Origin of the sequence: Chitinophaga filiformis, assembly GCF_023100805.1 — a bacterium.
GTDB classification, from domain to species: domain Bacteria; phylum Bacteroidota; class Bacteroidia; order Chitinophagales; family Chitinophagaceae; genus Chitinophaga; species Chitinophaga filiformis_B.
On sequence record NZ_CP095855.1, the window covers coordinates 3,502,816 to 3,618,158 of the forward strand.

Below are 115,343 nucleotides of genomic sequence, written 5' to 3' on the forward strand. Positions count from 1 at the left end.
TGTATTTACTTCCTGTAACAGCAGTTCATTTCCTCTTTCGGTGATGTTGCTGAATATCTGCCGCTGATTTTCCTGCTGGAACAATCGCCGGCATTCCCGGCTGATCTCAGCAACAGGGATGAGGTTCAGGTCTGGCCTGCCATCATCAAATATGATATCGTAATTACCGGGGGGATTGGATGAAGAAAGGGAGATGTTCACATGACGGAAAGGGATATGCAAAGAGGGTTTCGGAGGAGCTTCCTGTCCGGGTGGCCCTTTCTGGCCTGCCGGCATACTGTCGCTCACCCGGGTACCGCTCTTATATTGAGAGGTCAGCCACCCGGCGGCGGTCAGCTGCTCGTATGCAAGAATAACGGTATTCCTGTTCACTTTCAGTTGCTGGGCCAACACGCGTGAGCCCGGTAGTAATGCCCCGGGAAGCAGCCTTCCACGCATTATTTCATTAATGATATATGCTTTGATCTGTTGGTATATTGGCTCTTTGCTGTTAAACGACAGCTGGATCTGCACGTGTCTGTAACTCTTCATAGCTGGCAATAAGGTATCTTGTCATATACGCAGGGGGGACGGTGCACGGTTGTTAATTTTTGTTAATGGAAAAAAATAATTATAAGTATGAGCCCGCTGGGAGAGACCGGCTAATTTTTCGCAGACATTGAAAAATATCTATTTTTACAGAATGGATGCAGTTACGATAGAGAAAGCAGCAAATGCAATAGCTGATAAGCACCGGTTATCCATTATACTGGCAGCGTCCCGGCAATCAGCCATTCAGTGCTGTGAAATTACAGAACTTACAGGTTTGTCTCAACCCACTGTGTCTCATCATATTAAGATCCTGGTAGACAGTGGACTACTCATATATGATAAGACCGGCCGGAACGTTCAGTTAACCATTAACAAGGAGATGATGAAGTTCCTTTCTTCCTTTTTCGGACAGTTAAGCTGATTATTACTGAGGGTTTCTTCCGCGGGTAACCTCTTTACTATTATCAGAATAGTGTAAGCGATTATCATGCTAAATGTATGATTATCTATTTTTGATAGTACATAAGGTATTGATTTTGAATTGAGCCGGGAAGGAAAAATCATCTACCCTGCTGACATATTCCCCTAAATTTAGATGAACACAGATTTTATTTGGTAGATTAATTACCAGCTTCTATCTTTGTTTAACCAAATGGTTAAATCAAGTAGTTTAGATGGCACAAGAAAGAAATACCGAGGAATTGATCATAGAAGCAGCCAAGAAGATCTTTGTAAAACGTGGTCTGGCCGGCGCACGTATGCAGGACATTGCAGATGAAGCAGGCATTAATAAAGCCATGTTGCACTATTACTACCGGAATAAGGAGAAACTGTTTGAAATAGTATTTAATGAAGCATTCTCAAAGGTAATTGGCAGGTTGGGCAATATCCTGAACCAGCCGATGCCACTGGAAGAGAAGATCAGGACACTGGTAGAGCATTATATCACTAATATTGCTGAAACGCCGTATCTGCCCATCTTTGTATTGAATGAGATCAACCAGCAACCGGAGATGATAGTGAAGAGGATCAGCTCGCAGCCTGCATTTCCCGACATTATGCTCTTTATGAAAGACATCGTCGAAGCGGGCAAAAAAGGGATCATCAAAGAGGTCAGCCCGGTGCAGTTATTCCTGAACATCGTATCCATGTGCATTTTTCCTTTTGTGGCCAGACCACTGATACAGGGCGTTTTCCTGCAGGACAATGTACAGTTTGATATGCTGATAGAAGAACGTAAAAAACTGGTGGGAGATGTCATTATCTCCTGGTTAAAGCCTTAAGGGCTTTTTTTTGAACTGTAATTAACCAAGTGGTTAAAATAAATAGTTAGCAAATGATGAAGTATCTCGTATGGGCCATGCTGTTATGCACTACGCCCGTCATGGCACAAACAACCCTGACATTGGAGGATTGTTACCAGCTGGCACAAAAGAACTACCCGCTTATTAAACAGCGGGAGCTGATCAGCAGGACCGGCAATTATACGGTGGCCAATGCAGCCAAAGGTTATCTGCCGCAACTGACCTTCTCGGGGCAGGCTACGTACCAGTCGCAGGTTGTGGAGATCCCTTTCCCCGGTGCTCCCCAGCTAAGTAAAGACCAGTATAAGGTACAGGCGGAAGTAACGCAGACCATTTTCGATGGAGGGAATATCCATTACCAGAAAGAGCTGAGCAGGGCTAATACGGCTATTCAGCAGCAACAGCTGGAGGTGAACCTGTATACCGTAAAAGATAGGGTGAGCCAGCTCTTTTTCGGCATCCTCCTGATCGATGAGCAGCTGCGACAGAACGAATTGCGGATGGAGGATATCCGGAGCGGGATACACAAAACCGAAGGCGCCGTAAACAATGGTACTGCTCTTCGCAGTAACCTGGATGAGCTGAAAGCGGAATTACTGAACACCGAACAATTGCGTGTGCAGCTGAAAGCCAGCCGGCAGGCCTACCTGCAGGTACTGGCACTGTTTATCAACCAGCCGCTGGATGATCAGGCCCGCCTCACCAGGCCTGCGCCCACTACCATGCCTGCAGAGATCCGCCGGCCTGAATTGCTCCTGTACGACTATCAGCAGCGCAGTTATGATGTACAGGAAAAGCAACTGAAAGTTAGTTATCTGCCTAAGGTCAGCGCTTTTGTACAGGGTAGTTACGGGCGGCCAACGCTGAATTTTGTGAGTAATGATTTTGGGTTTTATGGACTGGGAGGCATCCGCTTCAGCTGGGGATTAGGCAGCCTTTATACCAATAAGAACAGCCGGCAGATACTGCATATCAGTAAGCAGGAAGCGGAGGTACGCAAGGAGACCTTCCTGTTCGACACCCGGCTCTCCATGACCCGGCAGCAGATAGAAGCAGCTCAGTATAATGACCTTATCCGGCAGGATGAAGAGATCATTGCATTGCGTACTTCCGTTAAAAAGGCCGCCGTAGCGCAACTGGAAAATGGTGTGATCACTTCACATGATTACATCAGTCATGTGAACGCTGAAAGTCAGGCGAAGCAAAATCTCATCCTGCACGAGATCCAGCTGCTGCAGGTACAATACAATAACAGAAATACATCCGGTAACTAATAAATCGTCGTTTGATATATGAAATACTTATCTATTTCCGTGCTCTTTTGCCTGCTGGCTGCCTGTTCAGGCAGGGAAACGGAGGCAGACGCTTCAGGCAATTTTGAGGCTGATGAAGTGATCGTGTCTGCACAACAGAACGGACAACTGCTGTCATTTACCGTACAGGAAGGAGATACCCTGCGCGAAGGAGCTATTGTAGGACAGATAGACGTCAACGGCCTGGCCTTACAGAAAGAACAGGCGGAGGCTACTATCAATGCTTTGAGAGAAAAGACCACAGATCCGCAGCCGCAACTGGCGCTGGTACGTAAACAGCTGGCCGTGCAGGAGTCGCAGCTAAAGCAGTTACTGCATGAACAGCAACGTACGGAGAACCTGGTAAAGGCAGATGCCGCCACACCAAAACAACTGGATGATATCAATGCGCAGGTGGACCAGTTACAGAAACAGCTTATCGTCACCCGCCAGCAGTTGACAGTAAACGAAACCAGTGTTGCTGACAAGAACAGGAGTGTATTGAGTGAGAAAGGCCCCTTGCAGAAATCATTGGCCCGCTATGATGACGAGATCAGGAAAGGAGTGATTGTAAACCCGGTAAAAGGCACTGTGCTGGCAAGATATGCGTTACAGGGCGAGATGGCGGTGGTAGGAAAAGCATTGTACAAGATAGCAGATACAGATACCCTGCTGCTGAAAGCATATGTCACCGGAACGCAACTGCCGGAGATCAAACTGGGACAGTCAGTAAAGGTATTGATCGATGCGGGGAAGAAAGATTACAAGACCTATCCTGGTGTGATATCTTATGTTTCCGGCAAGTCGGAGTTTACGCCTAAAACCATCCAGACAAAAGAAGAACGCGCCAATCTTGTGTATGCTATCAAGATCCGCGTTCCGAATGATGGTTATCTGAAAATAGGCATGTTTGCCATCACTCAATTCCATTGATCATGGATACAGTTATACTGCAGCATGTCAGTAAATCGTACGTCAAAGCCGGGCCACCTGCCTTAGAGGACGTATCGTTCTCTGTAAAAAAGGGAGAGCTGTTTGGGCTGATAGGGCCTGATGGCGCCGGCAAGTCGACCATCTTCCGTATACTCACAACATTGCTGTTGTCGGATAAGGGAACTGCTACCGTGGCCGGATATGATGTGGTAAAGCATTACCATGAGATCCGCAGCTGCGTGGGATATATGCCCGGGAAGTTCTCGCTTTACCAGGACCTGACGATCGAAGAGAACCTGCATTTTTTTGCCACCTTGTTCGGTACAACGGTAGCAGCGAACTATGCACTGATCAAAGATATTTACGAGCAGATCGCTCCATTCAAAAACAGGCGTGCGGGGAAGTTGTCGGGTGGCATGAAGCAAAAGCTGGCACTTTGCTGTGCGCTCATCCACAGGCCTGAAGTACTTTTCCTCGACGAGCCCACCACAGGTGTAGACGCAGTTTCGCGCAGGGAATTCTGGGAAATGCTGCAACGCCTGAAGAGGGAAGGCATTACGATAGTAGTGTCCACTCCTTACATGGACGAGGCCAGCCTCTGTGAGCGGATCGCGCTGATACAAACAGGCCGGATACTGTCAATCGATACGCCTGCAAATATTATCAGCGCTTATCCGGGCAAGCTGTATGCGTTGATGGCAGCAAAGGTGCATCTGCTGTTGAAAGATACAAGGCAGTATGCCGGTATCGCGCAATGTTATGCTGCAGGAGATACACTACACCTCTCGTTCAAAAATGAGGAAACGGACCATCCGGCAGCCTTGCTGTCCTGGCTTGAAAGTAAAGGGCATCAGGGGGTTCATATTAAAGCCATCACACCAGATATAGAAGACTGTTTTATTGCTAAAACAAGCATCCATGAGTGAAAAGGCAATCGTCTGTAAAGACCTGACAAAACGATTCGGCGATTTTGTAGCGGTGGATCATATTTCTTTTGACGTTGACCAGGGTGAGATCTTCGGGTTCCTCGGGGCGAACGGTGCAGGGAAAACAACCGCCATGCGCATGTTGTGCGGTCTGTCTTATCCCACTTCCGGCGAGGCTGCCGTAGCGGGTTATAATGTGTTTAAGCAACAGGAAGAGATCAAGCGGAACATCGGTTATATGAGCCAGAAATTCTCCCTGTATGAGAGCCTGACGGTGAAAGAGAACATCCGTTTTTATGGTGGCGTCTATGGCTTATCTGACAGGCAGCTGAAGGAAAAGGGTGATGAGCTGATCGCAAAACTGGGTTTGGAGAAAGAAGCAAAAATGATGGTAGGCAGTCTGCCCTTGGGCTGGAAGCAAAAGCTGGCATTCTCCGTAGCCATCATCCACCAGCCCCGGATCGTATTCCTCGATGAGCCTACCGGAGGAGTGGACCCGGTAACGCGCCGGCAGTTCTGGGACCTGATATACGATGCAGCGGATAGTGGTATTACTGTATTTGTCACAACGCACTACATGGATGAAGCGGAGTATTGTAACCGTATTTCGGTGATGGTAGACGGGCGCATAGATGCATTGGACTCACCAGCCAATCTGAAGCGGCAGTTTAATGCCGGTTCTATGAATGAAGTATTTTATGCATTGGCGAGGACCGCAAAACGTTCAGCCGACTAAACAAGATATACATGAAACAGTTCATGGTTTTTGTCAAAAAAGAATTTTACCACGTATTCAGGGACAGGCGCACTTTGCTGATCCTGTTCGGGTTGCCGGTCATGCAGATCCTGTTGTTCGGCTATGCGCTGACAACAGAAATAAAGAATGCAGATATCATCATTGTGGATCATGCGGGAGATGCCGCTTCGCAGCAGCTCACGACAATGATCGCCGCCAGTAAATATTTTAATATCGCAGCCAGCGCCGTGTCTGATGCGGATATCTACAAGGCGTTTAAGAAAGGAGCGGTGAAATGTGCGGTGGTGTTCCCGATTGGTTTTGGTAATGATCTGTTGCATGGTCAGTCGGCGCAGGTACAGATCATTGCAGATGCCGCTGATCCGAATACGGCGAAAACACTGACCAATTATCTCACTGCTATTATCGGCGATTATCAGCAGCAGATCAATCCTACCGCCAATATACCCATGCGTATAGAGCCGGTGACCCGGATGCTGTACAATCCGGAGTTGAACGGTTCTATGAACTTTGTGCCTGGCGTTATGGCGCTGGTGCTGATGATCATTTGCACTACGCTGACATCGGTATCTATTGTGCGGGAGAAGGAGATGGGCACTATGGAGATATTGCTGGTATCACCCTTTAAGCCTACCTATGTCGTATTGGCCAAAGCAGTGCCGTATCTGGCATTATCGCTGGTAGATCTTATCATTATCCTGTTGCTGAGCGTATTCCTGCTGGATATGCCTATCAGGGGAAATATCATACTGCTGTTCCTGGAAAGTACATTGTTCATCATCTGTTGTCTTTCGCTGGGACTGCTTATCTCCAGCGTTACACGTACACAGCAGATTGCGATGATGGTATCGATGATGGGCATGATGCTGCCGACCATCTTATTTACAGGCTTTATTTTTCCGCTGGAGAATATGCCATTGCCTTTACAGCTCATTTCCAACCTGGTGCCTTCCCGCTGGTTCTACGTGATCATCAAGGCGGTGATGCTGAAAGGACTGGGATTAGGTGTCATCTGGAAGGAAACACTGGTATTGGCAGGGATGACCACCGCCCTGCTGATGATCAGCATTAAAAGCTTTAAAACGCGTCTGTCATGAGAACATTACGACTATTACTCGAGAAGGAATTCAGGCAGATATTCCGCGATAAAGGACTTTTACCGGTCATCTTTATTATGCCCCTGGTCCAGCTGCTGATCATGCCCCTAGCGGCCAATTTTGATGTAAAGAACATCAACCTGGTGGTAGTAGACAGGGACCATTCCTCCTATACACAACAGATGGTGACGAAAATTGCTTCTTCCGGGTACTTTCACATCACCGGCTATTATACCGGTTATGCACCGGCCCTGCACGAAATAGAACGGGAAAAGGCAGACATCATCCTGGAGATCCCGGCACACTTCGAAACAGACCTGGTGCGGGAGAGCAGGGCAGAGGTCTATCTTGCTGCCGATGCTATCAATGGTACGAAGGCGGGACTGGGTACCGCTTATCTCAACACCATCCTGGGCGATTTTAACAATGAGATCCGCATGCGATGGTTGCCAGCTAAGACCACTGCCGGCAATGTCGATGTGACCTATTCGAACTGGTTCAACCCGGAGATGAACTATCATCTGTACATGGTACCGGGCATCCTGGTGCTGCTGGTGACGATGGTAGGTGGTTTCATTGCCGCGCTGAATATTGTAAAGGAAAAAGAGATAGGCACCATCGAGCAGATCAATGTAACACCTATCAAAAAATGGCAGTTCATCATTGGAAAGATGATCCCTTTCTGGGTGATCGGCATGGTGGACTTTACCCTGGGGTTATTGCTGGCGAGATTTGTATATGGTGTTATTCCGCTGGGCAGCCTGTTGCTGTTATATAGTTTTCTGGCGATATACCTGGTGGCTTTGCTGGGCTTTGGACTGTTGATATCAACGTACAGCGATAATCAGTTACAGGCGATGTTCGTTGCTTTTTTCTTCATCATGATCTTTACACTGATGAGTGGGCTGTTCGTTTCGGTGGATAATATGCCGCCATGGGCCAAGATGATCGCTAGATTAACGCCCGTAACGCATTTCATTGATGTGGTGCGGATGATCGTACTGAAAGGCAGTCATTTCAGCGATATCAGGATGCAGTTCCTGTATGAAATAGCGTTCGCTGTGGTGCTGAATGGCTGGGCAATTCTTAACTATCGTAAAACCGCTTAAGTTTTTATAATATATACAGTTGTAGGTTTAGGCAGATGGCCGGGATAGTCTTATCCCGGCCTCACTATTTACGACATCTTCCGGATCAGTCGTCCTAATGTCTTTAAACCTTCATCTATCTGTTTGCTCCAGGGATTGCTGAAGCTGATCCGCATACAATTATTATAGCGTTCCTGCAGGGAGAAGATCCTACCGGGTGCGAAAGATACTTTATGTTTTATGGCCTGTTCATACAGCTCGTAGGTATTCACTTTCGGATGGAGCTCTACCCACAGCACAAAACCTCCCTGTGGGCGTGATACGCAGCAGTCTTCCGGAAAATATTCCCTGATAGCCTGCAGGTGGCGCATGTATTGTGTATGCAGGTTCTTTCTCATTCCCCTGAGATGGTGCTCGTAGCGGTCGTTCTCCAGGAAACAGGCAATGGCGGCGCTGGGCAGGGAGGGAGAGGAGATAGAGTGATGCCTTTTCAGGTTCAGCACTTTCTCTTTGTATCTGCCGGGCACTGTCCATCCTACGCGGTACCCCGGAGCGAGCGATTTGGAAAAGGAATTGCATAGCAGTACCAGTCCGTTGGTATCAAATGTCTGACATACGCCGGGGCGTTCCTTGCCGAAGTACATGTCGCCATAGATATCATCTTCGATCAGCGGGATGTTGTACTTTTCCAGCAGTCTGACGAGTTCCTGTTTGTGGCAGTCAGGCATGCAGGCTCCCAGTGGATTCGTAAAATTGGTGACGAAGAGGCAGGCTTTAATTTTAAACTTCGGGATAGCTTTGTCCAGGTATTCCAGGTCTACGCCCGTTCCCGGGTGAGTAGGGACTTCCAGTACTTTTAATCCCAGGCTTTCCGCCAGTTGCAGGGAGCCGTAATATGCAGGGCTTTCCAGTGCGATGGTGTCGCCAGGTTGTGTTACTGCGGATAAGCAGAGCGTAAGGGCGTCCATGCAGCCATTGGTGGTTACAATATCTTCTTCACTAATAGCGCCGCCCCAGAGGATTGAGTTCCGGGCGATCTGCCGCCGGAGGTCGGGGTTGCCTTGCACCGGTTCATAAGCAATGCCGGCATTGGGCGACTTGCGCAGTGCCTGTATCAGTGCCTTGGAGATCTTCGCTGCCGGCAGCAGGGATTCCGGTGGCGCGGCGGAGGCGAGCCTGGTGATATTCTGCAGGCTCATATCCTGGGATACCTGTGTGATCATTTCATGCAGCGTGACTTCTGAGGGCTTTTTTACCGCTTCACAAGCTTTCGGCATTTCCGGCATTCTGCGCGGGCTGAAGATCACGTAATAACCCGATTTAGGGCGGGATTCTATCAGTCCTTTAGCTTCCAGGTGGTAGTAGGCCTGGAAGGCGGTGCTCATACTCACGCCCTGTTCTTCGCTCATGGTGCGGACGGAGGGGAGTTTGTCGCCGATTTTCAGGACATCTTTGGAGATGAGCTGTTCCAGTTTGTCGGCGATCTGGAGGTAGAGATGTTCGGCTGTTTTTAGCATTGGTGATCTGATATGGTTCAAAAGTAATAAAAATACATCTGATATGGTGAGGGGATTTTCGGGTGGCTTCGGTTCCAGGTGCGACCCCGGGCTCGAGCCCTTGCTGTCAGGTATTATCAATCGTGTCTAATTTTTGAAGCTTTATTAAACTCCCGTCAGGCGTATCGGCGCTCTCAAAGGGATAAGGCCCTTGGGTCTCCACCTGGAACCTTCCGCTGTTGTCGGGATGATGAGGTCCGTTGTGATAGACGATTGGATGGTTTGTTGGTTGTGTAGCTTCGGTTCCAGGTGGGACCCCGGGCTGTATCCCTTTTCGAGCCCTTGCTATTAAACATTATCAATCGTGTTTGGCTTTGGGAGCTTTATTAAACTCCCGTCAGGCGTATCGGCGCTCTCAAAGGGATAAGGCCCTTGGGTCTCCACCTGGAACCTTCCGCTGCAGCTGGGGAGATGTTGAGAGGATGAGCTCCGTTATAATTGACTGCAGATGCGGGTTTATAATAACTGTGTAATCTTCCGGTCTTCGACTTTTAATCTTCCCTATCAACCCAGAAGCGAATATGCACGCTTATTATGTTGCTGTCTTAGTGTCTTATATCCAGTATGGTGAATCAGGTATTACAGACAAGTACGTTTTCTTGCTAAGTTTCCTGGTCTGTTGAAGATTTATTTTGCGCAACTGGAAAATTGCATAACTTTATGCAACTAAAAAATTGCATAATGGAAGAACTGTTTAAGGGCGTTGCCGATCCGGTACGCAGGGAGATTCTTTCCCTCTTACGTTTGCAGCCATTAAATGTGAATCAGATAAATGAACATTTTGACGATATCAGCAGACAGGCTGTGTCCAAGCATTTGCAGTTCCTGGAAGACAGCGGTTGGATAAAGATCTATCAGGCAGGAAGGGAACGATACGGATATCTCAATAAGACAGCTTTCTACGCCCTTAAGGAATGGTTGGATACCTATCTCCAATGGGGACAGCAGTCACTGGAAAATGATCATGGGGTATTCCTTGAACGGACTGCTTATGAGAAAGGCGCTCCCCTGACTCTGCCTGTAATGTTGCAGGCGATGCTGAGTAAGGATAAGGAATTTGATGGCCTTTTCTATAATGCAGTACGTACCACAGGTATCTTCTGTAAGCCATCCTGCTCTGCAAATCCACGACCTGATAACGTCACTTTTTATCTTACAAGGGAAGAAGCTATGAAGAATGGATATCGTGCCTGTAAGCGATGTAAGCCGTAGAACCTGGGTGGTATCGTACAGGGGGAACAGTAGTTATGTTCTTCGGCGCTGTTTAACATTCATTATCCGCATTTGGTTACCTGCTGTGTTTAACCAACTAATTTATTAATAACAATTCATGAGTCAGCAGACAGTTGTCAATATACCAATTACTGATCACGATAATTTTTCTTTCGCAGAATGCCTTGTTTTTCTGGGGCGCTCCGAAAAAGAGTGTCTGCATTACGTGGAGGGAGACGTGGTACAGAAAATGCTCGTATCAAATGGTCAGCCAATATTGGTGGAGATCGGTGATGATGCAGTTGCAAAGTCTTTACGTGTGACGGTTAGGAGTACCGGCATTGATAGTGGGTCGGATAGTAAAAATGACCCCGATACTTTGAGGGAACCTGACAGTGTCGATGTGGAATATATCCGTCGGTATATTAGTCACTGGTTACACTTAAATGCAGATCTGCGGCCATTTTATGACTTTGCAAAGAAGGATAAGGTACTGGCCTCGCTGGTAAAACGTTATAAGGGATTAAGACTGATTGGCATCCCCGACCTGTTTGAGGCCTTGACATGGAGTATTACCGGACAACAGATCACCCTGGGTTTTGCCTATACATTGCGTCAACGATTTATTCAGGCCTTCGGCCATCACGCTGTTATTGACGGAAAAGATCATTATGTATATCCTCATCCTTCCGTCATCGCTGCATTGGAACCAGCTAGCCTGATCAGTATGCAGTTTTCCCGCAGTAAGGCAGACTACATCATCCGACTGGCACAATCAATGGCAAGCGGACTCCTCACAGCTGAACAGCTGGAGAATATGGATTATCAACAGGCGAGAGATCATCTGGTATCGTTTCGCGGTATTGGAAACTGGTCTGCTAATTATGTGCTAATGAAATACCATCGTCATCACCAGGCATTACCATTGGAAGATGCAGGTTTACATAACGCACTTAAATATCAGTTGGAACTGCCATCCAAACCCTCACTGGCAGACGTAAAATCATATACGCAGCATTGGAAAGAACATGCAGCATATGCGACGTTTTATTTATGGAGATCGCTATATTAATTAATTAGTGAGCTTACATGAAAGAGCAGAATTGATAAGGCCGAACTTGTTTAGGAAGCGGTATGGTAAGATCGATATAATAAGCTATGTCAGGAAGACGGTGTAGTAGTAATGATACAAGCCATGAAGGAAACTGTATAATAGCGAAACTGTGTAATAGCGGCGATGCAATATAGTCCGTACAAGAGAAAACAGTATAATAACAACGATGAATTGGAACTATGCAACAGAAACAGTAAGCAACTGCGACAGAACGGAAAACATGTAACAGCAATAGACTATGTAGTTAAAGCGAAATGACCATATGGCCTTATGACCTAGCGGTCTGAAACAATATAAGGCAAACACAGAACTCAACATATAATCTATAATACTGAACAATATGATAACCTCTCATATACCACCGATAATGCCATCAGATGCGGGAATAGAAATACCCTCGCATATACATACAATCACAACTCCGGTAGGACCACTTACTATTATTGGTGATGCGCAGGCTGTTAATACCTTGACTTTCAAGGAAGGGATCGCTATTACACATGATCCTTTGCCGGATACGATGTTGCAATGCATAGAAGAATTAGCAGCTTATTTCGGAGGAAGCCTGCAACAATTCACTTTCCCCATTGCACAGCCCGGGACGGCGTTTCAACAAACAGTGTGGCAACAACTGACAATGATCCCGTATGGCCAGACCATATCGTACATGCAATTGGCAAAACGGATCAACAATCCTAAAAGTATCCGGGCGGTAGGTACTACCAATGGGAAGAACAGGATAGCGATCGTAGTGCCGTGTCACAGAGTAATAGGCAGTGATGGTTCACTAACTGGTTATGCAGGAGGGATCTGGCGGAAGAAATGGTTGCTGGAACATGAGATGAAGCAGAAGTTTGGGTCATTGGAATTATTCTGAGATAAGGCAATAGTATTGTGAGAATAATCAGAAATAGGATATCAGGAAATGTTTACAAGGAATGCTTTACAGGAAATGCTTATAGGAAAGGTTTTAGAGGAAATGGTTTATAGGAAATGCTTTATAGGAAAGGTTTTAGAGGAAAAGTGTTAGAGGAAATGGTTACAGGAATTAAACAGAGAATGTTAGTAGTACCGGATACAAAGTGAAAAAATATGCAGTACCTAAAATGGCAGAGAAAATAGAATATAAGAGAAATGGTCCATTGAAAAGATGCAGAATTGGAGGGAGATATAAGGAGTGCTAATAATAGCGTTGATGTGCAGTACTTGTAATGCTTATAATATCAATGATTTACTGCAGGAATATTGACAACGGGGTACGGAAATGAAATGTCAGCTGATGTGAACGTGAGCGCTACAATGCGATGATTAGTCTTATTAATATATAGTTTGCTATTAGGCGTAGCACCGGACAGCGGAGGTTTCAGATGGAGATGCAGGGCCTTATCCCTTGGAGAGAGTTGGTACGATTGATAGGAGTTAAACAGCAATCCTATGCCTGCACGCTTGATAAGGCTAAATAGTAAGGACTCGGAAAGGGATACAGCCCGGAATCTCTCATCTGAAACCAAAGCCTGCTTCCAAACCGTCCGCATTTAACAGGCTCAAAAACAAAACTCAGAAAATCCCCACGCCAGAATAATTTCAATTCTGACACTTATCCGGCCCGGAAAATAATCCGTAAGCAAACAAAACCGCAAAGAAACAAATCAAAACATTACGAAACCGCAAACTAATCAAGCCCCCGGATTTCCAATCTGATCTGGTCAAAAATTACAAAACTGAATCTGTTTTATGTCCCGAAATTATTCCAATTTTGAAGTCTCGTTCCCATAATAGTTAAATCAACCTCAGATGAATCAGTTATTACGCCAGGATCTAAACCAAGTTGATGCCTTCCTTCAGGAAGTAAAAGACTACAGCGTAGCTTTCTTGTCAAAGATAGACGCACTGCCGGTAAAATCCGCCAGCGCGGAGTTTGAGCGTTTGGAACTACCACGAAAGGGAATGGGAGCAAGAAGCACCTTGTTACAATTTAATGAGCGGTATGGACAACACCTCGCCGGCAACAGCGGCGCACGCAACTGGGGATTTGTAACAGGTGGTGCAACAGTACCGGCAATAGCCGGCGACTGGCTGACAGCAGTTTTCGATATGAATGCCGCGGATAAGGATACGGCGCCATTACAGATAGAAACGGAAACCATTGCAATGCTCCGGCAGCTGTTCGGGTTGCCGGAAGCATTTTCCGGATGCTTTGTAACAGGAGCCACGATGGCCAATTTCACGGGCCTTGCCATCGCAAGACAATGGCTCGGCAGACAATTGGGCGTAGATGTGGCGCAGGAAGGAATGGCTGCTCTGGCAAACACCAGGATCATTTCCTGTATACCACATTCCAGTACGGTAAAGTCGCTGGCTATGTTAGGATTCGGCCGAAACGCGATGCTGAAGTTATCCAGTCTGCCGGATAGAGAATCAATTGACATTGCAGTACTGGAAGACTATCTGAAGAAACATCAGGGAGAACCACTGATCGTCGTGGCCAGCGCCGGCACTGTCAATACCGTCGACTTCGATGACCTCGCCGCCATCGCCAGGCTAAAAAAAGAATATGGCTTCTGGTTACATATAGATGCTGCATTCGGCGCCTTCGCCGCCTGTGTGCCGGAATACAGGCATCTGCTGAATGGCTGGGACGCGGCAGACAGTATCACTATCGACGCACATAAATGGTTGAATGTTCCTTATGATGCCGCTATGATCTTCACCCGTCATACACAGCTGCAACTCGATACATTTAAGAATGCAGGCGCCGCTTACCTGGGAGATCCGGCAAAAGACTTTAAATATAGCAACTACACACCTGAGAACTCACGACGACTGCGGGCATTACCCGCCTGGTATTCGCTCATGGCCTATGGCGCAGAAGGATATGCTGATATCGTGAATAATAATATAGAGCTGGCACGTCAGCTTGGAGAACTGATACGGGAGAACGACGCATTCCATTTACTGGCGCCGGTCAGATTATGTGTTGTCTGTTTCACACTGAATGTAGCTGATGAAGAGAAGCAGGCAGCGACCGATGTTTTGATAAAGGCACTGGACGATAGCGGAAAAGTAATGATGACTCCTACCGTTTACCAGGGAGTGCCAGCCATCCGCGCAGCGTTTGTGAACTGGCGTACAACGGAGAATGACCTCGCTCTTGTGTGGAAGGAAATGAAACAACAAACGGCAGCGCTGACAGTAAAATAGCTTCATCATTATCGCTCACAACCAATAACAACTTCGGAGTATGAAAAAATCAAACACGAATGCCTATATGGCATTGGTGGTAGTCAGTATTTTCTGGGGTACCACTTACCTGGCCTCCAGGATCGGTGTTCGCCATACGCATGGTCTTATGCTGGCGGGCATCAGGCAGACGATCGCCGGTATGCTTTTAACAAGTTTCTTTTTACTGAAGGGATATAAATTTCCGGAGAAGGTGGTGTTATCGCGACTCTTCGTGATCGGTGTGATGATGCTCTGCCTGAGTAACGGACTGATCACATGGGCCATGCAATATATACCCAGCGGACTTTGTGCGATCATCGTGGCAACGGTGCCGATCTGGATCACCATATTCAGTTACTTCCTGGTACAGCGTACGAAGTTCACTATCCTGCTGGTAGCGGGAATGCTGATCGGTTTGTTGGGAGTGGGAGGTATCTTCTATGATTATCTGGCAAGCCTGACGAACCCGGAATTCCGCCTCGGGATCTTCCTGACACTGATAGCATGCATCAGCTGGGCGATAGGATCGGTGCTGACCGCCCGCTGGGCGCTGAAGATCAATTTTCTTTATGGCGCAGGGTTCCAGATGTTGTTCAGTGGTATCGTAATGACGATTGTGGCAACAATGATGGGGCAGTCGTTCCCGTTAGATGGATTCAATATTGAATTATGGGGCAGTTTGCTCTACCTGATCTTTATCGGATCGATATTGGGATATTCATCTTATGTGTTCGTGTTGAACAACCTGCCACCTTCCCTGGCATCTGTATACGCTTATATCAATCCAATAGTAGCTGTATTGCTGGGGTGGCTGATCCTTCATGAACACCTGAACTGGACAACAGGTATTTCCTGTCTGGTGACACTGGGAGGAGTATATATGGTAAACAGAGCTGTTAATAAAAACAAACAACAATATGGCACCACTACAAAGTAATGAAGTAAAACTGGTTGACTATATGCCGGCCTATCAGCCGCATTTCGAGCGACTGAACAAGTGGTGGATAGAGAAGTATTTCACGGTAGAACCGGTAGATGAAGATGTGCTTGGCAAGCCCGACCAGCATATCATTGCGAAGGGAGGAGATATCATTTTTGCGATGGTGGGTGAAACAATTGCGGGCACTGTAGCGTTAAAATCTATAGACACAGAAACGGCAGAAATGACCAAGATGGCTGTTGATGAAGCTTATCAGGGGCACCGGATAGGCTGGAAGCTGGCAGAGGGTATCCTGGAATTAGCCAGAAGGAAAGGATTGAAGAAAGTTGTCTTGTACTCTAACACTAAACTGGTACCGGCACTGAATATGTATCAGAAACTGGGATTCCGGGAAATACCGGTAGAAGAAGGGCGCTACGAGCGCAGCACCATTAAAATGGAGATAGTGTTTGGTGAAGAAAACAGGCATTATGCGATCGCCAACGGCTTAATAAACGCAATAAATACGGCAGTCCCGCTTTTACGACAAATCCCTGAAACCGTAGCAGCAGAGCGGATTAGCAGAGGTAAGTGGAGTCCGAAAGAAATAATCGGACATCTTATTGATTCAGCAATTAATAATAATGTTCGTTTTATACGATCCCAACAGATATCTTTGTTGGAGATTCCTGGATATGCGCAGGATTTTTGGGTAAAGGGACAAGCCTGGCAGTTCAGCAGCTGGCAGGAACTGATTGATTTATGGGCGGGGATGAACAAGCATCTGGCGTTAACTATACGCGCCATACCCGCGAAGGCACTGCAACATCTGATAAAAATTAATGAGAACGAACCTGTCACACTGGAATATGTGGTGACGGATTATTTAGAGCATTTAAAACACCATCTGACTCAGGTGAAAATAATATTATAAAGATACGATTTAGATTTAGGTATGATGTTCAAAAGGTATTTACCGCCGACATCTGGTTGACACCGTCTCGTTTCCAACGAGGCGGTTTTTTTTTGCTTTCTTTGCGATATGGATACACAAACAAATCCCTGGACGATCTTATCCAGTGAAAGAAAATATGATAACCCATGGATAATGGTAACGGAACACCAGGTGTTGAACCCTTCGGGTGGCAGGGGCATTTATGGCATTGTACATTTTAAAAATGCCGCTATTGGTGTGGTAGCCCTGGATGAAGAACAGCATATTTACCTGGTAGGGCAATACCGCTTTGCTCTGGAACAGTTCTCCTGGGAGATCCCCGAAGGGGGAGGGCCACTGGGAGGAGACCCGCTGGAAAGCGCCAAAAGGGAATTGCTGGAGGAAACCGGCCTGGTGGCCACAGACTGGACACCTATTGTGAAAATGCACCTGTCCAATTCTGTTTGTGACGAGGCGGGAGTGGTGTACCTGGCCCGCGGACTGGAACAGCGGGAGGCGGAACCGGAAGAAACGGAGCAGTTGTACGTGAAAAGGGTCCCCTTTGAGACGGCCTACCAGATGGTCAAAAACTATGAGATAACTGATTCTCTGTCAATTGCCGCCATTCAGAAGATAAAGCTGATGATGCTGGAAGGAGAGATATGAATTCCCCAATTGGCATTAAATTCCGTTCTTTGCAGATAATGGAACAAAGAAGATTTAAAAAGCCTGGTGGATTTCGCCAGCATGCCCCCAGGCCCAAGGCATCGTCAATGGTGATTGGCAGGCAGCCGGTTGTGGAAGCGATCAACGCGGGAAAGGCAATTGAGCGTATTTATATGTTGCGTGGCGCAACGGGGGATATCATCCCCCAGATCAAAAAGTTGGCCGATCAGTATAACATCCCGGTGAACCTGGTTCCGGTGGAGAAACTGAATGGACTGACGTCATTTAATCACCAGGGTGTCATTGCCATTACAGGCCAGATCAACTATCTTGACCTGCAGGATGTGATATCTCATGTGACTGAACAGGGAGAGACGCCTTTGTTCCTTATACTGGACGGGATCACGGATGTCCGCAATATAGGCGCCATTGCCCGTAGTGCCGTTTGCTGCGGCGCCCAGGCTATCATTATTCCCGACCGGGGGATAGCTGCCCTGAACGAGGAGGCCATCAAGTCCTCTGCCGGCGCGCTGGAAACGATCTCTGTATGCCGGGTAAACAGCCTGCTGAAGGCGATCGATACCCTTCACCTGAACGGTATTAAGGTCATTGCCAGCGAAATGGAGGCAGAAACCAAGCTCTATGACTGCCAGCTGCAGGAACCGGTAGCGGTGATCATGGGATCGGAAGACAAGGGCGTATATCCCGCCCTGCTGAAAGCGTCAGATACCCTGTTTCACATTCCTATGGCCGGAAACTTTGAATCCTTCAATGTATCTGTTGCAGCAGGCATCATCCTGTATGAAGCCATGAAGCAAAGAGGCGCATAAAAAAATCACCAGTAAATGAAACTGATCGAATGTCCACGTGATGCCATGCAAGGCTGGCACAGGCAAATAAGCACGGATGAAAAGGTAACATACCTGAATGCGCTGCTGAAAGTGGGTTTTGATACCCTTGACTGCGGCAGCTTTGTATCTCCAAAAACCATCCCCCAGATGGCAGACACCGCAGAGGTGATCTCCCGCCTGGATCTGAGCGGTACAAAAAGTAAATTGCTGACGATTGTAGCCAATCAGCGGGGGGCGGAAGAAGCTGTGGTGTTCGATGAGATCGCTTACCTGGGATATCCTTTTTCGATATCAGAAACTTTTCAGCTACGCAACACCAACAAGACCATCCTGGACTCGCTGGAGCTGATAGATACCCTCCAGGAGCTGTGCATTAAAAACAGCAAGCAGCTGGTGGTCTATATTTCTATGGGCTTTGGCAATCCTTATGGTGATCATTACGATGCTTCCATTGCCCTACGATGGGTGGATGAGCTGGTGCAGCGGGATATTACGATCGTCTCCCTGGCGGATACGGTGGGGGTAGCTACTCCTGAGATCATTACAAAACTGTATTCAACCTTAATACCGGCTTATCCTTTAGTGGAATTCGGCGCACATTTTCACTCAGCGCCCAATAGTTGGGAGGAAAAGGTATCCGCAGCCTACGATAAGGGTTGCCGGCGTTTTGACAGCGCGATCAAGGGAATAGGCGGTTGCCCGATGGCGCACAATGAATTGGTAGGAAACCTTGCAACTGAGCGTCTGCTGGAATTCAGTGTAGGACGTCATGAACAGCTGGGGCTTGATTTCAGCGCCCTCCGGGCCGCACAGGAGATTGCCGACCGTATTTTTTATTAAGGCTGGTATAATGGAGCCCGGAACTAGTCCGCCTGGCGTAATGCCATCGCTTATTAAGAGGTTTGCTATTAGGGCAGGCTGGTCTTATCATTCAGCCTGGTATTAAGGTAGTCTGATATGATGTAAGCGCTTGCCAGGCAGTCTGGTACTACGGTGGGCTGGTATGATGCAGGCTATCTTCTGTAGTCCGGCATTATGTAATGTGGTATCATGAAGGTTGGTATGTAGTAATGTGATCTGGTATCACGTAGTTCTTATCATGTAGTATTGAATCATGACAAACTTCCGTCTGACATTTCCTGTATCTCCTATTGCAACACCTGTTCAGTATACCGACAAAATACTGTTGATGGGTTCCTGTTTTGCGGAGGAGATAGGGGAACGTTTACAACAATATCGTTTTGATGCCCTGGTAAATCCTCATGGTATCTTATATAATCCGATCAGTATCACCCAGGCCCTGCATACCTATCTTGACGGGAAACAGTATACTGTGGATGATCTCTTTTCACACGGAGACTTATGGCATAGCTGGGATCATCACAGCCGTTTTTCCGGTATGGAGATGGAAGAGGTATTATCCGCCATCAATACTTCGCAGGAATTGGCTGCTAAACGGCTGGAAGAAGCGGACTGGCTGATCATTACGCTTGGGTCTGCATATACCTACACACTCGCCACCAGCAACCAGGTAGTAGGCAATTGCCATAAAGTGCCTGCCGCTCAGTTTCATAAAAAGTTGCTTTCTCCTCCAGATGCAATTTCTGCTTTGGATAACCTGATGCATCGTCTTTTTTTCCGGAACAGGAAAGTAAAGATCATGTTCACCATTAGCCCTGTACGTTATGCCAGGGATGGGGTAGTGGAAAATAATCTGAGTAAAGCGGTGCTGATACAAACAGTACACCACCTCGTCAATAAATTTGACCGCCTTTTTTATTTTCCCGCATATGAACTGGTAATAGATGATCTGAGGGACTACCGTTTTTATAAAGAAGATCTGGTACATCCCAATGAACTGGCCGTTAATTATGTGTGGGATCACTTCACTGCCAGCTGTGTATCAGAAGAAGGACGCCGCCTGCTACCGTTGGTGGCAGAGATTAACCGTGCAAGACAGCATCGTCCATTCAACCCGGCAAGCACTCAGCACCGGCAATTCCTACAGACCTATGCGGGAAAAACCAAACAGCTAATGAAAGAATATCCTTTCCTCAGGCTGGAGGAAGAACTGGCTTATTTCGAAGGGATGCAGCTGTGAACCGGCAATACTACGCATATCGCTCTGTCAGGAGCGACGTGTTTGTAGCCCCCCGTTTTCAACGGGGGGAAATGGAATGGAAACGAAAATCGGAACCGGTCAATGAACAGCCGTAACCCGGCACAAGATCGCTAATCCTGGTTAATCATATTCCCTTTAATCCCCACTACCCCCACTACAAAGCATATCAGGGCAATAATGATCGGATACAAGAGCCCTGCTAAATGATGATGGGTTTGTGTCACGAGCAGGGTGGATACCGTCGGTAATAATCCTCCGAAAACCCCATTCCCGATATGATAAGGTAAGGACATGGAAGTATACCGGATACGGGTAGGGAAGAGCTCTACCAGGAACGCTGCGATCGGCCCATACACCATGGTAACGAAAATAACCTGTATGAAAACCAACAGGATCAGCCACCAAAGTTGCGCTTTACTGACAATGATCTCTTTTACAGTTTCAGATTTCCCGTCGGTAACGGTGACGGTCTCCCGGGACTTTGCCCCATCCGTAAAATACCTTGTCTTTATGGATTTCTCGATATTCTGCATCTTGTCATTCCGGGAGATGGAATTCTCAATACTATATTTGGTAGTGTCTTCTGTTTTCAGGCTGAGATCCGCCACACGGTCCATGCCGGCATAAATAGGATAGTAAGCCAGCGCAGCGATGAGCATACCCGTCATCATGATCTTCTTACGACCTATTTTATCGGACAGTTTGCCGAAGTAAATAAAGAACGGCGTACCCAGCATCAGCGCTACGGCAATGATGATATTGGATTGTACGAATTCCACCTGCATGGTTTTCTGCAGGAAAGAGAGGGCGTAAAACTGGCCGGTATACCAGACCACACCCTGACCCATGGCCGCGCCAAAAAGCGCCAGTAATACCAGGCGGAGGTTCTCCTTTTTGCCGAAGCTCTCCTTTATAGGATTGGTGGAGGTTTTACCTTCTGATTTTAATTGCAGGAACAGTGGAGATTCCTGCAGACGTATGCGGATATAGTAGGACATGATCACCAATACGACTGACAGCCAGAAGGGGATACGCCATCCCCAGCTGTTGAAAGCATCGGTACTGAGACTGGTGCGGGTGATCAGTATCACGGCCAGGGAGACGAACAGACCCAGTGTGGCGGTTGTCTGAATGAAACTGGTGTAATATCCCCGCTGATGATGTGGCGAGTGCTCAGCTACATAGGTGGCGGCGCCGCCGTATTCACCACCAAGGGCCAGGCCTTGTAATAACCTCAATACCAATACGATAACAGGGGCGAGAATGCCAATGCTCTCATAACTGGGTATGAGGCCGATAGCGAAAGTAGAACCACCCATGATCATGAGTGTAAGCAGAAAGGTGTACTTACGTCCGACGAGGTCTCCCAATCTGCCAAATACGAGCGCCCCGAAAGGCCTTACAATGAATCCCACAGCAAAGGTGGCCAATGTGGCAATGTAGGCCAGATCAGGGTTGCTGGGCGGGAAGAACTTTTGGGAAATGATGGCGGACAGACTTCCGAAAATGTAGAAATCGTACCATTCAATCAGTGTTCCTGCGGACGAGGCCAGTATTACCTGCCAGATGGATTGTGTAAATTTGCTGTTGTTCATACGTGGTCACTTGGTTAATACGAATGTATAATATAGGAAAATTGTTGTAAATGTTATAGAATTTACATATTTCTATGGGGGAAAGGATGGAATAAGGCGTCTGATATTAGAAGTATTTCTATTAACTTTATTTGGGACTTCAGGATTGCACCACACAAGAACACATATGCGTCAACGCCAGGCTTTAGTTTATTTTTTCATTATCATCCTTTTACCCGCAGTTGTTTTTGCGCAGGAGGGAGGGAAAAGACCCAGGATCGGTCTTACCCTGAGTGGCGGTGGTGCTAAGGGATTGGCGCATATCGGCATTCTCCAGGCGCTTGACAGCGCCGGCCTGAAAGTGGATTATATTACCGGTACCAGCATGGGTAGTATCATCGGTTCCCTCTATGCCATGGGGTATTCGGGGGATGCGATAGAGAAAATGGCCCATGAGATGGACTGGGACAACCTGTTCTCCAATCAGCCGGTACTGACGGACATCTCCTACGAGGAAAAGCGGGAATACAATAAATACCTGATAGAAATACCTTTTGAATACGGAAAGCCCAAACTGGCCTCCGGTGTTATAGCCGGCGAGCAGTTATGGCTGGAACTCGCACGTCTGTGCTGGCCGGTAAATGGTGTGAGAGATTTCTCAAAATTCAATATCCCCTTTAAATGCATTGCTACTGATGTTACTACCGGCGACATCGTTACCCTGGACACGGGTGATATCGTGACAGCGATCCGTGCCAGTATGGCGATCCCTTCCGTGTTTACAGCTGTCAAGATCGGCGATAAGAAGCTGGTGGATGGTGGCGTGGTGCGTAACTTCCCGGTGATCACCGCAAAAGAAATGGGAGCAGACCTCGTCATTGGCTCTAATGTGAGCGGCGGATTGCGGAAGGCGGACCAGCTGGTGACACCGCTGGATATCATCTACCAGCTGGGATTTTATAAGGATGCCGACGACTTTAAACAGGCAAAGAAACTAACTGATATCTACATTCAACATCACCTGGATAATTATAATGCCGCCAGTTTTGGCAGCGTGGATTCCTTGCTTGAGCTGGGGAAAAGAAAGGGAGCGGAGATGTACCCGGTGTTCAAAAGGATGGCTGATTCATTGAATACACTATATCCACCGGAGGAACCTTTCCGTAAGAACCGCTTACCCTTTACACCGGATATAGAGTTGGTGGACATCAGGGTAACAGGGTTGGTGCATTCTGACGAGGGTTTTTTCCTTGGAAGACTGGGACTGGTAAAAGATGGATGCTATACGCCAAATGATATCAAAGATGCGGTGCTGAACGTATTCGGTACGCGCTTTTATAAGATGATCACTTATAAACTGGAGCCGGAAGGAGATGGTAAAAGTGTGATGAATATTGAGGTGGAAGAAAACCCGCTGACCTATGTGAAGTTTGCCCTGCAATACAATAGTTTCACGAATGCCAGCGCTATTGTGAATATCACCCAGCGCAATTTCATTGTACCGAACTCCCGTGCTTTCGTGAGCCTGGCGATAGGAGAAAATCCAAGGGTACTGGCTGAATATTTCAAATACCTGGGACCGAAAAGGAATTTCGGATTCGGGCTGGGCGCCTATTTTGAGGATAATGCACTTTCCTTATACAAGGATTTTAAACGGCAGATGGAGTATCACCTGAAGTACCTGAACGGGGATATCCGTTTCCAGTACACGCTGAACAGCATGATGGCCGTAGGGGTAGGCAGCCGTTATGAATTCCTGAACATCAGTCCCAGGTATGAATCTGTCGAAGTATTGAGGGGGAATGGGAACCAGGTGAACAGTTATTTATACTTCGGTATCAACTCACTGGACAGGAAGATCTTCCCACGCCGTGGGGTAGATATGCAGTTTGAATCAGGTTGGGTATACCGCCAGCAGGAGGGCTATCGGTTGTATAAGGATGGGGTAGAAATATCGCCGCAGGACTACAACTATAGCTTCAACAATTACCAGCGGACGATCATGCAGATGAAGTACAATATTCCCTTCAATTATAACGGCACCTTACAGGTTCAGTTGGGCGGGGCCGCCAATTTCAGTCATCGTCAGGGACCCATTAACGCATTCTTACTGGGAGGATTGAACAATGTGATGCGCAATCAGCTGCCGATCGTGGGCATCAGGGAAGGAGAGATCACTACTTCCAGCGCAGCCACCATCCAGTTGTCCTACCAGTATGAGCTGATGCGCAATACTTACGCCATTCCCCGTGCCGGCGTGGCATTGTATGATTTCCTGGGAGATGTTTCCTCGAAATACAAGTATATGAGTGGCTATGGTGTAACGGGCGGATATTCTTCTTTTCTCGGGCCTATAGAAGCCTCCCTAATGTACTGCGATCAGGATGGCCGTTTAAGGATGTATGTAAATATCGGCTTCAATTTTTAGTGCATCCTGTCCCCACGTACCTCCAGGTTGTTAATGATCTCAGCCTCTATGGTCAGCCATTCCTGCCAGCGGGTCTTTACCTGGTCTTCGGGTATATATTCATTGGCCAGGTCGATAAACAGGCGATAGTGACCTGCTTCTGATATCATGAACTTACGATAGAATTCACGGAGATATTCATCTTCCAGCCCCTCGCTGAGCAAACGAAAACGCTCGCAGCTGCGGGCTTCGATCAGGGCAAAGATGAGCAGCCTGTCCAGCAGTACCGACTGTGGATCGCCGCCTTTCTGCTGATGTGTCATCAGGGCATTCACATACATATCTTTCCGCTGTCTTCCCAGGGTATAGCCGCGTTTACGCATCTCAGCCAGCACCTGGCGGAAATGTCCCCATTCTTCTGTTACAATAGGCGCTAATTCCTGTACCAGCCTGTCTTTTTCAGGATAGCGCTGTATCAGTGATATGCAGGAAGTCGCGGCTTTTTGTTCGCAGAAGGCATGGTCTGTCAGGACATCTTCCAGGGAAATAGCTGCCAGGTTTACCCAGCGCGGGTCGGTAGGAAGGTGCAGACCTAAAATGGACACTTTACTCATAGGGCAAAGTTACTTAGCTTTGGGAGATGAAAGAAGATTTTCTTTTAAAGCAATTGGCGCAGCGGCAGGAGCAGCATGCGTTCCGGCAGCTGAGGCTCCCTGCTCCCGGTGCAGTGGATTTTTGCTCGAATGATTACCTGGGGCTTGCGCACAGCGCAGCCTTGCAGGAAGGTGTGCATACATTATTGCAGGCAAGGCCGTATATGCATGGTAGTACAGGCTCCCGTTTACTGGCGGGAAATTACGCATGGATAGAAGAGGCGGAAAGCATGCTGGCCACTTTTCATCAGAGTGGAGCTGGGCTGATCTATAATTCAGGTTATGATGCGAACCTGGGCTTATTTTCAGCAGTACCGCAGAAGGGAGATACCATTATTTATGATCAGCTGATCCATGCCTCTATCCGGGACGGGATCCGGTTGTCGAAGGCCCAGGCCTTTTCTTTTTTACATAATGACCTGGATGACCTGGTGAAAAAGCTGCAACATGCCACAGGCAATATTTTCGTAGCGGTGGAATCTGTCTATTCTATGGATGGCGATATGGCGCCGCTGAAGGAAATTGCAGCTTTATGTGAACAGTACAGTGCGCATCTGATTGTAGATGAAGCGCATGCCACAGGTGTAGTGGGCGCAAAGGGGGAGGGATTAGTACAACAACTGCAATTACAACAGGCCTGTTTTGCGCGGGTAAATACCTTCGGTAAGGCGGTGGGTTGCCATGGCGCAGTGGTATTGGGAAGCCCGCATCTGCGTGATTTTCTGATCAATTTCTCCAGGTCCTTCATTTATACCACGGCATTGCCGCCGACCGCAATTGCGGCTATCGTAGCCAGTTATGAGCTCTTCCCGTATATGCATTCGGCCCGTGAGCATCTTACAGCGTTAATTACTCACTTCAGGAAAGGAGTAGCCAGTCTTAGTACATTGTATAGTGAGACGCCGATCCAGGTGGTATTGACGCCGGGTAATGAGGCTACGCGCAATCTGGCCGCCAGTTTACAGTCGGCCGGCCTGGATGTCCGGGCTATCCTGCATCCTACGGTGCCGAAGGGGAAGGAGCGTTTGAGGATCGTACTGCATAGTTTCAATACGATGGAAGAAGTGGACCGCTTAATAAAAGCCCTGGTACAGCAGGCATGATATCGCCGGTATATTTTATGTATATTAGCAGATAACCTTGCACGTATGAGATTTGTTCCCTTTACCGTTAGCGCGGTGATAACCATTGCCTTGATAGTATGTCTTGATCGCTCCTGGGGCTCACTACCACCTTTAGGAAGGCTGTTAAGCCCGCAGGAAGGTTTCTGGCAGAATGCCACATCTATCAGTAAAGACTACAATGAAGACCTGCAGGTGCCCGGCCTGAAAGGAAAAGTGGAGGTTTGGCTGGACGACAGAATGGTGCCTCATATCTTCGCAGAAAATAACACAGACGCTTACTATGTACAGGGATATATGCATGCCCGTGACCGTCTGTGGCAGATGGAGCTGCAGTCGTTTGCCGCCGCAGGCCGTCTGTCAGAGATCCTGGGAAGCAAAATGATCAATTATGACCGTCAGCAGCGCCGCCTGGGTATGCTGTACGGCGCAGAGCAGGCGCTGAAGGCGATGGAAGCTGATCCTGTAGCCGGCCCTGCTATTAATGCATATGCTGATGGTGTTAATGCCTATATCAGCACACTAACCAAAGCAACACTTCCGCTGGAATATAAACTGCTGAACTATCGACCGGAGAAATGGACGCCTCTGAACTCGGCCCTGTTGCTGAAGATGATGGCAGCAGATCTGGCAGGAGGCGCCAATGACCTGGTGTATACCAATGCCCGCCAGCTTTTCAGTAAAGAAGACTTTGTTAAGATGTACCCTGATTTTGGAGATAGTATAGACCCTATCATTCCCCGGGGAACGCAATATCCTGCGGCAAGTGTAAAAGTAACCACACCGGCAGACAGTATCCTGAAAGCCGCAGGTGTAGTGCTGCATTTCAAGGAAGACAAACCTGATCCTGACAATGGCAGCAATAACTGGGCGGTAGCCGGTTCCAAAACACGTTCCGGTGCGCCTATTCTTGCGAATGATCCACACCTGGGTCTGAGCCTGCCTTCCCTTTGGTATGAAGCACAGATCCATACGCCGGAAATGAATGTTTACGGCGCTACATTGCCGGGCGCTCCGGGCGTTATCATCGGGTTTAACGATCATATTGCCTGGGGAGTGACCAATGCAGCAGAAGACGTAAAAGACTTTTACCTGATGCAATTCCGAAATGGCAAACAGCAATACCTGTTCAATGGCGCCTACCGGGATGCAGACCTGCGTATAGAAAAGATCAATGTGAAAGGAGGACAGCCATATTATGATACTGTGGCTTATACGGTGTGGGGTCCTGTGGTGTATGATAATGTATTCCCTGATACAGCTACCGGTCATCAGTTCCTTGCCATGCGCTGGAAAGCACTGGATCCTTCGGCTGAGATCAGGACATTCCTGGAGCTCAATAAAGCGCATAATTACAAGGATTATTTAGCTGCTTTAAAATATTATACCTGTCCTGCGCAGAACTTCGCATTTGCCGCTAAAACGGGCGAAATAGCGCTCTGGCATAATGGTCAGTTCCCCTTGCGCTTTAAGGACGAAGGGAAATGGATCATGCCGGGAAGCGACAGCACTTTTGCATGGCAGGGATATGTGCCGCAGGAAGAGAATCCGCACATCCTCAATCCAGCGCGTGGTTTTGTCAGCTCTGCCAATCAGCACCCGACAGACAGTACTTATCCTTACCGCTATGTGGCCGACTTCGATCTCTTCAGGGGCAAACGTATCAACGAGGTATTGGCGGCAGACAGCCAGATCACTATACAGCAGATGATGGATCTGCAGAATGATGTTCTGAATCCTTTTGCCCGTGCGGCACTGCCAATGATCAGGGCTCACCTGCCTGTTTCCCTGCTCACTGCCGATCAGCGAACATACTGGGAGCTCCTGGACAAATGGAATCTGCAGAGTAGTGCGGATAGTAAAGCAGCTACTATCTTCAACATTTTCTGGGATAAATTACAATCAGCTATCTGGGATGATGATATCGTTCGTGAGAAGACGCCATTGCAGCAGCCCTGGGAAAAAACAACCTTGCTCTGGCTTATCAGGGATTCTTCTATGAAATTTATCGACAATATCCATACACCGGAAAAAGAGACGCTGTCTCAAACTATACTGACAGCTTTCGCCTTTGCGGCAGACAGCGCCAGGGCATTGGATAAGGAACATAAATTAGAGTTTGGCCGTTTCCGTGGTACGAATATCCGTCACCTGACACGGTCCATTATTCCGTTCAGCGCGATGAACCTGCGCACCGGCGGAGGCCGTCATATTGTGAACGCTACCAAACAACTACATGGACCGTCGTGGAAAATGGTGGTAGAGCTGACAGGAAAGACAGTGGCATATGGCATCTACCCCGGAGGACAAAGCGGCAATCCCGGAAGTCCGTTCTATGACAATGCTGTACAGGATTGGGTACAGGGGAAGTATTATCTGCTGCATGTATTCGATCCAAAGGAAGATACAGACCCTGCCGTGAAGTTTAAGGTTAGGTTTAGCAAGGGCTGAAAATTTTTCTGAAAAATATTTGGAAGGGAATATATAATTCCTATCTTTGCACTCCCAATCACAAAAAAGGGAATGATTCCGTAGCTCAGTTGGTAGAGCAATACACTTTTAATGTATGGGTCCTGGGTTCGAGTCCCAGCGGGATCACAAATGACGCTTCAAGTTCAAGGACTTGGAGCGTTTTTGTTTTTAGCCCAATTCTTCTTTCATATTTAGTTTTTTGGTTCGAGGTTGATCATTTCGGATCAAGTTGAATTCTTGGGGGATTAGATTTAAAAATATTGTTTTGCTATAAAAGTGGGTGTATCGTACTTCTGACACACCCACTCCCGCATTACTGTAAATACTTGCATGTACGTAGGATCAGACTACCTGTTTCAGCCGGAAGCTGGCAACCAGGTGGTGCACTACGTTCGTCTTATCTTTATAGTATGCCTCCAGAGAACCTTCAACATACCCGCCTATCATCATATCATATCTTGTGAAGGTGACTTTAAACGTTCTATTATAATCCACCTCATAAAGGACATTATTCACACGAAGTTCGGTAAGGTTCAGGAAGGTACCTGTGCCGCTGCCACTGGTGGAGAAGTCCAGGCCCATCGTTGGATGCATTTGATCGTCCTGGCAGGAGATATCCGTGGTCCCTTTCCAGTAGTAAGACGCTAAAAAGGAATTACCTGGAGTTGCCGCATCTCCTTTGATGTTGTATTCAACATCATCAATGGAGTACTTCAGGAAGAGATCTGTGGCAGACTTACAGGTAGTAAGATGCACAATATTCTCTTCATTGGTGATCAATAGTGCTGCGGTGTCAGGACCAGGCACCGCATCGTTGCTGGCATTCATCAAAAAAATCGCCCTGACGTCACCTGTTACGTAGGCGCCACCATATTGCCCATTGGTAACAGGCAAATACCAACGGTTGTTGAGGGGCTGGCAAATAGCGGTTACCGTTCCACTTTGTATAGGCCCGCCACCGCAGTTGATTGCCGTTCCCTTTACAGACGTAATGTAAGGGGATGACGCAGGCAAGATGATTTCCTCATCTATGCCGGAGTTGAACGGTCCCCGCAGCACAAAAGGAGGAGGTCCGTCACTGAGGCTGCGCCAGCCAAGGAGAATATCTGCTGTCAGGTTTTCATGGGCCGGTAAAAAACAGATTGCATTGCCTTCTGCATCTGTACGGGCAGATGCTACTTCGTTATCCCCGCTTTTTACCCGCAGGATGGCATTAACCACCGGAAGACCATTTGAGGTACGTACCTTAAACGTCTTATACATACCGTCCACAAGTTCGCCAAAGCTCCAGATACCTCCCTGATGAATTTCCTTTGTATAGAAATTCCCCGTCTTTTTAGCATACCCTTGCTGCACCCACTGGTTATTTAAATAGAGCCAGGTGGCTATGCTGTCAGGCGCCGTAGAGCGCAGGCCAGCCGCGATCGGATATTGCAATGTGAGTTTTCCCAGCATTTTATAGGGAATATCAAGCAGTAACACACCAAATGACCGGAGGTACCATCTATGCCCATCCATGTCTGCCTTAAAAGACGGATTGGTGATGGAAAAAGCGGTGGCCGTTGGGTCCAGAATTGCATACGCCGGACTTGATGCAACAATTCCGGGTTCTTCGAATGCATTGGCACCAAAAGTTAACTTCCCGTCTCCTGCCAGTGCCCATTCCCCCGCATCGGTGGTAAACACCCGGTCAAGGTACGTGCCGTGAACATTGTTTACATCCACGTTGTTCCGGGAAGAGCCAGTGAGAGGAACATTGCGCGCAGTAGCGAGAAGGCCCAGATAAGGATCTGGTGTTAAGCTAATATTGCAATCATATTTTTCAACCGATAGTGCCGTGTTCGTTGAGTAACCGCTAAACGCATAATCAGTAACAGCACCATTTATTTTAACGGACATTGGATTCCCATACAGGCCATTCATTTCCGCATATACCGTAACAATAGTGCTGACAGGGGTCGCAGGCGGTATTGGGTTATGATCAACAGGCGGCTCATCGGGGATATCGGTATTGGGCTTGGGTTTACTACAGGCCATTATTAATAATGAAATAATCGCCAGGGGATAAAGCAATTTCATAGATGGGCTTATTTTACCTTTTAAAGGTAAATATAGTTCTAATATGTAGAAAACTGCCGCTATTGGGCAGGATAAACACAGGGACCGGCTTTAGCCGGTCCCTGTGACAAACTATAAACCGGCCTTTATTTCATCCAGCGTATCAGCGAAGACCGTCATCCTTTTTGCCATGCCAGCCCTCTTTCAATGGGGTCTGTTTCCTGTTTAACAATAGCGCCGGGTTGTCCCTGCTCTCTGCATATCCACCACTTTGTCCAATACACAGATATCCAGTCCTGAAAAGGGTTCATCAAACAGAAGAAAGCCCGATCCTTTTAATAAATCAGTTAAGTCCTGCATAATCTGGTTCGGGTTTTCGATACTCCGTGTCACTGAAAGCCCGGCTTCAATAGAAGTCGGTTTTTTTGTTTTGTTGGATGTGCTTGTTAGTTGATGTTAGTCATTTAGAAGGTCTTTAGCTAATAGATTGTTCTTGTAATTTAATAAACTCCGCTCCTATAACGCAATGGGATCGTCATTCTGGAGGAACGACGATCCCATTGCCATTTAAGTGATACTTCGATGTTTGCAGCTTTGATTATACGATGCCGTTTTCTGTAATCGTCATAGGATCACAAACAGCACAGGTAGGCCCTTCTGTTGGATTTATTACTACCCCTTTATTTACCTTGGTGTTGCTTAGTTTAGCGATTTTAATTTTGTTCAGGGTCAATTTTTTTCTGTTTTCCTTTTTCATGTGCAATTAGGGTTTAGGTGAAGAAATATGTATTTAGGAAGATAATAAAATCAGTTCATATTTAAAAGAGAGCCGAATGATTATGTCAAAGGAGCAGCTGCTTCGCTTTTGTAATAGGCCACCAATAATCATATAAATTATTTATGTAATAACAATATTATGCAGTAAATTGAAGCTTAATGTAAACATCACTTTATGATTTGGACTATTATTATTGGCGGCATAGCTGGCTGGCTTTCAGGGAAACTGATGCGAGGTAAAGGGTTTGGAATAATTGTAGATATTATTGTGGGAGTAATAGGCGGCTGGCTGGGTGGCTGGCTTTTCGGCCAGCTTGGAATCCATATCGGGAGTGGTCTGTTGGGCTCACTGATCGTGGCACTGGTGGGCGCTATCATACTAATCTGGCTTGTACGGTTAGTGAAACGCTGAGAAAGGCCATTGTTGGGAAAGATAAGCAGTTGAATGCTGTATCATAGGAAGCGCTGACATTGGGCAAAGCTCGCGCTAGTCGCGAGCTTTGTTTTTTATTTGACGATGTTCCCTCGGTTGCCGTGTCCCGTTTAGTATCATCCGTAAATTAGAGCAACCAGTTAATCTCATAATTGGTTTTGAGGATGATTAAATAAAGCTTGTAAGCAATATGGCTGTATCAATACGACTAAAGCGAGTAATTGTTCAGGGGTCCTGAAAACCGGAATGTCTTATAAATGAAATGTAAAAACTTAAACTCCAAAGTTTTTTCTAATTTGGAGTGATAAAGTACTACTACTGGCATTTAATGATATCAAATATGTTTATGCCTGAAGTAAATAGCAAGATGAAAGCAGAGGATACTATGCCTAAGATTTCTCAATAATGATTTAACCATTGCCCATGACTTATTTTCAAAAGATCAGACTTCTGTATGGAATCCCCGAAAATGAAAACTTCGGATTAGAAGAAAGCGAGATCGTTGCATTGGAAAAGCGATTGAATATTGAACTGCCTGTTATATTACGAAAGTACTATTTTACTTTCGGCAGTCATGAAGCGCTTAACTATGCTTACAATAGATTGTTACGGCATGAAAACGTATGGATTTCACGAGACGGATATTTGATGTTTTATGAAGAAAGACAGGGCGTGGTTTCCTGGGGTATAAAAAAGGAGGATTTGTTACGTCCGAACCCGCCTGTCTATGGTAACTATTCTAGTGATGAAGCGAATCCCGATTGGCATCTGGAGTTCCCATTAGACGCTTGTTTGTTAATGTTGGCGGTGTATAATGGTGTTTTAGGCGGATTATTGTTCAATGGCAACTGTTTGGATGCAGTTAAACCAGAAGTAGTTAGTTATATTAAAGATAACTGGCAGGAGTTGGAGGATATTTCAAATAGCTCTCAACGGATCTATACCAGGGATTATGCTGAAATGATTAGCCTATCATTTGACAAAGAACAGAATTGCAGCGGTATTTTTATCGGTACTAATGACCGCGACCGGTTTAATGGTATGTTGGACCATTTAGATGTAAACTGGTTTTATTTATCTACTGAGGACATGGATGATGAAGATGATGAAGATGATGAATGAACGGCTTTCCCTTCTTCCGATATGTAGCCTTGCTATTAAGGTAGCCGGCCAGATAAATGTTATTGTCTGCGACAGCGATGGCCTTTACTCCGGCGCCTGCAGCTTTCCTATGCCTGGGATCACTGTAAGATAACAAAGCCCGCGCTAGTCGCGAGCTTTGTTATCTTTCTTACCACGGTATTTCTCCAGTTTCAGGATTGTTTTCCTCACTAAAAAATTTCCCTGTTGGGCCATCATTGCCAATGAGCGCATATTTTACGATCCGTTTTCCGGCTTCTGTAACTGTTCCATGGCCACGATGTCCGTTGAAATCTGTTTTTGTAAATCCTGGACAAACAGCATTTATTTTGAAGGGAGTGTTTTTAAACTCGTATGCTAACACCACAGTGTACATATTCAGGGCTGATTTGGAAGAAAGATATACAGCACCTTTGTAGTCGTAGTATTTATATGTTGGATCGCTGTGAAGGGTAATGGAGCCCTGACTTGAACTTACATTTACAATGCGGGGTGCTGAGGACTTTTTTAATAAATCAATAAATGCCTGTGTAACCCGCACGGCGCCGTAAACATTTGCGTCATAAGCTGCCTTAAACTGGTCAATTGTTGAATCAAGCGCCGTTTGTGGGTAACCACCATAGATACCCGCATTATTAATAAGTATATCCAGTACCTTGGTTTTTTTACCTATCTCCTTACGGGCTTTAAGTACAGATTCGTCGTCCGTAATGTCGAGCTGAATAACTTCTACATTGTTTAAGCCCTTTGCTTTTAATTTACCAAGGGCTTCAACACCGTTTTCTAAATTACGACTGCCGAGGTAAACATACATGCCTTCCTGGGCAAGTTGTTGTGCAACTTCAAGGCCAATACTTTTGTTGGCCCCTGTTACTAATGCAAATCTCATTTCTTGTGTGAATTTTATGAAGCAAAAGTAGCGGGGCGCAAAATAGGGGGAATGGACAAATCCGTTTATTCTCCCGACAAATCTTGCTTAGGTAAAAACTCACTGGCACTTTTTCCTGTACTTTTTTTAAAGAGCCTTGAAAAATAATCAGGGTCATTAAAACCTAGTTCATAGGCCAATTCTTTGATAGAAATATTAGAATAGCGCAATTTTCTCTGGGCTTCCGCCATCAGGCGGTTAATAAAATAGTCTTTGGGCGATGTGCCGGCATATTCTTTTACAATCCGGTATAAACTGTTGGTAGATAAAGCTAATTTCTCTGCAATTGCGTTGATGGAGGGTTGCTCTGTAAGAGACGTTTCCACAACTAATTTGAACTCAACAAACTTTGAAAGGTTTGGATTTAAGATATTAACGGGTTGTTTGTTTTTGAAATAGGCGCTGTTTAATTCTGATAACAATGAGCTCAAATAAGCTAACATTATCTCTGTGTCGGTCTCCTGTTTGTCTAAGTACAGTATCTGGTTTAAAATTCCGAAAACCTTTATTACTCTTTCTTTTGCCGCACTGCCAAGAGCTATGGTTGGTGCGTTGAAAGGGTTGACTAAAAAAGGATATTGTTGTGGCAACAGGGCCAATGTATTTTCATCAAACAGCAATTTGAAATATTTAAGATTGTCTGTTTTGGCCGGTGGTGTAAAAATTTGATTCGGCATTGCAAAAAGCAGGTGCCCGTCGGTAAGCGTATAGTCTTGTGATTCTAAATTGTATGTAATTGTGCCGCTTTCAATTAATACGATAAAATAAGACGATAATCTGCGGGGTTGCAGCAAATTCTTTTGAGAGTCAGCTGACAGATAAGGATTGTCGTTTGATCGAACCTTTATTCCTGGTTCATTATGCTGTAGGTCCTCATATTTCCCTTTTGGTTTTTGCATATTCATTGCTCAATGTTTGTAGGCGTAGCCATTTGACTCTCATTTCACCAGAAAACGGGGGCAGCCACCAACGCCGTCAAATTTAAATTTAATGGTAAGCTCTTTCATCTCTTTGTCGCCGTTTGCTCAAATTTACAGCTCTTTCTATTCTTGGACGATTATATCGTTGAAGGAAGACCGGATAAAGGTTTAGCAGGATATTTAGTATCAGCAGCCACATAGATTTCAGCATTCCAAATTTGATAGCCACGAAAACATTAAACCCAAGCACTATAGGCAGGATAATTACGTGATCCAGTTCAGATTTTTTTGTTTGATAATACAATTTCGTCAGGGATTGGGTATTATTTCCTATTGGATATGATTTTCTAATTACTTTTTCCCAGCCGGTCCAAACCAATAGCTTCCTGAAAAAATTTATTCCAAGGTATTCGTATATTTTTCCTTTACGCTCCCATCCTTTTTCATCATAGCAGGAAGCAGTCAGTTTACTTTTCAGCGCTTCGGTGAAAGCTGACACAACTAACATCAACAGGAAATTCAGCGCCCACGCGAATGCAAAACCATCCATTTTGATATAATATACCAGCGCATAGATTGCAGCAATTGAAAATATAGCAATTAAAATCAAGGTCAGTATTCTTCTCATTGATTACTTACGTTTGGGAAGTCGCGGAGCCAAAGTTTATGATAATTTCTTAATATTTTCGGATTTTTTCCTTCCTGATTTTTTCCAGGGGCTTTACATTCAGGACCGGAAATCTGACAAGTGGTCTTTTTTGTAATAAAAATCCGGTAGAAGTGCCTGGTAGCAAACAGCTGTGTAGTTCCGATGTGGATATTGTGCAGATAGTAATCGCTCAACGCCCGCCCCAGCCCTGGGCTGATAGTTTGTTTTATCGGGTAGTTGAACTAAACATGCCTTGGTACTCGTCTGTCTCAATCCGCAGTCATTAGCTTCGCAATTTCTACAGCATATTGTATGCCCATACTTTCCAAAGTTTTTTTGATTCTTTCACTAAACATACATTGCTCTTTCCTTACGTGCGCCAGTTCACGTTGGAGGTCAGAACGCGGTACTGTTATGCGTATTTGTAAATGATCCAATACGTGGAGGTTCTCATCAGTATAATCAGAGAATTCGACGTGGCAATCATTTTTCCGATAATATATCCAGGGATGACCAATCCAGAGTTGCTGCCAAACGGTATTCTCTGATTCAATCATTGCTTGCCAGTCATGAATAGCTCCGATATCTCCACAGCAGCCCGGAGTGATGTATAAGATATTATCTCGTTCTAAAGCGATCCCACCCGATAGGGCTGAGACTTGCTCCTGGAAGTCTCGCAGGTCTATATCTCTTAGGTTGGTTTTTAGTATTTTGATCAATGCATTATCGCTGATAGTGCTTATATCAAACAGCCACCCATCTTTGTAGATGGGTACCAGATCAGTCGGGTATTCGTCCGGATCATATTCGTGGGGAGATACTTCTATCGTACTAATTAGCCGCATGTATAATTGTTGTTAATTCAGATTTATGGTCCAGGTTTTAATCATTTCAGCTTGTTTGTCTGCAAATTAATCAGATATCAACAACGCAATGATATTTGCATTTCTGCAGGCGGAAATTAAGAAAACAGGCGTACTTTTTCCAATTTTTGAAGCCCGGTGTTTAATCTTTTTCCCACGCAATTTCCGTAGATTAGATTTGATTTTAGTAACCTTGTGCTATGATCCAATTGCAAACTATAGAAGATTTCTATAAAGAACGGTTAGAATCCATTCCTGACAATTTCAAAGCGGAAATAGGTCATTTCAATGCCTTCAGATTTGAGTCCGTGAAAGGGTGTGGTTTAAGACCTATTCCATACAACATAAGAGCGTATTTCAAGATCTGTTTGATAGAAGGGAAAAATCAGGTTCACTACGGAGAGAAGCAGTTTAACATCGAAAAACAGGCGCTACTGTTTTCCAATCCCCAGGTGCCATACAACTGGAAGCATATAACAGAGGATCAACGGGGCTATTTCTGCATTTTTACGACAAGTTTTTTTAATCATTTCGGCAACCCACAGGATTATTCGGTATTCAGGCCTGATGGAATACCTATCATAGAGCTTAGTGACGCGCAGGCACAGAAAGCAGCGCAACTTTTTGAGGAAATGTATACTGACTGGACATCCGACTATGTATATAAATATGACAGGATGCGAACTTTGGTCTATGAGCTGATGCATCTCGCCGTTAAAGCGCAACCAATTGAAATGGCTGAGCGCAGGTATCCCGGCGCTGCTCAAAAAATTGCCAGGCAGTTTGTTGAACTTCTGGAACAGCAGTTTCCAATAAATGACAGTGATGCTCCGCTACGCTTACGTTCGTCCTCCGATTTTGCCAATTGCCTGTCGATTCACGTAAACCACCTGAACAAGGTATCCCAGGAAGTGTTCCACAAGCCTACCTCGGTGATCATACAGGAGCGGATTTTGTTGGAGGCTAAAATATTGTTGAAGCATACGGATAAAGCTGTTTTTGAAATTGCGTATGCTTTGGGATTCAAGGAAAAAACACACTTCAATAACTTCTTCAAGAAAAATACACAGCTGAGCCCTACCCAATTCAGGGGTATTTGATTTTTGTAACAATTGCATTGTTTTTTGTTACCGGGTCTTTTTGTCTGCAGACGACCTTTGCTTCATCAATTTATTTTATAACATCAGCAAAATCAGCATCATGCAGAATAATCAGAATGAGCACAAGGACCTCACAGGCAAAACGGCTTTAGTAACGGGAGGCACAAAAGGAATAGGAAAGGCAATTGCAGACAGGTTACTGCAGGCAGGGGCTCGGGTAATCGTAACCGCGAGGAACGCGCCCGAAGAAAGCAATTTTGATCATCATTTCATTGCGGCGGATTTGACGCAGGCTGGCCAGGTAACGAGGCTGGCAGAGGACATTAATGAAAAGTTTGGCGGAATTGACATATTGATTGATAACATCGGCGGACTTACCACTCCGGGTGGTGGGTTCAGTGCTTTGACTGATCAGCACTGGGAAAGTGAGCTGCAATTGAATTTGCTGTCAGCCATCCGGCTGGACAGGGCCTTGTTGCCTAAAATGCTCGAGCGCAAAAGCGGGGTTATCATTCATATGTCTTCTATTGCCGGTTTGCTGCCACTGTGGGAGCATAATATGGCCTATGCAGTTGCGAAGGCAGCCCTGAACAGCTATAGTAAAGCATTGGCGAATGAACTTGCGGGGAAGGGCGTAAGGGTGTTGACAGTATCTCCCGGGGCGACTAGAACGCCGCCGATGGAAAACTTCATACAGCAGGTTGCCAGCTCGGCAGGGCTGACGTATGAAGAAGGCCTCAGGCATCTGATGCGGGAAATTGGCGGTATCCCCATGGGAAGAATGGCCGAGCCGGATGAAGTGGCATCATTGGTATATTTCCTTGTATCACCTGCAGCCGCTTATCTTACCGGCGCAAATTATCTCATCGACGGAGGCGCTTTGCCCGTTGCGTAAAGCACCTGTTGGAAAAGAGATGAGTAGATCCGTATTTGTTTCTTTATGCATCTCTATCAGAACGTTGGTATTGCCAGGTCTTATTTATCGAATCAGCGTTTGCTATACCAGGAAGAATAAGGTAGAAGCAGGGTGTATCAAGCACGATACACCCTCTTTTTATTTGGGGACCTGATGAGGTCTGCCAATTGTTAAGTGATTCTTAGTGTCTATTTTTACTTTTGAATTTTCCTTTCTTGGTTTATGTACTATCCGTCGTCGGATCGTATACTTCAAATACCACGGATGTTTACGTGTTATTGGGATGAAGGAGGCTGTGCCCCACTGTAATTTCTCACCGATGGCCCCGGATGTGACCTACATCACAAAATGATCTTCCTGTTGACAAGGTGATGTAGGTCACATAGTCACCTTACTTTTCGTTACGAGATTTGTATCGTAACAAATCATACAACAATGTCAAAAACAATTTTTATTACAGGCGCTTCCCGCGGATTTGGCAGAATCTGGGCAGAAGCATTTTTAAACCGCGGAGATAAAGTAGTTGCTACAGCCCGCGATATAAGACACCTTGACAGCTTGGTAAAGGATTATGGAGAAAACATTTTCCCCCTGAAACTCGATGTCAACGACCGCGATGCAGTTTTTGCCGCAGTGAAAGCAGGGAAAGAGCATTTTGGCGCCATCGATGTGCTGATAAATAATGCTGGCTACGGTTTGTTCGGTGCTATCGAGGAAACTACAGAGCAGGAAGCACGTGAACAGATGGAAACAAATTTCTTTGGCCTGCTTTGGGTAACGCAGGCAGTGTTGCCCATCATGCGCGAACAGAAGAACGGCCATATTATTCAGTTGTCAAGTGTATTGGGAGTGGTAACAGTACCAACGCTTGGATTGTACAATGCCTCTAAGTTTGCGGTCGAAGGTTTAACTGAATCCCTGGCGCCTGAGGTGGCGCAATTCGGTATAAAAGTCTCTCTGGTAGAGCCGAATGCCTTTTCAACTGAATGGGGCGGCGCCTCAGCTATTCATACAACGGCAAATCCTGTCTATGATCAGGTAAAAGCAGGTCTGCAGGCTGGATTTACGCCAGATTTCTTTGGTAAACCAGCAGCGACCGCGGAAGCGATATTGAAATTGGTTGATAGTGAAAATCCACCGTTGAGGCTATTTCTCGGCAGTAAGGCTTATCCCTGGGTAAAACAGGTTTACCAGACCCGCTATGCGGAATGGGATGCCTGGAGTGATGTCTCAAGCGAAGCCCATGGACACTAAAGCTTAAGAGCTCATTTTTAAAACAACAATAATAAGTGATGTCATGAAAACGCAAAAAGTATGGTTCATAACAGGTGCATCAAAAGGTTTTGGTTTGGAGATCGCCAAAGCAGCACTTACAGCGGGAGATAAGGTAGTTGCGACAGTTAGAAGTAATCCTGAGCAGCTAAGGGCCTTACTCGGAAATGAACACGACGCGCTGGTAGTCACACTCGACGTAACAAGGGAAGATCAGGTAAAGCAAGGCGTACAGGATGCGATAAGCAAATTTGGCCGGGTGGATGTGCTGGTCAATAATGCCGGTTATGGATTGCTTGGCGCTACCGAGGAAGTATCTGACCAGGAGGTAAGGAAACAATATGATACTAATGTTTTTGGATTGCTGAACGTTACCAGGGCAATTCTACCCCATATGCGCAGTCAAAAAAACGGACATATCATTAACATATCTTCCTTACTTGGCTATACTGCCTCCGTACCCGGCTTTGGTCTATATGGTTCAACCAAATTTGCGGTGGAAGGTATTACCGAAGGCCTGGCGCTGGAAGTGAAACCACTGGGTATACATGTTACAACCGCCGCCCCTGGCTATTTCAGGACAAAATTTGCATCCACAGAATCTTACCAGGCCGCAGGCAATATAATTGACGCGTACAAAGATACCGTAGGGCACGTAAGGGAATTCATCAGCCAGATAGATGGCAACCAACCGGGCGACCCTATAAGACTGGCACAGGTAATTCTTAAACTGGCAGCGAGTGAAAATCCGCCGATACATTTGCCGCTGGGGTCAGATGCAGTAGCTGCTTTCCGTACCAAGGCGGTGCAGGCAGGCAAAGAAGTGGATGAATGGGAAAGTATTTCCAGCAGTACAGATTATCCAAAAGATTGAGAGCCGCAACGATGTAGCAAGGTCACCGGAGGCTGATGCCTTTGTGAATGGTTCAGGTTGTTCATTCCCGTCAGTACGGGCAGCTAAAAGCTTCGGGTTAAAGACTCGAAGCTTTTTGGCGTATGCGCGGGAAGACCCGGGCGGAAAGAAAAGTGGAACTGGCGTATGATTACCGGTGGCCTGTCAGCCATTATGAACCGGACCGGGACAGGAAAATCGTTCAAAATCCCGTTGGTAAAAAATGAATGGGGCATGGAATTTTGTGTTGATTTTTATAGATTCCGGATATTAAATACAATAGACTATGAGAAAGATGTATATGGGTTTAACGGTGTTGTTTTTTTCATACCAGCACATGATGGCGCAGCAAAGCATGCCATTGTACCCGGCAAACCAGATCCCGTTTGCTAAGGAAAATACCGAGCAGCCTAAAATCACCGTTTATGTGCCTCAAAAGAAGAAATCTGACGTTGCTGTCATTGTCTGTTCCGGTGGTGCTTATGGAGGAAGAGCCAACGATGTTGAGGGTATACCTGCATGCAGGAAACTTAATGAAGCCGGTATTACCGCTTTCCTGTTAGATTACCGTGTTCCTGATGCTTCCAGGATGACTGAGAAGGAAATTGTCCCACTCACAGATGTACAGGCCACAATAATGTATGTTAGATCGCATGCAAAACAGTATGGCATAAAACCTGACAAGGTAGGCATCATGGGCTTTTCCGCAGGAGGGCACCTGGTCACTACCGTAGAAACCCATTTTAATCAGACAAGACTGGATAATCCCGGGCACATCAGCCTGCGTCCGGATTTTGTTGTGGCGGTCTATCCGGTTGTAAGTTTTGCTGACAGCCTTACACATATTGGTTCCAGGCGCAACTTAATTGGTCCCGATATAACACCAGAGAAGATCAGGGAGTATTCCAATGAATTGCAGGTGACGGAAGAAACGCCTCCCACATTTTTAGTGTCGGCAATAGATGACGATGTGGTAAAGGTCGAAAACAGCTTATACCTGGAAGCTGCGTTAAGACAACATCATGTTCCCGTAAAAATGTTTTTATATGCAAAAGGCGGACATGGTTTTGGCGTAAATAATAGGACAGCATCTGCACAGTGGACGGAGCCTTGTATCAGGTGGATATTGAGTGGTAAATGGAAAGCAGATTTTTAAGACCCGACATTTGAAGTTAGCAAAAGGAAATGGTCTCTTCTATATTGCAGTCAAGCCCCGATGTTATAGAAAAGCCATTCAACATAGCAATCACTATGTTGAATGGCTTTTCTTATAGTTAAGCAATCAGTCCTGTCAGGTAGCCTATGCAGCGGCGAGTTCCTTGGATTTCCTGGATCTCATGTAAACTACCAGCCCTGTAAATGCGACGATCAGTATAATTGGCAGCACTAAAGTAACCCGTAATACTTCAGGACCTGCAAGGTTCTTTGCCTGGTTCAGTGCGGCAGCTTCAGGCGTTCCTTCTGCCGCAGCTACATAAGTACCGAGACTTGCGCCTGCAGGGAGGTACTTAACGATCAGACCATCATAAAACCCTCCCATAAACATAGTGTATATAGATACGGCGAACATCCCTGCGCCCCCCATCAGGTTAAGGCCCAACGCTCCGGATTGCGGGATATTCTCGGCAACAAAACCGATCATGGTTGGCCAGAAGTAACATACGCCGATACCGAATATCAGGGCAGCGAAGAATACAGAACTTCCTGTAAAGGTGCTAAGCATATAAAGCCCTATAGCGGCGAAAATGGCCGAAAACAGGAGAACACCCTGCGGTGCCAGCTTTTTGACGATCGGCTTGGCGAAGGCACGGCCAACAACCATGATACCAGTTGTCAGTGTCAGTAGCAGCAACGCATTGTCGGTTACATTTTTCAGCAGTAGGCCTATCCATTGACCGGTGAAAAGTTCAGTAATGGCCGTCATAAACATACAAATGAGCATGAAGATGAACAGTGGCGTGAGTACCGCCATGTACATGTCACTGCTGGAATAACCGGATGCAACCCTTTCAGTAGGCGGAAAATGAAGCCGTGAAAACAGGAAACCATAGATCAGGGTAGGAACCAGCATAGTAGCCACCTGCAGTTGCCAGCCCAGGTTTAGCTTGACAAACAAGGTCACCACCAGGGTGCCGATCACGATACCTCCGGGAAACCAAAGGTGAAAATAGTTTAGCCTCGTTGTCTTTTCCTTGGGATAAAGCGCGGCTACCAACGGATTACAGGCCGCCTCCACGGTACCATTGGCAATACCGATCAGCAGGGTAGAGAAAAACAGCGTCCAGTAACCCTGTGCAAAAATGGTAAGGGCAATGCCGGCCAGGTGGAAAAGAAAAGCAATGACAAGCAGGCGTTTCATACCGATAATGTCAACTATAAAACCACCAATGACCATGGCCAGTGGAAAACCCCAGAAGGCGGTAGCGGTAATGCTGGCCAGCTGGGTTGCGTTCAGCTGGAAGTCTACCCCTAACTGGTTCATAATCCCTGCGCGGATACCAAAGGAAAGAGATGTTACTAACAATGCCAGGCAGCTTGCCCAGAATAACTTATTCGTTTGAATGTTTTGCATATACGTGGTTTTGGAGGATAATAAAAAAATTATGGTTTGGCGCCTTGTTCTTTCAATGTCCGTGGTGCCGTCTTTACGTTAGTCTCTGGTATCATATGTTCTTCATATTCCATGGAATGATCAAAAATGGATGTTTCCAGCTGTTCGCTGGTATCCGTAGGGATATTTCTTACGGGGCATTAACCCCGTCGTAGTCCGCCGGATTAAATTACAAAAAGAAGCGAGACTTTTCTCATAATTAAATGAGAAATGCCCCGAAATATTATAGTTTGTATAAATTTAATATGAATTTTAGATGCAGCGCAGATATTTTTAGCCCGGATCTATAGATCTCCGGTTACAGGAGCTTGCTATTCACTGCATATGACAGGGCTTCGACTATGTTATTTACCTCAAGGCGCTCGAATATTCTCCTCCGGTAATATTTAACGGTGTCAGGGGCCACAAAGATCTTTTCTGCGATCTGATTAATGGAGAGTCCCTGGGCGTGTAGTCGTAAAACTTCTGTTTCCCGCTCGCTTAGCGTAGGTTTTTCTGATTTACGCCATATCTTCTTTCCTGCCACCAGTTCCCACATCTCGGCAGACCCTTGTTTATAGATACGAACATTTCCCGGCGATTGATGATGGGAGAGCGACACAATACACATAGACTTCCACAACCTTCCATCCTGGGTGAGGAAAAGCGGGGTCAGTTTATGATTGATCAGGATGTGCTTGCCGTCTTTATGGATCAGGTGGAAATCATAAGTAATGCTGTAAAGTTTTCGCTCATCCACAGGGACCCCGGCATAAAAATCGAATCCTGCCTCATTGATGAGGTTCAGTAATTCCAGGTCTTTTTCCGGAACATGGCGGAAATAAAACTCATAGCCCAGTTGGAGTACCTCTTCCGCCGTATAGCCGCAAAGGAACAGGGGGTTGTCCGATACGTATTCAAATGAGAGGTTAGTATAATCGATCAGATACACACTTTCGTAGGTCAGACGTGCAAATGCTTTGACCACCTCCAGGTAATGCTGTTCTCCTCTGTCCGGGGGCTGAATTTCTCCTAATTTATTTTTGGTTAATAGACCAGACCTGGGTTCCTCTTTCATGCACGGGTATTAAACGGGCATAAAATTACACTCAAGTGTAGGGTTTCGCAAATTTTTTTATTTCACTTTTGACAGAAAGACGGGATGGTATGGACTTTTCGGAGACTAATACTGCGAAATTGTTCAGCTATTCTGCTGACCCTTAATTGCCCTTTTCAATGAACTGTAGAAATTGTAACCAAAGTATATCAGCCAATTATTGCGGCCATTGTGGTACGCCTGTCATTTTGAAAAGAGTGGACGCTCATTATATTGTCCACGAAATACAACATGTCCTGCATTTTGAGAAGGGTATACTGTATACTATCCAATCAATGTTGCTCCGGCCGGGGAAGAATATAAGGACTTTTATAATCGATGACAGGAGCAGACTGATTAAACCGGTGATCTATATCATCATCACGTCTCTGATCTATTCGGTCATCAGTCATTTTTTTCACCTTTACAGGTATCAGGAGGGCGTCCATAGCCAGCCCCATTCAGCTACCAGCAACATCATGTCATGGATTGAGAACCATTATGGTTATGCAAACATTATCATGGGGGGCTTCATCGGGTTATGGCTGAAACTGATATATAGGAAAAGCAGTTACAATTTCTTCGAAATACTGATCATGCTATGTTTCGTGATGGGGACAGGCATGTTGTTGTTAGGCATATTTGCGCTGGTTGAAGGAACTACAGGCCTGCACCTTGCAAATATCGCAGGAGCGGTAACGCTTATTTATTGCTCATGGGCTATCGGTCAGTTTTTTAGCAGCGGGAAGATTGCCAGCTACCTGTTTGCCGCCATTGCTTATTTGCTAGGAATGATATCATTTTTCATGACTGCTTTCCTGCTGGGCTTTTTAATAGATTCATTGACAAAGCTTAAATAGATCATCTGATATTACCTTTGCTATTCTCCTGCAACAACCTGCGGCGCTGAACGAAAGTTTAAGGCGTATACTGCCACCTGATCTCAACATGCTGATCACCTGCAATTGCGTATTCAAAATGCCCGCCGGTAAGCGGGGTTCCTTCCAGTGCAATTTCCTCCCCTTGTAATTCGAACGTGAAATGAGGCAGGTCCGCGTCTCCTGCTTTTACTATGACGAGGCGACAGTTGATCTGCCTGCTTCCCTGTACATCAAATGATACGCACTGCTCTTCAGATGTTTTGAAGTGCAATACGGGGTAATCTACAAAAATACAAAAGTCAGCGCCCGGTATCCGGAAGTAATGCCTTGGCACAATACCAAATGCATTACCAGCGCCATACACTTCCTGGCCTACAGATCCGGACTGTTCCCAACCATCGTGTATATCTTCCAGTACTATCCACAGGTTCCTGTCAAGCTCTCCGGTTTTGATATCTTTTGATAACATTTCGTCCGGTAACATAGGCGGATAGTAGTAGCATGCCCGGTCTATCAGATAGCGGATATACTCACCGATTAAGAGGCGGACTGATGCTGGCACAGGAGCGCCGTCCGCCAGGTTGATATACTCATTAAGAGTGCAAAAAACCTCAGACTCCTCGTACGCTGCTGTGTAAGGCGCATCGTTCAAAGGAAACAAAGCAAAGAAAGTCCGGTGATGTTTCCCGTAACCATAATTACAATCCCATAACTGTACATTACGGAAGATGTTGGCAAGGCAGGTAAAACTTAGATCAAGGTATTGCTGATTGCCGGTTATTTTCCACAGTTTGAGCAGCGCCTTGGCACTGAATGCTGTATTGTTAGCCTGATAGAACAGGTCGAAACCAAGTCCTGCAAGCGATTTTGCGGCATTTTCCGCTTCCTCCAGGTATTCCTTTTTACCGGTTAGTTCATATGCCTGTAACATAATATGCGCATACAAACCGGCAACATCTTTCTCTCCGCCTTTGCCTGGTTGTGTCTCCGCCTTTAGTACTTCAAGTGTATCCATCTTATAGAACACAGGCCAATGATAGTTAAAATGCTTCGCTACACGTATTGCGAAACCAAGAGAGTTCAAAAAGAGCTTTTCAGCCTCTTTATCACCCCGGGCAGCCAGCCTGGAGAGATTCAGCAATGGATGATGCAGATACCATGAATCCATTGTGAGCGGCATCTTTTGTTCCTCTTCTCCCTCAAGGCTGTCTGCAACGGCAGGTAGCCACCTCATCATTGTCTTCAGATCAGGATTATAGAATTGATCCAATGTTTCTGAGATCTCCTGGATAACCGGCAATTGTTTCCCTGTCCATTCTTTATAATCCACCAGGGGTAACATTACTGCCAGTTGCACCATCACTTCCGGTGGAGTTTTGTAGTCGCAGAGATACGCATTGAGGTATCTTTTGCCCCCTATGTATGTCCAGCAACCATGGTTATCCAGATCACGCAGTCCATTCTCAAGAATGTCCGGCCAATGTTTGTAACTGGTGGCAGGCCGGGGCATTGCCAGATACACCGCCGCGAGCATATCCAGGAACTGTTTGATCATGTCTGTATCTGTCCGGGCGATATTGGTATCGAATGTTACATAGGCATCATTTACGACGAATGGTATGTTTGCAGGCAGGGGTTTGTCAGTAGTGGGGGGCAACATCACCCCCATTTCAGGCCATTGCCCGCCTACAAGTTCTCTTGCGGAGGTGCCGGTTACGTCGTTATATGATGCTAATGATGTCAGATTTTGCAGGTATAATACTGCGCCAAATGCCGGCTCTCTTTCTGTAAAATACACCAGGCCTGAGCGGGTGCCGGCCTGTTTAACGTGCAGATCGCCTTCTGTATATTCAGGCTTATTGTCTATCGAGGATACAATGATATCGCGGGGCCAGAAAGGAATGAACAACGAAACAGCAGGGGTGAACGTTGTCTGATAATGTAATACTGTTTGAGCGCCTTTGTTGATGGTAATATGTGTCGTTTGCTTTCCTGAGGGGGTAGTTGTTACAACGTCAACACCATTAGCTGTTTCGCTGCAGGATTGCACCATTAAATGTCCGCCGTGGCTGAAAGCTGCCCTGAACATCACCTGTGCTCCTGTTTCCTGGCTTACTGCTATCCATATGGAATCAGGGGCCGCATAGACCTGAAACGAAAAAGCGCCTGTTTCTGCTTTATAGAGCTCCAGCTTTTCATCACTGGCAAAATAATGTGAGGCGGCTACTGCCCATGTGGATAATACTTTACTCATAGTGAATTACTTTTACTTCATTTAAAATTCCGCTGCTATATATCCATACTGTTATCACGCACTGGCGCTATCGCTAAGTGCATGTAAAGTATGTATCTGTTCGATCACTGGTTTACTTATGCAGTGTGGTTATTTATGCGCATAATGTACCTCAGCCGGCTTAATGATGAATGGTTTATATGAACAGGCCAGTACCATATTTATTGGCCGGCTTCATCATTTGATATCTGCAAGTGCAGGCATTATGCGCCCGCCAACATTGTAGTTCGCGAAGCCACTGACAGTCTGGACAGCTCAGGGGGCTATAAATACCAATTGTTCCCGAACAGCTTTTTTTACGTAATGATATCACCTAAAAGTATACCAATAGCATATAGCAAGGTATTGCTGAATGCAGGTAACGGCATCCGCTATAGCTTGGGACTAGCGGAATAGTCAGTAACAGTTTACCGTTTGGAACCAGTTTCGGGAATGGAGCAATATATAGTTTACACTGGTTGAAAATGAGGGCTTGCAACAGCGGCATATGCGCCCAACTGTCGATCTGGCTATGTCATCCATGTCCTGATTTATGAAAAGACTGCTTCAGGTAGCCTTTTCGTTTACTTTGATACTCTTTTCAGGAAATCGCGCATCAAGGTTACAATAACCGGTTTTGCTTCATCTAAGGCAAAGTGCCCTCCCTCGACTATATGCACTTCTGCTTCCGGTACATCGTCTTTGTATTTCCATGCGCCCGCCACTGTAAAAGAAGGGTCGTATTTCCCCCATATCACCTGCATTTTGGGCTGATGCTCTCTCATCCATTTTTGCCATTTAGGATATGACCTGACGTTGTTCTGATAATCATAAAATAAGTTTAGCTGGATGTCAGCCATGCCCGGCTTGTTCAGGAAAAGGAATTCATCTGTATAGGTATCGGGATCGATCTTTTCGGGGGTAGGCGTACTGCCGATGTGCCTTTGCTTTGTAGCTTCAAAGCTGATGAAGTTCTTCTTTACAATAGCGTAATTTTGTTCTTTGTTGGCCCAGAATGCCTTCCTGGCATCCCATAAGGGAGAAAGCCCTTCCATATGACTGACCGCATTCTGGATGATGATGGCCTGTATCTTCCCTGGGTTTTTCTCCGCTACGCGCATGCCAATGGGGCCACCATAATCCTGTTGTACCAATATGAACTTTTCCAGCGACAGTTTTTCAATGAACTGATCGATATAGGCCGCCAGATTGTCAAAGGTATAATTAAAGCTATCAGCCGCAGGCTGACTACTATGTCCAAATCCAATATAGTCAGGTGCAATCACATGATAATCGTTTGACAGATCTTCCAGGAGTGGTTGCCACATGCGCGAAGAGGAGGGAAAGCCATGTAGAAAGAGAATTGTTGTTTTGTTCTTAGCCCCGCCTTCCCTGTAAAAAATATTATAGTTACCAATGACAAGTGTCTTGTAGGCAATTGCATTGACAGTTTCCGGGGAAGCGCTGATTGCTTTGTGTTGTTCCATTTTTTTTACCTGGGCAGGAAGTATATTGTTGCCGGTCAACAAAAATACCAAAACAATGACTGATTTTTTAACAAATGAATCCATACGGCTTGTTTGAATGGATCGAAGTTAAAGAAAAATGGAAAGTTTAACCTGCTCTGTAAACGATCTTAATGCTGACCTTTTACCACATAATGCAATTGAACGGTGTTGTCATTTAGTCTTTTCACATCAAGCAATGCCAGCTGATATTCAGCCTCTACATCGTTCACCAGCGGTAATCCTTTGCCGAACAGCACTGGTTCTACTACGAGGATGATTTCATTTACCAATCCCTTTCTGATAAATGCACTTACGGTTTGCGTACCGCCAATGATCACCGCTTTGGTGTGTCCTTTGGCAACGAGATCTGCGATGATCTTTTCCGGGCTATCGCTGGTGAACAATACATTGGATTGGGAAGGTGTGGCCTTTGTGTCATGTGTCAGTACCACGAGGGAACCAGTATCTTTTAGCGGCAGGTAGTTGGGCGACAGGATATTGTATGTTGTTTTCCCCATGATCACGGCTTGTGTTTGCTGCGCGATTGCCATAAATCCTTGTCCGTATTCCGGCGACAACCAATCAGGTACGTTCCTGTCGTTACTGATCAATCCATTGGCAGAAGCGGCGAGATAAATAATGATTTCCATTTTGTAAGCTTTTATTATTATGAATCTTATTGTAATAGCAAAAGTATTGGTCTGAAAACGAAATCATCCGCCGTATAAAAGACATATAAGGGGCAATTTGAGACATCTGCCCGGGAATACTGAGGAGGAATACGATGGTTCGCTGTAAAACAATTTTCAAGATAAAGTGTTTGGTAAAATTACGACAGGGAAATTGCGTCACCTGGGGTGAGATTTAAATAGCTTTCACAGGCATTTTTTAAGCAGGGTGGAAGTCACCAGTGGACAATCCTGCCGGCAGGAGTAAAGGCCCGTAACCAGGCCCCGACTTTAGTAAAATAATATAATGACCTAAAATCAGCAATTATGAAAATCGGCAAAATTCTGTTCGTTGTTACGTCTCATGATGAATTAGGCGATACCGGTAAAAAGACAGGTCTGTGGATTGAGGAGTTTGCTGCTCCCTATTACACATTTCATGATCTGGGAAAAGAAATTGTTATTGCGTCACCCAAAGGGGGGCAGGCCCCGATTGACCCCAAAAGCGATCTGCCGGAAAACCGGACAGAGGCTACGATACGGTATTATAGTGATAAAGAGACACAGAACAAGCTTAGCAATACGGTGACGCTAAGCTCCGTTTCGGAAAGCGACTTCGATACGATTTTCTACCCGGGCGGACATGGGCCAATGTGGGACCTTCCCGATAATAAAGACTCCATCCGGCTGATCGAATCATTTTATAATAATGGAAAGCTCGTAACGCTGGTGTGTCATGCTCCGGTGGCCTTGAAGAATGTAAAATCTCCCAATGGTGAATGGCTCATTAAAGGTAAAAGAGTAGCAGCATTTACCAACTCCGAAGAAGAGGCGGTGCAATTGACAAAAGTGGTGCCTTTTCTCCTGGAAGATATGTTGAAAGAAAGGGGAGCGAATTTTCAAAAAGGAGAGGACTGGCTGCCTTTTGTGACCCGCGACGGGTTGTTGATAACGGGGCAAAACCCGGCCTCATCTGTCCTGGCTGCACATACTGTACTTGAGTATGCAGCAAGGTCATGAATTTTTTTATTCCTGTTTATTCTTGATGCAGGAAACGCGTCATAGTGATTCCGAAACGTAAACATGACAGGAGTAAGAATTCATATACAACTGCATCTGAGATACCGGTAAGGTTGAATCACCAGCTGTTAAAAATGCAAGGTTTAACGTCCTTTAAACCAGTCAATACCGTCTATCTTGTTGTATTCGGCGGGAATGGCACTTAGTCGTCGTAAGACCTTGTAATTGTCGCTGTCCGGTAGTTTATTGGATACAATCAGTTTTCCTGTCTTTTGGTCTTTTTCATTTTTCTCATAGTAAATATATTCTAAGGTGTCAACCGCTTCTCCATTCCATTTGTATTTATACATTTCCGTCTGGCCGGGATGTCCATAACAAACTCCCCGGATGATTTGCTCTTTGGGTGAAAATGTTGGATTTATAAATTCAAAGCCTTGTGAAAAGGACTGCTCATCTGGTCTTAGCAGATAAACATCACTAAACGCCTTTAAACAGCAACCGTTGGAGCCGTACCAGTTTACGACAAAATCCTTCAGATGGTCGCCATTGATGTCAAGAATAGTATCTCCGGTGTATTCCGCTTGCATGTAGGGTATCTCATTTGATGCCACCTGTTGGAGACCTTTATCTGTTTTGACAAAGATGTTGATGTATGTATAATAAGGCGCATACCTTTTTATAATGAGGTGCGGATGTGCTTTGGTAAAATAATAGTCGCTGCTTAAGTGAACTTCAACCTGGGAGGAGCTGTCTGGCAGTGTTACCACATATTTTTCCTGAAAGCGGCTATCCTGCTTAGCGGCTGCAATGCCAGTCGCCTCATGCAGAATACTGTCAATTCTTATGCTGTCAATCTTTTCAGCGTCAGGTGCCGTGTTTTTTGTACTATCAGTCACCTTGGAAATGATAGTCTTCCTTTCTTTGGGGTGGCACGAGAATAGTAATGAAACAATCCCGATTGAAAAGGCAATGATGATATACTTCATAGGTCAGGAGTGTGATTTAAAATATGATCCGGAGCTAACATTTTCAAAAATAATGTTTTTTAACAAGATCATGAACGCCTTTCCATTTTCTATCCCGTGACCTGTTACCCCGGTCGGTATTTGATAAGTTGAATATCTTTGCTCCGTCAATAATGATGGTTAGTCATCAGTGTATGAAACGCCGTCTCTGAGGTAAACTACCGGAGGGGACGTATAATCTTAAGTCGATCAGCATCATGGAAAAGAAACGTGTCGTATTTTTTCTGTTTGACCACGTACACCTGCTGGACCTGGCAGGAGCAGTCACAGTCTTTTATGAAGCAGGATGTTGTGGCCACCCATATGAATTGCGATATGTATCGCCCTATACTGCACCCGGTACTTCTTCGGGATTGGGCTTTACCCGCGTGGAGCCGCTGGACGCTGTCGACATTCAATCTGCCGATATAGTGATCGTAGCAGGAATGGATCTTTCAAAATGGGGTCATACAGATGGCAGCGCATGGATCCCCTGGCTACAAAACGCTGCTGCTGTAGGCGCTACCGTATGTTCTGTCTGTACGGCTGCATTTGCCCTGGCTATGGCCGGGCTCCTGGATGGACGCAGCTGCACAACGCACTGGGGGTATACCGCAGCCTTACAGCAACACTTTCCTAAGTTGCAGGTGATAGAGAACAGGTTGTTCGTCAAAAGCGATAATATCTACACCAGCGCCGGTATTTCGACAGGCATTGACCTGGCGCTGTTCCTGGTGGAAGAACATTATGGCCCTACATTCGCCTATACGGTGGCCAAAGACATGGTCGTTTACATCCGTCGCGACGGACAGGCTTCCCAGCATAGCATCCATCTGCAGCACCGGCAGCATATCAATCATCAGATACACGAAGTGCAGGACTATATCACCCATCATCTGCATACAAAGCTGACAATCAATGAACTGGCGGCAATGGTGTATATGTCGTCGCGGAACCTCACCCGTCTGTTCAAATCTACCACAGGTATCACCATTGGGGATTACATCCGTAACCTGCGGGAAGAGAAGGCCTCCCAATTGCTGAAGGAAGGCCAGAAGCTGGCATGGGTAGCTAAGACCTGTGGCATCGGCAGTACCCGTCAACTGAGCCAGCTTGCAAAGAAAGCCGGCATAACGGCTAAATTGGCCTGATTAGCAGGCTGCTTGTCCTTCTTTGTACCTTACCCCTGCAGTAATTTGCATGTATAATAATTGTATATGAGATATCTGTTAATCTTATTGTTATGCATGCCTTTATTGGGAATGGCACAGCAAAAAGGGCCCGGCTATGTTTGTCCTCCCTGCGGTCAATGTGACACTATTGTATATCATCAGCCGGGCATATGCCCTCATTGTGGCATGACGCTGGTGCTCCGTGACACTGCCAGTGTACCACAACAGCAGCCATACAGTATTTGCTTCTACCTGTATAATGGTACGGAAGTGCTCGATTTCGCAGGCCCCCTGGAAGTATTCTCCTATGCAGGGTTTAAAATATTTACGGTAGGTAAAACAAAGACACCGGTAACCGTGCAGGGCATATTAAAAGTGAATCCCGACTACAGTATACAGGATGCGCCGGCGGCCGATATCTTCGCCATATTCGGTGGAGATGATGATGTTGCCGCAGGTGATCCGGAAGTGATCAGTTGGATCAAAAGCCGGGATGCCACTACGAAAGGCTATTTCTCCGTATGTACCGGTGCGTTTGTGCTGGGACGCGCCGGTTTACTGGATAGTCTTACGGTGACAACCTTTCACAACAGTATTAAATCATTACAGAAAGCGGTGCCTTCAGCAAAGGTACTGTCCAATGTACGTTATGTAGATAATGGACGTATCATCACCACCGCTGGTATCTCTGCGGGTATAGACGGCGCCTTGCACCTGGTGGCGAAACTGAGGGGAGAGGCTGAAGCAATGCGTATTGCCAGGCACATGGAGTATGACAAGTATGTACCCGGGCAGGGGTTGGTTGTGAAGCAGTAAAAGACGGTCTGCCTTCAGAAGATAAATAATAAAGCCTGCTGCATTGCTTTGCGGCAGGCTTTATTATTAATAGCTTATTCTTTGCTGGCGGGAACCTGGTTGTCCACCACTTTCAATGATAATCGGCTGATTGAATCGTTAAGCGTTACATACTTCTCTTTCAGGAATTCCCTTCTTTTGTGGTCGACGTTTGACATTGTCAATGAGTCGGCGATCGTGGAAATAGAAGTCTTATAACGGTAAAATCTTTCGCGCTGGTTCGGATTCGGCTGGCTCTCAATGTACTTCTGCAGCGTGTCGAGATAACTGTTTTGCCTTGATTGTACCTGGGCAATCGTCTGACTGTCTGTAGCTTTTGAAACACTGTCAGCAAGCAGTTTGCTTTTCTGAGAGGTGGTCAGGATGTTCAATGCAGTATCCTTGCTTTTGATCACGGCTTCCTGGCTGGAGATCAGGTCATTTTTGTAGGAAGTAGACATAAATGTAAATACGCCCACTGTTACGGTCATAATGAAGCAAACCAGCATGTAGCGGTTGATCATCTTAAGAATGGCGGCGTTAACTTTTGGCAGCGTAACCAGGCTGGCAATCAGTTTATACGCAAGGTACATCAGCAGAAAGCCAAATCCGGCAATGCCTGTGCCTAAAATCTTCACGATGTCTAAAGTGTCCATAGGAGAGTTTAATATAAGGGTCAAATATATATTATTTTTAATGCATTCTTTGTTTATCAGTTGTTACCACGGAGTGACAGTTAAGTATTTATATGTCCGAAAGCTTAGTCCCGGATAAAAGGTCTGTCTGATATATTGATATTTCGATCATGCGATATGGGTATATAAAATTCAAATGTCATGTAAATGTAATTTCAGATCCTTGTTGTTACCTTTCAAGCAGGCTTCCCGTTCTACTGACACAATAACCCAAAGCATAGCTGAGCGCGGGCAGGATATTGTTTAGCATCGTATTTCTTTCCCCCATGTTAAATCAACAAGACCTTATGAAAAATGCATCCTGGATAGCGATCATCTGTATCCTGACATTAAATGCCTGTTCCAAAAGAAAGAGTGATAACATGCTACCGGAAGACTATGGCTGTATAAAAAGATGCTACCTGCCTGTTACTGCCCATGCTGTTAGTAGCTCCGATGTGAATACAATAAATGAGCTTTTTAGTGCCAATCAAATTGCGAATGGCAACTTACGGTACTATGGATATATACTGGACTCGCTGCAAACCCGGTATCCACCATATAAGAAGTATGAGATGCAAGTGGCAACGGTGGATCAGTATGCCAATGGGGTGAGAATATTTCTACGCAGCATGTCATACATTTTTCTGGACCATAAGTTTAGCTCGGAGAGCGGCGAAATTACAAAAGGTACAACGCTGGATACAGCGCATCAGCTGACTTTACCTCAGCTCAGGGGTTTATTTCTCGCCAGCCTTCAGCACGACCCCATTGCAGCTAAATATAAAGACAGTTGTTTGAAAGCCGAATTTGGCTATTATAATCTCAATACAGGAATAAGTTTTACTCCGGAGATATTGGTTAAAGCCTGGCGCGTTACTCCGCTCAACAGCGTATATCCGTCTGAATACCCTGAAGCTTATTACGAAGATAATGGGAAATTGATCTTTTATACCAATGGGATACAAACATACAAATAGTTAATTTCGCATTAAGACGGTCGGATCATGCGTAAACTAAGGTACGAATGCCGCTAACATACTTAATTTTAATACAATAGATAACAAGGATGACCTGGAACGAATTAAAGCGTAAGGTTTATTATCAGGATGGCTCTTTGCGCGACATTTTTGTTTTGCATGCTGACCGGCAAGACTGGAAAAAATGGATAGACTATGTGAATGAGAATTATCGCATTGAATGGTATAATGGAAATACAGATAAATATGAAGACAAAATTAATGTTTGCGTTATCGAAGGACATTGGAACCGTGAACATGATCTTAGTTCAATTGCAAGCGTTTTCGTCGACGCAATTATGATAAATGCTTATTTCGCTGACGACTCAGAAATAGAAAACGACATTAATCCAAAGGAATTTAATTCACCTGAGGGCCATGAGAAGTTGATGAGATTTATGAGCGATATCGCCCGTATACTTGATAAAGATGTAATCCTGACGCCTGAAAATGAAAAGGAAACAATACTTATTAAAATTGATAAAGGAGGTAACAGGCACTACTACTGTTAGTGAGAGTGTTAAGATAACTGTGTAAACTGTATATCCTGATCATAGCTGTAAGTTGCATCGCTCCTGACCAAAAAGATTAATAAATTGTGTTAACATAATGGGCCAGTCTCTTTGAGGCATGGTCCATTTTTTTTGAGCCTGCATTAGGCTGAGATAGACCACTTTTTCAACTGCCTGATCGCTTGGCAATATGCTTCTGGCCTTGGTATACTTGCGTATTCCCCGATTCACATTTTCAATCAGGTTGGTCGTGTAAATGATTTTGCGGATCTGCAGCGGGAACTCAAAAAAGGTCGATAGATAGTCCCAGTTACTACGCCAGGATTTGACGATATAGGGATATTTACCTCCCCACTGATCGTCAAAGTGCTGTAATGCAGCCAGGGCTATATCAGCGTCTGGAGCGCCGTAAATCTCCCGTAAGGCAATAGCAGCCTGCTTCTTGTCTTTCCAGACAACAAATTTTAGTGAGTTTCTTAGCTGATGAACTATACAAACTTGAGTTTTTGTCTGAGGATATACAGACTTGATCGCTTCCACAAAGCCTTTCAGGTTATCAGTACTTGTAATCAAGATATCTTCAACTCCACGAGCTTTTAGATTAGTCAACACACTCATCCAGAACGCAGCACTTTCATTTTGGCAGATCCACATCCCTAATACCTCCTTGTAACCATTGTTATTAAGGCCTACAGCTATCTGTACAGCCTTATCTATGACTTTGCCATCCTGGCGTACTTTAAAGATGATAGCATCCATCCACACAACCATATATACCCTTTCCAACCTTCTGTTTTTCCATTGCTCAATATGATCAATTACACGATCGGTAATGTGAGAGATCGTTGCCTCACTCATTTCTACTCCATACAGTTCCCGCACATGACTTTCGATATCACGCACAGTCATACCATGAGTATATAAAGACAATATATTGTCCTCTATTTCAGCCATTACGCGGCTTCGCTTAGGAACTAACTGAGGTTCAAAACTGGCATCTCTATCCCTTGGAACTTCTAATGGGACTTCCCCAAGATTGGATTTTACTTTTTTCTTGCTGTACCCATTACGGCTGTTGGGGTGCTCTACACCTTCTGGTGCATGCTTTTCATACCCTAAATGCTCATCCATTTCAGCTTTGAGCATCTCCTGGATGCCCAGACGGTACATTTCATGGAAAAGATCGGAAAGATCTTTACTGGATTTGATTTTACCGCTTTTTAAACGGTTGGCCAGTTCTTCTTGAATGGCCTGCTGTAGCTTGTCCATAAGATAACTGATTAATTTAAAGGTAAGATTTTAATCAGAGACTGCTGGTTAATTGCCCCAGCAGCCTCTGCATAGTATCTTTGACCTTTACACAGTTATCTTAACACTCCCGAAAGCTATTATCTACTTCCTATCTGAGTTCATCAATCAATAGAAGATTACCTAAGTTGTCTCGTGCTGTTGAATCGCGATCTGTCCTTAAATAATCGACTCCTGCTACACGAACTTTTCCTACATCAGCTCCGATTCTCCAAGAGCCGTCACTATAGTTATATGTTACGGTTTGGAAAGTATGACCGACCATGAAACTTATGATTTGCGCTTTACTATATACTGTGCCTTTACCTAATCTACCTTCTCCTGTTGTTGAGTGAACCAGCACATGGGAAATATGGGAACCATTATTACTTTTTCTAATTGCTGTAATATAATAGCGTGCCATGATTTTTATTTTGGTCCGAAGTTACGTTATATAGCTGCCATTCCATTCAGATTATAATAAAAGGGGAATTTTCCGGTACTCATTTTTTTGAGTAAGTTCTTCTAATTTGTTTGATATTATATTGTTCATTTTTTAAGATTAACACGGTATTAACTAAATTGATCACTCAAATTTATAACTTAATGAAACACTCATGTCTCTATGTTTACCGTAAATACACAACTAGGCGATAGTATTGCCGGGGTTACTGCGGAACATGCAACTTTTTTGGAGGTAGTATTATTGCCAAGGGTGTAAAAGGGAAGGCAACCTTAAGAAATGGGCTGGTAAAAATTCCTCATTTGCCCGTAAAACATGCTGCTTCATGTGAGTCTGCTGGTGAAAAGACCATCCGCATACTAAGAAGAAGCATCAGATACTTGAACTCTCAATGCTATGATAAAGGATAAGGTGAAGTCCATTGAACTGGAGAAGCCACTGGTATAATTAGACCGGACATATATAGTAGAGTTCAGGGCATCTTCACTCACCTCAGCCAAAACTCTGGAACGAACTAGACGGTATCACGAATTGGGTGTATATGTGTTGTGGATTGTTCCCTTTGAGAAAAGTAGTTTGGTAAAGTTTGATCTTAAAATAGTCGGGGCCTTGCGCAGTTTCTATCAGGTTGAAAGTGTATGAGCGAGCGATATCGTATATGTATTATAGAACGCTCATTTTAGCGAATGTGAACCGCGATTCGGCTCTGGTTTTATGGCTTTAAGGCTAGAAGATAGTTACACCGATGCGCATGAATATTATGATAATGATAGTGAATATAAGTATCATGCGCCCAGGCCCCATAAAAAAGATTATTGGTTAGGGTGATGTGAGGACAGTATTCAGATATCGGAATTTATTCCCACCGTTGCCAGCGAGCTTCCTATGCCGAAGGCCTGTTATACTTTGCCACGGATGTGTATTGCTCCTACTATGCAATAGTAACACCTCTGTCACTTCATGCAATAATATTAGCCATTTGATTTTTATACATTATGTCTGATAAACTTGTGAAGTTTAGACAATAGTCTCATGTCTTGCATAATGTGATAGGTAGTCGGGTTCACATTTTTGAAAAATCTCTTTCCAATCTTACCATTCTTTTTTATCTTATTGCCTGATATTTCCCAGGTAAAAGCGAATTCTCTTTCGTTGATTTTAAAAACTTGAAAATGATGGCTATTGTTAGTTTCGAAAGAGCTTGCATTTAAGATATCTTTATATACAAAAAAATCAACAAATACATCTTGAAAACACAGATGTCTTATTTCGGTAACTCTTCCTTGCCTATTGCCAATATGAACAAGTTGATTGACTTGGAAGGGGCATAAATGCTCTGCCAACTTCTCACCCAATTGATGCAATTTTGATTCTAGCTCTTTACTTTGGCGTTCTATCTCTAGTTTTTGTCTTAGTATCTTTTCGATATCATTTATTATTATATTCATCTCCAGAGGTTAAAAAATAAGTAGTAAGTTGCGTTTCTTTCAGAGAATCTCCTACTAGTGTTATTCGAGTGTTGTGTGCAGTCAGATGTAGATTCTGGCCCATGTTGACCCACCGTTCTGATTTATGTTGGTTCTTCGTCACTTTTGGTGGTTACTACCTTTGCAGCACCAATCGCTTTCGTAACAGATTGAATCCGGCCCGTCCGTACATCTGACGCTTTATTGTCTTCAATTTATTAATTTGGCCTTCAACCTGTCCATTACTCCAGGGAAATGAGACTGCATTTGTTACAGCAGTGATGTCTGATAATAACCCCTTTGCAAAGCTTTTAAGCTCTTTAAGGTTGGTACCAGATACTTCATCAATCCAACCTTGTAATCCTTCTCCTTGTTTATTTTCTAATAGTTTACGAAACCTGCTTACATAAAGTGAAGTTGTTTGAATATCCTTTGACTTTTTCTTTAAATTGGAGATCAATTCCCTCTCTTCCATTGATAGTTGCTTTCTTTTTCGATAAAGTAATAGACTTACTTTCCTTGCGGACCAGTATGGCATTGAAGAGGATGATATTGTTGGATACCGTTTCCCTTTCTGATATCCCTTTAGGTGTTCATAGAATACGCTTTTGCTTCCCTTATATCCTCTTTCTTTAACTTCATTCCATAACTGAATAATTTCCACTTCAGGTTCTTCTCTCAATCTGGACTGGATATAATCTACATATCCAGTTAAGTTACTTCTGGCGGGTATTTTAGGTGGTGGCTCGTTTAGGTGCAAGTATTTTTTTACAGTATTTCTACTTGCTCCTACCAATCTGGCAATAGTTCTTATTGGTACGCCATCCTTATAATATTTCCTTATTTGTTCGAATTGCGAAAAGCGCTTCGGCAATGAGCCATAAGAGGATTCTTTCAAAGCCTGGTTTCCTGGTTCCAGGTATTCCTTTGCTGCTTTCACCTTGTTTACCAATTGAGGTTTCATGCTTTGCCGAACCCGTTCTAATAGTTTAGTCAAAGCATCACCCATATTTTTTATCAGATGCCAACGATCTGCTATTTGTAATGCCTGCGGAGCACCTTTTGAAACTCCTTTGGCATATCTAGCGAACCGATCCCGGGTTACTATTTTTATATCAGGTCTTTGCTTTAACCAATCTTCTACGGTTTTAGCTTCCCTATCGGGTAATAAATCAATGATCTTTCGTGATGTCAGGTCGATAATAGCAGTTCCATAAGTGTGGCCTTTTCTATATGCCCAATCATCTATCCCTATCTCATTTGCCTCAAAGTTTTGAGGAAATTTCTGTTTGTGTATTAATCTGATAAACGTTGAACTACTCGTAGGTATATTTAAGGTTTGAGATAACTTTGATCCCATATTACCACCAACCAACAATGCTATCTTCAAAAGCTTCTTATTCAGCCTATTGGTAGTCCTACTATACTTAGAGAAGGTATCATCAAGAGATTCAACGAAGATCTTTCTGATACATGACTGGTTTTCACAATAAAATTTCCTACATTTTAATTTTATCAATACTTTATTCTCAAACACTGGTAAATCTCTGAAGGATCGATAATAGTAGCTATGAAGTTTGGTCGCAGGAATATTACAAAGAGGGCACAACTGCTCCACTTTCTGGCTTCTCATAAATAGAGTGATATTACCTGCATCTACTTTGCAATCCAATAAATCATAGCAAAACACATCACAATAGAATATTAAATTTTGAGGCCACATGAAATTTATAACTTATGTTACATTGAGTCTCATTATGTAACACTTCCCAACCACCAAAAGTGACGAAGAACCAGATGCTGACCAGCAGAACGGTATCTTGACCACCCGCTTTGACAAAACTTAATTCCTGCCGAAGGCAGGCCTTCCATACTTTTTGTGGAAGATGTATTATTTAAAACAAAAATAGGTAAAATCGGACTAGTTACTTTTCAGTTTCCTCATAGATTCTCCTTGTAATTCTATTCTGTGCGCTTTATGAACCAACCGGTCTAGTATCGCATCTGCAATCGTGCTTTCTCCAATCACATCATACCACATACTGACAGGCAATTGAGAGGCAATTATGGTTGATTTACGCCCATGTCGGTCTTCAATAATTTCCATAAGTGTATTACGGTTGTAATTGTCTAGAGGTTGCAAGGCAAAGTCATCTAATATTAAAAGATCATATTTCTCTATTCGACTAACTTCTTTGTTATATGAACCGTCGCCCTTAGCCGTCTTCAAGCGAGAGAATAGCTTCTGGGTATTAAAATATAAAACACGATAGCCTAACTGGCAGCCTTGATGCCCCAAGGCTGAGGCGACGAAGCTCTTGCCTACACCAGATGCACCGGTTATGAGGAGGTCCTCCTTTTTCTTTATAAAGATACATTCAGCTAATCGCAATAAATGCGTCTTGTCCAGATTTCGACTTTTTGTAAAATCAATTTCTTCAATGGAGGCCTGATAGCGGAACCGCGCATTTTTTAAAGATCGGCCAATCTTTCTGCCTTCTCTGTCTTCCCACTCAGCCTGCACGAGTATGTGTATAAACTCATCGTGAGTGATGGATTCAGAACGAGTATTGGATAAGACTGCTGAATATGCCTGGTTCATGCCATGCAGCTTCATTTGACCTAATTTTTGCTTGATTACTTCTTGCATAGTATGGTGTTTTACAAGGTGATTACTGATAGTGTTCTTTCCCTCTTATGTTAGTATGTTGGGGCAATGAGGCCTCACTTTGATCACTGTCTGGCTCGAATAACATTTCCAACCCTCCATCAAGGATCTTCTTGACAGTTTTATAGTTATATATCTGGTAAAAGGTGGCTCGTTCTATCGCTTTTATCAGACGTTCTTTGCCCGCCTTCTTTGCCAGGGATAATATCCCAACACAGCTGCGATAGGCTTGCTCCGGATATTTCTTTTGCTGCAGGATGGTTTCTATGTAGGTCCTAACTTGTGGGCCGATACTATCAGCCCAGGACAGAAACTTTTCAGGCTTCCAATCAGCGACAAACTGGTGACTCGAGGGAAGATGATTCTGATCTGTTGTATAGCCAAACGGCTTGTATCCCCGAATGTGGAAGGCAATCCTCTCGTTATTGATAAATATATGTACCTGATCACGGGTATAAATGGCCTTGACGTCTTTCCCTATAAAGCGGTATGGCACACTGTAATAATGCTTTTCCAGCTGTATGTGGCTATTCTTCATAACTCTTGCTGTCTTATATTTCCGAAGCTGGTAAGGGGTTGCAGGTAATGGCTGGAGCAGGCCTGCTTCATGCTGTTCGAACTTTTGCCTTCTACTAAATGGTTCCTTATGAAACATCTCGTTATTATGCTTATTTAAGAGCTCTAGTATGGAGCTATTCAGCTCATGCAATTCAAAGAATATCTTATCCCGTAATGGAGCGAATATGCGTTTATAGACGATGTTAACCGCGCTTTCTACCAGCGCTTTATCCTTAGGTTTTCTACTGCGGGCGGGGTAAATAGTTGTCTGATAATGATTGGCAAATTCGAGGAAGCTTTCATTGATTTCCGGTTCATAATTATCCGGTTCAGTCACGGCAGACTTCAGATTATCTGTAACAAGGGCTTTGGGCACACCTCCAAAGTATTTTAATGAGTTGGCTGTTGCTTGCAGAAAGTCCTCCTTGCGCTGGCTATTTAATGCCTCTACGTAGGTTAATTGGCTAAATCCTAATATGCACACATATATCTCCACATCTCGTACTTCTCCTCCGTCTCTATCAACCACCTGCAATCTCTTACCGGTAAAGTCAATATAGGCTTTGTCCGCAGGTGTATGATCAAAATGCATAGTTGCAGAACGATGTTCCAACCAATGCCTGTAATAATCGCAAAACTGTGTGTAAGCGTATCCATCCGGATAGCGGGATTTGTATTCCGCCCACAGCAACCATCGTGTAACGCCAGTTCGCTTCAATTCCTGCTCCATCCAGGCAAACATTCCCTCCAGATCCTGAAAGCGCGATTTCCCAACTGATGTTGGTTCCGCAAATATCTTTTCTAGGTCATGTTCCTCCATCGCTGCCAGCTGTTCCAATTCCAAGCCCTTCTGCTCTGCTAAGCGAATGTACTTTTTGACAGTGTTGCGAGAGACGTTCATTACGCGGGCAATGGCTTCCAGGGCCATGCCATTCCTGCGATGCAAGAAGATCTGTTTTAGTTTAGTCATGCTGATAGTTTCTCCGGCCATCTTCCGTGGGGTTTTGTATCCCAAAGCAAACAATCCTGGAGGAACTAGAGGTGGTCAATATGCCGTTCCGGCATGTTGACCACCTACGTTAATTAAGTTTATGTCGTTCCGGCATATTGACCAGCGGTACTGGCTGATTATCAATTATTAATATGAGTAAAGGCCGGAAAGGTGGTCAAGATGAGCGTTAGGGGTGGTCAACATCAAGCGTAATACACATTTAGTGAAGCGGAAGGCGGCAATCAAGGTATTGGCGTCCTTCTTGCCGACGATGCCAGAGCGAGGCCTTTTAATAACAAACCATGAGAAATCACTAGCTAAGCTCGAAGAAAATGCCCTAATTTGTTCTTCTAAACTTCCATCAGATGGCAGATAAACATAGTAAACAAGTGAGAAGTTATAATATGAGTAAAATAAGAGCAAAAGACACCAAACCTGAAATGACGGTTCGCAAATTCTTGCATTCCAATGGTTTCAGATACAGGCTAAATAGCAAAAAACTTATCGGTAAGCCAGACATAGTATTACCCAAATATAAAACTGTAATATTTATTCATGGATGCTTTTGGCATGGTCACATGAACTGCAAATACTTCACGATTCCCGAAACAAGAACTGAATGGTGGCTAAATAAAATAGATATTAATAAAAAACATGACGCAAAAGTCATCCAATCTTTACTAAGCCAAAATTGGAGGGTGATAATTATCTGGACATGTGAACTTAAGGCAAAAACAAAACAAGCAAAACTAGCTGCTCTCTTGGATGAAATCAGAAAACCATCCACCTCTCCTGAAAAATATTGGGATAATAATACCTTGCTTTAATTTCGATACTTTCTAAGGGGGCAACTGTGTGATATTATTATGTTTAATTGCTACTATTTATCCTTACAGTTTCAAATCATCTAACACTTCCGCCATCGTTAGACGAACTAAGAATCATATATTTCTTTTTTGAAATCCCTTGAGGCTTTGGGTAGGCATTCCTAAAAATAGTGATTCAAATTAACGTCAGATCAGCTTAAGCTATATTGACGAGCTGTCGGATTGAACCTGAACTATTTAACATTATTATTGAGAATTGCGACGTAACCACTCAGACAAATCTAATCCAACACGAGACAGCTGCGCTGAAAAATTATTTGAAATGCTCTGAGCAAAATCATTCTTTAATTCTGCAATCCATATCATTTTTTGATTATTATCTACTCTTAGAAACCTAGGTACTCCATCTACCACTTCTGGCACAACCACACCTCCACTATTACTCTGCTTATCAATCTTGAATGGAATTAACATACTGTCATATATCTGATAGTTGATCTTGAAATATGAATAATCATTATCCTCCCTTAAAACAATATTGAATTTATTCTCATTGACTTTAACTAGTTTTAAAAAAAGAAAAAATCGCCTAACAGTCTCAATCCTGACACTATCACATTTAGGCTGTATACAAAGCCAATACCCACCATCTCTTTTATCATCTTTGAGAATTACTCCCTGAGACAGGTGAAGAGAATTTGTTCCATATGAAGGTTTAAGAGATGTTAGCATAGCAAACCTGATATTACTTGTATTTGCTTCTTCTTGATTAGCAACAAATGTTAGAGTTAAATCCCTATAGCAGTTTTTAGAAAAAATCATCTTTTCGTTCATAGGATGACTATTCTTAAAAAAAGTTTTTTCGATACCATTTACTACAATCGATGTAAGTATTGCCTTATCAATCTGATCGGGAACATCAATGCTTGTAAATCTATCTTTTTCTGCAATATTTAAAGTATAACTAGGCTCTGTAAATTTATAATCAATATACCTCGGAAGACTATTGGTTCTGACAGATTCTGATATACCTTTACCTTTGATAATCGCTTTAATATCAGCGCCAATAATCTCAATCAAATGGTCCTCTGCATCATTAGTATTAGGCAAAAGAGATCTATGGGTAAGATAGGCAGGATCCAAGGATGAATTATATGAGCCCAAGAGAGTAAAAGTATTAGCCCTAATTTCAGAGATACATTTCAATGCTACATTCGGGATCAGGCCATTAGTAAGCAAAGCAAATTCTGAGTTAACAACATTAGGAAGAGAACTAAAACTTACGATTTTCTTCTTTACCTCTTCTGAAATATGCGCTTTTGTACTCAGGGCTTCTTTAAAGTATATAGCAATTCTAGATTTACTATTCTGGAAGAACAAGCCTTCTTGGTTATGCTCAAAATCGATTCCTATAGCAGCCAACTTATCACTAATAGGTCGGAAAATTGCGGATGAATCATATTCAGCAGTCAAAATTAAGATTAATTTCGGTGAATTGTATTGTCTTCTTAATAAGGCCTCTATTAAACGCAAGGCGTATTTACCACGAGACTCTGTTTCTTCGACATCCTCTTCAGCTCCTGGTGCTGCTACTACTTCAGCAACACTTCCGTCGACTGGTTGTTTCTCCGGATTTTTGTCAGCATTACTATCATTCAAAATGATTCTCCAGTCAATAACACACACATCGGAATTCTCTGACAAATTCAGTACATTATTCTCTTCAGTCAAATCCTTATACTGAAAAAAAGCACAAATTTTGCCCGTCTTCGCAAAAGTCTTGGTTATAAGCCCCGCATTTAAGCGATGATCCATTGACTCATTAACAGGATCTTCACTTTCGTTAAAAAACGGCTGATCATCAATAAAACTAATTGTCCTTATAAAGTCATCAGCAATTTGTGTAGATTCATCCAAGAATGTTTCTGCCATTTATATAGGTTTAATAGGTTTAATTTCAAAGGTAACCGTAGAATCCTTTCGAGGTTCACCAACAAATATATCATAACCGGCATTTCTAAGAACCTCCTTGGATATATAGAGGCCTATACCGCGCCCATTTTCTTTTCGGGAAAAAGAAAAATCAAAGATGTTCTCTTTATCATTAATTGGGATCTCAGGGCCATTATTAGATATATAAAAGCTGCCATTATCAGAATGAAGTCTGATGATTTTATCTCCTGGTTCTTTTTTATGCTTTAACCAATGGATAGCATTATCTACAACATTAACAAAAACAGGATAAAACTGAGAACGATACCCTTTCAGTATAGCTCTCTGAAATCCGTTAGTTCTTGTTATCTTAATATCATGTCTATCTAAACGACCACGAAAAACATCTAATAGAAAAATATAAATCTCTTCAGCCTTAATAACCTCCTCACGGCGATATAATCGTCTATTGAATGGTGTTAGCAAAGATAAATAGCTATCCAAGTGTTCAAAATTTGCGCGAATATTTCTATATGTCGTTTCCAATTTCTCATCAACATCAGCCCATCGTTTTAAATCTCTGATCCCTGACCTCAAAGAATTAACAGTACTGTTAAACTCGTGATGAACAATATTAACTGCGAGGCCTAATTGCGTTAACTCGACATCAGATAAAATTTTTTCTTTTGCCTCCTCTAGCTCCTCCTCCAACACATCACTGATTTGAGCATTTGTAATTATGCGCCCATCGCCATCCTTTTCCCAATAAATACTATCTAACTGATGAATAATGCTTTCTAAAACACCGGTAGCATAGTCCTTTTCCTCTATAATCGGAGCTTCCATAGATCTAATCTGTTCATAAATATCTTGATCTGCGGAATCGGATAAACGGACCTGAGTAAGACCCACTTTTGTCAATCTAATGGTCTGCTCAAGATTTTCCATTAGTTCCTGTGTTAACTTTTTGACTCTTGAGGATACCTCATCCGCAACATTTCTAGCCTCATCATATTTCTTCTTGGTAGAGTCTTTGGCTTCTTCAGAAATTACTTCTACATGCTTTTCTATTCTTTTCCGTCTGCTTATCTCGATCTGTAGCACTTTCTGATACTGATCTACTAATGAGTCGATATTATTGTCTGCTTTTCGGAATGTGTCGCTGTTAATTTTGTCAAATTCTTCTAAATATGCTTCCCAATCTCGTCTTTGATCTTTTGATAATGAGAATCCCCTTGGTGTAGACACCCGATACCTCGATCGTATTTCCATTAGTGCCTTTCTAGCGCCAAATTCAATATCGATTACGGCTTGTCCTGCCTCATCAGGATCCTCGATTGATGAAACACCAGACAGTCTTTTATCTGTATCTGCTAGTAGAAGGTCTATATCGCCCCAGATCTTTCCAGATTGTACATCGCCGAAAAATTTATTCAGTTCATTGACAAATACACCTTTCCTCTCTCTCGCTCTTTTGTCTCTTGCTTCTTTGGCCTTATGTATTTTTTCTCTTTCGCGTCTTAATGTTAGAAAAACTTCTGTAGACTGGCCACCACCCTTCTCTCGGAAAAAGTCATAGGCTAATTGGACAAAGAAATTTTTCAAAATATCTCTCAATTGTCTATATGCTTTATTTTCAATAAATCCTTCTCTCCCTGCTTTTTCTGTTAGGTTTGGATTACCAAGTTTGCTGATATTAATTACTCCTATCATTCTCCTATAAGAGAAAAAATAATATGAAGCACTTTTGGATCTATTTTTCTCGATGTCCAAAAAGTCATAATTGTTATCTCCATAAGGAAGTATTCTTATCCCATCTTTATAAATATATAATCCACCGTATCGGTCCAATTTCGTTTTAACAGGGGCATACAGAGTTTGATCAAGGTATGATTGCTTCTGATCGCCCTGTAAATATGCGCATTCAATCGAAAACTTACCACATAACGTCTGTCGGAACCCGTTGCCCTCCCATAAAATTGTGTGATTTTCGAATAGGTGATTATATACTCTAACTTCTCCTTTAAACTGCCCATACTCGTCAAATTCGCCAGAAAAATGATGATCAATTCTTTGAAAATCCTCAGGAGTAATAAATGACTGATCTCCAATTAAATCGAAATATGCTCCATCATCACTTCGATAATCGCGAAAAGAGGTTTGGATATTGGGAATCGGATGATTGGGCGTCACAGTATTTGTAAATCCAATTAACATTTTTTCCAAACCAGATGCTTCTTCTCTCAATTCACCATCTGTTCCAATACTAGAAATCAGGCTTTCATCTGTAGGAGAAACATAAAAATGTGTTCCTGAATTATCCTCAAGTGATAGATTACCCGGTAGCGACGACATTAACTGTATCGGATCTACATCAAAAGTATCTATCTCTGCTATCAATTTATTCAATTCGGAAACGGTGATATCATCATTGCTTTGCAGTACGCTGATACTATCAATCACTTCTTGTTTCATCCGCTTAATATCTTCTACTGTTGGTGGGGCATCTTCGTCAAATTCTTCTACTGGAATTACTACTTGGTCTAAATTTAACTCTGGTAGCTCAAATATTCCCCAATTAATAAAGGCAACTACAAACTTACCCAGAACATGTTCCCTCTTAGCTCGAGATACTATTAATACCTGTTTCCCTACTGAGGCAATTGCCAGCCTCCCAATACCTTTTTCACCCATAATGGGTCTTTCATCCTTGTCAGGATCAATAGCTGGGGGGGGAGTCTTTCTATTAGGAAATTTGCTCTCAGTCCCTAAAACTAGCCATCTATTCTCAAAATCGTCAAGGCTCATGCCAACACCATCATCTCGCAATACAAGTAATTTCTTTTTGCGGAAAAAATCGACCTCGACATGATCAGCATAAGCATCGTGAGCATTTTTGAAAAGCTCGTTAATTGCTGTTGGTACACCTGCAATCTGTTGTCTACCAAGTAAGTCAATTGCTCTGGCTCGTGCTACGAATTTTGCCATTTTGTTGATAGCTTATAGGATTTAATAAACTGTAAAGCAACCTTCTTTGCCAATTTAGGAGGTACAGCATTACCAATCATCTTGGCAATTGTCCCCATACTACTGGAGTAAAATTTGTATGATATTGGAAATGACTGAAGGATTGCTCCTTCTCTAAGAGATAAAGCTCTGTGTTGCTCTGGATGCCCAAATCTTCCATTTGAAATACTGTGAAATTTGGTCGTTATCGTCGGAGCCGGACTGTCCCAGTAAATTCTGCCATAAACATCTGGGAAAGTGGTGTCTTTACCTTTATAACAGTTAAGTTGAAGTTTAGGATTATCTTTCCATTCTAATCGAGAGCCCCCGTTAAAAGAGGTATTTAGTAACCTTTCAAGATTTAATGCTTCTAATTTCGATGCCCAATGCATTTCATCAATCGAATCTTTGTGACCAGCAGAGATATTATTAAGGCTTCCGATAGCGTTTCTAACAGTTTTTGGGCACTCAGAATGACCTCGTGGAATTGTAATGTTGTTTGTCAAACGAGTAGCCAGTAACACATATCGTCTCCTGTTTTGAGGGACATTATAATCTGCTGCATTAACAACTGCGTCCACAAACCTGTAGCCATTCTTATCTAGAAATTTCTTGAATCTCTGTAATGGGCTACCGACGTTTGATTCTAGCCCCGGCACGTTTTCAATAAAAATAAAACCCGGCTTGAAATAGTCAACAAACCTTTGAAATTCTTCTAACAGCATCTTGCTTTTCGAAGATTTTGTCTTGTCCGTTTGCAAATTCGTATAATATTGACACGGACTGCAGCCTACAAAGATTAGCTCATCATCAAATTGAGATAAACCAAGTGTTTGTTCTAAATCCTTTGTCGATAACTGGGCTACATCTGCATGAATAAAACGTGATCCTTTGTTATTTTTCTCGTATGTTTCTTTGTAAATGTTTTCAATATCAATTCCCCCCAACACCTTTATTCCTGCTTGTTTAAATCCTTGAGTCACTCCTCCAGCACAACAGAAAAAATCCACCGCTTTTAATTTTACTTTTTTCCGCATTATTACTTGTAGATGTTTACTATATTTTTCGTTCTGTTAATGGTGTTCAAATTGTCACGCTACAATATGAACTATACTTATTTTACAACAATCAGTAAAACAAAAACTAACATAACATGCAATTTAATAATGTGAGGTATATTAAATTTTATTTGTTTATAGGTTAGGTGCTAATATAATAATATCTCTGGAATATTAATCACTTTTAATATACAATAGAGGTTCGAGAAAGTTGAATGTTGACGGGAAAGCTATTCACAACATGATAAATCTTTCTAGCGAGATATGTTTCATTTTTTAAAACGTCGGAAAGAAAGGCCGTGATCTTATCCTTGCCTTGTGGGCCATTTCTGTACGTGTTGTTTTCCCGCTTTCCCTTATCTACGTTTTCTTTAAACTTCTCGTTGTGAAAATCCACTATCTGCAACAGTGTTTGTTTTTCTGATGAAGGTCAAGTAAGCGTTTTTAGTCATGATATGGGAATGGTTGGTTCTTGCTTCTTGAACAGGTTATATTGCCGAAGTAGTTTACTTCTGACATGCTGGATCTGATTGTCGATTTCAATAACCTTGCTAATCTAACGATTATGGCGGTGGCTTTCTTATCAAATTTGGAAGGGCCGACCTGTTTGACTACCGATTTTTGTTTTTTTTGAATTGGTTTGCAAGGCGCCAGACCTTTTACTGGTAGGTATCTTTGAGGAATTCATCTACTGTAAAATAAAACTTTTTACTGTAGACGAATTTGTACGCTCTCAAAATCGTTTGATATGATTTATCTTTTTATCATAAAAAAAAGAAAAGCCGCTTAAATCGTTGGATTTAAGCGGCTGTAATTTTATTTGACATTTTTGTCTGTGATCCCGCTGGGATTCCGTTTAGTCATTTTAAGTTTACAGATCTTTACCTAACTTAAATTTAAGCATCTGATTTTCAATATTGTATAACATTTTCTAACATTTTCCCGCTTTACCTTTATAACGGTTAACAGCATTGAACTCGACTAAAAATTCGACTAATTATGCTGTTACCAATTAAACTGATTTGCCCGAAGGGCAAAATGCGCAAAGATGGCACATGTATTATTTTTATCCAGTACTGTGGGAGCAAAACCATCCTCTTAAACACGGAAATCGCCATCCCTCCTAAATATTGGAATCGGAAGTACCACCGTATAACCGCAGACCTTCCGGCGATATTCGGAACTGCTGACGACCTAAACGGTCAGCTGGCGACCTTGCTACGGAAGGCAAACGACGTCATCACACATGCGGCAAGGCAGAGAATAAAGGATATTCCTGACTTTACCAAAAAAACTTTCCACCCGACCTTTAATACGGCCACGCTGGAAGAAAAGGCCCAACAGACGGCCGCCCTCGACCCTAAAACCAATCTCGACCTGATTTTTCAGATCGAGGATTATATCAAATGCAAACGGGATAAGGTTTCGGCGGGTATGCTGAACGTGTATAGGAACATGAAAGATCATATGGCAGCCTTTCAGGAACACCGGGGCGCCGCTATCACATTTGACTCCTTCGATTTCAACTTGTACGAAAGCCTAGTCAACTATCTGACTTATGAATATGTTCAACGCCGAAGATCAGAGGTTATTGATGGTAGAAAGGAACAGATAAAAGGGCTAAAGACCTCTACTATAGGCAAAACCATCAAGCAGCTCCGCATATTCCTACGGGATAGGATGCGCCGTAAGATCATCCCGCCAATAGATTTATCCGATTTCAAAATACTGGACGAAGAAGCGGATGCGGTATACCTGACATGGGCAGAAATCGCCCGGATATATCAAACTGACCTTTCCGAACACCCACACTTGGTTAAATACAGGGATTTGTTTGTTTTCGGCTGCCTGACTGGACTAAGATTTTCCGATTTTTCGTCCATCCGGCCCGAGGACGTACGGAATGGGTCGTTATATAAGAAACAGGAAAAATCAGATCATTGGGTTGTTGTACCGTTAAGGGATGTAGCGGAGGAAATACTCATCAGGCGCTTCAAACGACAGATTCCGATTGTGAGTAACCCCGAATTTAACCGTCATATCAAAGAAGTGGCGCAACTAGCAGGTATTAGCGAGTTAATAAAATTCTCCCACAAGAAAGGCAATAAAAATATAGTACAGGTAAAACCAAAATATGCATGGATAACCTCCCACACCTGCCGCCGTTCATTCTGTACCAATGAATTTTTGGCTGGAACTCCGGTAGATCTAATAATGAAGATCAGCGGCCATAAAAGCCACCGTGATTTCTACAGGTATATCAGAATTACCCCCGAAGAGGCGGGCCGTAAGATAAGGGAGGTATGGGAAAAAAGAGGCGATATAGCTATATTCGCTGCGGTTTTACAAAATGAAATGAATTATTGACATTACGACACAAAAAGGCCCTGTAAATCAGCGACTTACTAAGGCGTTACGTGCCTAGAACTGGAACGTTCGTGACTCTGAATATCAAATTATTTATAAAGACTGCTTGTCTTAGATTAGGTTTATTGTATTGCCTCAAATAAATACCACAATGGAAAAACACCGCAAGCCTGACTATTTTTATATAGATAATTATGACCGTTGGACAATTCGTACACTCAAGGAACTTGAAGCAAAAGAAGCTGCTGAAATGCAGGATGTGGATGACCCAATTAAGCGGTTTGCTATTGAGGTAGTACGTGGTGCAGATTCCATGGCATATAGAAATACAGCAATATCAAGAGCCAGGAACAGGCAAGAGACCATTCGGGAATGGATAATGACCGATGAACATAAAGACCGCCTTATAGAGAAACATCCTGTGCCTAAAGGTGTGACTTGTGATTTATGTGGTAAGGCTATGAGGTTTAATACCCATTTCTTTGACGTGCAATCAATACCTTTATTATTTGTATTTGAATGCCCAGCCAATCATGGACCTCGTAAAGCGATCTATCCAAACGGTCAAGAGCATGTTTTTCCAAAACCGACCTGTAAAAAATGTGGTTATGAAGTTGCCAGAGAAAGCCATAATCAAAATAATATTCTGTATACCACTACTACCTGTAGCATGTGCGGTACTGTGGAAAAAGACGAACTCGATTTAAATTTTGAACCAGAGGAGGAGTTTATGATCACTGAGGAAGATCGTCAGAAATACTGCTTGTCTTTTTTCAAAGAACGTACTTTCATGGAAGACCTTGAAGCAATAAATAACTTTGTCATACGATTTGACGAAGACCAAAAGGATAAGGAACTCAAGGAACATTATGAAATAGATAAAATTGAGAGACTTACAATACCTGCTCTCGAAACCCGTTTGCAAAAGGCAATTGAAAATGAAGGTTTCATAAAACTTGGTTTCGATCGTCCAGAAATGAAAACATGGACAGTTGTTCCTTTCAACCTTCAAGATCCTACAGATCGCAACGATAAAAAAAGTATCAAAACTATTACTTCCTGTATTAAGCAAACCATTTTTACAACCAATTGGCGTTTAGTCGGAAGTATTGACTATCGGCTAGGCTTCCTTACTGGAAAACTTAAAGCATATGAACGTGAAGAGGATTTGATTAAGTTGGCGATAGAAATTAAGGGGAATGTGGGCTGAATCATCATGTTACCGGATTATTTAGTTTTATTTTATCATATGGAAAAGCAATTGATAATTGTGCGACAGTTAATTGCCTGCCTCTTCCAGAAAAAAATTTTGCCAAATAAAAACGCTATCGTAATATTGCGATAGGATAGTTAGTTATTATGGGAGCGACAAAGGCAGATTTATTTACAAAGCAACAGAATGATATTGCTAATATGGCAAAGGCATTGGCTCATCCAGCCAGGATTGCCATTTTGCAATATCTGGCAAGAAAAAATGCTTGCGTATGTGGTGACTTGGTTGATGAATTAGGTTTGGCTCAGGCTACCACCTCTCAGCATTTAAAAGAATTAAAAATAGCGGGGCTGATTCAGGGGACTATCGAAGGAGCAAGTGTTTGCTACTGCATAAATCCCATAGTCTGGAAACAATACGCAAAGGTTTTTGGAGGGTTCTTTACCGAACTTGACAATGCTGATTCCTGCTGTTGATTTTTTTTGCTTATAATCATCGCAATATTGCAATAATAAGATAATAGTAAATCAGGATTACCATGTCTATAGATAATCAAATTAAGGAAATGGTAAGGCAGAAGTATAGCGAGATTGCCTTACAGGACAAGGAGACAAATCAATCTTCTTGCTGTGGTGCTGGAGGTTGTTCTACTGAGGTGTATAACATAATGAGTGATGACTATTCCACATTGGAGGGATACAATCCTGATGCCGATTTAGGTTTAGGTTGTGGTTTACCAACCCAATTCGCTAAAATCAAACCAGGAAATACAGTTATTGATCTTGGTTCTGGTGCCGGTAATGATTGCTTCGTTGCCAGAAAGGAAGCGGGTGAAAATGGAAAGGTAATCGGAATAGACTTCACACCGGCTATGATCGACAAAGCCCGTGAGAATGCTGAGAAATTGGGATTTAATAATGTAGAGTTCCGTCAGGGAGATATTGAAACAATGCCAGTTACCGCTAATGTGGCTGATGTTATTGTAAGCAATTGTGTGCTTAATCTTGTGCCTAATAAGGATGGGGTATTTAAAGAGATATTCCGTGTATTAAAACCTGGAGGACACTTTAGTATTTCGGATATAGTGATAGAAGGGGATCTTCCGTCAGGAATTAAAGAAGCTGCTGAAATGTACTCAGGCTGTGTATCTGGCGCAATTCAAAAACAAGTGTATTTAGAACTTATTTCTTCAAACGGTTTTGTTAATCTGACAATCCAGAAGCAAAAGGCCATTATTGTTCCTGATGATATATTATCTAAATATCTGTCAAAAGAAGAATTGTTAGCATTCCGCAATAGTAATACTGGTATATATAGTATTACAGCATATGCTGAAAAGCCAGCTGAAACCTCATGCTGTGCTCCCGGTTGTTGTAATTAATATAATCCTATGCAAATACAATCTTTACTAGATATACATTGGCAGGAAGTAAAAGGAATCTATGAAAGTGGCATTGCTACTGGCAATGCCACTTTTCAAACTACCGTTCCTGAATGGGAAGAATGGGATAAGGGGCATACAAAAGATTGCAGATATGTAGCAATTGAAAATGGAAAAGTTTTAGGATGGGTAGCCTTATCACCTGTTTCTGGAAGGTGCGTATATGCTGGTGTGGCAGAAGTAAGTGTCTATGTAAGTGAGGATGCAAGAGGCAAAGGGATCGGAGATTTACTTTTAAAAAAAGCTATTAAAGAAAGTGAAAAGCATAGCTTTTGGACACTTCAATCGGGCATTTTTCCTGAAAATACAGCAAGTATAAAATTGCATGAAAAGAATGGATTCAGAAATGTAGGATATCGCGAGAAAATTGGTAAGATGAACGGCATATGGCGCGATACAGTCTTAATGGAGAGAAGAAGCACATCTGTAGGAATATAAATCTAACATTATAACAGGATAAGATTCAACAGTGAATAAACAACCACAACTGCTTGTGTAGGGGACTACTATTTCTTTATTTTTTACAATTCCATGTTTTCTAATCATCACAAAACACCAACAACTATGAACACTAAAATTCTCTTTCTAGCACCTGTATTAGCATGTATCTTTTTCTTTAAAAGTGTTGCTATACAACCTCCAGCTCCGAAACTTTATCCTGAACTGGTAAAGTATTTTGCATCTGTTAAGAATAATTCAATTAATAAGAACGATAAGGAAGCTCTGGATATTCTAAAAGGTGCTTTAGCCCTGGCATCTATGGATAGCAAAGACTTGAATTTTATTTTCCTATGCAAAGACAATAGCTTCAGAAGCCAGGTCGCTCAGATTTTTCTTGAAACATTAAGCACCACAAAGAAAGTAAAGCGGGTAAAATCTTTGTCAGCGGGGGAAGCATCTGGCGAAATTGACGCCAGACTAATTGATTTCCTGAATAAAATAGGTTATAAGGTTAGTAAAACTACAGTGAACAATAAAGTTGGCTATGAAGTTAAATATAGTGACGAGGCCCCGGCGATATTGATTTATGGAAAGGATATGAATGATCCTGCTTTGAATGTAAAAGAAACTTATCCCATAGCTGTAGATCCTGCTGATTTTGCACATTGGGAAGAAGTTAAATTCTCATATCCTCTTTCGAAGCTGGAGGTTGATGGATTTAAAGATCTGGCATCAGCCGATATTGATACTGCAATGGGATCAATCGCTGCATGTATGGTTTATCTCACAGACAAATAAAAAGAAAATAAATAAGCATGAGTAATAATTGCAATCCTGCACAACGGAAACAACTTAGTTTTCTGGATCGGTATCTGACATTATGGATATTTCTGGCAATGGCAGTAGGTATTGGATTAGGCTATTTCATTCCATCAACGGCTACTTTTATTAATAGATTCTCAACCGGGACTACTAATATCCCATTAGCTATTGGATTGATTTTAATGATGTATCCTCCACTGGCAAAAGTCAAGTACGAGAATATAGGAGAAGTATTTAAAAACACTAAAATACTTGGAGTATCCCTTCTATTGAATTGGATTATCGGTCCTATATTAATGTTTGGTTTGGCAGTATTATTTCTTAATGGCTATCCTGAATACATGACTGGATTAATCCTGATAGGGTTGGCCAGGTGTATCGCTATGGTAATCGTATGGAATGAGCTTGCTGAAGGTAATCGGGAATACGCCGCTGGATTGGTAGCAATAAACAGTCTTTTCCAGGTATTGCTTTATAGTGTATATGCTTATGTATTCATAACATGGCTGCCTGCAATTTTGGGTATGAAAAGTATTACTGTAGATGTGACTATTGCTGAGATTGCCAAAAGCGTGGGTATATACCTTGGTATTCCATTTCTGGCCGGCATTGTAAGCCGCTATTGCCTTATTGCCTGGAAGGGTGAACAATGGTTCAAGGAAAAGTATATCCCCTTCATTTCTCCTATTACATTAATGGCATTATTATTCACGATTATCGTAATGTTTAGCCTGAAAGGGGAATTGATTGTACAGATACCGCTTGACGTGCTAAGAATAGCAGTACCATTGGTTGTATATTTTGCAATTATGTTCTTTGTAAGCTTCATGCTGGGGAAAAGTCTTGGTGCTGATTATTCAAAAAATGCCTCAATAGCTTTTACTGCGGCTGGTAATAATTTCGAATTGGCTATAGCCGTAGCTATTGGGGTATTTGGAATTAATTCAGGACAGGCTTTCGTAGGAGTGATCGGGCCTCTTGTAGAAGTGCCTGCTTTGATTGCCCTGGTGAATGTTGCCTTTTGGTTAAGAAAGAAGTATTACGGCAACAAAAATGAATTGCAAACAGTTAGTTAAGATTGTCATATCATATTTACATGAAGAAGATTTTAGTTTTATGTACAGGTAATAGTTGCCGTAGCCAGATTGCACATGGTTATCTTCAGAACTTTGCCGGAGAAAAAGCAATAGTCTACAGTGCAGGGGTAGAAACCCATGGAGTCAATCCCCAAGCTATTAGCGTAATGGCTGAAGATGGTATTGACATCAGTCATCACACTTCCAATAATGTCAGTGAATACAGTGGTATTGATTTTGACTTTGTGATCACTGTTTGTGACAATGCCAAAGAACGTTGTCCTTTCTTTCCTACCAGGGCTGTAAAGTTCCATGAAAATTTCCCTGATCCGGCAAAAGCTACTGGCACTCCGGAAGAGATCATGGCATCTTTTAGAAACGTTCGCCAGCAGATCAAAGATTACTCACAACACTTTACATCAAAAAACCTCTAAACCCTCCGGCAATGAGAATAGCATTATTTAGCGATATTCACGCCAACCTGCCAGCACTTGAAGCATTTTTTAAAGATGTGGAAAGCAGAAGTCCGGATGCCATTTATTGCCTTGGTGATCTTGTAGGTTATAATATATGGGCTAATGAAGTAATTAATGAGGTACGCAAGAGAGGTATCCCTACCATAGCAGGAAACTATGACTTTGGTGTTGGGCGTACCAGTGATGATTGTGGTTGTGCTTATAAAACTGAGGATGAGAAAGCCAATGGAGCCATTTCAATATCTTTTACCAATAGTATAGTAAAGGATGATGAAAGGAAATACCTCCGTACACTTCCTGCTCATATAAGAGTTGAATTTCAGTTGAACAATGATAAACTGAATCTCCTTTTAGTACATGGAAGTCCACGGAAAATTAATGAATACCTTTTTGAGGATAGGGAGGAAAAGAGCATGTTAAGAATTATGCAGGATGCTGATGCGGATGTTATGTGCTTCGGTCATACACATAAACCCTATCATCGAATACTGCCGGCTCAACCTTCCGATAGCGATCATTACAGACATGCTATAAATATCGGTTCTGTTGGAAAACCTAAAGATGGTGACCCAAGAGGAGGATATGTGATATTGCATATCAATGAAAATAGTAGTATTAAAGAGAAAGACAGTGTGCAAGTTGAGTTTATCCGTTTTGAATATGATGTAGAAAAGGCTGCTAAAGCTGTAGAAGCAAGCCCTTTACCGGATGCCTTTGCTGAAAGTCTGAGGAAGGGAGTATAATAACTGTAACTAGAATTAGATGACTATTGCACTATTTAGTGATGTACATGCCAACCTTCCAGCTTTAGAAGCCTTCTTTAACGATGTTGAGCAGCATAAGCCTGATGCTATTTACTGTCTTGGAGACCTGATAGGGTATAATATCTGGCCTAACGAAGTGATAAGTGAGATAAAAAGAAGGAAGATCGCAACCATAGCAGGAAACCATGATGTAAAGGTAAAGGCTGAAAATACCCAGTCATCAGATCCGGCTAAGACGTATGCTTATGATATTATAAGCGATGAGGGAAAAGTATTTCTTAGGAGTCTTCCTGCTCACTTACGGATTACTTTCCAGCTGAATCATGATCAGATTACCCTATTAATGGTGCATGGTAGCCCAAGGAGTATAAATGAATACTTGTATGAGGATATTGACCAGGATATTATAACGGAGATTTTTGTAGCGGAAGATGCTGATATATTGTGTTTTGGTCATACCCATAAACCATACTACCGGGTGATTCCAATATCCGATGACAAAGGGAAGCGGTACGCTCATACTATCAATACAGGATCAATAGGGAAACCTAAAGATGGTGATCCAAGGGGGGCATATGTTCTTATATACCTGGATGAGAGTTCAAATATTGCCATCATTGATGGGATTAGAGTTGAGATCAGGCGCTTTGAATATGATATAGAAAAGGCAGCTGCGGGTGTTGAGAATAGCCCTTTGCCGAATGAGTTGGCTGATATGCTGAGGAAAGGATATTAGATATAAATGGTATAATTGACCTTATACTGGTCAGTTATACCATTTGTTAGATGTATTATTCAACTAAGACAATCAAAATCAGCCCAGACGTCATAATCTAATTCTTCTCCAGTATAAGACTTATATAAGTTCTGCACAGCATGTACCGTATTACACTCATGAGGAATATATTTATCATTACCATAATAGTGCAATCCCTGATCAGGTAGAAAAGCATATTTCACTGTACCGAAATACCTGGAGAACTCTTTTTTATCGTCATAATTGAATTGTAGACGCTTAGCCCAAATCATCGTTAGAGGAATAGACTTTAATCTTGAAACTAAGGTTTTATATATGGGTAATGTCCAGTCTGATTCCATTATGGAATAAATCACTATATCCAGGATGATTGTTTCCACCCTGCATAAATTTTTATCCTCATCAAAAACGAGATTCCCATTTTGATATGTGTTTATATCCATCATAGAGATAAAAGAATTTATTAGTAGCTGGGAGAGATTTTATTATGGAAAAATCAATACCTGAAATTATGAATTAGATTAACACATAAGAATGCTCTATTGCTAATCTTTAAATGTGAAAACGGATATAATATTGTTTTAGATAACTGTGTAGCCTCATATTTCCCTCATGAAAAAAACATATATTGTAAGCCGAACAATCAGTAATAAATGGAATTTTTAGCTGTAGGATTTGCGGTGTTTTTAGCAATAGCGTTTCTCTATTCTTCAGTTGGGCATGCAGGCGCTTCTGGTTACCTCGCTGTCATGGCCTTGCTCTCTTTCCCGGTAGATACTATAAAATCTACCTCATTAATTCTAAATATTATCGTAGCCTCGATTGCTTCTTACAAATACATCAGAGCGGGGTATTTTGATAAAAGGATCTTTCTGGCAGTTATATTTACTTCCATCCCCGCCGCCTTTATCGGTGGCACTATTACAATGGACACCAAATGGTTTAAAATAATTGTCGGAATATTCTTAATAATTTCTTCTATAATGCTTGTATTAAAGGGGTATTTCGTTAGCCAGGATAAAGAAGAAAAAATGCCTCTGTACCGGGGGCTTACGTTAGGGGCAATTATTGGTTTTATTTCCGGGCTTATTGGCGTCGGTGGCGGAATCTTTCTTTCACCACCATTAATATTGATGAACTGGACATCGATTAAAAAGGCATCTGGGGTTACCGCATTATTTATACTATGCAATTCTGTCTTTGCATTAGCCGGACATGTATCAAAAATTCAAAAGATTGATCACAATATCTATCTATGGATATTAGCCGTTGCAATAGGCGGTTTCTTCGGCTCCCACTTCGGAACAAAGAAATTTAATAATAAAATAATCATTACTTTTTTGGTACTGGTCTTACTTTCTGCCGGAATCAAATTTTTGACGGTCATATAAAGTCTACAGTGGGTTTAAATATGGAACTTCTCCCATACTGTATTAATTTTATCAAAAATCAGCAGAGCGAGGAATTATGACAACAATATACATTCGAGTAAAGCAAGTATTTATATTGTCGGTTTTATTATGCTCCTGCACAGCCCTAATGGCGCAACATATTACCATCAAGGGCATTATCCAGGATGAAAACCTAAAAACACCCATTCCCTTTGCTACAGTAGCTGTACTCAATCAGGATTCAACCATCGTCGCCACCACCATTTCAGATACCACCGGGAAATTTATTATTTCCAATCTAACCATCAACCAGCTCAGCTTGAAAATCCAGTTTATCGGGTACAAGCCATTTATATTTACCCCTCTTCTTTCAAAAGATAAAGTTATCAGTATACCACCTGTTTTTCTAACCCGTACTGGGTCACAGCTCGATGAAGTAGTTGTGCAAGGCGAAAAGAAGAACAATTCCTTACAAATCGATAAACAGATTTATTCAGCAAAGCAATTTCAAAACGCCACCACGGGCACAGGTCTTGACATCCTTCAGCGCCTGCCATCCATTACCATAAATAGTGAAGGTGAAATAGCTTTAAGGGGCAGCACAGGTTTGCAGGTACTTATCAACGGCAAACCAACAAAAAGAAATGCTGTCGATGTATTCACTCAAATACCTGCCAGCAATATCGAAAGTATTGAAGTAATTTCTTCACCATCGGCAAAATATGGTGCAGAGGGAAGCGCCGGAATTATCAATATCGTCACCAAAAAGGAAGTCGGGATGGGCTTCGGTCTTGCAGGCAATGGCATGTTCGGTGGCACAACCCCTGAAAGATTCGGTGGCGACATATCGATTAATTACAATGCAAAAAAATGGAGTACATACCTGTCAGGCGACTATAGAAGATTTGACTTCAATGGCCATCGGGATGGCGTCATACGAACGCTGGTAAATGATACTCTTACCTATGCGCCATCTTCTGGCATCCGGAATTTTCGTGAATATCAATATTCACTCACCGGCGGTGCATCCTACACTCCCAACAAAAACAACAACATTAATTTAAGCCTGTATACCGGCAAAAAAGAATCTGCCCGTACCGCAAACCTCTTTTACCAGGAATACTATAAAACAGGCACCGGCTTGAATTTAACGGACAATAATTTTACCACTGCTCCCACATTGTTCTATAATCACAATCTATTTGTAAGAACCGGAACCTTTAATACGGTAAGCCTTGACTACAATCACCGCGATGGCAAAGCCGACTTATACCTTTTAGCCCTTTATGAATATTCCATTTTGGGTGGCCCACTCGAAAACACGGATGCACCAACACCACATGAAGCACTATTCAACAAAGAAAAATCCAATGAAGAAACACCACTGAATGCAATCCGGCTGCAGGCCGATTACTCTTTTCCCATTTTTAAGCAGAAATTAAGTGCCGGTTACCAGTTTCGTACTATTAAAGAAACTGGGGAATTTGATTATACAAGAACAGATGCTTTAGGGAATGTTTATGCCGACCCGCTGTTTAATGACCATGTGGATATAAGGCAGACTATTCATTCATCCTATTTACAAGTGGATGGCAATAAGGGAAAATTTAATTATTCCATCGGTGTAAGGGGCGAATATTCTTCCAGACACCTGGTAGATCAATTGCAGCCGCATTCCTATAAATACAATGCCTTCAATTTGTTTCCTTCCTTACAAGGTATATGGAATGTAGGAAAAGGGAGAAAACTGCGCATCGGATACAACCGCCGCATTGAATGGCCCATGCCCCGGTCATTATCATCATTTAAAAATCATCGTCACGAAGAAACAATCGAAATCGGTGATCCTAACCTGTTGCCCGAAATCAAGGATATTTTTGAAGTTTCCTATAATAAATTATCTGAGCATTTTGCCCTAACCATAACTCCTTATGTAAACTTTGTTCAAAACAGGCTATACCGGCTTAATGATAATTATTCCCGTATTACACTGCTTCGGGTAGCCACCAATGCCGGGAATGCGACGTCTACAGGTATCGAGGTCATTTCCGAAATTAAGGCATTACCCTGGCTTAGATTTTATCTTTCCGCCAATGGCTATTTGCTTAAACTAAAGGGTACTGTGTATGAGGTGGCTTTTTTAAAGAACGGGCTTAACTACAATACTTCGGCAAATACAACTATAAATTTAACCAAACAGCTTAAATTTCAGTACGATTTCAATTATACATCCAGCACCAATACAGCCCAAGGCAATGACACACATTTGCTGCTTTCCAACGTTGGTATAAAATATAATTTGTTTCGAAACAGAACTACATTAGGGCTTCAACTCAACAACATTTTCAATACAGATATTCAAACCATCGCAACGCATGGGCCATTATTCTTTAGTGCTACTCAATACAGTAAATACACCAGGGCGCTTTTATTAAGCATTGGGTTTCATTTTAATGAAAGCAACAAAAAAGTGAAATCCATAAGAACTGAATACGGAGAAAAGGATTATTAATAAATGGTAGTTCTTCATGCTGGTATTCCAACCAGTCTCATCAAATATAGAATAGATCATATACTCCTATTCGAATTTCACCAAAGCAGAAATGGAAACCAAACATACTTTTCAAACTTTCTGCATACACCAGGTAGTCATGCATCGAAAGTTTTGCGCATTGGTGGTTTTTATAGGTCGTGGAATCGAGCGTTGAGGCATTCAGTATATTGAAGCAGTAATTGCTGGTTAACTAAGAAATGTTCGCTGCCATCGAGTAGAAGATAGCAGCTATAAGTATGTGATAGATTGGTCTGACAACGACACTCACACGCAGTAAAGTCTGAAGAGTCTAGAACGTAAAACAACGAACGTAATCGCCATTGTTTGAAACCCCGCCGGGAGGGGGCCGGGGGATGGCGCGGCGGCAGCGCCTCCCCCAGACAAACCGACCTTATCGGATCTTTCCGGCCTTGTTTCTTAACCGGATTACTTCTTCCTCCTTTTCCTGTGCTTCTAGCAACATAGATGCGATCCGCTGCCTTTGTTCCTCCCTTTGCACAACGCTATCCCGAAAGAGCTGCGGATGTGCATGATACAGGCTATCTATTTCGGACAAGAACGGGCGTAGCTGTTTTCCCGCTTGTAGCTGTATATAACGATACTTTATATCTCCAGCTCTATAATCCTGTAGCATTGAGCGAGTGTTGAATAACCACACACACACTAAAACAAGGAGCAGGAACAGGCAAGCGGAAACGATCACTCCTGCATTTACATGATGATGATGCTTGACCTCCCTTATAGGTGGACGTTTCAGCAGATCGTTATTCATTTCAAGATATTCTGATAGCTTATAAACCGCCGCTGTGGGGAATTTTATCCGCTCCGGCATTCCTGTTACATCTGCTTTTAGCTGCTCTAAAGAAGCATCGACACCCTTTAACTGTTCTGTGTAGTCCGGCATTTGAGGCGCTGCGCTATTTATTTGCCGGATACCTTCATCAACTTTATTTAACTTGTCAACAATTGTCTGCAATAACAACTCATTCATAATAGATAGTTTAATTGATTCTTAAATAAGTTTACTGTTACAGGCGTAACCCGCGCCTGTTTGATTGTTTATACTCCTGCTTTATATCCTGCTGCATTGCCTTTTGTAAGCCTGCTACAGAGTATTTCCGGTCAATGCTGCTGCCTTTAAAAGCATACGAACCTTTTTTGAAACTAATACCCTGTAATTGCTGGGTATTTCCTTTGTACTTATACTGTACGTCTATCCCACTTCTCATCAGTTCCTTTTCCAGCGCCGGTATGGTTTTACAGCGGGGTAATACTGTTTCTATCGCTTGGAAAATTTCATAACGGACCGTTTCTTCATAATTAAGCGCTTGCAGATTGGTAAGAGCTATTTTCTTTTCGATGGCAGGAATAAGCTGATATTTTTGCGTAAGCTGTTGCGCGGCCTTCTTCCCACGTAACCCTATCCAGTTATCACGGATTGCCCTTCCCTGGTTGTTAACCAAATTAGCGATAATGTGCATGTGCAAATGATCGGTATCCGTATGCTTTGTTATCACATATTGGGTATCAGTTATGCCTAGCTTTTCGAGGTATTCTCGTCCTATCTGCGTCAATGCTTCATTAGTTAACTGTTCTCCAGGATAAAAGCTGAGGATGCCATGAAAAACAGCCTTTCGCTTATCTGGTAACTGTTGTCTGCTCATTTCAAAATCATTACCCATATGCCGGTAGCTGTAATCTCTTACCCCTTCTGCTTCCAGTATTTCTGCCCGCTGTTCATCTCCACAAACGTAGCGGCAGCAACCATAAAAGGTTTTACCAGTTATTACTTTACTTATCACGTCTTAACCGGTTTAAAAGACTGTCAATCTGTTTACGGTAGCTTTCAAAAAGTAGCATCGCATTCAACATCCCCTCCTTATGTGCCTGTTTTGACACCTGGTTGATATTATTTGCCATACCGATCAATTGTTTGATATATGCCCGTTCATCCTCACTTAAACGGGCTATAACGCCCCCTAACAATGCCATTTGACGGATGTAGACAGTGTAGCGCAGCCCTGCTTTGATGGCCTTTTCTCTCACAATAAAGTATTCGGTCTTGGTAAATCGCACGCCTGTACAGATTTCCTTCCTTACTGCTTTAGGCGGCCTGCCGCCTTTACCCTTCTTCTTTACCTGCGTCTGTTCCATATCTGCTATGTTTTAATCATTGAGGGCTGGCAGCTTTGCTGCCCTGCCCGATCTTCTCGTCCAGGTGGCAACGCGGCCTGGACTCTCTCCGCAGACGGGCAGCTACGCTACCCGTCATTCTCCGCTAAGATCTCCGCACCTCCCCCTTGCGACCATCGGGAGCGAGGGGGCAAGCGGTTTTTGCGCAGCAAAAACACCGCTTGCTAACGGAGCGAAGATCCGTTCGAGTCCGCGAACAGGATGCCGAAGGTGGCCTGTTCAATCTTCGTGGGTGGGCCTGCGTGGAGCAGCCCGCCCGATCTCAGCGTGCAGGTGGCAACGCCGCCTGTACATTCTCCGTGAACGGGTGCCAAAGGTGGCCCGTTCGATCTTCGCGGACTAAGGCCTGCGTGGAGCAGCCCAGCCCAATCTCCGCGACGGTAGCAACGCTCCCTGTCATTGTTTCAGTTGCTGTCCGGGCTGCAATAATTCCTGTATGTCATTCCAAAGAAAATAGACCCTTGACCGGATTTTGTACGGCTTTAGCTTGCCATGTTTAATCCAGTCATAAATAGTAGGCTTTGTAACCTGAAATAGCTGACAGACCTCTCCGATTTTAAAGAGGGGCTTATAGGTGAGGCCGGGGGTATCATACGCAGGGGATCGTACCGGCTGCCTGTCCAGTTGGTTGACTTCTTCACGCACCAACACACGCAACATTTGCCAAAACTGCTCCGGCTCAATCGGAAACAACATTGGCGCTGCCGTCTGCACATCTCTTTCTCTCTTTTCCATATTATACCGATTTAGACGGTAAATATGGTTGCTTAAGAAAAAGAAAAGAGGTTAAGTATACTTGTTTGGCGGAAAAAGGAATGTATGGGCCACATATTCTGATTAATATTAGGGCCTTTGAAACTGTTGCTCCAACTCCTTTAACCGTTGGATACCTTCATCAAACTGCATTGCTTCTAAGATAGTATAGGCTTCTTCGAAACTTTTGCCAACTTCTACAAAATGACGGTGTTCCAATTTGGCTCTTTTCTCCTTCTTAAAGATCAGTTCGAGTGCTTTTTTGATTCCATCAGGGCTTGACCCGAAAATTTTGTGCAGCAGGTCAGCACATTTATCGCTAGGGGTTAGGCAATTAGCTTTACTCGTTTTATCAAATGCGTAAAAAAGAAACACCAATGCCCTGTTGCTTAACTGGTCTTGTTTACACTTTTCCAGCCAGGCACGTTCACGGCCTTCATACGCAGCAATTGCTGTTTCCAGCATTGGCAGGAACTCACCAGTAAAGATCGGACGGTAAAGCAAGATATATAACGGCAGGTACGCGGCCATTCCCAATGTAACACTAGCAAGCATGCACATGCCATTCAATAGACCATTATAAAGCAAAACAACAACAGCGGCTACAACAAACAAAAGCAAATAATGCCAAAGCGCATTAATCCAATACTCATTAATCAGTTGGCGGCGTGTTGCCTCCGCCGGCCAACTGGCATAAATATCATGCTGTTTCTCATGGGTTTTACGAAAGCGGGAATAAATGTAATTGTAATTAACAGGGAGGTCAAAGAGGAAAAAAGATTTCAAACGCTTCAAATTCATACTTCTCATTACACAAACCTTTAGTAAATAAATATACTAAACTCAAATCATGAGTCCAAATTAGATTTCAACAGTTCATCTTTACTCGTCATACGCTTCTGAATAAACCTCCAAAGGGATATTTAATAGCCCTGCCCAATAGGTACATTTAATAGTGGACTCCGTGCAATTATTTTTTTCGTTAACCAATTATTAACTCTTTTATTAAAAACGTATCTTACCTTCAGACTCGGTTGGTATTTCCCCTGCCTTACCAAATATTCCTAACCAAAAAACATCATAAATACCCCTACCTGCAGCCCCGGAATAAAATTTCATTACATCCATAATAAACCTCAACACAGATGAAGCAATTTCACTTCATTTGGCTCTTGTGTATGGCCTTTACCCCAGGTGTATATGCACAGCACAGCCATGACAGTTTGGCTAGGCACCAAACCAACATTTACCTAAAATCAACAGCAAAAAAGTCTGCATTGGGCAGTAAAAAACTGATGCAAGAAAATACTAAGGCTTTAGATGCCTATATCCTAAAGCTAGAGCGTATGCAAAAGAAAGTTGCTTTGTTTGATAAGCAAACTGCCAACCAGTTATTTCCTGCCCTAATAGCCCAAGCAACAGCTTGGCGCGGCCAGCTGCAAAGCGTAGGGCAAGTACCCACAACGTACTTTGGCTACCTGGATACGCTGCAAGGCGCTGTTAAATACATTGGCCAACAGAGCACCGCAGATCAGAACCTGTATCAGCGATCGAAACAATCGGTAGCAGCACTCCAAAACAGCCTATCTGTTACCGAACAAACCAGCAACCTAATTACCCAAGGGAAACAAGAAATTATGGCAGTGTTAACACCGCTGGGTAAGTTTTCTGCAGAATTGGGAGGTTTGGAAAAGGAGGTATTCTACTACCGGCAGCAAATAGAAGACTATAAGACCATATTAACTGATCCTAAAAAACGCGAAGAGAAGCTGCTTTCTTTTTTAAAGGCTAGACCAGAGTTTCAAAACTTTATGGCCCGCAACAGTATATTTGCAAGCCTTTTTAATCTGCCTGCAAACTACAATGCAAGCCGATCGCTAGAAGATTTACAAACCCGTACACAAGTAGAAAGCATATTGCAACGGCGCATAGGCACCGATGCAGCAGGCAGGCAACTGGCTAGCGAGCAATTGGATGCAGGGCGTACACAGTTTGATAGTTTCAAATCTAAATATGCATCCAACGGTAATGTCGATGATATGCCTTCCTTTAAGCCAAACCCACTCAAAACAAAGCGCTTTTGGAACCGCTTAGAGCCAGGTGGTAACATCCAGTTTCAAAGGGCCAACTACTACTTCCCAACAGTAGCCGATATAGTAGCGCAACTGGCTTATAAGTTTCACAAAAGTGGTACAGCTGGCATAGGCGTAGTTTATAAGCTGGGTATAGGCAAAGGCTGGGAACACGTTGCTTTTAGCCATCAGGGTTTCGGCTTCCGCAGTTTTTTAGATTGGAAGCTGCGGGGCAGCATTTACATCAACGGTGGCATAGAAGCCAATAAACCTACAGGCTTTCATCGTATACGCGAACTAGAGAACTGGAATGGCTACCAAATGAGCGCCCTGATTGGCTTATGCCATAAAGTTAAAGTAGCTGCTAAAAGATCGGCCACCACTACTGTACTGTACGATTTCCTTGCCGCCAGGCAAATCCCAGGCTCACAGCCCTTTAAAATTAGATTTGGTTACACTTTTAAATAATTTTTCCCCAAACAATATATACTTATGTTACGATTACCCCAACACATCAAAGGCTGGGCAATGCTTTTCATGCTGCTCATCCCTTATCATCTGCTACTGGCACAAAGCTCAACCACTTTCGATCTCACCTCGCCAGCAACCATTTACGAACCGAGCAAAAAGGCTACAGAAATGGTACGTGTAGCCGATATCCCTGTTTCGTATTATACCGGAAAGCCCGACATCAGCTTTCCACTGTACGAGATCAAATGCGGAAGTTTGTCGCACAAAATTTCATTAAACTATTCCGGCTCGGGTGGTATCCCTGTTGAAAACCAAGGTTCTTGGGCAGGTACTGGTTTTGATATTGTTGTAGGTGGTGCCATTGTGCGCACCCCGGTGGGCTGGCCGGATGAAATGACCACCATGGGTTATAACGATGCTGCAGGAAGCACTGGGCTGCCACTATGGAGTACAACAAACCCCACTTTTTGGTTAAATACCCTGAGCACCTGCGACAAGAAGAACATGGGTGATAACCGGCTGGATATGATTCCGGACATGTACTATGTTCATTTTGATGGGCAGAGCGCCAAGATGTTCTTTGACCCCACCGGTGCCGTATTTTTTACACCTTATAAGCCTTGGAAGTTGACAGGCAATATGACTACCGGTTTTGCCATTACCATCGAAAATGGTACCAGGTAAGAGTTTTCAGACATAGAAACTTCCACTTACGATGTGGAAACCTTGCCGGGCGACAATGGCAGCAACTTTACTTGTAAAACAGCCTGGTTTCTTAGCCGTATCGTTTCGCCCAATAGAAAAGATACCTTGAAGTTCAACTACACCGCTACATCGTTTGACAATTTTGACGACTTGCCAAGCGAAACAAAATATACCGCGGTGCCCGACCAGCCTGTTGGCTGTTTAAACCAGCAGCCACCCAGCGATAATTCCACCAAAACCTACAACCACCAAACCTCAAACTCTTTTACACTTACATCCATAGTATACAGAAGCGGAAAGGTGGAATTTAATAGCATAAACGACCGTACAGACATTAACACTGGCGATAAAGCCCGCTTAAAGGAAATTAGTTTTTACAGTGCCGCAGGTCAAAACTATACGCTCATAAAAAAAATAAAACTCAACCAGTTTTACGCCAACGCTGCTGCTACGGATGTGTTGAAGAAAAGGCTTTTCCTTAGCAACTTTGTAGAATTGGGCGGAACAGATTCTTTGCAAACCAGTTTCAGTTACATTAATCCCGATGGCTTACCCGGTAAAAATTCCTATAGCCAAGACCACTGGGGTTATTACAATGGGGCCAACAACAACAGCCTGATCCCGGCACTAACAGATGGATTTATAGACTATGCTGGTGCTAACCGCGAACTCGATTCAGCCGCTATGCAGTGCGGGTTGCTCAGCAGCATTACCCATCCTACGGGTGGTGTTACCACATTTGAATATGAACCCAATGCATATTCCTTTCTTAAAGGCGCTACCATCTATCGCGCACAACACTACGATTCAAGCGCGGTAAACGCAACGGCTACGGCAACTACCATGTCCGGCTCATTACCGTCCATTTATAAGGATACCGTGATGGTAAATCTTCCCAATGTTCCGGGTGTACTGTCTGTAACTTATTTCCTCACAGGTATTATCCCTACAGATCCGCAAGCTACTGTAGAGATCTATGATGGTTCATTCAACTTGGTATGGGCAGCGGGTAACTCCAACGGTACAACCAAAACACAAAACATTTCATTAAATAAAGGGGCCACCTATTATTTGGTAGCAGAGCGTGTAGGCCTTAATGAAAAGTGTTTTATTACACTGAACTATAGGAACTGGAATTATTTTACCGCCCCTGCATTGTACAGCAAACGTGCAGGGGGCAACAGGTTAAAACGCGTAACCAGTTTTGATGGTTTTAATCATGCCAATGATGAGGTGGTACGGTTCAAGTATCAGTTAAACGACAGTATCTCATCGGGCTACCTGCTTGATGAGGCTAAGTATGCAGGCTATTCTTATGTGCCTTATTACTGCACCGGTACCCCAGCCGCAAAAGGCGGCGACTGGATGATGTTTAACCGCTATGGCAATAGCCTGGTGGCATTGGGCCGCACACAGGGAAGCCCTATTGGTTATTCGAGGGTTGTTGCACAATATGGCGAAAATGCAGAAAACGGAGCTGAAGAATTTACCTATACACTGCCGGGCTTTATGGATACCGGCGGAAGTGGCTATCCGTACATACCACGTACCAGTTACGATGAGCTGCGTGGCATGCAAATTGCAAAGCGTGTTTACGACAGCAATGGCAGGCTGCTAAAAAGCAGCATTAACGAATGGAACTATAACCATACCGCCGGTTCGCCCAATCTGCGCTGTGTATGGGGAGCCAAATGTGGCGTGCAGCGAGTATCCAATACCTTTGACGGTGGCTGCCCAACCGGGCCGGACTGGAGCTTCAATATCGGCATGTACCAAACCTTTCAGTTTTGGCCCACGCTAAAATCGACCACCGATAGCCTTTATGATGTAGCAAACGGCACCGGCCTGGGTATCAAAACATCCTTTATCTACGATTCTGTATCGGCACAGGTAACGCGCAAAGACATTACGGGTAGTGACAATAACATAGAATCTACCACCTACAGCTACCCGGCAGATTTTGCGGGAACAGCAATATATGACTCTATGGTGGCCAGAAACATGCTATCGGAAGTTATTGAACAGCGTATCACCCAAGGTGGCGTACAGATTTATAAGGAGAAGAATAACTTCTCTTTTTATAACGGGATGATTGCCCCATTGAGCAAAGAGTTGATCAGAGCAGACCAGCCGCTGGAAAACAGAGTTAGCTTTTCAGCATACGACAGCCGGGGTAATCTTACAGAACAGGGCAAATCCAATGATTTGCGCGAGGTATACCTGTGGGGGTATAACGGTGAATATCCGGTAGCTAAAATTATAGGGGCAAGTTATACAACCGTAAGCAGTTTGGTTATCCCTGCCAACCTGGATGCACCTGCCGATGATCAGGCCATACGTACAGAGATAACCAAAGTACGCAACGCTTTGGCCGGTAAATCTGCACAGGTAATTACCATTACCTACTCGCCCTATGGCAAAATTACAAGCGAAACCAATGCGGCAGGACTAACTACCTTTTACACCTTTGATGGCCTGGGTAGGCAAACTAGTGTGCGAGACCACAATGGAATGATCATTAAACTGTTTGACCACAAAATAGCCGCAGGCATCAATCAATAACCCCAAATCGTTTTCAAATGATAAAGAAAGTTATGCTGCAAGTGCTGTTATTTACCATGTACGCACTTGTTATACAAGCACAGAATATCCCAAAACAAAAGTTCAGGCCAGCGGCAACACCTGCAACCATACCGGCCGCATATACCAATACATGGGTTAATTATATCCGTGCCTGGGAACCTAACGTGCCCAGCAACGATACCGCATACCTGAAATCTCCTAGCAGGACCGGCGCAGAGGTACGACAGCTCACTGAATATTACGATGGGCTTGGGCGGTTGATACAACGTGTAGAAAAAGCAATTACACCTACGGGTAAGGATTTTGTAAGCCCTTATGTGTACGACCAGTACGGGCAGGAAGTTTACAAATATTTGCCATATGCCCCCAAAACCGGCAATACCAGCGATGGTAAGTTTAAAACCGATCCTTTTAATGGGCAAAGTGCATTTTATAAGGATACCGTACTCAATCCGGCAGCTGCAGGCGAAAGCATTTATTACGGCCGCATACAGTACGAAGCGGCACCAGACGGGCGGCCAGTAAAGGTGTTTGCTCAAGGCAACAATTGGGCGCTGGAAGGTGGCAACAGACCGCAGGAAACGCGCTACCAATTTAATACCGTGGCCGATTCGGTGCGGCAGTACTCGGTATCGGGCATTACCGGAACCCCAACCTCCGGTGGCTTTTATGCCGCGGGTACATTGCATAAAGAAACTACAATTAACGAAGAGGGCATGCAAGCCATTGAGTTTACAGACAAAATGGGACGCAGCATTTTAAAAAAGATACAGAACTCGTACGCACCCGGAACAGGCCATGTAGGCTGGAACTGTACCTACCAGATTTACAACACCAATGGCAAATTGGCATTTATTCTTAGCCCCAAGCTTATTGATATTATCAAATCTCATTGGACTGTTACACCTTACCTTATTGCAGAACTGGGCTATATGTATCGGTACGACCAAAGGGAGCGGGTAATTGTAGAAAAAACTCCAGGTGCCGATTCCCTTGAAATGGTGTACGATAAGCGCGACAGGCTGGTGATTACAAGAACAGGCAACCTGGCCACAATGGGCATGGCCAAAGCCATTCTTTACGATTCGCTGAACCGCATAACTGGCGAAAGTTTGTTCTATACCGGTTCTACACGAGAATACCTGCAGGCATTGATGGATACCTCATCTGTGGCCAACCCAGCGATAAGCGTACCATTCCTTACACCTGAAGTAATGGTGCCCCAGCATTACATTTTTTACGACAACTATAACTTTACTGGCGTTACAGCTTATGCAACTGCAGATTTGAGCAATACCCGCGTAGGCAGCAACCCCTATGCCGAAGGCATGCCAGCGGCACCCAGCACCAAAACAAAAGGACTAATAACCGGCAGGCGCGTATGGGACAGCAGTAAAAACCGGTGGCTCACTACCACCATATACTATAACGACCGGCAACGCGACATCCAGACAATAGAAGACAACTACGGTGGCGGTAGAGATATTACGAATAAGGTATATGATTTTTCTGGTAAAATATTGGCCACCTACCTCAAACATAACAATCCGCAATCAACCATCACCCCGCAAACTACCGTGCATACCCTGTACCATTACGACGATGGAGGCCGTTTGGATTCGCTGATTGTAACGCTGAATGATAATGCGGCATTGAAACGTACGCTTAGTGTAATGAGCTACAATGAACTGGGGCAGTTGCTAACCGAAAGGTTAAACCCCGGTGCCGCTACGCAGCTGGAAACCTTATCCTACGATTACAACATCCGTAAGTGGTTGCGTGCCGTTAACAAGGGTTATGTGAATACCGTAGGCAGCACCTCCAACTGGTTTGGAATGGAGTTGAGTTATGACCTTGGTTTTGACAGCAGCGAATACAGCGGAAACATAGCTGGCATCAAGTTTAAAGGGCGTGGTGACGGGCTTGCACGGGCCAATGGCTACAGTTATGATCCTTGCCAGCGCCTTACTGCAGCCTATTACTCCCAGCAAAATAACGGCAGCACCAATTGGACGCAAAATCTAATGGATTTTTCGGTTAGCGGCTTATCGTACGACAACAATGGCAACATCCAGGCCATGAAGCAAAGGGGTATGGACGGGATGGTGAAAAAGACCATTGACAGCCTGGAATATGGCTACGTGCCTTATAGCAATAGGTTGTACTATGTTACAGACAAGGTCAATGATCCTAGTTCCAAACTGGGCGATTTTACCGAAATCTTTAACACTATTTTCCAGGACTACTGGTTTGACCGGAACGGTAATATGGCTAAAGATAAGAACAAGGACATAGATACCGTCATTTATGACCACAACAATTTGCCGGTTTATTACAAAGTAAAAGGTCATGGCGATGTTTACCTGGTGCGTGGTGGCGATGGGAAACAGCTGGCCAAAGTGATAACGGATACCAGCAATACCTACCGTACGGTAGTTACCCAATATGCCAACGGTTTCATTTACCTGAACGGAAATGCCGATCCTAACCAGCCAGGCTACGATACCCTTCAAAGCATAGCCCATGAGCGGGGCCGAATCAGGGCAATTTACAAGAGCAACCAGCCGGTGCAATTTGCTTTTGATTATTTTATAAAGAACCATACCGGTGGCATTGAAATGGTTTTAGGCACCCGGTCTGATACCGCCCTATATGCTGCTACAATGGAAACTGCCGCAAGCGCCGCAGAGAATGCATTGTTTGCCAATATTGATGCTACCCGGAGCACCAAACCTGTTTCTTATCCCACAGACAATACCACCAACCCGAACGACTATGTAGCCAAGACCGGCACAAATGGCCAGAAAACAGGGCCTTCGCTGGTGTTAAGGGTAATGGCTGGCGATTCCATCACCATAACCTCAAAAGCCTTTTACCAAAGTGCTTCGGCAAACACCGCCGTAAATACGGCGCAAGATATGGTCAGTTCCTTTTTGAATGCCATGAGCGGAGTAAGTTTAGCTGAGGGCATACACCAGGCAACGGGCAGCAATAGCCCGCTGACCGGGTTCGATGGCAGCATATACTCCAGCGTAAAAAACCTTGACCCGAACCAAAACCAGGCAACCCAGCCCAAGGCCTACCTCAACTTTGTGCTGTTTGACGATCAGTTTAACCTGGTTAACGAAAACTCGGGTGTACGGCAGGTACAGGGAAGTACGGGGCAACTTATTAACCTGGTGGTAAATAAAATGGTTGTTAAGAAAACCGGTTTCCTGTATGTATATGAGAGCAATGAAAGTGCAGTTGACGTTTATTTTGACAACCTGATTGTAACCCACAATGCCGGGCCATTATTGGAAGAACATCATTACTACCCCTTTGGCCTTGAAATGGCTGGCATAAGTGCCAAAGCCTTAAAAAAGAGCTATATTTCCAATAATTACCTATTTCAGGGTAAGAAGTTTGAAACCGGCGAGTTTGGTGATGGATGGAGTGCTAATTTGTACGATTTCGGAGCCAGGCTGTATGACCCGCAAATAGGTCGGTTTCACTCGCCGGATCCGCATGGATATAAATACGCCTGGATATCACCTTATAACTTTGCTTTTGACAATCCGGTCTCTTTCACGGATCCCGATGGTAGAGATGCCAAGCCCATTGAAGGCGGTGTGAAGTTTACAGGTATTGACGCCATAGCCTTTTACAAAAAACTCAGAAAAGCACTTGCATCAGGCAACAAAGTGGCAATCCATTATGTTTACGAATCAAAAACCAAGAATATTTACCAAAATACAATAAACGCCATGACCAAAGGCCATCCAATGTTGCTCACCTACGCTGCACGAAGTAAAAGAGATAAAGAAAAGGTGAGAGACCAGGCGTTAAAGCCATTTCAAGGGCAGGAACAACTTGCAGGATATTCCCGTGATGAATATCCATATGCCATGACCGAGGAAGGTGGTGCCGGTTCTGAGGTCATGTCTGTTCCCATTGAGGAACAACAAACACAGGCAGGGGAACTGGGCGGGCTGGTTACAAGAAATAAGCTGAAAAAGGGTGATCTGATTTTCGTAATTCCAATTGGCAACGGAAGTGACCCCGCAACCGAGACCAAGGTTAAGAATGTGGTATTTCCGTTGTTGAAAATATTGATAAATGCGTTACAGCGTTTTGCACCTCCGATAATATCACCTATTATTACACCCGAGCCGAGTCTCTTTAAACCGGAAATCATTTAAAACAACAAAATAATATCTCCATGAGCGTTACTCCAGTCTTAAAAAAACTCGAACACTTCTTTGTAACTCAGCAGTCGATCGCCTTTTCTCTGCTTCAGAATGGGATTTCCAGAGCTGAAATAGATGAGATGAAAAAGGCTTTAAACCTCAGTTTTCCACCAGAGGTTTATGAGCTTTTTGAATGGAAGAATGGAATAAGAGATTTAAGCAAAATAACGATAGGTGCTTCTCTTCTTTTTCGCTGGGGAGCGATGGTTCCATTTGACCAGTTTATTGAGGTTTATCATGCATCGCAAAAAGCTAAAAGCTATCCGAACCACTATTTTCCGATTTTTACAAATGGCGGCGGGGATTATATTCTGGTTAACTGCAATAAAGATGATGCTTTTTATGGTTACTTGTATTGGCACTCTCCGGCCCTATACGGGACTGAACTTGATGCCAGATACACCTCCCTCAGCACATTATTAGAATGTGTACTGGAATGTTTTGAGGCGGGAGGCTATTACTTTGAGAGCGGGATATTTGAAGAAGATTCAGACCTGTCAGATCCAATCTTAGATAAATATGAGCTGCAGGAAGAGGAATAATTTGAAAATGTTATAATAAAAAAGGTACTAAAATTGACTGTATACTTTTGTATGGTTATCATAAAGGCCCGCCCTGTCGGGCGGGCTGATTTTTCGTGTATTAATATCGAGTTAAGAAATTTTCTGAAGGGCATACAATATATTACAAACGCAATTCGCAATACAATTACCAATCTTCAATATTATACTTGCCGCAAAGCCGTAATCGGGTGCTTTGCGCTGAGATACTTATTTAAACTTAACGGTTCGGAAATTGACTATATAATCCTGTATGGTTACTATCATGGCCCGCCGCATTGCGGGCCAATTTTTTAAATCCCAGACAGAAACTATCATATGGACGAGCATATCACCAAATACATTAAAAACCTCGCTCTAAATTCGCCTATAGACAGTGCTAAGTTCACAGAAATCATCGGCAGCATCGACTGTAACGTTCCACAAGAATACTTAAACTTTCTGCGTGAAACGAATGGCGGTTTAGGATTTATTTTGGATGGCAAATATGAAGATTTTATTCGTGTTGAATACTTAATTCCATCCGATCTCATCAGAGGCTATTTGTTACTTGACTTCAAAGCCATTGCTGAACTATCAGCTTCCATTCCCAATTGTTTATTAAAGCCAATCTAGTCGTCGATGCGCCCCATATCAGAGCTTACAAGAAAGCCCCTATTGGATTTTGAGTAGAGGCTTTTACCTTGCGAAGAAAAATATCCTTTCACCAAAAAGAAATGCCGAATACTTGCTGACTTCGCGTTGCATATGTAATAATCGTTGAAAACTTCGAGGATATTTGACTTTAGTAATGCGAGCCTTCCGATTTTTTAAAGCAGGTTTATCAGCTATTTTTCTAATATCGTTGTTAGTGGTTTCTATACTTTTTGCAATAATTCCAAAAGCTGCTGTACACCTCGTCAAGAATAGCAATGATCTTTTCTCTTTCAGCATTACTAAGGCTTGGCGATATTTTTTCCTGGCTGCTACCGGCCTTAGAAATGATTCGCATCTTCCGATAAAATGTAGGTATGCTCCAGGCACATTCCTCACATACTCGTTCCCGGAAATAAATTGGTAAATTGATCATTCTTGAATGCACATCCTGTAATAAATTGACAGGTTTCGTCGAGGGCATAATTTTTTTCATATTGTATATTTTTACATTAAAAAGGAATAATCATTATTAGAAGTTGTTTCGATTATTATATTATATGACACATGGTTGAAGTTAAAAATAGATCAGCCAGAGAAAGAAGCCGATGCAAGTGAATGCCTATAATCTATGCGATATTAGTGTCTTTTATTTCGCAGGTAATACTTACAGTGATACTAGTAATGCCCTTATTGCTTGTTATCTATATATCCGTTTTATTTTATCGGTGGCTATCGTTTTGACTTCTAGTATAACTGGTAAATCTAAATGTCCTAAAAAATTAATCCCAAAGTCCAATAATCCCGACACACTCAGACTCTTGATTTTACTCAGAATCACTATGTGTCACATAATTAACCTCCAAATATTTTGGATTTATCTGTATAAATGTGCCTACATAAGGAACTTTTTTGGTGATGAATTTGGGAATACCTTTATTTGATTTTTGGGCCAAATAAAGAACATTTTTCGCCCCTTTATCATTGATCTTTATTAAGCGATCCTTGTTAAAAAAATTAGCAGGGAATTCGGAATTTTCCCATAGCAGATAGGTATTGGGATCATTTATACTAAAGTATTTCACTAACTGTTGCCAATGTTCATCTTGCCTAAACTTTGCAGAATCTTCAATTCTTTTACTTGACTTTGCTGCACACATATTTAATAATTTCATGCCCATATAATTGAAACCAATAAGGGTTTCAAATTTACATTGCCAATGATCATGGATGTTATTCAATTATTGTATTCTTAATGGAGTTTGAACGTTGCGGTATATCGGAAGCTAGCTTTGAATTAAGCATCTCCAATGATGCTACCAACTCAGATTCACCAACGGCTACTAACAGTTTAACTGTCTCTCTACCAAAAAAAATCATATTCGCCCTTTCTTCAACAGTATAGTCAGCCGTGCTAGGACTTGCCAGCGCAGCGTCCAATAGTTCTTGCATTCCCACTTCAATTCCAGAATCAAAGCAATCGTAATAGTTGATTAACAACTGCAATAAGTTTGTCATCCAGGTAAATATTAGGTTTAGTAAAAAAACGTAAATACAAGAATCGAGATGGAAATCCCGATCCGGACAAATAAATAACCATTGAATACACTAGAGTTTGTCAAATTCTTGGTTATATGTTGTCTTTAAGTAGGCTTGGAAGGCATCAATGACATTGTTTGTGATGTTATAGATAGCCTGCATCTCCAAAATATTTAAGGGTCTAACAATTCCGCCCTTATCAGCTATTCCCCTTGCCTTTTGATAAAAAACAGGATTAGTATAGCATAAATGTATCATCACATTTTTACGCCAGTAATACGGAAGATTAACCATTCGCCTATTAATGTCGTATAACATATTATTACTGATAGGCTGTAAAGGGAAAAGCTGATCTAATTCTTGATCGTAAATCCCATTGCTAAATAGGAAATATGGGTCATTTCCATTTAATGAATCATTGGAAAGCATAAAAGTTAGTTTGATTAACAATCAATTTGACGATCGAAATAACGATCTGTTTTTGGGATAATAAACTTTCAAGGCAGGTGTTATACGGTAACACATAAGTATTTTACGAGGAAGCCCTGGTATCCTAATATACACTATATGTATATTACCATTATTAATATATAATATATTATATTATAATACATTATGACCATTTCACTGTTAAACATATAAATTCAGTATTTTACCGAGACATTTATTAATATATTTGGTATCATGACAACTACTACTATGAATAAGATCAAAAACCATGGCAGAGCGATAAAACGTATCAGGGAAATGCGTGACATGAAGCAACAGTCACTAGGGGACTTGCTCGGTAAAATAAGGAATGAAGTATGGGACCAAAAGAAAATATCCGCACTGGAAGCAAAAGAAGCAATTGAACCAAATTTGCTTGCTGATGTAAGCAAGGCGTTAGGTGTAACACCTGAATCAATTGAAAACTTTGACGAAAGTGTAGCATTGAACGTGTTTGCAAACACTTTTAATAGTAATGATACATCAACGTTGAACGCAATTAACTATGGATGTACATTCAACCCTATTGACAAGATAGTGGAAATACTACAAGAACAAAATAAGGTGAAGGATGAAATGATTCGGGAACTGATAAATAAGTTAGCTAAGTGATTCACTGTTTGAGTTTTTGCAAAAAAAAGGTATGAATACCAATAGCCCAGGAGAACTGCCTGGGCTATTGGTATTTAAATTAATACATCAATACTATATTACCCGGTAGTGTAAAATTCTTTGTGTAAGTATATATTCAACTGTATCGAGTTAATACCACCAGCAGGTGGAGTGAAGTGAGGCGGAGCGTAGCGGAGCCGAACGGAACGACACCTGCTGGGTACGGCGGCTGGATTTGCCCCCGATATTTTTTAACTTTGAATACAGTACCATGGACAATCAACAACCACAATTCTCGAAGGAGTTCTTCAAGCAGTTTAAGAACAAAGAGGAGTTTCACGCCTTTTTCAATAGCCTGTTTAAGCAGGGTGTGGAAGAAATGCTGAAGGGAGAACTCGATGAACATCTTGGTTATGAGAAACATAGCCCTGAAGGAAGAAACTCAGGTAATAGCCGCAATGGCTCTTACAAAAAGAAAATTAAGACAGAATCTCTCGGCGACCTTGCCCTTAATATTCCCCGTGATCGTAATAGTGAGTTTGACCCAGTCCTTATTCCCAAGGGACAACGGATGAGTGATAAGCTGGAAGAGGCTATTATCGGCATGTACAGCCGCGGAATGACAACCTCAGACATTAGTGATCAGGTGAAAGAGGTATACGGTGTAGACGTAAGCGAAGGCACCATTTCCAATGTCACTAATCGTATCTCGGAGCATGTAAAAAGCTGGCAGAACAGGGTTCTTGAGCCTGTTTACTTTATGGTCTGGATGGATGGAATAGTGCTGAAAGTCAAGCAAAACGGTAAGTATATCAACAAATGCATATACCTGGTAATCGGACTGAAAAATGATGGGTTGAAAGAAGTGTTGGGCATGTGGATGGCAGAAACTGAATCCGCCTCCTTCTGGATGAGCGTTTTAACCGATTTAAAGGCTCGAGGAGTAGAGGATATATTAATTGCCTGCACTGATAACTTAAAAGGCTTTACAGATGCTATTAAGGGTGTATTCCCACAAACAATTACCCAGCTGTGTGTTGTCCATCAGATCCGCAATAGCTGTAAATATGTGGTATGGAAGGACAGGAAAGAGTTTTGTGCTGATCTGAAGGAAGTTTATGGAGCGCCTAATCGCGCAGCTGCAGAGCATGCGTTAGTCACTTGTTCTGATAAGTGGGGGGCTAAATACAGACATGCGATTCAATCGTGGGAGAACAACTGGGATAATCTTACCAGCTACTTTGACTTCCCAATGGAGATCCGCAAGATCATGTATACCACAAATACCATCGAAAATCTTAATAGGGGCATCCGCAAGTATACTAAGACCAAAGTTCAATTTACGGATGATGCTGCGGCTCAAAAGGCCGTTTACCTGGCTATCATGAACATTGAAAAAAAATGGAGCATGCCTATCCATAACTGGGGGCTGGTGCTCCATCAATATTTAACTATTTTTGAAAACAGATGTCGGATTTGATCAGTTGACTATGTGTTTACACAATATATTTTATAGTCTCTATTACCCCCCTATTTTCTATACCAAATATATACCAGTCGGTTCCATGGAACTGAATTATTATCAACCCATACACACAGCCCATTTTCACTTTGACGCCTGGCGCTTCATTTTCAATAGTCTGATTACCCAGTATATTCATGATCTTATCTGCGCCTATCGCCCGCATAACAGTTGACGATGATCCAGCTAGTTGTTTTATCGTATATTTCTTGCCTTTGTTTGCTGCGGCAGAAGGCAAAGTAAGTGTATTGTTAGTGGTTACTGCCTTTGATAAAATTGTACCGTGTGAGGAAGTTAACGTTAGATTTGCATCCGTCAATTTAGTTATGTCTGATACTTTCCTGCCTGCAATTTGCCAGTTATCGTTCCCGCCTGCGTCCGAAGTCCACACCTTGCCAGTACTGGCGGCATACCTCCTGAAAATTGAACATTACCGTTTACATTGAGGCCACCAGCAACATCTAATGTTGTAGTAGGCTTGTTTGTGCCAATACCAACATTCCCATTCGCTAACCTGACTGGTAACACCGGCTGAGTGCTAGTTCCAGCCCTAAAAACAATTTTTCCGGGGTTATTCTTGATATTCCGTAAAAGGTAATACCCCGGCGGCGCTTGCAAATTCTAATATGTATATTTCTTACCTTTGGTAAAAGCTGATTAACCTGTATAAAGTACGGGAAAGAAATCGGGGTTATACAAAAGGAACTCGACTAAACACTCAACTAAAAAACAAAACCCCGCGACTAGCGCGAGGTTTGAAAGTTGATTGTGATCCCGCTGGGACTCGAACCCAGGACCCATACATTAAAAGTGTATTGCTCTACCAACTGAGCTACGGAATCATCTAACGGGGTGCAAACCTAAACAAATATTTCTAATATCCAAAATAAAAAAGCCGCCCCGTAAAAGAGGCGGCTTTCTATTCGCTAAAAACAATACTACATCTTCACAAATTTCTTCACCACCTGCTTGCCAGCATTGGTAAATTTCAGCACATAAACACCTGGTGTCAGCTTGCTCACATCCAGGATGCCGTTCACGGCTTTAATTGTAATGGTCTGGGAAGTCGCTATGTTCGTAACAGTAAACAGACCATCGTTCTTCACATTACCTACAGTCAGCAGTTCAGTTACCGGGTTAGGATAAACTTTCACCACTGGCTCGGAGCTAGCCGGATTGCTAGCAGCAAGCGTCTGTGATGGAACACTAAACTCAAACCAGTTTAGGTTAAAGTCGGCGCGGGAAGCGTAAACGCGGAGCGTTTGTCTGCCTGCGGAGAGTGTAACGGTAGCCGTCTTGGTCACCCATGACTGCCAGCCGCCGGTTGCTTCTACGTCTACGGTAGTCAGTACGTTGGTACCGGACTGCAGTTGCAGCTGACCGCCACCAGGAGCGCTGGCTACGCGGAAGGCTACGGTGTAGGTGCCTGCTGTGGCAACGTTCACATTGTAGTCCATCCAGTCGCCGGTGCCTACCCAACCAATGTTCTGGCCACCGCCTACGTCAGCACAACCTTCTGTACCGATACCGTTCATGGCGTCGAAATCTTCCGCCTCGATACGACCCGGGATGTTCTTCTGAACAGGGGCTGCGGTTACGTTGATGGCAACTGCAGAGGAGGTAGTTGTCATCTGGTTGTTGTCGGTAGCTTTGGCAGTGATGCTGTAAGAGCCGGTAGCTACACCTGTCCACAGGAATTGGTATGGGCTGGTGGTATCTTCACCGATCTTGGTAGCACCCTGGAAGAATTCTACTTTCTTCACAGTACCGTCTGTGTCGGCAGCATCTGCTTTGAGCAAAATATCGGAACCACTCAGGAAGGCTTCGCCATTGGCAGGAGCGGTGATGTTCACAGTCGGAGCATCGCCGATGGCCAGAGCAAAGGTGAAGTAGTTCACGTTGAAGTCGTTCGCTTCAAGTACAATACGCACAACATGGTTACCGGCAGGTAATGCGGTGGTAGTAGCAGAAACGGTCTGCCAGTTCTGGAAGCCATTGGTAGTAGGCACTGTCACCGGACCAGTAATGTTCTGGCCGTCCAGTTCTACATGCAGGGTCTTGGCAACACCGGGATTAGCAACACGGGCTGCGAAGGTATATTTACCCGGAACAGTGACGTTTACAGAGTATTCCAGCCATTCACCGTTGTTCACGTAGCCGATGTTATAACCGCCTTCTGAGCAGTTTTCCAGGTCTACGCCTTCATTGGTACGGTATTGATTACCCTGGTTAGCGGCACTTTCGTCGTGATAGGCAATGCCTTCACCACCGGAATCGAAGTCTTCGATCTCGATCTTGCCAGGTATAGCACGAGGGGCTGTACCGGCAGGGTAAGGATTCTGACGGGAACCGGTTGCCTTGTAGGTAACGGAATAGGTAGTGTTCACTGCCGGAACGCGGATAGACTGTAAAGTGTCTCCGCCATGCGCCCAGGATACGAAGGCATAGGTAGTATCTCCCAGTATCTGCGGACTGATAGCCTGCAGGGTAGTGAGGGCATTTACCACCATCGTCTTGGTGAACGGCGTAGCGGCTTCTTTACCCAATACTACCTGGAGACCAGGCACATTGGAATTTACGCTTACCTGTACCTTGTTAGGATAGATATCTACAGAGTCAACACCTGTACGGCCGTTGGAGTCTGTAACGGTCAGGAGCAGGCGGAACCAGATATTCGGAGAAGATTCGCCAAGATTATCGGCAGTGAAAGAACCTGATTTGATACCTGCAGGCAGGGTAGGACCAGGATGCCAGTGCTCACTCGTTTCTGTATCCTTATGGAAGAAACGGAGCTCCCAGCGGTATGCGGACGCTGGCAATGTACCATCTTCAGTATCTGTAGCAGTACCGGAAAAGTTGATAACAGTACCTACGCTCCATTTTACATCACCGGTTGGTGCGCTGATGTGTGGAACTGGCCTTGCATTGAAAGGCAGTACGGTGAGCGTGGCCGCAGTACTGATGGCGGTATCAATGTGATTGATCACCACACAACGATAAAGGCCTGAATCCGTGCGGGTGGTTTGTGCAATAGCGTAAGTGCTCGATGTTGCACCCTGGATGTTCACCCCGTTTTTCTGCCACTGGAATGACATCGGAATACCACCTGAAGCGCTCACCGAAAACTGTACAGGATCTCCTGCAGTCACTGTTGCACTTACCGGCTGGTTTACGATAGTCGGGGCCTGGTTATTATTGTATTCAACTCTCCATAGGCTACCATTTGTACCATATTGTATATAATAAATGTTGCCATCAATGCCAACACTTGTTCCTAAAATGCGTCCGAAACCTTTTGGCGCAAACTCAGTGTACTGAGATGCCGGTGTCAGGTTGTTAACATCCACGAACCTGTACCAGTCCCTGCACCAGTCGGTGAAGAAGAACTTGTTACGGTATTCCGGCGGATAGTTGGTGGCTGGCGGATTAAAGAACACGCCGGATGTAATGGCGCATCCTCCCTTGTCGTCACTATGATCGTAATAGAAGGCCGCTGTAATAGTACCCGCCGCCTGTGTCGGACCAGATTTGCCATCCTGGCTCCAGCCATAATTGTAACCCTTGCTGGCATCAGGAGTGGTGACGTCGTTGATCTCTTCATAATCGCCACCTACGTCCACCACAAAGATCTTCTGAGATACCGGGTCGAGGGCCATTTTCCATGGGTTTCTCAGACCGCGTGCCCAGATGCTTCTCTGCTGGCGACTAGCACCCGCTACGTCGTAGTAAGGGTTGCCGGGCGCCGGCTGACCGTCTTCTGTCAGACGCAGGATCTTACCACGGTAAGTATCCAGCTTGGGAGACTCAACGGAAGAGTTACTTTCTCCAACAGCCACATAGAGCAGACCCTGACGAAACAGCAGCGCACCGCCATTGTGTGCACCGTTGATAATCGGATCAAGTTCCAGTATCCGGTTAACAGCCGTTACCTGGTTGGTTGTGGTGATGGTGACTGCATCAATGTAATGACGCGTCATCTCCGGGTTGGTGTAGAAAATGTAAAACTTACCATTGGTGGCAAATTGCGGGTGCAGGGTGATGCCTAATAATCCCTGTTCGGCATCGGTAACGGTTTGCACAGAATGTACCGTGGTGACGGTTCCGTTCAGGAACACTTTCACATTACCTCCACGTTCTGCGATGAAAATTCTGCCATCCGCAGCGTGGGCCAGGGCAGTAGCTTCGTTGATAACGTCGCCGGTTAACTTTTTCTGGACAAACCCAGTTGGCAATTGGCTGTAAGCGCTGTTTGCGCCCGCCAGGAACATACCGATTCCACAGCACGCTGTAAGCAAGTGCTTATGAAACCTAAGCAGCAGGTTTTTCTTCATTGTGTTTAAATGGTTTTTTGTGAACTAGTTTATGATTATTGACGGTTTAGAATATGGTTTAGGGAGTGATAAATAAAAATACAGGATAAGGTTATTTTTGATTTTTTGACAACGAAATTTACGACATAAGTTTGACACTTGCATTACCTCTAAATGAACTTTTAGCTTTGTACTATTACAAGTACATCGGCATAGTATGCTATCCAAAAAAATAGTTGATACGCTTACTAACGGTGTTAGGCAAACGTACCAACTATTTAACTGATTGTAGATTATTGTTTAACGAATTTCAGCAACAATGTATTGTGAGCGTTATTCGTCAGCTGCATGAAGTAAATACCCGCCGGTAAACGGCTTACATCAACGGTATATGTGCCCGAGATTTTACCTTCCTGTGATAATTGTACAGACCTTGAACGCCCGTTCAAATCAACTATGCTTACCTGTTTCACTCCTTCATTGCTTAACAATTGTACCTTATCATTCACAACGGGGTTCGGATACAAACTGGCCTTCCATGCAGTCTGCGTTTTTGTCGCCAGATTTGAGCTGCCCAGCAAAGCGGCACTGGTGCGCAAACTGCCATACGCTTCCAGCTCGAGAATGGAATAGCCATAAGGCGTGGTTCTCGCCGTACCGTATATCCGGAGATAACGACCGTGCCCTGTAAGCCCCGTGTGATCATTCACCAGTACACTATTGTTGGTCACTGTTTTCAGTGGCGACCAGTTAACCGTGTCATTAGAGGCCTGCACAACATAGTCTTTCCCTGCTGCTGTTTCCCAGGTGATCTTCACCCGGTTGATATTGTAATCTGCACCCAGGTCCACCCTTATCCATTGAGGATCGCTGAAAGCGCTGGACCAGCGGGTGTTGATGTTGCCATCTACAGCATTTTGACCGGAAAAGACGATGTTTTCATATGAAGAAATAGCGGTTGGTTTATTCAATGCCAGGTTAGTCTGTGTGGCAACCGTATCTGGCGTAACATAATACACATTGTCAATGTAGAAGCTGGCCGCAGCGGCAGGTGCATCGCCGGAGAAGGTAAACGCCTGGGTGATGGTGCTGAGATTGACGTTTGTCAGCGAGCTGACAGGAATAGTCACCTCATGCCATTGCCCGTCCCTGATCAGTCCCAATTTCTGTTCACCGGCAGCGAAAGAAATGGCCTGCTCCCCGTTCTGAGAAATGACGCTGAAGCGGAAAGATCCCTGGTAGCTGGTCTTGAACTGGAACTTCAGGAAGCCATTAGCGAAATGGGAGAGGTCGCGTACATCGTGCGACACACCCAGCCCAAACCAGTTATTGGCTGCCGCGGTGAAGCCCATTACCTGTGCGCCTTCATAAGGCGCTGCCCCGCTGATGGTTGTCAGGTTATTCCATACATACAGGTTGGCATCCAGGCCATAGGTCAGCTTGTCCGGCATAGAAGGATCTTCGCTATAGATGCCATACCTGTTGGAAAGGATCTTGTTATCCTGCACGTTGATAGTCACAGGGGCAGAGGTAGTACTTAGCTTACCATTGTCAGTCGCCTTGGCTGTGATGGTATAAGTACCTTGTGGCACATTCTCCCAGGTGTAAGTGTAAGGCGGCTGTGTAAGCGTAGCCAGTAATGTACTGCCATTGAAGAATTCCACCTTGTATATCAGGCCATTGTCGGATACATTGGTATTGATCACCACTTTCGCCGGCCTTCTGTACGGTGTGCTGGCAGTAGGAGAGGTGATGCTGATCTGCGGAGGCGTGTTACCCGGTGCTGCTACCAGAACGGTGACAGGTTTTGAGGTAGTGGTCTTGTTCTGATTATCCGTTGCTTTCGCAATCAATTTGGCAATAGCCTGGGTAGATGTCTGCCAGGTATAGTTGAACGGTGCAGATGTAACTGTGCCCAGGTAATTAGACCCATTGAAGAAATCCACTTTGCTGATAGTGCCATTAGGGTCGCTGGCATTGGTCTGGATAGCGATGGATGCCGGGGTAGTATACACCGCCTCATTAGCAATATTGGTGATAGCCACCTGGGGTGCAGGATTGTCAGACACACCACCAGTATAATACACATTGTCAAAGTAGAAGTCTGCCGCTGCAGCTGGTGCATCGCCTGAGAACATGAATAGCTGTGTGACCTGCATCAGGTCCAGCGTACCGAACTCGCTGACAGGAATGGTCACCTCATGCCATTGCCCGTCCCTTAACAGTCCGTGTTCATTGCTACCAGTGAAATTCACCCAGCCTTCCACGCCATCCGCTACAATACCTACTTTGAAAGGCGCAGTAGAAGTGGTCTTCATATGGAACTTCAGGCTACCATTAGCATAGTTGCTCATGTTCTTGCTATCGTTCGCTACGCCGAGGCCAAACCAGGTGCCTGCATTGGCATGGAAAGCCCACACGTTGCTGCCTTCAAATGGCGTAGGGGCAGGTGTGATATTGGTGATATTGTTCCAGAGATAAAGATTGGCGCCCTGTCCAAATACTACTTTGTCGCTTACCGTAGTATTGTCGGTGAAGACGCCGTAATTACCTTCAGGTGCATTATTGGAACCAAGAATTAGCTCCTCACCCTGTGTAATGTCCTGGTACAGTTTGATGTAATCAACCTCCAGGCGGCCGGGCAGGGGAGCTGTCACGCCTGCTGCGGAGTTGATGCCGGGATAGTTCCCACCCACTGCCAGGTTGAGGATGATATAAAAGGGATTACGGAAGGCATCAAATCCGTTCGTTCCACTAATATCTATCCGGTAATAAGGACTATTATCCAGGAAGATGGTCAGGAACTGCGGCGTCCATTCCAGTTTGTACAGGTGATACGCGTCATTCAGCTGCGTGTTCTGAAGAACGCTATCTTTTGCGTAAGTGGCATGCCCGGTATAGCCGCCGGGATTTTCCGTCCACCAATGCGTAGCGGCACTGACGGTTCTGTTGGCCCGGCCTTCGGCAACGGCGCCGGCAAATCCCATTTCCAGGATGTCGACCTCTCCATTATGCGGCCAGGTACCACCGGTGGCGCCCAATAGCCAGAAAGCGGGCCAGAGGCCATTGGCTACATTGGGTACCTTTATCCTGGCTTCCAGGGAACCGTAACGGAAAGATACCCGTCCGGCGGTCTTGATACGCCCCGAGGTAAAGGGTTTGCCGCCCATCGTTTCCCGGCGGGCTTCAATGATGAGCGTACCATTTTCAATCCTTACATTTTCCGGCCGGTTGGTGTAATATTCCAACTCGGCATTCCCCCAGCCGCAATTCCCCTTGTTACAGCCATCTCCTGTTTCGTAGGTCCATGTCTGCGGATTGAGCGTGGTGGTGTTGAAGTTTTCCTCCCAGACAAGCTGTCGCTGGGCCTGGGTCGCAAAAGGTAACAGTGAAAGACAGAGCACAGCTGCAAGTAATGCGCTCTTTTTCAACCTGTGTGTTGGGAAATTTGGGTTCTTCATACGGGTGAAATTTAACGTGAACGTGGTAATAAAAAATATCAGTACAGGACTACACTACATGGGCCTGAGGGAAGCTCTCTAGTGTTTTCTGGGTTATTCTGGAGACAAATCTACTGATTGCGGAGGAGAACCGGTAAGCCTCCGGGGGAATCTTTTGTTCATAAAACCGCTGCGCTGTAAACAACGGCGAAAAACCGGCACACATAGCGGTGCCGGTCATTAAAACCTACTACTTACAGAAAACGTGCGATAGACATCGCACGTTCCATGTTTACACCTAATAGAGCTCATATGCTCTTTACCACATATATAGCCTGAGAAATAATTACTTTTTAGGATACAGGCCGTTATCCAGTCGCTCATAAAGATCCTGCAGATGATTGCGGGTGGTAACATCTGTCATAGTTGGCATCGCTGCTTTTATAGCTCCTGCCAGTTCTTTCGCATGTGCCCTGATCAGCGGCGTAATATCACTATCCTTGCTGATCCTTGCTGTGGGTGATATAATAGCCAACAGGCTCTCCACATATACACGCTGCAGGCCGCGGCGATAAACATCTGTAGCCTTATGCGCCGTTAATTCAGAGAATATACCAGCTTTCAGATCGTGCAGCAGTTGTGCTGCTGTATAAGCTTTTGATGCATCGAAAGCTTCCTGTGCGTTTAGCCTGTCTATCAGGTCGGGCGACAGCAATTGCAGCAACACCTTTTTCTGAACAGCAGTCACCGCAGAGAAATCAGTATGCGTAAGCATGGCCAATTGTTTGTCGTCCAGCCAGGAAGGGGTAGCAAAGAGCTGTTCGTTCAGAAATGCCACGGCTCGCTGTTGTTTGCTCTTTGTCGGGAACTCATACACCGGCCCTGACTGCTCCACCGTCTTAGGGGTTGTAAGTATACCGCCTATCTGTGCTGCCACATGACCTACATACAGGTCAAACTGCTTCACGATCTCCAGGTACATCTCACCAGCTTTTGAATAATCTTCATTCGGCTGGCGTGTCCATTCCATCAGGTGTTTTTCTATCCTCTTCAGATTGGCAATACCATAGGTACTGGCCTTCATGGCATCATCGCCCAGGTCTTCCCGCTGATTCCTGGGGTCATACTGTGTTTTCGCGTCATTGGGCACTCTCTCAATACCGAAGAAGTATTGTTTACCTGATGCGAGTTTATCGATCACTCTTTTGTTCAGCACAGGTGTTTCCTCTGCGGCAGTTTTGGCGCCGGGCACCAGTTTGTATCCCCATTCAATAGCCCATTTGTCATAGTCGCCGATACGGGGAAAGATGCCTTTGACGCCAATATTATCTTCCGGTTGTGCCACGTAATTGAAACGGGCATAGTCCATAATGGAAGGCGTATGTCCATGTGCTTCTACCCACTGCTTGCTGCGCAGACTGTCTACCGGCACGGTGGAAGATGCGCCCCAGTTATGCCGTAACCCTAATGTATGCCCTACTTCATGGGAAGATACAAAGCGGATCAGCTCACCCATGAGAGAGTCGGGTAGCTGCGGCGCCTGGGCTCTTTTATCGATAGCGCCTGCCTGTACAAAGTACCATTTGTACAACACGTCCATTACATTGTGATACCAGCTGATATGTGTTTCCAGTATTTCCCCGGTACGCGGGTCTTTGATACTTGGTCCCATCGCATTGGCGATGTTGGAAGGCTTGTATACCAGCACGGAATGACGGGCATCTTCAATACTCCAGGTACTGTCGTCAGTCGGGGCCTGTTTAGCTATGATCGCATTTTTGAAGCCTGCTGCTTCGAATGCTGCCTGCCAGTCGTTGACACCTGCCATCAGGTAGGCGACCCACTTCTTAGGCGTTAGCGGATCGATGTAAATAACGATGGGATGTTCCGGTGTAACCAGCTCGCCCCGTTTATATTTTTCCAGATCTTCTTTCCTCGGCTCCAGTCGCCATTTCCAGATCATACTTTCATTCTTGATGCCCTGGGAGTTGGCATCAAAGTCTGTGTATTCATCTGCGAAGAATCCTACCCGTGGATCAAAGAAGCGGGGCTGCATGGGAACTGCCGGCAGCAATACAATTGAACTGTTAAGCTCAAAGCTGTATGTCCTTACCTCCCCATTCGGGAAAGGCCTGGAATTGTAGGTACGTACCGTCTTCACTTCTACATTCATCGGGTAGGAATGAATCTCTTCTATGTAAGAACGGTCGGCGGCCATCATTGCCAGGCCCAGGATGTTTTTGAGCGCCGGGTCGAAGAACAGGATAGAGTTATCGGCGTTTACATAGTCCGTCACTTCTATCACACTGCTCTTTGTACTATCGTTGATCGCTTTGATCCCAAATACGGCCTGGATAGGCTGCAGGCTATTGTTCAGTAATGAGCGGTACAGGCCATTGGCAGAGCTATCCGCAGAACGTTCTTTATAAGAGACGGTCTTCAGGAGTATCCTGTTACCGGCTCCTTTCTCAAAGCGGATCACTTTTTCTCCGATCTGATCGCCGGAGTAAGTGCCCAGCATGAAACGTAATTCAGAAGATCCTTTGGCGATCCTGCCTACTACCAGCATATCCCTGCCAAGTAATGAATCAGGTATCTCGAAGAAATACTTCTCATTCGACTTATGTACTTTAAACAGTCCGTTAGTGGTAATGGTACCGGGTACAATCACGTCCTTATATGGCTTCAGGGCTTCAGGTTTTGCCGGCAGGGCCAGTTTGGCCAATGCGGCAGCCACACTGTCTTTTTTAGTAGCGGTGCTGTCTTTCCCTTTCTGTTGTTTCTGTGCAGCTGCCGGTAATGCAATGGCCACGGTGCATAGCATTCCAAGCACAATGCTTGTTGTTGCAGATTTCATCGGTGATGGTTAGCGTTTTAAATTGGCAAGGCTATGTCAAAGGTGATGTCTTAATTGCTATAACCCGGATTCTGTTTAATATTCGGATTGAGTTGTGTTTCACTGTACGGTATGGGTAATACCTTATGATTGGGATCCCATACACCGCCTTTCTGCGGGGCAAGTACCGTCATCAGCTCGTCGATCTTATCCGTACGTACCAGGTCAAACCAGCGGTGTCCCCATTCGGTGAACAGCTCAATCCTACGTTCCTGTGCAATGGCTGTCAGCATCGCGTCTTTATCTGTAGCGGTGGTGCCAGGCAATAAGGCCTTGCTACGGATGGCATCGAGGTCTGACTGGGCGCTATTTGCGCCTGTGATATTCCCCAGTTGTGCCCTTGCTTCTGCACGGATCAGGTATTGCTCCGACAGGCGTAACACCAGCAATGCTTCAGGTGTACCGCTTGGGTTTTTCTGATACTTGAATGGATAATAATAGGTAGTGCCATTGGCTACAAAGGTGCCTACCCATTTATCGCGACGGGCATCTCCCTGTTCGAAGCTGTTTACGAGAGAAGTACTGAGCGCTCCAGGTAGATTAGGTGTCACTCCCGGTGGATTGGTGTACGGAATGAATGCCTGCGCATCATAAGTGGCATAGTTAATAGGATCCACCGTCAGCAGGTACCAGATGGCTTCTTTTGTTGTGGATGTAAATGTTTTATTAAGATCCTGTTCCAGCTGATAAACACCGTTGCTGATCACAGCAGTGGCTTGCGCTTCGGCATTGGCCCAGTCTTTCTGGTAAAGATAAACGCGTGCCAGGAGCGCTGTCGCAGCCAGCTTGTTCGGGCGTGCCCTTTCCGTAGTGCCGGCAGTGATGCCTTTGAAATAAGTTTCTCCCATCAGCGATTGCGCGTCTTTCAGGTCGGCAATGATCTGTGCATATACCTGGTCTTTCGATGCGCGTGACAGCGTATTATTGACCCGGTAATCGGTGCTCAGTGCCAGCGGTACATCTCCGTAAATATTCACTGCATAGAAGTAGATAAGCGCACGTAAGAATTTCGCTTCTCCCAGCAACTGCTGTTTAACGGCCGTTGAAAGCCCCCCGGAGGCGGTAACGCCTTCTATCGTCACGTTACAGGTATATAAACGCTGATAGAACTCATTCCAGAAGTAACTGCCGCCTACATTGTAAGTGTTGGTGTAGAACTCCTGTAGTGTACTACCCATCACAGCGGGCAGGTAGTTGGTGATCTCATCGGCTGCCATCCCTTCCAGCATACTGATGCCATTGATGCCGCTCACGAAACCACGATTACTGATCATGGCGCTGTACTGACCTGTTACGACAGATGTAGCAGATGCATTGCCTGAAAAGGCTTCCTGGCTTACGATCCTGGATGTAGGCGGATCTATCTCCACCGCTTTATTACAGCCTGTACCTACCGCCAGCAGCAGGAGACCAGTGTACAGGTAACGGAACGATTTATATGCTAATGTCATGATTGCGCTTTTTATAAGGTTACTTTAAGACCACCGGTAAATGTCTTCATCGGTGACAGGTTGAGGCCTCCGGATTCCGGATCAAAATCGCGGAATTCCTTCTTCGTGAAAGTCAGCAGGTTCTGACCCTGTGCAAACAAGGTGACCTGTTGAAGACGTGCCTTCTGCAGCCATTTAGCTGGCAGCTGATAAGAGAAGGAAACATTCTTCAGGCGAAGGAAAGGCGCGTCAGAATAGGCCAGTGTACTGGACCTGGCGTACAATGCCCAGGGCAGATAACCAAATATGTTCTGCGTATACTTTGGAATATCTGTTACATCGCCAGGCTTCTGCCAGCGGTCCAGGGCTATACTCGCTAACTGGTTACCCATAAAACCGGGCGGCGTGATACCGTTCAGCAAGGGGTTTTTAACCATATGCTGTTCGAACTGGAACAGGAAATCGAGTGTCCAGCCCTTGTACCGGATCGAGTTCTGGAAACCGCCGTAATACTTTACAGTCGGATCGATAAAGGCGGTCTTCTGGTCGGGCGTTGCCACGCTCTTGCCCTCACTGTTGATGAACCGGTATGTACCAGTCTGAGGATCTACACCTGCATACTGGTACACCCGGGTAATGCCAAGCGGTTTACCAATGATGAAGTTCGGATCATCAGGAGTTAATCCCGGGTATTCTGTGAGCTTATTACGGGGTAATGAGATGTTCAGGAAACTGCTCCATTCAAAGTTCTTGCCCTTCATATTGATGGTGTGCAGCTCAAACTCCCAACCCGTATTTTGTACTACCGCCGGCAGGTTACGCTGAATGGAACCAAAGCCGGTTACGGCTGATAACTGGAATGGCAGCAGCTGGTTATTACTGCGGTTCCTATAGTAAGAGGCAGTTACCAGTATCCTGTCGTGAAGGAAACCCAGGTCAATGGCGCCTTCTATTTTACGGGTAGCTTCCCATGCCAGGTCCGGATTAAATAATGCTATTGCCTGTAAGCCCTTATCGCCCTGATAACTGAACCCTAATGATTTGTAGAGATCCAGGAAGGCATAGTCGCCTATGTTATCATTACCCGTAGTACCATAACTTCCTCTCAGTTTACCGAAACTCATGAAAGGCAACAGCTCTTTTACTGCTTTTTCCTCTGAGAAGATCCATCCGCCACCGGCAGACCAGAAGAAGTGAAACCTGCTGTCAGGTCCGAAACGGCTGGAACCGTCGTATCGTCCGTTTAAAGAGAGTAAATACTTATTGGCCCAGTTATATTTGATCCTGCCGAAAGTGGCCGTGTATTTATTTTCATTGTTGCCAAAATCCTCGATAGTCATCGTAGCCGCTGCCTGCGGATTTTGCAGCAGTGCGTCGCTGGCATAACCTACGCCATTCT

The 115,343-nt window shown here is 44.0% G+C and carries 96 protein-coding genes and 2 tRNA genes (2 of these 98 only partly in view); 56 read left to right on the forward strand and 42 right to left on the reverse strand.

Annotated elements, in window-relative coordinates; translation table 11 throughout:
• On the reverse strand, positions 1-531 hold the 5' end (the start) of the coding sequence (locus MYF79_RS14005; protein WP_247814580.1) for a PLP-dependent aminotransferase family protein. 927 nt of this gene lie to the left of the window's left edge; the window shows 531 of its 1,458 coding nt (coding positions 1-531); the start codon lies at positions 529-531; its stop codon lies off the left edge, out of view.
• Between the two features lie 151 nt (positions 532-682).
• On the opposite strand from MYF79_RS14005, the gene MYF79_RS14010 reads away from it, so the two are divergent.
• The 8 genes from MYF79_RS14010 (at position 683) to MYF79_RS14045 (ending at position 7,949) form a co-directional block, all read left to right on the forward strand.
• The gene (locus MYF79_RS14010; protein ID WP_089834194.1) at positions 683-952 is read left to right on the forward strand and encodes an ArsR/SmtB family transcription factor; all 270 of its coding nucleotides are present in this window, start codon (positions 683-685) and stop codon (positions 950-952) included.
• Positions 953-1,205: 253 nt separating this feature from the next.
• Positions 1,206-1,814 (forward strand): TetR/AcrR family transcriptional regulator, encoded by a 609-nt coding sequence (locus MYF79_RS14015; protein WP_247814582.1) that lies wholly within the window; start codon positions 1,206-1,208, stop codon positions 1,812-1,814.
• Between the two features lie 53 nt (positions 1,815-1,867).
• Entirely contained in the window at positions 1,868-3,109 is a 1,242-nt protein-coding gene (locus MYF79_RS14020) for a TolC family protein (protein WP_247814583.1), read from the forward strand.
• 18 nt (positions 3,110-3,127) lie between these two features.
• Positions 3,128-4,060 carry an HlyD family secretion protein gene (locus MYF79_RS14025; RefSeq protein WP_247814584.1) on the forward strand — a complete coding sequence of 311 codons (933 nt, stop codon included), beginning with the start codon at positions 3,128-3,130 and terminating at the stop codon, positions 4,058-4,060.
• A 2-nt stretch (positions 4,061-4,062) separates the two neighbouring features.
• Positions 4,063-4,986, forward strand: coding sequence for an ABC transporter ATP-binding protein (locus MYF79_RS14030; RefSeq protein ID WP_247814586.1), 924 nt, complete (start codon positions 4,063-4,065; stop codon positions 4,984-4,986).
• Positions 4,979-5,722 carry an ABC transporter ATP-binding protein gene (locus MYF79_RS14035; protein ID WP_247814588.1) on the forward strand — a complete coding sequence of 248 codons (744 nt, stop codon included), beginning with the start codon at positions 4,979-4,981 and terminating at the stop codon, positions 5,720-5,722. The genes MYF79_RS14030 and MYF79_RS14035 overlap by 8 nt, the downstream gene beginning before the upstream one ends.
• Positions 5,723-5,733: 11 nt before the next feature.
• Entirely contained in the window at positions 5,734-6,840 is a 1,107-nt protein-coding gene (locus tag MYF79_RS14040; protein WP_247814589.1) for an ABC transporter permease, read from the forward strand.
• Entirely contained in the window at positions 6,837-7,949 is a 1,113-nt protein-coding gene (locus MYF79_RS14045) for an ABC transporter permease (RefSeq protein ID WP_247814592.1), read from the forward strand. Before MYF79_RS14040 ends, MYF79_RS14045 begins: the two co-directional genes overlap by 4 nt.
• Before the next feature lie 68 nt (positions 7,950-8,017).
• Here MYF79_RS14045 and MYF79_RS14050 read toward each other — a convergent pair whose 3' ends face one another.
• Complete coding sequence (locus MYF79_RS14050; protein WP_247814594.1) at positions 8,018-9,445, reverse strand: PLP-dependent aminotransferase family protein; 1,428 nt, start codon at positions 9,443-9,445, stop codon at positions 8,018-8,020.
• Between the two features lie 720 nt (positions 9,446-10,165).
• Here MYF79_RS14050 and MYF79_RS14055 point away from each other — a divergent pair.
• The 10 genes from MYF79_RS14055 (at position 10,166) to MYF79_RS14100 (ending at position 20,503) form a co-directional block, all read left to right on the forward strand.
• Positions 10,166-10,696: an ArsR/SmtB family transcription factor gene (locus MYF79_RS14055; protein WP_247814595.1), complete on the forward strand. Its 531-nt coding sequence runs from the start codon at positions 10,166-10,168 to the stop codon at positions 10,694-10,696.
• 118 nt (positions 10,697-10,814) lie between these two features.
• The gene (locus MYF79_RS14060; protein WP_247814597.1) at positions 10,815-11,768 is read left to right on the forward strand and encodes a DNA-3-methyladenine glycosylase family protein; all 954 of its coding nucleotides are present in this window, start codon (positions 10,815-10,817) and stop codon (positions 11,766-11,768) included.
• A 382-nt stretch (positions 11,769-12,150) separates the two neighbouring features.
• The gene (locus tag MYF79_RS14065; RefSeq protein WP_247814599.1) at positions 12,151-12,687 is read left to right on the forward strand and encodes a methylated-DNA--[protein]-cysteine S-methyltransferase; all 537 of its coding nucleotides are present in this window, start codon (positions 12,151-12,153) and stop codon (positions 12,685-12,687) included.
• Between the two features lie 917 nt (positions 12,688-13,604).
• Positions 13,605-15,011 carry a pyridoxal phosphate-dependent decarboxylase family protein gene (locus MYF79_RS14070; protein ID WP_247814601.1) on the forward strand — a complete coding sequence of 469 codons (1,407 nt, stop codon included), beginning with the start codon at positions 13,605-13,607 and terminating at the stop codon, positions 15,009-15,011.
• 40 nt (positions 15,012-15,051) lie between these two features.
• Positions 15,052-15,969, forward strand: coding sequence for an EamA family transporter (locus MYF79_RS14075; RefSeq protein WP_247814607.1), 918 nt, complete (start codon positions 15,052-15,054; stop codon positions 15,967-15,969).
• Positions 15,950-16,885, forward strand: a complete 936-nt coding sequence (locus MYF79_RS14080) for a GNAT family N-acetyltransferase (protein ID WP_247814608.1) — start codon at positions 15,950-15,952, stop codon at positions 16,883-16,885. Before MYF79_RS14075 ends, MYF79_RS14080 begins: the two co-directional genes overlap by 20 nt.
• A gap of 108 nt (positions 16,886-16,993) precedes the next feature.
• Complete coding sequence (locus MYF79_RS14085) at positions 16,994-17,551, forward strand: NUDIX domain-containing protein (RefSeq protein WP_247814609.1); 558 nt, start codon at positions 16,994-16,996, stop codon at positions 17,549-17,551.
• Between the two features lie 38 nt (positions 17,552-17,589).
• Complete coding sequence (rlmB, locus tag MYF79_RS14090) at positions 17,590-18,381, forward strand: 23S rRNA (guanosine(2251)-2'-O)-methyltransferase RlmB (RefSeq protein WP_199657072.1); 792 nt, start codon at positions 17,590-17,592, stop codon at positions 18,379-18,381.
• Positions 18,382-18,396: 15 nt separating this feature from the next.
• Positions 18,397-19,242, forward strand: a complete 846-nt coding sequence (locus tag MYF79_RS14095; protein WP_247814610.1) for a hydroxymethylglutaryl-CoA lyase — start codon at positions 18,397-18,399, stop codon at positions 19,240-19,242.
• A gap of 274 nt (positions 19,243-19,516) precedes the next feature.
• A complete protein-coding gene (locus MYF79_RS14100; protein WP_247814611.1) occupies positions 19,517-20,503 on the forward strand; it encodes a GSCFA domain-containing protein in 987 nt (328 codons plus the stop codon).
• Between the two features lie 131 nt (positions 20,504-20,634).
• Here MYF79_RS14100 and MYF79_RS14105 read toward each other — a convergent pair whose 3' ends face one another.
• Complete coding sequence (locus MYF79_RS14105) at positions 20,635-22,119, reverse strand: MFS transporter (RefSeq protein WP_247814612.1); 1,485 nt, start codon at positions 22,117-22,119, stop codon at positions 20,635-20,637.
• A 166-nt stretch (positions 22,120-22,285) separates the two neighbouring features.
• Between MYF79_RS14105 and MYF79_RS14110 the strand changes: the two genes are divergently transcribed.
• Complete coding sequence (locus MYF79_RS14110) at positions 22,286-24,526, forward strand: patatin-like phospholipase family protein (protein WP_247814613.1); 2,241 nt, start codon at positions 22,286-22,288, stop codon at positions 24,524-24,526.
• Here MYF79_RS14110 and MYF79_RS14115 read toward each other — a convergent pair.
• On the reverse strand, positions 24,523-25,119 hold the full coding sequence (locus MYF79_RS14115; RefSeq protein WP_247814614.1) for a tRNA-(ms[2]io[6]A)-hydroxylase: 597 nt from the start codon (positions 25,117-25,119) through the stop codon (positions 24,523-24,525). The genes MYF79_RS14110 and MYF79_RS14115 overlap by 4 nt on opposite strands.
• 26 nt (positions 25,120-25,145) lie before the next feature.
• Between MYF79_RS14115 and MYF79_RS14120 the strand changes: the two genes are divergently transcribed.
• The 3 genes from MYF79_RS14120 to MYF79_RS14130 all read left to right on the forward strand — a co-directional run bounded on the left by MYF79_RS14120 (position 25,146) and on the right by MYF79_RS14130 (position 28,877).
• Positions 25,146-26,261, forward strand: a complete 1,116-nt coding sequence (locus tag MYF79_RS14120) for an aminotransferase class I/II-fold pyridoxal phosphate-dependent enzyme (RefSeq protein WP_247814615.1) — start codon at positions 25,146-25,148, stop codon at positions 26,259-26,261.
• A 45-nt stretch (positions 26,262-26,306) separates the two neighbouring features.
• On the forward strand, positions 26,307-28,730 hold the full coding sequence (locus tag MYF79_RS14125; protein ID WP_247814616.1) for a penicillin acylase family protein: 2,424 nt from the start codon (positions 26,307-26,309) through the stop codon (positions 28,728-28,730).
• A gap of 74 nt (positions 28,731-28,804) precedes the next feature.
• Positions 28,805-28,877 (forward strand) — tRNA-Lys (locus MYF79_RS14130).
• 216 nt (positions 28,878-29,093) lie between these two features.
• Here MYF79_RS14130 and MYF79_RS14135 read toward each other — a convergent pair.
• Complete coding sequence (locus MYF79_RS14135) at positions 29,094-30,830, reverse strand: hypothetical protein (RefSeq protein ID WP_247814617.1); 1,737 nt, start codon at positions 30,828-30,830, stop codon at positions 29,094-29,096.
• Between the two features lie 577 nt (positions 30,831-31,407).
• Positions 31,408-31,566, reverse strand: coding sequence for a hypothetical protein (locus MYF79_RS14140; protein ID WP_247814618.1), 159 nt, complete (start codon positions 31,564-31,566; stop codon positions 31,408-31,410).
• 195 nt (positions 31,567-31,761) lie between these two features.
• Between MYF79_RS14140 and MYF79_RS14145 the strand changes: the two genes are divergently transcribed.
• Together MYF79_RS14145 and MYF79_RS14150 are read left to right on the forward strand one after the other, a co-directional pair.
• Positions 31,762-31,998 (forward strand): GlsB/YeaQ/YmgE family stress response membrane protein, encoded by a 237-nt coding sequence (locus MYF79_RS14145; protein ID WP_247814619.1) that lies wholly within the window; start codon positions 31,762-31,764, stop codon positions 31,996-31,998.
• A gap of 444 nt (positions 31,999-32,442) precedes the next feature.
• A complete protein-coding gene (locus MYF79_RS14150) occupies positions 32,443-33,141 on the forward strand; it encodes a hypothetical protein (RefSeq protein ID WP_247814620.1) in 699 nt (232 codons plus the stop codon).
• 169 nt (positions 33,142-33,310) lie between these two features.
• On the opposite strand, the gene MYF79_RS14155 is transcribed toward MYF79_RS14150, so the two are convergent.
• The 4 genes from MYF79_RS14155 to MYF79_RS14170 form a co-directional block, all read right to left on the reverse strand.
• Positions 33,311-34,048: an SDR family oxidoreductase gene (locus tag MYF79_RS14155; RefSeq protein WP_247814621.1), complete on the reverse strand. Its 738-nt coding sequence runs from the start codon at positions 34,046-34,048 to the stop codon at positions 33,311-33,313.
• Positions 34,049-34,113: 65 nt separating this feature from the next.
• On the reverse strand, positions 34,114-34,992 hold the full coding sequence (locus MYF79_RS14160; RefSeq protein ID WP_247814622.1) for a helix-turn-helix domain-containing protein: 879 nt from the start codon (positions 34,990-34,992) through the stop codon (positions 34,114-34,116).
• Between the two features lie 82 nt (positions 34,993-35,074).
• Positions 35,075-35,635, reverse strand: a complete 561-nt coding sequence (locus tag MYF79_RS14165; protein ID WP_247814623.1) for a hypothetical protein — start codon at positions 35,633-35,635, stop codon at positions 35,075-35,077.
• Between the two features lie 290 nt (positions 35,636-35,925).
• Entirely contained in the window at positions 35,926-36,501 is a 576-nt protein-coding gene (locus tag MYF79_RS14170) for a hypothetical protein (protein ID WP_247814624.1), read from the reverse strand.
• A 218-nt stretch (positions 36,502-36,719) separates the two neighbouring features.
• On the opposite strand from MYF79_RS14170, the gene MYF79_RS14175 reads away from it, so the two are divergent.
• The 5 genes from MYF79_RS14175 to MYF79_RS14195 all read left to right on the forward strand — a co-directional run bounded on the left by MYF79_RS14175 (position 36,720) and on the right by MYF79_RS14195 (position 41,855).
• Entirely contained in the window at positions 36,720-37,619 is a 900-nt protein-coding gene (locus MYF79_RS14175; RefSeq protein WP_247814625.1) for a helix-turn-helix domain-containing protein, read from the forward strand.
• Positions 37,620-37,719: 100 nt separating this feature from the next.
• On the forward strand, positions 37,720-38,514 hold the full coding sequence (locus MYF79_RS14180; protein WP_247814626.1) for an SDR family oxidoreductase: 795 nt from the start codon (positions 37,720-37,722) through the stop codon (positions 38,512-38,514).
• 456 nt (positions 38,515-38,970) lie between these two features.
• Positions 38,971-39,789: an SDR family NAD(P)-dependent oxidoreductase gene (locus MYF79_RS14185; RefSeq protein ID WP_247814627.1), complete on the forward strand. Its 819-nt coding sequence runs from the start codon at positions 38,971-38,973 to the stop codon at positions 39,787-39,789.
• A gap of 43 nt (positions 39,790-39,832) precedes the next feature.
• A complete protein-coding gene (locus tag MYF79_RS14190) occupies positions 39,833-40,681 on the forward strand; it encodes an oxidoreductase (protein WP_247814628.1) in 849 nt (282 codons plus the stop codon).
• A gap of 304 nt (positions 40,682-40,985) precedes the next feature.
• The gene (locus MYF79_RS14195; protein ID WP_247814629.1) at positions 40,986-41,855 is read left to right on the forward strand and encodes an alpha/beta hydrolase; all 870 of its coding nucleotides are present in this window, start codon (positions 40,986-40,988) and stop codon (positions 41,853-41,855) included.
• Positions 41,856-41,999: 144 nt separating this feature from the next.
• Here the strand turns inward: MYF79_RS14195 and MYF79_RS14200 are convergent, their stop codons facing one another.
• Positions 42,000-43,271, reverse strand: a complete 1,272-nt coding sequence (locus MYF79_RS14200) for an MFS transporter (RefSeq protein WP_247814630.1) — start codon at positions 43,269-43,271, stop codon at positions 42,000-42,002.
• Positions 43,272-43,608: 337 nt separating this feature from the next.
• Positions 43,609-44,367 carry a helix-turn-helix domain-containing protein gene (locus tag MYF79_RS14205; protein ID WP_247814631.1) on the reverse strand — a complete coding sequence of 253 codons (759 nt, stop codon included), beginning with the start codon at positions 44,365-44,367 and terminating at the stop codon, positions 43,609-43,611.
• A gap of 158 nt (positions 44,368-44,525) precedes the next feature.
• Between MYF79_RS14205 and MYF79_RS14210 the strand changes: the two genes are divergently transcribed.
• A complete protein-coding gene (locus tag MYF79_RS14210; protein WP_247814632.1) occupies positions 44,526-45,245 on the forward strand; it encodes a DUF3667 domain-containing protein in 720 nt (239 codons plus the stop codon).
• 58 nt (positions 45,246-45,303) lie between these two features.
• Here MYF79_RS14210 and MYF79_RS14215 read toward each other — a convergent pair whose 3' ends face one another.
• The 3 genes from MYF79_RS14215 to MYF79_RS14225 all read right to left on the reverse strand — a co-directional run bounded on the left by MYF79_RS14215 (position 45,304) and on the right by MYF79_RS14225 (position 49,696).
• On the reverse strand, positions 45,304-47,520 hold the full coding sequence (locus MYF79_RS14215) for a hypothetical protein (RefSeq protein ID WP_247814633.1): 2,217 nt from the start codon (positions 47,518-47,520) through the stop codon (positions 45,304-45,306).
• Between the two features lie 602 nt (positions 47,521-48,122).
• A complete protein-coding gene (locus MYF79_RS14220) occupies positions 48,123-49,109 on the reverse strand; it encodes an alpha/beta fold hydrolase (RefSeq protein WP_247814634.1) in 987 nt (328 codons plus the stop codon).
• 65 nt (positions 49,110-49,174) lie between these two features.
• The gene (locus tag MYF79_RS14225; protein ID WP_247814635.1) at positions 49,175-49,696 is read right to left on the reverse strand and encodes a dihydrofolate reductase family protein; all 522 of its coding nucleotides are present in this window, start codon (positions 49,694-49,696) and stop codon (positions 49,175-49,177) included.
• Positions 49,697-50,041: 345 nt separating this feature from the next.
• Between MYF79_RS14225 and MYF79_RS14230 the strand changes: the two genes are divergently transcribed.
• The gene (locus MYF79_RS14230; RefSeq protein ID WP_247814636.1) at positions 50,042-50,734 is read left to right on the forward strand and encodes a type 1 glutamine amidotransferase domain-containing protein; all 693 of its coding nucleotides are present in this window, start codon (positions 50,042-50,044) and stop codon (positions 50,732-50,734) included.
• Positions 50,735-50,877: 143 nt separating this feature from the next.
• On the opposite strand, the gene MYF79_RS14235 is transcribed toward MYF79_RS14230, so the two are convergent.
• Positions 50,878-51,720, reverse strand: a complete 843-nt coding sequence (locus MYF79_RS14235; protein ID WP_247814637.1) for a hypothetical protein — start codon at positions 51,718-51,720, stop codon at positions 50,878-50,880.
• Positions 51,721-51,956: 236 nt separating this feature from the next.
• Between MYF79_RS14235 and MYF79_RS14240 the strand changes: the two genes are divergently transcribed.
• On the forward strand, positions 51,957-52,889 hold the full coding sequence (locus tag MYF79_RS14240) for a GlxA family transcriptional regulator (RefSeq protein ID WP_247814638.1): 933 nt from the start codon (positions 51,957-51,959) through the stop codon (positions 52,887-52,889).
• A gap of 66 nt (positions 52,890-52,955) precedes the next feature.
• Positions 52,956-53,726 carry a DJ-1/PfpI family protein gene (locus MYF79_RS14245; RefSeq protein WP_247814639.1) on the forward strand — a complete coding sequence of 257 codons (771 nt, stop codon included), beginning with the start codon at positions 52,956-52,958 and terminating at the stop codon, positions 53,724-53,726.
• Between the two features lie 74 nt (positions 53,727-53,800).
• Here MYF79_RS14245 and MYF79_RS14250 read toward each other — a convergent pair whose 3' ends face one another.
• Positions 53,801-54,400 (reverse strand): hypothetical protein, encoded by a 600-nt coding sequence (locus MYF79_RS14250; protein ID WP_247814640.1) that lies wholly within the window; start codon positions 54,398-54,400, stop codon positions 53,801-53,803.
• 326 nt (positions 54,401-54,726) lie between these two features.
• Between MYF79_RS14250 and MYF79_RS14255 the strand changes: the two genes are divergently transcribed.
• Positions 54,727-55,398 carry a hypothetical protein gene (locus MYF79_RS14255; protein WP_247814641.1) on the forward strand — a complete coding sequence of 224 codons (672 nt, stop codon included), beginning with the start codon at positions 54,727-54,729 and terminating at the stop codon, positions 55,396-55,398.
• A gap of 89 nt (positions 55,399-55,487) precedes the next feature.
• A complete protein-coding gene (locus tag MYF79_RS14260; protein WP_247814642.1) occupies positions 55,488-55,949 on the forward strand; it encodes a hypothetical protein in 462 nt (153 codons plus the stop codon).
• A 39-nt stretch (positions 55,950-55,988) separates the two neighbouring features.
• On the opposite strand, the gene MYF79_RS14265 is transcribed toward MYF79_RS14260, so the two are convergent.
• The 6 genes from MYF79_RS14265 to istA all read right to left on the reverse strand — a co-directional run bounded on the left by MYF79_RS14265 (position 55,989) and on the right by istA (position 63,382).
• Positions 55,989-57,218 (reverse strand): IS256 family transposase, encoded by a 1,230-nt coding sequence (locus MYF79_RS14265; protein ID WP_247814643.1) that lies wholly within the window; start codon positions 57,216-57,218, stop codon positions 55,989-55,991.
• 130 nt (positions 57,219-57,348) lie between these two features.
• Entirely contained in the window at positions 57,349-57,660 is a 312-nt protein-coding gene (locus MYF79_RS14270) for a DUF3892 domain-containing protein (RefSeq protein WP_247814644.1), read from the reverse strand.
• Positions 57,661-58,685: 1,025 nt separating this feature from the next.
• On the reverse strand, positions 58,686-59,147 hold the full coding sequence (locus MYF79_RS14275) for a hypothetical protein (RefSeq protein ID WP_247814645.1): 462 nt from the start codon (positions 59,145-59,147) through the stop codon (positions 58,686-58,688).
• 154 nt (positions 59,148-59,301) lie between these two features.
• On the reverse strand, positions 59,302-60,888 hold the full coding sequence (locus tag MYF79_RS14280) for an ISL3 family transposase (protein ID WP_317233112.1): 1,587 nt from the start codon (positions 60,886-60,888) through the stop codon (positions 59,302-59,304).
• A gap of 198 nt (positions 60,889-61,086) precedes the next feature.
• The gene (gene istB / locus MYF79_RS14285) at positions 61,087-61,815 is read right to left on the reverse strand and encodes an IS21-like element helper ATPase IstB (protein WP_247811970.1); all 729 of its coding nucleotides are present in this window, start codon (positions 61,813-61,815) and stop codon (positions 61,087-61,089) included.
• Between the two features lie 22 nt (positions 61,816-61,837).
• A complete protein-coding gene (gene istA / locus MYF79_RS14290; RefSeq protein ID WP_247811969.1) occupies positions 61,838-63,382 on the reverse strand; it encodes an IS21 family transposase in 1,545 nt (514 codons plus the stop codon).
• A gap of 365 nt (positions 63,383-63,747) precedes the next feature.
• Here istA and MYF79_RS14295 point away from each other — a divergent pair, with 365 nt between their 5' ends.
• Positions 63,748-64,209 (forward strand): very short patch repair endonuclease, encoded by a 462-nt coding sequence (locus MYF79_RS14295; RefSeq protein WP_247814647.1) that lies wholly within the window; start codon positions 63,748-63,750, stop codon positions 64,207-64,209.
• A 246-nt stretch (positions 64,210-64,455) separates the two neighbouring features.
• Here the strand turns inward: MYF79_RS14295 and MYF79_RS14300 are convergent, their stop codons facing one another.
• From MYF79_RS14300 to MYF79_RS14310, 3 genes are read right to left on the reverse strand one after another with little or no spacing between them, the layout of a single operon-like run.
• Positions 64,456-66,141 carry a response regulator receiver domain gene (locus tag MYF79_RS14300; RefSeq protein ID WP_247814648.1) on the reverse strand — a complete coding sequence of 562 codons (1,686 nt, stop codon included), beginning with the start codon at positions 66,139-66,141 and terminating at the stop codon, positions 64,456-64,458.
• The gene (locus MYF79_RS14305) at positions 66,142-69,129 is read right to left on the reverse strand and encodes an ATP-binding protein (RefSeq protein ID WP_247814649.1); all 2,988 of its coding nucleotides are present in this window, start codon (positions 69,127-69,129) and stop codon (positions 66,142-66,144) included.
• Positions 69,114-70,184, reverse strand: coding sequence for a DNA cytosine methyltransferase (locus tag MYF79_RS14310; protein ID WP_247814650.1), 1,071 nt, complete (start codon positions 70,182-70,184; stop codon positions 69,114-69,116). The genes MYF79_RS14305 and MYF79_RS14310 overlap by 16 nt, the downstream gene beginning before the upstream one ends.
• Positions 70,185-71,204: 1,020 nt before the next feature.
• On the opposite strand from MYF79_RS14310, the gene MYF79_RS14315 reads away from it, so the two are divergent.
• The 10 genes from MYF79_RS14315 (at position 71,205) to MYF79_RS14360 (ending at position 79,541) form a co-directional block, all read left to right on the forward strand.
• On the forward strand, positions 71,205-72,572 hold the full coding sequence (locus MYF79_RS14315) for a site-specific integrase (RefSeq protein WP_247814651.1): 1,368 nt from the start codon (positions 71,205-71,207) through the stop codon (positions 72,570-72,572).
• Positions 72,573-72,723: 151 nt separating this feature from the next.
• Complete coding sequence (locus MYF79_RS14320) at positions 72,724-73,782, forward strand: hypothetical protein (protein ID WP_247814652.1); 1,059 nt, start codon at positions 72,724-72,726, stop codon at positions 73,780-73,782.
• A gap of 149 nt (positions 73,783-73,931) precedes the next feature.
• Entirely contained in the window at positions 73,932-74,261 is a 330-nt protein-coding gene (locus MYF79_RS14325) for an ArsR/SmtB family transcription factor (protein WP_247814653.1), read from the forward strand.
• A gap of 62 nt (positions 74,262-74,323) precedes the next feature.
• Positions 74,324-75,166 carry an arsenite methyltransferase gene (locus MYF79_RS14330; protein ID WP_247814654.1) on the forward strand — a complete coding sequence of 281 codons (843 nt, stop codon included), beginning with the start codon at positions 74,324-74,326 and terminating at the stop codon, positions 75,164-75,166.
• Positions 75,167-75,175: 9 nt separating this feature from the next.
• Positions 75,176-75,664: a GNAT family N-acetyltransferase gene (locus tag MYF79_RS14335; protein WP_247814655.1), complete on the forward strand. Its 489-nt coding sequence runs from the start codon at positions 75,176-75,178 to the stop codon at positions 75,662-75,664.
• Positions 75,665-75,790: 126 nt separating this feature from the next.
• Positions 75,791-76,465, forward strand: a complete 675-nt coding sequence (locus tag MYF79_RS14340; RefSeq protein WP_247814656.1) for a hypothetical protein — start codon at positions 75,791-75,793, stop codon at positions 76,463-76,465.
• A gap of 17 nt (positions 76,466-76,482) precedes the next feature.
• Positions 76,483-77,565, forward strand: a complete 1,083-nt coding sequence (arsB, locus tag MYF79_RS14345; protein ID WP_247814657.1) for an ACR3 family arsenite efflux transporter — start codon at positions 76,483-76,485, stop codon at positions 77,563-77,565.
• A 20-nt stretch (positions 77,566-77,585) separates the two neighbouring features.
• The gene (locus tag MYF79_RS14350) at positions 77,586-77,999 is read left to right on the forward strand and encodes an arsenate reductase ArsC (protein WP_247814658.1); all 414 of its coding nucleotides are present in this window, start codon (positions 77,586-77,588) and stop codon (positions 77,997-77,999) included.
• A gap of 11 nt (positions 78,000-78,010) precedes the next feature.
• The gene (locus tag MYF79_RS14355) at positions 78,011-78,784 is read left to right on the forward strand and encodes a metallophosphoesterase family protein (RefSeq protein ID WP_247814659.1); all 774 of its coding nucleotides are present in this window, start codon (positions 78,011-78,013) and stop codon (positions 78,782-78,784) included.
• Between the two features lie 19 nt (positions 78,785-78,803).
• Complete coding sequence (locus MYF79_RS14360; protein ID WP_247814660.1) at positions 78,804-79,541, forward strand: metallophosphoesterase family protein; 738 nt, start codon at positions 78,804-78,806, stop codon at positions 79,539-79,541.
• A gap of 59 nt (positions 79,542-79,600) precedes the next feature.
• Here MYF79_RS14360 and MYF79_RS14365 read toward each other — a convergent pair whose 3' ends face one another.
• A complete protein-coding gene (locus MYF79_RS14365) occupies positions 79,601-80,008 on the reverse strand; it encodes a hypothetical protein (protein WP_247814661.1) in 408 nt (135 codons plus the stop codon).
• Positions 80,009-80,215: 207 nt separating this feature from the next.
• Here MYF79_RS14365 and MYF79_RS14370 point away from each other — a divergent pair, with 207 nt between their 5' ends.
• Complete coding sequence (locus tag MYF79_RS14370) at positions 80,216-80,953, forward strand: sulfite exporter TauE/SafE family protein (RefSeq protein ID WP_247814662.1); 738 nt, start codon at positions 80,216-80,218, stop codon at positions 80,951-80,953.
• 115 nt (positions 80,954-81,068) lie between these two features.
• Positions 81,069-83,465: a TonB-dependent receptor gene (locus MYF79_RS14375; RefSeq protein WP_247814663.1), complete on the forward strand. Its 2,397-nt coding sequence runs from the start codon at positions 81,069-81,071 to the stop codon at positions 83,463-83,465.
• A 433-nt stretch (positions 83,466-83,898) separates the two neighbouring features.
• Here the strand turns inward: MYF79_RS14375 and MYF79_RS14380 are convergent, their stop codons facing one another.
• The 5 genes from MYF79_RS14380 to MYF79_RS14400 all read right to left on the reverse strand — a co-directional run bounded on the left by MYF79_RS14380 (position 83,899) and on the right by MYF79_RS14400 (position 87,263).
• Positions 83,899-84,498 carry a hypothetical protein gene (locus MYF79_RS14380; protein WP_247814664.1) on the reverse strand — a complete coding sequence of 200 codons (600 nt, stop codon included), beginning with the start codon at positions 84,496-84,498 and terminating at the stop codon, positions 83,899-83,901.
• A gap of 37 nt (positions 84,499-84,535) precedes the next feature.
• Complete coding sequence (locus MYF79_RS14385) at positions 84,536-85,309, reverse strand: relaxase/mobilization nuclease domain-containing protein (protein ID WP_247814665.1); 774 nt, start codon at positions 85,307-85,309, stop codon at positions 84,536-84,538.
• Positions 85,299-85,661, reverse strand: a complete 363-nt coding sequence (locus MYF79_RS14390) for a plasmid mobilization protein (protein ID WP_247814666.1) — start codon at positions 85,659-85,661, stop codon at positions 85,299-85,301. The genes MYF79_RS14385 and MYF79_RS14390 overlap by 11 nt, the downstream gene beginning before the upstream one ends.
• 435 nt (positions 85,662-86,096) lie before the next feature.
• Positions 86,097-86,435, reverse strand: coding sequence for a helix-turn-helix domain-containing protein (locus tag MYF79_RS14395; RefSeq protein ID WP_247814667.1), 339 nt, complete (start codon positions 86,433-86,435; stop codon positions 86,097-86,099).
• 108 nt (positions 86,436-86,543) lie between these two features.
• Entirely contained in the window at positions 86,544-87,263 is a 720-nt protein-coding gene (locus MYF79_RS14400; protein ID WP_247814668.1) for a hypothetical protein, read from the reverse strand.
• A 335-nt stretch (positions 87,264-87,598) separates the two neighbouring features.
• Here MYF79_RS14400 and MYF79_RS14405 point away from each other — a divergent pair, with 335 nt between their 5' ends.
• The 6 genes from MYF79_RS14405 to MYF79_RS14430 all read left to right on the forward strand — a co-directional run bounded on the left by MYF79_RS14405 (position 87,599) and on the right by MYF79_RS14430 (position 97,688).
• On the forward strand, positions 87,599-88,993 hold the full coding sequence (locus MYF79_RS14405) for a hypothetical protein (RefSeq protein WP_247814669.1): 1,395 nt from the start codon (positions 87,599-87,601) through the stop codon (positions 88,991-88,993).
• Between the two features lie 24 nt (positions 88,994-89,017).
• The gene (locus MYF79_RS14410) at positions 89,018-89,680 is read left to right on the forward strand and encodes a hypothetical protein (RefSeq protein ID WP_247814670.1); all 663 of its coding nucleotides are present in this window, start codon (positions 89,018-89,020) and stop codon (positions 89,678-89,680) included.
• A gap of 33 nt (positions 89,681-89,713) precedes the next feature.
• On the forward strand, positions 89,714-92,263 hold the full coding sequence (locus MYF79_RS14415; protein WP_247814671.1) for a hypothetical protein: 2,550 nt from the start codon (positions 89,714-89,716) through the stop codon (positions 92,261-92,263).
• A gap of 17 nt (positions 92,264-92,280) precedes the next feature.
• A complete protein-coding gene (locus MYF79_RS14420; RefSeq protein ID WP_247814672.1) occupies positions 92,281-96,465 on the forward strand; it encodes a DUF6443 domain-containing protein in 4,185 nt (1,394 codons plus the stop codon).
• Between the two features lie 20 nt (positions 96,466-96,485).
• Complete coding sequence (locus MYF79_RS14425; RefSeq protein ID WP_247814673.1) at positions 96,486-97,055, forward strand: SMI1/KNR4 family protein; 570 nt, start codon at positions 96,486-96,488, stop codon at positions 97,053-97,055.
• A 336-nt stretch (positions 97,056-97,391) separates the two neighbouring features.
• Complete coding sequence (locus MYF79_RS14430) at positions 97,392-97,688, forward strand: hypothetical protein (RefSeq protein ID WP_247814674.1); 297 nt, start codon at positions 97,392-97,394, stop codon at positions 97,686-97,688.
• Between the two features lie 845 nt (positions 97,689-98,533).
• Here MYF79_RS14430 and MYF79_RS14435 read toward each other — a convergent pair.
• From MYF79_RS14435 to MYF79_RS14445, 3 genes are all read right to left on the reverse strand, one after another.
• The gene (locus MYF79_RS14435) at positions 98,534-98,881 is read right to left on the reverse strand and encodes a hypothetical protein (protein ID WP_247814675.1); all 348 of its coding nucleotides are present in this window, start codon (positions 98,879-98,881) and stop codon (positions 98,534-98,536) included.
• Between the two features lie 58 nt (positions 98,882-98,939).
• On the reverse strand, positions 98,940-99,224 hold the full coding sequence (locus tag MYF79_RS14440; RefSeq protein WP_247814676.1) for a hypothetical protein: 285 nt from the start codon (positions 99,222-99,224) through the stop codon (positions 98,940-98,942).
• Between the two features lie 90 nt (positions 99,225-99,314).
• Positions 99,315-99,674 (reverse strand): hypothetical protein, encoded by a 360-nt coding sequence (locus tag MYF79_RS14445; RefSeq protein ID WP_247814677.1) that lies wholly within the window; start codon positions 99,672-99,674, stop codon positions 99,315-99,317.
• A gap of 255 nt (positions 99,675-99,929) precedes the next feature.
• Here MYF79_RS14445 and MYF79_RS14450 point away from each other — a divergent pair, with 255 nt between their 5' ends.
• Both MYF79_RS14450 and MYF79_RS14455 read left to right on the forward strand, forming a co-directional pair.
• Positions 99,930-100,346 (forward strand): helix-turn-helix domain-containing protein, encoded by a 417-nt coding sequence (locus MYF79_RS14450; RefSeq protein ID WP_247814678.1) that lies wholly within the window; start codon positions 99,930-99,932, stop codon positions 100,344-100,346.
• Positions 100,347-100,617: 271 nt separating this feature from the next.
• Complete coding sequence (locus MYF79_RS14455) at positions 100,618-101,826, forward strand: IS256 family transposase (RefSeq protein WP_247814492.1); 1,209 nt, start codon at positions 100,618-100,620, stop codon at positions 101,824-101,826.
• Positions 101,827-101,842: 16 nt separating this feature from the next.
• Here MYF79_RS14455 and MYF79_RS14460 read toward each other — a convergent pair whose 3' ends face one another.
• The 7 genes from MYF79_RS14460 to MYF79_RS14490 form a co-directional block, all read right to left on the reverse strand.
• A complete protein-coding gene (locus MYF79_RS14460; protein WP_247814679.1) occupies positions 101,843-102,187 on the reverse strand; it encodes a hypothetical protein in 345 nt (114 codons plus the stop codon).
• A gap of 450 nt (positions 102,188-102,637) precedes the next feature.
• Positions 102,638-102,710: transfer RNA gene (locus MYF79_RS14465), tRNA-Lys, on the reverse strand.
• Positions 102,711-102,806: 96 nt separating this feature from the next.
• The gene (locus tag MYF79_RS14470) at positions 102,807-106,199 is read right to left on the reverse strand and encodes a carbohydrate-binding protein (RefSeq protein ID WP_247814680.1); all 3,393 of its coding nucleotides are present in this window, start codon (positions 106,197-106,199) and stop codon (positions 102,807-102,809) included.
• A gap of 272 nt (positions 106,200-106,471) precedes the next feature.
• Positions 106,472-109,639, reverse strand: a complete 3,168-nt coding sequence (locus MYF79_RS14475) for an Ig-like domain-containing protein (protein ID WP_247814681.1) — start codon at positions 109,637-109,639, stop codon at positions 106,472-106,474.
• 325 nt (positions 109,640-109,964) lie between these two features.
• A complete protein-coding gene (locus MYF79_RS14480; protein WP_247814682.1) occupies positions 109,965-112,475 on the reverse strand; it encodes a zinc-dependent metalloprotease in 2,511 nt (836 codons plus the stop codon).
• A gap of 50 nt (positions 112,476-112,525) precedes the next feature.
• Positions 112,526-113,965 carry a RagB/SusD family nutrient uptake outer membrane protein gene (locus MYF79_RS14485; protein WP_247814683.1) on the reverse strand — a complete coding sequence of 480 codons (1,440 nt, stop codon included), beginning with the start codon at positions 113,963-113,965 and terminating at the stop codon, positions 112,526-112,528.
• Positions 113,966-113,976: 11 nt separating this feature from the next.
• A protein-coding gene (locus MYF79_RS14490) for a TonB-dependent receptor (RefSeq protein WP_247814684.1) crosses the window boundary here: on the reverse strand, positions 113,977-115,343 show its 3' end. It continues 1,879 nt past the right edge of the window; the window shows 1,367 of its 3,246 coding nt (coding positions 1,880-3,246); the start codon falls outside the window, past its right edge; it ends in the stop codon at positions 113,977-113,979.

Coding starts and splice junctions, on each gene's coding strand:
- MYF79_RS14395 (WP_247814667.1), bottom strand. CDS start 86,435: ATGGAAAAGAGAGAAAGAGATGTGCAGACGGCAGCGCCAATGTTGTTT.
- MYF79_RS14390 (WP_247814666.1), bottom strand. CDS start 85,661: ATGGAACAGACGCAGGTAAAGAAGAAGGGTAAAGGCGGCAGGCCGCCT.
- MYF79_RS14405 (WP_247814669.1), top strand. CDS start 87,599: ATGAAGCAATTTCACTTCATTTGGCTCTTGTGTATGGCCTTTACCCCA.
- MYF79_RS14160 (WP_247814622.1), bottom strand. CDS start 34,992: ATGAATATGCAAAAACCAAAAGGGAAATATGAGGACCTACAGCATAAT.
- MYF79_RS14030 (WP_247814586.1), top strand. CDS start 4,063: ATGGATACAGTTATACTGCAGCATGTCAGTAAATCGTACGTCAAAGCC.
- MYF79_RS14445 (WP_247814677.1), bottom strand. CDS start 99,674: ATGCTTTCCAATGATTCATTAAATGGAAATGACCCATATTTCCTATTT.
- MYF79_RS14025 (WP_247814584.1), top strand. CDS start 3,128: ATGAAATACTTATCTATTTCCGTGCTCTTTTGCCTGCTGGCTGCCTGT.
- MYF79_RS14310 (WP_247814650.1), bottom strand. CDS start 70,184: ATGCGGAAAAAAGTAAAATTAAAAGCGGTGGATTTTTTCTGTTGTGCT.
- MYF79_RS14040 (WP_247814589.1), top strand. CDS start 5,734: ATGAAACAGTTCATGGTTTTTGTCAAAAAAGAATTTTACCACGTATTC.
- MYF79_RS14095 (WP_247814610.1), top strand. CDS start 18,397: ATGAAACTGATCGAATGTCCACGTGATGCCATGCAAGGCTGGCACAGG.
- MYF79_RS14045 (WP_247814592.1), top strand. CDS start 6,837: ATGAGAACATTACGACTATTACTCGAGAAGGAATTCAGGCAGATATTC.
- MYF79_RS14260 (WP_247814642.1), top strand. CDS start 55,488: ATGACCTGGAACGAATTAAAGCGTAAGGTTTATTATCAGGATGGCTCT.
- MYF79_RS14300 (WP_247814648.1), bottom strand. CDS start 66,141: ATGGCAGAAACATTCTTGGATGAATCTACACAAATTGCTGATGACTTT.
- MYF79_RS14245 (WP_247814639.1), top strand. CDS start 52,956: ATGAGATATCTGTTAATCTTATTGTTATGCATGCCTTTATTGGGAATG.
- MYF79_RS14070 (WP_247814601.1), top strand. CDS start 13,605: ATGAATCAGTTATTACGCCAGGATCTAAACCAAGTTGATGCCTTCCTT.
- istB (WP_247811970.1), bottom strand. CDS start 61,815: ATGCAAGAAGTAATCAAGCAAAAATTAGGTCAAATGAAGCTGCATGGC.
- MYF79_RS14235 (WP_247814637.1), bottom strand. CDS start 51,720: ATGAAGTATATCATCATTGCCTTTTCAATCGGGATTGTTTCATTACTA.
- MYF79_RS14380 (WP_247814664.1), bottom strand. CDS start 84,498: ATGAATGAGTTGTTATTGCAGACAATTGTTGACAAGTTAAATAAAGTT.
- MYF79_RS14105 (WP_247814612.1), bottom strand. CDS start 22,119: ATGAACAACAGCAAATTTACACAATCCATCTGGCAGGTAATACTGGCC.
- MYF79_RS14075 (WP_247814607.1), top strand. CDS start 15,052: ATGAAAAAATCAAACACGAATGCCTATATGGCATTGGTGGTAGTCAGT.
- MYF79_RS14425 (WP_247814673.1), top strand. CDS start 96,486: ATGAGCGTTACTCCAGTCTTAAAAAAACTCGAACACTTCTTTGTAACT.
- MYF79_RS14115 (WP_247814614.1), bottom strand. CDS start 25,119: ATGAGTAAAGTGTCCATTTTAGGTCTGCACCTTCCTACCGACCCGCGC.
- MYF79_RS14360 (WP_247814660.1), top strand. CDS start 78,804: ATGACTATTGCACTATTTAGTGATGTACATGCCAACCTTCCAGCTTTA.
- MYF79_RS14470 (WP_247814680.1), bottom strand. CDS start 106,199: ATGAAGAAAAACCTGCTGCTTAGGTTTCATAAGCACTTGCTTACAGCG.
- MYF79_RS14225 (WP_247814635.1), bottom strand. CDS start 49,696: ATGGAAATCATTATTTATCTCGCCGCTTCTGCCAATGGATTGATCAGT.
- MYF79_RS14085 (WP_247814609.1), top strand. CDS start 16,994: ATGGATACACAAACAAATCCCTGGACGATCTTATCCAGTGAAAGAAAA.
- MYF79_RS14450 (WP_247814678.1), top strand. CDS start 99,930: ATGACAACTACTACTATGAATAAGATCAAAAACCATGGCAGAGCGATA.
- MYF79_RS14435 (WP_247814675.1), bottom strand. CDS start 98,881: ATGAAATTATTAAATATGTGTGCAGCAAAGTCAAGTAAAAGAATTGAA.
- MYF79_RS14215 (WP_247814633.1), bottom strand. CDS start 47,520: ATGAGTAAAGTATTATCCACATGGGCAGTAGCCGCCTCACATTATTTT.
- MYF79_RS14060 (WP_247814597.1), top strand. CDS start 10,815: ATGAGTCAGCAGACAGTTGTCAATATACCAATTACTGATCACGATAAT.
- MYF79_RS14265 (WP_247814643.1), bottom strand. CDS start 57,218: ATGGACAAGCTACAGCAGGCCATTCAAGAAGAACTGGCCAACCGTTTA.
- MYF79_RS14140 (WP_247814618.1), bottom strand. CDS start 31,566: ATGAAAAAGGAAAACAGAAAAAAATTGACCCTGAACAAAATTAAAATC.
- MYF79_RS14020 (WP_247814583.1), top strand. CDS start 1,868: ATGATGAAGTATCTCGTATGGGCCATGCTGTTATGCACTACGCCCGTC.
- arsB (WP_247814657.1), top strand. CDS start 76,483: ATGAGTAATAATTGCAATCCTGCACAACGGAAACAACTTAGTTTTCTG.
- MYF79_RS14275 (WP_247814645.1), bottom strand. CDS start 59,147: ATGAATATAATAATAAATGATATCGAAAAGATACTAAGACAAAAACTA.
- MYF79_RS14455 (WP_247814492.1), top strand. CDS start 100,618: ATGGACAATCAACAACCACAATTCTCGAAGGAGTTCTTCAAGCAGTTT.
- MYF79_RS14135 (WP_247814617.1), bottom strand. CDS start 30,830: ATGAAATTGCTTTATCCCCTGGCGATTATTTCATTATTAATAATGGCC.
- MYF79_RS14295 (WP_247814647.1), top strand. CDS start 63,748: ATGGCAGATAAACATAGTAAACAAGTGAGAAGTTATAATATGAGTAAA.
- MYF79_RS14340 (WP_247814656.1), top strand. CDS start 75,791: ATGAACACTAAAATTCTCTTTCTAGCACCTGTATTAGCATGTATCTTT.
- MYF79_RS14185 (WP_247814627.1), top strand. CDS start 38,971: ATGTCAAAAACAATTTTTATTACAGGCGCTTCCCGCGGATTTGGCAGA.
- MYF79_RS14200 (WP_247814630.1), bottom strand. CDS start 43,271: ATGCAAAACATTCAAACGAATAAGTTATTCTGGGCAAGCTGCCTGGCA.
- MYF79_RS14170 (WP_247814624.1), bottom strand. CDS start 36,501: ATGCGGCTAATTAGTACGATAGAAGTATCTCCCCACGAATATGATCCG.
- MYF79_RS14055 (WP_247814595.1), top strand. CDS start 10,166: ATGGAAGAACTGTTTAAGGGCGTTGCCGATCCGGTACGCAGGGAGATT.
- rlmB (WP_199657072.1), top strand. CDS start 17,590: ATGGAACAAAGAAGATTTAAAAAGCCTGGTGGATTTCGCCAGCATGCC.
- MYF79_RS14010 (WP_089834194.1), top strand. CDS start 683: ATGGATGCAGTTACGATAGAGAAAGCAGCAAATGCAATAGCTGATAAG.
- istA (WP_247811969.1), bottom strand. CDS start 63,382: ATGGCCGGAGAAACTATCAGCATGACTAAACTAAAACAGATCTTCTTG.
- MYF79_RS14065 (WP_247814599.1), top strand. CDS start 12,151: ATGATAACCTCTCATATACCACCGATAATGCCATCAGATGCGGGAATA.
- MYF79_RS14250 (WP_247814640.1), bottom strand. CDS start 54,400: ATGGACACTTTAGACATCGTGAAGATTTTAGGCACAGGCATTGCCGGA.
- MYF79_RS14410 (WP_247814670.1), top strand. CDS start 89,018: ATGTTACGATTACCCCAACACATCAAAGGCTGGGCAATGCTTTTCATG.
- MYF79_RS14475 (WP_247814681.1), bottom strand. CDS start 109,639: ATGAAGAACCCAAATTTCCCAACACACAGGTTGAAAAAGAGCGCATTA.
- MYF79_RS14035 (WP_247814588.1), top strand. CDS start 4,979: ATGAGTGAAAAGGCAATCGTCTGTAAAGACCTGACAAAACGATTCGGC.
- MYF79_RS14255 (WP_247814641.1), top strand. CDS start 54,727: ATGAAAAATGCATCCTGGATAGCGATCATCTGTATCCTGACATTAAAT.
- MYF79_RS14150 (WP_247814620.1), top strand. CDS start 32,443: ATGACTTATTTTCAAAAGATCAGACTTCTGTATGGAATCCCCGAAAAT.
- MYF79_RS14350 (WP_247814658.1), top strand. CDS start 77,586: ATGAAGAAGATTTTAGTTTTATGTACAGGTAATAGTTGCCGTAGCCAG.
- MYF79_RS14485 (WP_247814683.1), bottom strand. CDS start 113,965: ATGACATTAGCATATAAATCGTTCCGTTACCTGTACACTGGTCTCCTG.
- MYF79_RS14400 (WP_247814668.1), bottom strand. CDS start 87,263: ATGAGAAGTATGAATTTGAAGCGTTTGAAATCTTTTTTCCTCTTTGAC.
- MYF79_RS14210 (WP_247814632.1), top strand. CDS start 44,526: ATGAACTGTAGAAATTGTAACCAAAGTATATCAGCCAATTATTGCGGC.
- MYF79_RS14365 (WP_247814661.1), bottom strand. CDS start 80,008: ATGATGGATATAAACACATATCAAAATGGGAATCTCGTTTTTGATGAG.
- MYF79_RS14180 (WP_247814626.1), top strand. CDS start 37,720: ATGCAGAATAATCAGAATGAGCACAAGGACCTCACAGGCAAAACGGCT.
- MYF79_RS14100 (WP_247814611.1), top strand. CDS start 19,517: ATGACAAACTTCCGTCTGACATTTCCTGTATCTCCTATTGCAACACCT.
- MYF79_RS14305 (WP_247814649.1), bottom strand. CDS start 69,129: ATGGCAAAATTCGTAGCACGAGCCAGAGCAATTGACTTACTTGGTAGA.
- MYF79_RS14430 (WP_247814674.1), top strand. CDS start 97,392: ATGGACGAGCATATCACCAAATACATTAAAAACCTCGCTCTAAATTCG.
- MYF79_RS14320 (WP_247814652.1), top strand. CDS start 72,724: ATGGAAAAACACCGCAAGCCTGACTATTTTTATATAGATAATTATGAC.
- MYF79_RS14155 (WP_247814621.1), bottom strand. CDS start 34,048: ATGAGATTTGCATTAGTAACAGGGGCCAACAAAAGTATTGGCCTTGAA.
- MYF79_RS14440 (WP_247814676.1), bottom strand. CDS start 99,224: ATGACAAACTTATTGCAGTTGTTAATCAACTATTACGATTGCTTTGAT.
- MYF79_RS14110 (WP_247814613.1), top strand. CDS start 22,286: ATGCGTCAACGCCAGGCTTTAGTTTATTTTTTCATTATCATCCTTTTA.
- MYF79_RS14080 (WP_247814608.1), top strand. CDS start 15,950: ATGGCACCACTACAAAGTAATGAAGTAAAACTGGTTGACTATATGCCG.
- MYF79_RS14175 (WP_247814625.1), top strand. CDS start 36,720: ATGATCCAATTGCAAACTATAGAAGATTTCTATAAAGAACGGTTAGAA.
- MYF79_RS14195 (WP_247814629.1), top strand. CDS start 40,986: ATGAGAAAGATGTATATGGGTTTAACGGTGTTGTTTTTTTCATACCAG.
- MYF79_RS14145 (WP_247814619.1), top strand. CDS start 31,762: ATGATTTGGACTATTATTATTGGCGGCATAGCTGGCTGGCTTTCAGGG.
- MYF79_RS14370 (WP_247814662.1), top strand. CDS start 80,216: ATGGAATTTTTAGCTGTAGGATTTGCGGTGTTTTTAGCAATAGCGTTT.
- MYF79_RS14280 (WP_317233112.1), bottom strand. CDS start 60,888: ATGTGGCCTCAAAATTTAATATTCTATTGTGATGTGTTTTGCTATGAT.
- MYF79_RS14125 (WP_247814616.1), top strand. CDS start 26,307: ATGAGATTTGTTCCCTTTACCGTTAGCGCGGTGATAACCATTGCCTTG.
- MYF79_RS14165 (WP_247814623.1), bottom strand. CDS start 35,635: ATGAGAAGAATACTGACCTTGATTTTAATTGCTATATTTTCAATTGCT.
- MYF79_RS14220 (WP_247814634.1), bottom strand. CDS start 49,109: ATGGATTCATTTGTTAAAAAATCAGTCATTGTTTTGGTATTTTTGTTG.
- MYF79_RS14120 (WP_247814615.1), top strand. CDS start 25,146: ATGAAAGAAGATTTTCTTTTAAAGCAATTGGCGCAGCGGCAGGAGCAG.
- MYF79_RS14240 (WP_247814638.1), top strand. CDS start 51,957: ATGGAAAAGAAACGTGTCGTATTTTTTCTGTTTGACCACGTACACCTG.
- MYF79_RS14420 (WP_247814672.1), top strand. CDS start 92,281: ATGATAAAGAAAGTTATGCTGCAAGTGCTGTTATTTACCATGTACGCA.
- MYF79_RS14015 (WP_247814582.1), top strand. CDS start 1,206: ATGGCACAAGAAAGAAATACCGAGGAATTGATCATAGAAGCAGCCAAG.
- MYF79_RS14325 (WP_247814653.1), top strand. CDS start 73,932: ATGGGAGCGACAAAGGCAGATTTATTTACAAAGCAACAGAATGATATT.
- MYF79_RS14355 (WP_247814659.1), top strand. CDS start 78,011: ATGAGAATAGCATTATTTAGCGATATTCACGCCAACCTGCCAGCACTT.
- MYF79_RS14480 (WP_247814682.1), bottom strand. CDS start 112,475: ATGAAATCTGCAACAACAAGCATTGTGCTTGGAATGCTATGCACCGTG.
- MYF79_RS14190 (WP_247814628.1), top strand. CDS start 39,833: ATGAAAACGCAAAAAGTATGGTTCATAACAGGTGCATCAAAAGGTTTT.
- MYF79_RS14315 (WP_247814651.1), top strand. CDS start 71,205: ATGCTGTTACCAATTAAACTGATTTGCCCGAAGGGCAAAATGCGCAAA.
- MYF79_RS14050 (WP_247814594.1), bottom strand. CDS start 9,445: ATGCTAAAAACAGCCGAACATCTCTACCTCCAGATCGCCGACAAACTG.
- MYF79_RS14330 (WP_247814654.1), top strand. CDS start 74,324: ATGTCTATAGATAATCAAATTAAGGAAATGGTAAGGCAGAAGTATAGC.
- MYF79_RS14205 (WP_247814631.1), bottom strand. CDS start 44,367: ATGAAAGAGGAACCCAGGTCTGGTCTATTAACCAAAAATAAATTAGGA.
- MYF79_RS14230 (WP_247814636.1), top strand. CDS start 50,042: ATGAAAATCGGCAAAATTCTGTTCGTTGTTACGTCTCATGATGAATTA.
- MYF79_RS14335 (WP_247814655.1), top strand. CDS start 75,176: ATGCAAATACAATCTTTACTAGATATACATTGGCAGGAAGTAAAAGGA.
- MYF79_RS14270 (WP_247814644.1), bottom strand. CDS start 57,660: ATGGCACGCTATTATATTACAGCAATTAGAAAAAGTAATAATGGTTCC.